At 65.9% G+C, this 113,529-nt stretch carries 111 protein-coding genes and 1 pseudogene (2 of these 112 only partly in view); 84 read left to right on the top strand and 28 right to left on the bottom strand.

Annotation, left to right across the window (positions count from 1 at the left end; translation table 11 throughout):
- Positions 1-328 carry the beginning of a zinc ABC transporter substrate-binding protein ZnuA gene (gene znuA, locus IB273_RS28500; RefSeq protein WP_192225578.1) on the bottom strand. 605 nt of this gene lie to the left of the window's left edge, so the window shows 328 of its 933 coding nt (coding positions 1-328); its start codon is at positions 326-328; the stop codon falls past the left edge of the window.
- Positions 329-398: 70 nt separating this feature from the next.
- Here znuA and zur point away from each other — a divergent pair, with 70 nt between their 5' ends.
- The 14 genes from zur (at position 399) to cls (ending at position 12,607) form a co-directional block, all read left to right on the top strand.
- The gene (gene zur, locus IB273_RS28505; protein WP_015474971.1) at positions 399-905 is read left to right on the top strand and encodes a zinc uptake transcriptional repressor Zur; all 507 of its coding nucleotides are present in this window, start codon (positions 399-401) and stop codon (positions 903-905) included.
- On the top strand, positions 905-1,705 hold the full coding sequence (gene znuC / locus IB273_RS28510) for a zinc ABC transporter ATP-binding protein ZnuC (RefSeq protein ID WP_081518832.1): 801 nt from the start codon (positions 905-907) through the stop codon (positions 1,703-1,705). Before zur ends, znuC begins: the two co-directional genes overlap by 1 nt.
- The gene (gene znuB, locus IB273_RS28515; protein WP_017521234.1) at positions 1,698-2,486 is read left to right on the top strand and encodes a zinc ABC transporter permease subunit ZnuB; all 789 of its coding nucleotides are present in this window, start codon (positions 1,698-1,700) and stop codon (positions 2,484-2,486) included. The genes znuC and znuB overlap by 8 nt, the downstream gene beginning before the upstream one ends.
- A gap of 37 nt (positions 2,487-2,523) precedes the next feature.
- On the top strand, positions 2,524-2,910 hold the full coding sequence (locus IB273_RS28520) for a hypothetical protein (protein WP_081518833.1): 387 nt from the start codon (positions 2,524-2,526) through the stop codon (positions 2,908-2,910).
- A 194-nt stretch (positions 2,911-3,104) separates the two neighbouring features.
- Positions 3,105-4,115: a methionine ABC transporter ATP-binding protein gene (locus IB273_RS28525; protein WP_192225579.1), complete on the top strand. Its 1,011-nt coding sequence runs from the start codon at positions 3,105-3,107 to the stop codon at positions 4,113-4,115.
- Complete coding sequence (locus tag IB273_RS28530) at positions 4,112-4,777, top strand: methionine ABC transporter permease (RefSeq protein WP_024766991.1); 666 nt, start codon at positions 4,112-4,114, stop codon at positions 4,775-4,777. Before IB273_RS28525 ends, IB273_RS28530 begins: the two co-directional genes overlap by 4 nt.
- Before the next feature lie 41 nt (positions 4,778-4,818).
- Positions 4,819-5,601, top strand: coding sequence for a MetQ/NlpA family ABC transporter substrate-binding protein (locus IB273_RS28535; RefSeq protein WP_024766992.1), 783 nt, complete (start codon positions 4,819-4,821; stop codon positions 5,599-5,601).
- Between the two features lie 328 nt (positions 5,602-5,929).
- On the top strand, positions 5,930-6,745 hold the full coding sequence (locus IB273_RS28540) for an energy transducer TonB (protein ID WP_151188946.1): 816 nt from the start codon (positions 5,930-5,932) through the stop codon (positions 6,743-6,745).
- Positions 6,746-6,794: 49 nt separating this feature from the next.
- Positions 6,795-7,511 carry a MotA/TolQ/ExbB proton channel family protein gene (locus tag IB273_RS28545; protein WP_081518836.1) on the top strand — a complete coding sequence of 239 codons (717 nt, stop codon included), beginning with the start codon at positions 6,795-6,797 and terminating at the stop codon, positions 7,509-7,511.
- A 1-nt stretch (position 7,512) separates the two neighbouring features.
- Positions 7,513-7,914: an ExbD/TolR family protein gene (locus IB273_RS28550; protein ID WP_081518837.1), complete on the top strand. Its 402-nt coding sequence runs from the start codon at positions 7,513-7,515 to the stop codon at positions 7,912-7,914.
- Between the two features lie 369 nt (positions 7,915-8,283).
- Positions 8,284-8,937, top strand: coding sequence for a gamma-glutamylcyclotransferase (locus IB273_RS28555; RefSeq protein WP_081518838.1), 654 nt, complete (start codon positions 8,284-8,286; stop codon positions 8,935-8,937).
- 118 nt (positions 8,938-9,055) lie between these two features.
- Positions 9,056-9,637, top strand: a complete 582-nt coding sequence (locus IB273_RS28560) for an alpha/beta hydrolase (protein WP_081518839.1) — start codon at positions 9,056-9,058, stop codon at positions 9,635-9,637.
- Positions 9,638-9,733: 96 nt separating this feature from the next.
- Complete coding sequence (locus IB273_RS28565) at positions 9,734-11,131, top strand: amidase (protein ID WP_192225580.1); 1,398 nt, start codon at positions 9,734-9,736, stop codon at positions 11,129-11,131.
- 42 nt (positions 11,132-11,173) lie between these two features.
- Positions 11,174-12,607, top strand: coding sequence for a cardiolipin synthase (gene cls / locus IB273_RS28570; protein ID WP_081518841.1), 1,434 nt, complete (start codon positions 11,174-11,176; stop codon positions 12,605-12,607).
- A 161-nt stretch (positions 12,608-12,768) separates the two neighbouring features.
- Here the strand turns inward: cls and ahpF are convergent, their stop codons facing one another.
- Positions 12,769-14,334: an alkyl hydroperoxide reductase subunit F gene (gene ahpF / locus IB273_RS28575; protein ID WP_081518842.1), complete on the bottom strand. Its 1,566-nt coding sequence runs from the start codon at positions 14,332-14,334 to the stop codon at positions 12,769-12,771.
- Positions 14,335-14,531: 197 nt separating this feature from the next.
- A complete protein-coding gene (ahpC, locus tag IB273_RS28580) occupies positions 14,532-15,095 on the bottom strand; it encodes an alkyl hydroperoxide reductase subunit C (RefSeq protein ID WP_081518843.1) in 564 nt (187 codons plus the stop codon).
- 466 nt (positions 15,096-15,561) lie between these two features.
- On the opposite strand from ahpC, the gene xdhA reads away from it, so the two are divergent.
- From xdhA to IB273_RS32055, 5 genes and pseudogenes are all read left to right on the top strand, one after another.
- Positions 15,562-16,986 carry a xanthine dehydrogenase small subunit gene (gene xdhA, locus IB273_RS28585; protein WP_192225581.1) on the top strand — a complete coding sequence of 475 codons (1,425 nt, stop codon included), beginning with the start codon at positions 15,562-15,564 and terminating at the stop codon, positions 16,984-16,986.
- Positions 16,979-19,318, top strand: coding sequence for a xanthine dehydrogenase molybdopterin binding subunit (gene xdhB, locus IB273_RS28590; RefSeq protein ID WP_192225582.1), 2,340 nt, complete (start codon positions 16,979-16,981; stop codon positions 19,316-19,318). Before xdhA ends, xdhB begins: the two co-directional genes overlap by 8 nt.
- Complete coding sequence (xdhC, locus tag IB273_RS28595; RefSeq protein ID WP_192225583.1) at positions 19,315-20,175, top strand: xanthine dehydrogenase accessory protein XdhC; 861 nt, start codon at positions 19,315-19,317, stop codon at positions 20,173-20,175. Before xdhB ends, xdhC begins: the two co-directional genes overlap by 4 nt.
- A 146-nt stretch (positions 20,176-20,321) precedes the next feature.
- Positions 20,322-21,344, top strand: a pseudogene (locus IB273_RS32050) (cache domain-containing protein); the annotation flags it as partial.
- A gap of 138 nt (positions 21,345-21,482) precedes the next feature.
- A complete protein-coding gene (locus IB273_RS32055) occupies positions 21,483-22,211 on the top strand; it encodes a methyl-accepting chemotaxis protein (RefSeq protein ID WP_412548103.1) in 729 nt (242 codons plus the stop codon).
- A gap of 472 nt (positions 22,212-22,683) precedes the next feature.
- Here IB273_RS32055 and IB273_RS28605 read toward each other — a convergent pair whose 3' ends face one another.
- From IB273_RS28605 to IB273_RS28620, 4 genes are all read right to left on the bottom strand, one after another.
- Entirely contained in the window at positions 22,684-23,274 is a 591-nt protein-coding gene (locus IB273_RS28605; protein WP_081519179.1) for an IMPACT family protein, read from the bottom strand.
- Positions 23,271-23,939, bottom strand: a complete 669-nt coding sequence (locus tag IB273_RS28610) for a TetR/AcrR family transcriptional regulator (RefSeq protein WP_081518848.1) — start codon at positions 23,937-23,939, stop codon at positions 23,271-23,273. Before IB273_RS28610 ends, IB273_RS28605 begins: the two co-directional genes overlap by 4 nt.
- A gap of 161 nt (positions 23,940-24,100) precedes the next feature.
- Positions 24,101-24,589 carry a hypothetical protein gene (locus tag IB273_RS28615; RefSeq protein ID WP_192225585.1) on the bottom strand — a complete coding sequence of 163 codons (489 nt, stop codon included), beginning with the start codon at positions 24,587-24,589 and terminating at the stop codon, positions 24,101-24,103.
- 192 nt (positions 24,590-24,781) lie between these two features.
- A complete protein-coding gene (locus tag IB273_RS28620) occupies positions 24,782-25,618 on the bottom strand; it encodes an outer membrane protein OmpK (RefSeq protein ID WP_151188935.1) in 837 nt (278 codons plus the stop codon).
- 571 nt (positions 25,619-26,189) lie between these two features.
- Between IB273_RS28620 and IB273_RS28625 the strand changes: the two genes are divergently transcribed.
- The 21 genes from IB273_RS28625 (at position 26,190) to IB273_RS28725 (ending at position 47,792) form a co-directional block, all read left to right on the top strand.
- Positions 26,190-26,987 (top strand): AraC family transcriptional regulator, encoded by a 798-nt coding sequence (locus IB273_RS28625; RefSeq protein WP_192225586.1) that lies wholly within the window; start codon positions 26,190-26,192, stop codon positions 26,985-26,987.
- A 290-nt stretch (positions 26,988-27,277) separates the two neighbouring features.
- A complete protein-coding gene (locus tag IB273_RS28630; RefSeq protein ID WP_081518851.1) occupies positions 27,278-28,585 on the top strand; it encodes an MFS transporter in 1,308 nt (435 codons plus the stop codon).
- Positions 28,586-28,830: 245 nt separating this feature from the next.
- Positions 28,831-29,514: an SDR family oxidoreductase gene (locus IB273_RS28635; protein ID WP_192225587.1), complete on the top strand. Its 684-nt coding sequence runs from the start codon at positions 28,831-28,833 to the stop codon at positions 29,512-29,514.
- Positions 29,515-29,666: 152 nt separating this feature from the next.
- The gene (locus IB273_RS28640; RefSeq protein WP_192225588.1) at positions 29,667-31,025 is read left to right on the top strand and encodes an 8-oxoguanine deaminase; all 1,359 of its coding nucleotides are present in this window, start codon (positions 29,667-29,669) and stop codon (positions 31,023-31,025) included.
- 723 nt (positions 31,026-31,748) lie between these two features.
- Positions 31,749-32,804 carry a methyl-accepting chemotaxis protein gene (locus IB273_RS28645; protein WP_225610336.1) on the top strand — a complete coding sequence of 352 codons (1,056 nt, stop codon included), beginning with the start codon at positions 31,749-31,751 and terminating at the stop codon, positions 32,802-32,804.
- 170 nt (positions 32,805-32,974) lie between these two features.
- The gene (locus tag IB273_RS28650; protein WP_081518855.1) at positions 32,975-33,340 is read left to right on the top strand and encodes a response regulator; all 366 of its coding nucleotides are present in this window, start codon (positions 32,975-32,977) and stop codon (positions 33,338-33,340) included.
- An 11-nt stretch (positions 33,341-33,351) separates the two neighbouring features.
- Complete coding sequence (locus IB273_RS28655) at positions 33,352-35,253, top strand: chemotaxis protein CheA (RefSeq protein ID WP_081518856.1); 1,902 nt, start codon at positions 33,352-33,354, stop codon at positions 35,251-35,253.
- Complete coding sequence (locus IB273_RS28660) at positions 35,240-35,725, top strand: chemotaxis protein CheW (protein ID WP_192225589.1); 486 nt, start codon at positions 35,240-35,242, stop codon at positions 35,723-35,725. Before IB273_RS28655 ends, IB273_RS28660 begins: the two co-directional genes overlap by 14 nt.
- Before the next feature lie 21 nt (positions 35,726-35,746).
- Complete coding sequence (locus IB273_RS28665; RefSeq protein WP_192225590.1) at positions 35,747-37,771, top strand: methyl-accepting chemotaxis protein; 2,025 nt, start codon at positions 35,747-35,749, stop codon at positions 37,769-37,771.
- A gap of 284 nt (positions 37,772-38,055) precedes the next feature.
- A complete protein-coding gene (locus IB273_RS28670) occupies positions 38,056-38,898 on the top strand; it encodes a CheR family methyltransferase (RefSeq protein WP_192225591.1) in 843 nt (280 codons plus the stop codon).
- On the top strand, positions 38,898-39,491 hold the full coding sequence (gene cheD / locus IB273_RS28675; RefSeq protein ID WP_081518860.1) for a chemoreceptor glutamine deamidase CheD: 594 nt from the start codon (positions 38,898-38,900) through the stop codon (positions 39,489-39,491). Before IB273_RS28670 ends, cheD begins: the two co-directional genes overlap by 1 nt.
- 15 nt (positions 39,492-39,506) lie before the next feature.
- A complete protein-coding gene (locus tag IB273_RS28680) occupies positions 39,507-40,562 on the top strand; it encodes a protein-glutamate methylesterase/protein-glutamine glutaminase (protein ID WP_081518861.1) in 1,056 nt (351 codons plus the stop codon).
- 190 nt (positions 40,563-40,752) lie between these two features.
- Positions 40,753-42,741: a biofilm regulation protein phosphatase SiaA gene (siaA, locus tag IB273_RS28685; protein WP_151188928.1), complete on the top strand. Its 1,989-nt coding sequence runs from the start codon at positions 40,753-40,755 to the stop codon at positions 42,739-42,741.
- Positions 42,742-42,751: 10 nt separating this feature from the next.
- Positions 42,752-43,294, top strand: a complete 543-nt coding sequence (gene siaB, locus IB273_RS28690; protein WP_081518863.1) for a biofilm regulation protein kinase SiaB — start codon at positions 42,752-42,754, stop codon at positions 43,292-43,294.
- 25 nt (positions 43,295-43,319) lie between these two features.
- A complete protein-coding gene (gene siaC / locus IB273_RS28695) occupies positions 43,320-43,700 on the top strand; it encodes a biofilm regulation phosphoprotein SiaC (RefSeq protein WP_081518864.1) in 381 nt (126 codons plus the stop codon).
- A gap of 5 nt (positions 43,701-43,705) precedes the next feature.
- The gene (gene siaD, locus IB273_RS28700) at positions 43,706-44,494 is read left to right on the top strand and encodes a biofilm regulation diguanylate cyclase SiaD (RefSeq protein WP_081518865.1); all 789 of its coding nucleotides are present in this window, start codon (positions 43,706-43,708) and stop codon (positions 44,492-44,494) included.
- Between the two features lie 81 nt (positions 44,495-44,575).
- Positions 44,576-45,382: an NYN domain-containing protein gene (locus tag IB273_RS28705; RefSeq protein WP_192225592.1), complete on the top strand. Its 807-nt coding sequence runs from the start codon at positions 44,576-44,578 to the stop codon at positions 45,380-45,382.
- Positions 45,383-45,455: 73 nt separating this feature from the next.
- Positions 45,456-45,770, top strand: a complete 315-nt coding sequence (locus IB273_RS28710) for a DUF2845 domain-containing protein (protein WP_192225593.1) — start codon at positions 45,456-45,458, stop codon at positions 45,768-45,770.
- Between the two features lie 105 nt (positions 45,771-45,875).
- Positions 45,876-46,301: a GNAT family N-acetyltransferase gene (locus IB273_RS28715; protein WP_151188924.1), complete on the top strand. Its 426-nt coding sequence runs from the start codon at positions 45,876-45,878 to the stop codon at positions 46,299-46,301.
- 371 nt (positions 46,302-46,672) lie between these two features.
- Positions 46,673-47,128: a BRO family protein gene (locus tag IB273_RS28720; RefSeq protein ID WP_192225594.1), complete on the top strand. Its 456-nt coding sequence runs from the start codon at positions 46,673-46,675 to the stop codon at positions 47,126-47,128.
- 136 nt (positions 47,129-47,264) lie between these two features.
- The gene (locus IB273_RS28725) at positions 47,265-47,792 is read left to right on the top strand and encodes an REP-associated tyrosine transposase (protein WP_192225595.1); all 528 of its coding nucleotides are present in this window, start codon (positions 47,265-47,267) and stop codon (positions 47,790-47,792) included.
- A gap of 115 nt (positions 47,793-47,907) precedes the next feature.
- On the opposite strand, the gene IB273_RS28730 is transcribed toward IB273_RS28725, so the two are convergent.
- The 3 genes from IB273_RS28730 to IB273_RS28740 form a co-directional block, all read right to left on the bottom strand.
- A complete protein-coding gene (locus IB273_RS28730; RefSeq protein WP_081518870.1) occupies positions 47,908-49,404 on the bottom strand; it encodes a CoA-acylating methylmalonate-semialdehyde dehydrogenase in 1,497 nt (498 codons plus the stop codon).
- A gap of 176 nt (positions 49,405-49,580) precedes the next feature.
- Entirely contained in the window at positions 49,581-49,892 is a 312-nt protein-coding gene (locus tag IB273_RS28735) for a cupin domain-containing protein (RefSeq protein WP_054910633.1), read from the bottom strand.
- Entirely contained in the window at positions 49,893-51,239 is a 1,347-nt protein-coding gene (locus IB273_RS28740; protein WP_138213347.1) for an aspartate aminotransferase family protein, read from the bottom strand.
- A gap of 137 nt (positions 51,240-51,376) precedes the next feature.
- Here IB273_RS28740 and IB273_RS28745 point away from each other — a divergent pair, with 137 nt between their 5' ends.
- The 5 genes from IB273_RS28745 (at position 51,377) to argE (ending at position 56,405) form a co-directional block, all read left to right on the top strand.
- Positions 51,377-52,297: a LysR family transcriptional regulator gene (locus IB273_RS28745; protein ID WP_081518872.1), complete on the top strand. Its 921-nt coding sequence runs from the start codon at positions 51,377-51,379 to the stop codon at positions 52,295-52,297.
- A gap of 377 nt (positions 52,298-52,674) precedes the next feature.
- Positions 52,675-54,003 (top strand): flavin-containing monooxygenase, encoded by a 1,329-nt coding sequence (locus tag IB273_RS28750; protein ID WP_081518873.1) that lies wholly within the window; start codon positions 52,675-52,677, stop codon positions 54,001-54,003.
- 3 nt (positions 54,004-54,006) lie between these two features.
- Positions 54,007-54,417, top strand: a complete 411-nt coding sequence (locus tag IB273_RS28755; RefSeq protein WP_015474916.1) for a RidA family protein — start codon at positions 54,007-54,009, stop codon at positions 54,415-54,417.
- A 99-nt stretch (positions 54,418-54,516) separates the two neighbouring features.
- Entirely contained in the window at positions 54,517-55,191 is a 675-nt protein-coding gene (locus tag IB273_RS28760; RefSeq protein ID WP_192225596.1) for a DUF1028 domain-containing protein, read from the top strand.
- Positions 55,192-55,253: 62 nt separating this feature from the next.
- The gene (gene argE, locus IB273_RS28765; RefSeq protein ID WP_192225597.1) at positions 55,254-56,405 is read left to right on the top strand and encodes an acetylornithine deacetylase; all 1,152 of its coding nucleotides are present in this window, start codon (positions 55,254-55,256) and stop codon (positions 56,403-56,405) included.
- A gap of 233 nt (positions 56,406-56,638) precedes the next feature.
- Here argE and IB273_RS28770 read toward each other — a convergent pair whose 3' ends face one another.
- The 3 genes from IB273_RS28770 to IB273_RS28780 all read right to left on the bottom strand — a co-directional run bounded on the left by IB273_RS28770 (position 56,639) and on the right by IB273_RS28780 (position 59,299).
- Entirely contained in the window at positions 56,639-57,283 is a 645-nt protein-coding gene (locus IB273_RS28770) for an HAD family hydrolase (RefSeq protein ID WP_081518876.1), read from the bottom strand.
- Positions 57,284-57,368: 85 nt separating this feature from the next.
- Positions 57,369-58,523: a hypothetical protein gene (locus IB273_RS28775; protein ID WP_192225598.1), complete on the bottom strand. Its 1,155-nt coding sequence runs from the start codon at positions 58,521-58,523 to the stop codon at positions 57,369-57,371.
- Positions 58,524-58,756: 233 nt separating this feature from the next.
- Positions 58,757-59,299 carry a gamma carbonic anhydrase family protein gene (locus IB273_RS28780; protein WP_192210476.1) on the bottom strand — a complete coding sequence of 181 codons (543 nt, stop codon included), beginning with the start codon at positions 59,297-59,299 and terminating at the stop codon, positions 58,757-58,759.
- Between the two features lie 76 nt (positions 59,300-59,375).
- Between IB273_RS28780 and prlC the strand changes: the two genes are divergently transcribed.
- The 6 genes from prlC (at position 59,376) to IB273_RS28810 (ending at position 65,415) form a co-directional block, all read left to right on the top strand.
- Positions 59,376-61,421 carry an oligopeptidase A gene (gene prlC, locus IB273_RS28785; protein WP_192225599.1) on the top strand — a complete coding sequence of 682 codons (2,046 nt, stop codon included), beginning with the start codon at positions 59,376-59,378 and terminating at the stop codon, positions 61,419-61,421.
- Positions 61,421-61,690 carry a YheV family putative zinc ribbon protein gene (locus tag IB273_RS28790; RefSeq protein ID WP_024763727.1) on the top strand — a complete coding sequence of 90 codons (270 nt, stop codon included), beginning with the start codon at positions 61,421-61,423 and terminating at the stop codon, positions 61,688-61,690. Before prlC ends, IB273_RS28790 begins: the two co-directional genes overlap by 1 nt.
- 118 nt (positions 61,691-61,808) lie before the next feature.
- Positions 61,809-62,054 carry a type II toxin-antitoxin system Phd/YefM family antitoxin gene (locus tag IB273_RS28795; protein WP_081518881.1) on the top strand — a complete coding sequence of 82 codons (246 nt, stop codon included), beginning with the start codon at positions 61,809-61,811 and terminating at the stop codon, positions 62,052-62,054.
- A complete protein-coding gene (locus IB273_RS28800; protein ID WP_081518882.1) occupies positions 62,044-62,328 on the top strand; it encodes a type II toxin-antitoxin system RelE family toxin in 285 nt (94 codons plus the stop codon). The genes IB273_RS28795 and IB273_RS28800 overlap by 11 nt, the downstream gene beginning before the upstream one ends.
- Before the next feature lie 210 nt (positions 62,329-62,538).
- The gene (locus tag IB273_RS28805) at positions 62,539-64,143 is read left to right on the top strand and encodes an inorganic phosphate transporter (protein ID WP_192225742.1); all 1,605 of its coding nucleotides are present in this window, start codon (positions 62,539-62,541) and stop codon (positions 64,141-64,143) included.
- A 213-nt stretch (positions 64,144-64,356) separates the two neighbouring features.
- Positions 64,357-65,415 (top strand): PA0069 family radical SAM protein, encoded by a 1,059-nt coding sequence (locus IB273_RS28810; protein WP_192225600.1) that lies wholly within the window; start codon positions 64,357-64,359, stop codon positions 65,413-65,415.
- Between the two features lies 1 nt (position 65,416).
- Here the strand turns inward: IB273_RS28810 and IB273_RS28815 are convergent, their stop codons facing one another.
- The gene (locus IB273_RS28815) at positions 65,417-66,427 is read right to left on the bottom strand and encodes a hypothetical protein (protein WP_192225601.1); all 1,011 of its coding nucleotides are present in this window, start codon (positions 66,425-66,427) and stop codon (positions 65,417-65,419) included.
- 402 nt (positions 66,428-66,829) lie between these two features.
- On the opposite strand from IB273_RS28815, the gene IB273_RS28820 reads away from it, so the two are divergent.
- Both IB273_RS28820 and IB273_RS28825 read left to right on the top strand, forming a co-directional pair.
- On the top strand, positions 66,830-67,546 hold the full coding sequence (locus tag IB273_RS28820) for a carbonic anhydrase (protein ID WP_081518886.1): 717 nt from the start codon (positions 66,830-66,832) through the stop codon (positions 67,544-67,546).
- Between the two features lie 198 nt (positions 67,547-67,744).
- Entirely contained in the window at positions 67,745-69,280 is a 1,536-nt protein-coding gene (locus IB273_RS28825; RefSeq protein WP_192225602.1) for a SulP family inorganic anion transporter, read from the top strand.
- Positions 69,281-69,283: 3 nt separating this feature from the next.
- Here IB273_RS28825 and IB273_RS28830 read toward each other — a convergent pair whose 3' ends face one another.
- Positions 69,284-69,928 (bottom strand): hypothetical protein, encoded by a 645-nt coding sequence (locus IB273_RS28830; protein WP_081518888.1) that lies wholly within the window; start codon positions 69,926-69,928, stop codon positions 69,284-69,286.
- Between the two features lie 417 nt (positions 69,929-70,345).
- On the opposite strand from IB273_RS28830, the gene coxB reads away from it, so the two are divergent.
- The 4 genes from coxB to IB273_RS28850 are packed head-to-tail and all read left to right on the top strand — an operon-like array spanning position 70,346 to position 74,596.
- Positions 70,346-71,470: a cytochrome c oxidase subunit II gene (coxB, locus tag IB273_RS28835; RefSeq protein ID WP_081518889.1), complete on the top strand. Its 1,125-nt coding sequence runs from the start codon at positions 70,346-70,348 to the stop codon at positions 71,468-71,470.
- A 10-nt stretch (positions 71,471-71,480) separates the two neighbouring features.
- Positions 71,481-73,076 carry a cytochrome c oxidase subunit I gene (gene ctaD, locus IB273_RS28840; RefSeq protein WP_081518890.1) on the top strand — a complete coding sequence of 532 codons (1,596 nt, stop codon included), beginning with the start codon at positions 71,481-71,483 and terminating at the stop codon, positions 73,074-73,076.
- A gap of 52 nt (positions 73,077-73,128) precedes the next feature.
- The gene (locus tag IB273_RS28845; protein WP_081518891.1) at positions 73,129-73,686 is read left to right on the top strand and encodes a cytochrome c oxidase assembly protein; all 558 of its coding nucleotides are present in this window, start codon (positions 73,129-73,131) and stop codon (positions 73,684-73,686) included.
- A gap of 22 nt (positions 73,687-73,708) precedes the next feature.
- A complete protein-coding gene (locus IB273_RS28850) occupies positions 73,709-74,596 on the top strand; it encodes a cytochrome c oxidase subunit 3 (RefSeq protein ID WP_081518892.1) in 888 nt (295 codons plus the stop codon).
- Between the two features lie 39 nt (positions 74,597-74,635).
- Here the strand turns inward: IB273_RS28850 and IB273_RS28855 are convergent, their stop codons facing one another.
- Positions 74,636-74,845: a twin transmembrane helix small protein gene (locus IB273_RS28855; protein WP_015474903.1), complete on the bottom strand. Its 210-nt coding sequence runs from the start codon at positions 74,843-74,845 to the stop codon at positions 74,636-74,638.
- Positions 74,846-74,889: 44 nt separating this feature from the next.
- On the opposite strand from IB273_RS28855, the gene IB273_RS28860 reads away from it, so the two are divergent.
- From IB273_RS28860 to IB273_RS28910, 11 genes are all read left to right on the top strand, one after another.
- On the top strand, positions 74,890-75,669 hold the full coding sequence (locus tag IB273_RS28860; protein ID WP_192225603.1) for an SURF1 family protein: 780 nt from the start codon (positions 74,890-74,892) through the stop codon (positions 75,667-75,669).
- Positions 75,647-76,210, top strand: a complete 564-nt coding sequence (locus IB273_RS28865) for a hypothetical protein (RefSeq protein WP_151188911.1) — start codon at positions 75,647-75,649, stop codon at positions 76,208-76,210. Before IB273_RS28860 ends, IB273_RS28865 begins: the two co-directional genes overlap by 23 nt.
- Before the next feature lie 52 nt (positions 76,211-76,262).
- A complete protein-coding gene (locus tag IB273_RS28870; RefSeq protein WP_192225604.1) occupies positions 76,263-77,336 on the top strand; it encodes a COX15/CtaA family protein in 1,074 nt (357 codons plus the stop codon).
- 81 nt (positions 77,337-77,417) lie between these two features.
- On the top strand, positions 77,418-78,320 hold the full coding sequence (gene cyoE / locus IB273_RS28875) for a heme o synthase (protein ID WP_081518896.1): 903 nt from the start codon (positions 77,418-77,420) through the stop codon (positions 78,318-78,320).
- A gap of 80 nt (positions 78,321-78,400) precedes the next feature.
- Complete coding sequence (locus IB273_RS28880) at positions 78,401-79,036, top strand: SCO family protein (RefSeq protein ID WP_081518897.1); 636 nt, start codon at positions 78,401-78,403, stop codon at positions 79,034-79,036.
- A gap of 614 nt (positions 79,037-79,650) precedes the next feature.
- The gene (locus IB273_RS28885) at positions 79,651-80,769 is read left to right on the top strand and encodes a Re/Si-specific NAD(P)(+) transhydrogenase subunit alpha (protein WP_081518898.1); all 1,119 of its coding nucleotides are present in this window, start codon (positions 79,651-79,653) and stop codon (positions 80,767-80,769) included.
- 62 nt (positions 80,770-80,831) lie between these two features.
- Entirely contained in the window at positions 80,832-81,146 is a 315-nt protein-coding gene (locus tag IB273_RS28890) for an NAD(P) transhydrogenase subunit alpha (RefSeq protein ID WP_015474896.1), read from the top strand.
- Position 81,147: 1 nt separating this feature from the next.
- Positions 81,148-82,584 (top strand): NAD(P)(+) transhydrogenase (Re/Si-specific) subunit beta, encoded by a 1,437-nt coding sequence (locus tag IB273_RS28895; RefSeq protein WP_081518899.1) that lies wholly within the window; start codon positions 81,148-81,150, stop codon positions 82,582-82,584.
- A gap of 187 nt (positions 82,585-82,771) precedes the next feature.
- Positions 82,772-84,268, top strand: a complete 1,497-nt coding sequence (locus IB273_RS28900; RefSeq protein WP_192225605.1) for an acetyl-CoA hydrolase/transferase family protein — start codon at positions 82,772-82,774, stop codon at positions 84,266-84,268.
- Between the two features lie 32 nt (positions 84,269-84,300).
- A complete protein-coding gene (locus IB273_RS28905) occupies positions 84,301-84,594 on the top strand; it encodes a hypothetical protein (RefSeq protein WP_192225606.1) in 294 nt (97 codons plus the stop codon).
- A gap of 31 nt (positions 84,595-84,625) precedes the next feature.
- Positions 84,626-84,832, top strand: coding sequence for a DUF1127 domain-containing protein (locus IB273_RS28910; protein WP_015474893.1), 207 nt, complete (start codon positions 84,626-84,628; stop codon positions 84,830-84,832).
- A gap of 72 nt (positions 84,833-84,904) precedes the next feature.
- On the opposite strand, the gene IB273_RS28915 is transcribed toward IB273_RS28910, so the two are convergent.
- From IB273_RS28915 to IB273_RS28950, 8 genes are read right to left on the bottom strand one after another with little or no spacing between them, the layout of a single operon-like run.
- Complete coding sequence (locus IB273_RS28915; RefSeq protein WP_192225607.1) at positions 84,905-86,062, bottom strand: glycosyltransferase family 4 protein; 1,158 nt, start codon at positions 86,060-86,062, stop codon at positions 84,905-84,907.
- Positions 86,063-87,196 carry a glycosyltransferase family 4 protein gene (locus IB273_RS28920; RefSeq protein WP_192225608.1) on the bottom strand — a complete coding sequence of 378 codons (1,134 nt, stop codon included), beginning with the start codon at positions 87,194-87,196 and terminating at the stop codon, positions 86,063-86,065.
- A 1-nt stretch (position 87,197) separates the two neighbouring features.
- A complete protein-coding gene (locus IB273_RS28925; protein ID WP_167523304.1) occupies positions 87,198-88,574 on the bottom strand; it encodes a glycosyltransferase family 4 protein in 1,377 nt (458 codons plus the stop codon).
- Positions 88,571-89,833, bottom strand: a complete 1,263-nt coding sequence (locus IB273_RS28930; protein WP_151188905.1) for an ABC transporter ATP-binding protein — start codon at positions 89,831-89,833, stop codon at positions 88,571-88,573. Before IB273_RS28930 ends, IB273_RS28925 begins: the two co-directional genes overlap by 4 nt.
- Positions 89,833-90,630, bottom strand: a complete 798-nt coding sequence (locus IB273_RS28935) for an ABC transporter permease (RefSeq protein WP_151188904.1) — start codon at positions 90,628-90,630, stop codon at positions 89,833-89,835. Before IB273_RS28935 ends, IB273_RS28930 begins: the two co-directional genes overlap by 1 nt.
- A complete protein-coding gene (locus tag IB273_RS28940; RefSeq protein ID WP_151188903.1) occupies positions 90,630-92,066 on the bottom strand; it encodes a mannose-1-phosphate guanylyltransferase/mannose-6-phosphate isomerase in 1,437 nt (478 codons plus the stop codon). The genes IB273_RS28935 and IB273_RS28940 overlap by 1 nt, the downstream gene beginning before the upstream one ends.
- A gap of 3 nt (positions 92,067-92,069) precedes the next feature.
- A complete protein-coding gene (gene gmd, locus IB273_RS28945) occupies positions 92,070-93,041 on the bottom strand; it encodes a GDP-mannose 4,6-dehydratase (RefSeq protein WP_151188902.1) in 972 nt (323 codons plus the stop codon).
- Positions 93,041-93,964 (bottom strand): GDP-mannose 4,6-dehydratase, encoded by a 924-nt coding sequence (locus IB273_RS28950; protein WP_412548104.1) that lies wholly within the window; start codon positions 93,962-93,964, stop codon positions 93,041-93,043. The genes gmd and IB273_RS28950 overlap by 1 nt, the downstream gene beginning before the upstream one ends.
- A 395-nt stretch (positions 93,965-94,359) precedes the next feature.
- Between IB273_RS28950 and IB273_RS28955 the strand changes: the two genes are divergently transcribed.
- The 16 genes from IB273_RS28955 (at position 94,360) to IB273_RS29030 (ending at position 111,238) form a co-directional block, all read left to right on the top strand.
- Complete coding sequence (locus IB273_RS28955) at positions 94,360-95,940, top strand: glycosyltransferase (protein WP_192225609.1); 1,581 nt, start codon at positions 94,360-94,362, stop codon at positions 95,938-95,940.
- A complete protein-coding gene (locus tag IB273_RS28960) occupies positions 95,940-97,262 on the top strand; it encodes a glycosyltransferase (RefSeq protein ID WP_225610320.1) in 1,323 nt (440 codons plus the stop codon). The genes IB273_RS28955 and IB273_RS28960 overlap by 1 nt, the downstream gene beginning before the upstream one ends.
- The gene (locus IB273_RS28965; protein ID WP_151188900.1) at positions 97,247-98,110 is read left to right on the top strand and encodes a class I SAM-dependent methyltransferase; all 864 of its coding nucleotides are present in this window, start codon (positions 97,247-97,249) and stop codon (positions 98,108-98,110) included. Before IB273_RS28960 ends, IB273_RS28965 begins: the two co-directional genes overlap by 16 nt.
- Positions 98,107-99,258, top strand: coding sequence for an acyltransferase family protein (locus tag IB273_RS28970; protein WP_151188899.1), 1,152 nt, complete (start codon positions 98,107-98,109; stop codon positions 99,256-99,258). Before IB273_RS28965 ends, IB273_RS28970 begins: the two co-directional genes overlap by 4 nt.
- On the top strand, positions 99,245-100,441 hold the full coding sequence (locus IB273_RS28975; RefSeq protein ID WP_151188898.1) for an acyltransferase family protein: 1,197 nt from the start codon (positions 99,245-99,247) through the stop codon (positions 100,439-100,441). The genes IB273_RS28970 and IB273_RS28975 overlap by 14 nt, the downstream gene beginning before the upstream one ends.
- A 25-nt stretch (positions 100,442-100,466) precedes the next feature.
- Complete coding sequence (locus IB273_RS28980; RefSeq protein WP_151188897.1) at positions 100,467-101,321, top strand: class I SAM-dependent methyltransferase; 855 nt, start codon at positions 100,467-100,469, stop codon at positions 101,319-101,321.
- Positions 101,318-103,483 carry a DUF6311 domain-containing protein gene (locus tag IB273_RS28985; RefSeq protein WP_192225610.1) on the top strand — a complete coding sequence of 722 codons (2,166 nt, stop codon included), beginning with the start codon at positions 101,318-101,320 and terminating at the stop codon, positions 103,481-103,483. Before IB273_RS28980 ends, IB273_RS28985 begins: the two co-directional genes overlap by 4 nt.
- Positions 103,480-104,478: a glycosyltransferase family 2 protein gene (locus tag IB273_RS28990; RefSeq protein ID WP_151188895.1), complete on the top strand. Its 999-nt coding sequence runs from the start codon at positions 103,480-103,482 to the stop codon at positions 104,476-104,478. Before IB273_RS28985 ends, IB273_RS28990 begins: the two co-directional genes overlap by 4 nt.
- Before the next feature lie 2 nt (positions 104,479-104,480).
- A complete protein-coding gene (locus IB273_RS28995; protein WP_192225611.1) occupies positions 104,481-105,197 on the top strand; it encodes a class I SAM-dependent methyltransferase in 717 nt (238 codons plus the stop codon).
- 20 nt (positions 105,198-105,217) lie between these two features.
- Positions 105,218-105,628 carry a GtrA family protein gene (locus IB273_RS29000; protein ID WP_151188893.1) on the top strand — a complete coding sequence of 137 codons (411 nt, stop codon included), beginning with the start codon at positions 105,218-105,220 and terminating at the stop codon, positions 105,626-105,628.
- Positions 105,629-105,665: 37 nt separating this feature from the next.
- Positions 105,666-107,771: a DUF6311 domain-containing protein gene (locus IB273_RS29005; protein WP_192225612.1), complete on the top strand. Its 2,106-nt coding sequence runs from the start codon at positions 105,666-105,668 to the stop codon at positions 107,769-107,771.
- A gap of 117 nt (positions 107,772-107,888) precedes the next feature.
- Complete coding sequence (locus tag IB273_RS29010; protein WP_151188891.1) at positions 107,889-108,095, top strand: DUF1127 domain-containing protein; 207 nt, start codon at positions 107,889-107,891, stop codon at positions 108,093-108,095.
- Positions 108,096-108,189: 94 nt separating this feature from the next.
- Positions 108,190-108,510, top strand: coding sequence for a DUF2388 domain-containing protein (locus IB273_RS29015; RefSeq protein WP_081518914.1), 321 nt, complete (start codon positions 108,190-108,192; stop codon positions 108,508-108,510).
- A gap of 106 nt (positions 108,511-108,616) precedes the next feature.
- Complete coding sequence (locus IB273_RS29020; protein ID WP_081518915.1) at positions 108,617-108,910, top strand: DUF2388 domain-containing protein; 294 nt, start codon at positions 108,617-108,619, stop codon at positions 108,908-108,910.
- Between the two features lie 37 nt (positions 108,911-108,947).
- Positions 108,948-109,283 (top strand): DUF2388 domain-containing protein, encoded by a 336-nt coding sequence (locus tag IB273_RS29025; RefSeq protein WP_017517696.1) that lies wholly within the window; start codon positions 108,948-108,950, stop codon positions 109,281-109,283.
- Positions 109,280-111,238, top strand: coding sequence for a DUF4105 domain-containing protein (locus IB273_RS29030; RefSeq protein ID WP_192225613.1), 1,959 nt, complete (start codon positions 109,280-109,282; stop codon positions 111,236-111,238). The genes IB273_RS29025 and IB273_RS29030 overlap by 4 nt, the downstream gene beginning before the upstream one ends.
- Positions 111,239-111,368: 130 nt before the next feature.
- Here IB273_RS29030 and IB273_RS29035 read toward each other — a convergent pair whose 3' ends face one another.
- From IB273_RS29035 to speB, 4 genes are all read right to left on the bottom strand, one after another.
- On the bottom strand, positions 111,369-111,770 hold the full coding sequence (locus IB273_RS29035) for a GFA family protein (RefSeq protein WP_192225614.1): 402 nt from the start codon (positions 111,768-111,770) through the stop codon (positions 111,369-111,371).
- 15 nt (positions 111,771-111,785) lie between these two features.
- Positions 111,786-112,505: a phytanoyl-CoA dioxygenase family protein gene (locus IB273_RS29040; RefSeq protein WP_192225615.1), complete on the bottom strand. Its 720-nt coding sequence runs from the start codon at positions 112,503-112,505 to the stop codon at positions 111,786-111,788.
- Positions 112,502-113,425, bottom strand: a complete 924-nt coding sequence (locus IB273_RS29045; RefSeq protein ID WP_192225616.1) for a LysR family transcriptional regulator — start codon at positions 113,423-113,425, stop codon at positions 112,502-112,504. The genes IB273_RS29040 and IB273_RS29045 overlap by 4 nt, the downstream gene beginning before the upstream one ends.
- Positions 113,426-113,500: 75 nt before the next feature.
- Positions 113,501-113,529, bottom strand: partial view of an agmatinase gene (gene speB / locus IB273_RS29050; RefSeq protein WP_192225617.1) — the 3' end only. It continues 928 nt past the right edge of the window; only the last 29 of its 957 coding nucleotides appear in the window; its start codon lies beyond the right edge, outside the window — the gene reads right to left on this strand; its stop codon occupies positions 113,501-113,503.

The raw sequence follows: 113,529 nt of genomic DNA on the forward strand, positions 1-113,529 counted from the left end.
GGTGCATGCCGGCCTGGTCCTGCACGGCCACGCTCGGGCCCTTGCGGCTTTCCAGCACCTTGGGCAGGAAGTTCTCCAGGTCCTGGCCGACCCAGTAGAACAACTGTGCGTCACGCACGCGGCGGATGTCCGACGGGCGCAGCGAGTAGCTGTGCGGCGAGGCGCCCGGCGGCAGCAGCACGTCCGGCGTGCCCTCGCCGTCCTGGATGGCGGCGGCGATCAGTTGCAGCGGCTTGATGCTGGTCAGCACGCTGACCTCGGCACGTACGGGGAGGCTGAGCAGCAGCGCGCAGGCGGCGGTCAGCAGGGCGACGGGACGGAAGGACACGGCGGTACTCACACAGGGGAGACATGAAAGAGTAATATAATAACGTCTCTGAACCCGAGCGTCGCCGCGCATGTACAAGATTGCCCCCAAGACTCCCCTCGCCTGCCGTCCGCACGACCACGCCAACTGCGTGGCCAGCGCCCTGGCCGACGCCGATGCGCTGTGCGCGCGTCAGGGCGTACGCCTGACCGAGCTGCGCCGGCGCGTGCTGGAGCTGGTCTGGGCGAGCCACAAGCCGCTGGGCGCCTACGACATCCTCGCCGTGCTGAGCGAGGAAGACGGCCGCAAGGCAGCGCCGCCGACGGTCTACCGCGCCCTCGACTTCCTCCTGGAAAACGGCCTGGTGCACCGCATCGCCTCGCTCAACGCCTTCATCGGCTGCGCCCACCCCGAACATGCCCATGAAGGCCAGTTCCTGATCTGCCGCGCCTGCCACACCGCCATCGAGCTGGAACAGCCGGCCATCAGCGAGGCCATCGTCGCCGGCGCCAAGGGCGTCGGCTTCGCCGTGGAAAGCCAGACCGTCGAGATCGTCGGCCTCTGCGGCGCCTGCGCCCCCGGCCAGCGGGAGGCGTGATGAGCGACGCCCTGATCCGCCTGCAAGGCGTCGGCGTCAGTTACGCCGGCCAGGCGGTGCTGCAGAACGTCGACCTGACCATCGCCCCCGGCGAGATCGTCACCCTGATCGGCCCCAACGGCGCCGGCAAGACAACCCTGGTGCGCAGCGTGCTCGGCCTGCTCAAGCCCGATACCGGCAGCGTCTGGCGCCAGCCGAAGCTGTCCATCGGCTACATGCCGCAGAAGCTCCATGTCGATCCGACCCTGCCGCTGACCGTGTTCCGTTTCCTGCGCCTGGTCCCCGGCGTGCAGCGCTCCCACGCGCTCGACGCGCTGAAGGAAGTCGGTGCCGCCCACGTCATCGACAAACCGCTGCAGAGCGTCTCCGGCGGCGAGTTGCAGCGCGTGCTGCTGGCCCGCGCCCTGCTGCGCAAGCCGGAACTGCTGGTGCTCGACGAGCCCGTGCAGGGCGTCGACGTCGCAGGGCAAGCCGAGCTGTACCGCCTGATCGGCCGCCTGCGCGACCGCCTCGGCTGCGGCGTACTGATGGTCTCCCACGACCTGCACCTGGTGATGAGCGCCACCGACAAGGTGGTCTGCCTGAATCGCCATGTCTGCTGCTCCGGGCACCCGGAACAGGTCAGCGGCGACCCGGCCTTCGTCGAGCTGTTCGGCCAGGACGCCCGCAGCCTGGCGGTCTATCACCACCACCACGACCATTCCCACGACCTGCACGGCGAGGTGGTGAAACCCGCCTTCCCGGCCGGCACCCGCTTCACTCCGGTCCACCAGCACGGCCCCGACTGCAACCATGGCTGATTTCCTGCTCAACGCCCTCCTCGCCGGGCTGGCCCTGGCGGTGGTCGCCGGGCCCCTGGGTTCGTTCGTCGTCTGGCGACGCATGGCCTATTTCGGCGACACCCTGTCCCACGCCGCCCTGCTCGGCGTGGCCTTGGGCTTCCTGCTGGACGTCAGCCCGACGCTGGCGGTGACCGTCGGCTGCGTGCTGCTTGCCGTCCTGCTGGTCACCCTGCAGCAGCGCCAGCCGCTGGCCGCCGACACCCTGCTCGGCATCCTCGCCCACAGCACGCTGTCACTGGGCCTGGTGACGCTGAGCTTCATGAAGGAAGTGCGCGTCGACCTGATGGCCTACCTGTTCGGCGACCTGCTTGCCGTCAGCCAGACCGACCTCCTGTGGATAGTCGCCGGCAGCGCCCTGGTGCTGGGGCTGATCTGCTGGCTGTGGCGGCCGCTGCTGGCGATCACCGTGCACGAGGAACTGGCGCGGGTCGAAGGCCTGCCGGTCACCGCCATCCGCCTGGCGCTGATGCTGCTGATCGCCATCGTCATCGCCGTGGCCATGAAGATCGTCGGCGTGCTGCTGATCACCTCCCTGCTGATCATCCCCGCCGCCGCCGCCCAGCGGCATGCGCGCAGCCCTGAGCAAATGGCCTTCGGTGCCAGTCTGATCGGCCTGGTGGCGGTATGTGCCGGGCTCTCGCTGTCCTGGTTCAAGGACACCCCTGCCGGCCCCTCCATCGTGGTCAGCGCGGCAGCCCTGTTCCTGCTGAGTTTTGTCCTGCCGCGCCGGACGGTGTAGAATTTGGCGATTTTTTGATCAAAAGAGACCCTGACGCATGAAGTCGTTCGTCATCCGCCTGTTCGCGCTGATGGCCATGGCACTGGCCCTCGCGGCCTGCCAGAGCACCGCGAGCAATCCGCCCAGCAGCAGTGGCTTCGAGACCGAACTGGCCGCCGGCCGTCTGGAATCCGCGCAGCTCGCGCTGGGTTCCGAACAGGAAGACGCCACTCAGCTCGCCGAGCGCCGCAAGCGCCTGGCCGACGCATACCTTGAGCGCAGCCGCGAAGCGCTGGCCAAGGGCGATGTCAATGGCGCCACCACCGCTCTGACCCGCGCCCGCTCGCTGATGCCCCGCGCCCCTGGCGTCGCCGCCGACGTGAGCGGCCTGCAGAAGCCCGCCGTTCCGGTCGCCCCGGCCGTCCAGCCGAACTGCACACCCTGAGCCCCACGGGCGCCCGTTCGCGGCGCCCGTTATTTCCTTTTGTTCCGTGCTTAGCTGAACAAAGATTAATCAGCCATAAAAAAGCAGGTTAAAATGCGCGGTTTTGGCTGACCGCCTACGCTCGTTCCCTACGCCTGTTCATCCGACGGCCCCGGCAGCGAGCGGCGCCTCCCCGTACCCACAAGGTTCGCTAAGTGATCGAATTCCACGACGTCCACAAGACCTATCGCGTCGCCGGACGCGATATCCCGGCCCTGCAGCCGACCCGCCTGTCCATCGAGGGCGGTCAGGTCTTTGGCCTGATCGGCCATTCCGGCGCCGGTAAAAGTACCCTGCTGCGCCTGATCAACCGCCTGGAAGAGCCCAGCGGCGGACGCATCGTCATCGACGGCGAAGACATCACCGCCCTGGACGCGGACGGCCTGCGCCGCTTCCGCCAGCGCGTCGGGATGATCTTCCAGCACTTCAACCTGCTGGCCTCCAAGACCGTCGCCGACAACATCGCCATGCCGATGAAGCTCGCCGGCACCTTCAGCGCCGCCGAGATCACCGCGCGGGTAGACGAACTGCTCGATCGCGTCGGCCTCAAGGACCACGCGCGCAAGTATCCGGCGCAGCTCTCCGGCGGCCAGAAGCAGCGCGTCGGCATTGCCCGCGCGCTGGCCTGCCGGCCGACCATCCTGCTCTGCGACGAGGCCACCAGCGCCCTCGACCCGCAGACCACCGGCCAGGTCCTGCAGTTGCTGGCGGAAATCAACCGCGAGCTGAAGCTGACCATCGTCCTGATCACCCACGAGATGGACGTGATCCGCCGCGTCTGCGACCAGGTCGCGGTGATGGATGCCGGGCGCATCGTCGAACAGGGCGAGGTCGCCGACGTGTTCCTCCATCCGCAGCACGAGACCACCCGCCGCTTCGTCTTCGAAGCCGAGCGCGTCGATGAGGACGAGCAGCACGACGATTTCGCCCACGTACCGGGGCGCATCCTGCGCCTGACCTTCCGTGGCGAGGCGACCTACGCGCCGCTGCTGGGCACCGTCGCGCGCCAGACCGGCGTCGACTACAGCATCCTTGCCGGGCGCATCGACCGCATCAAGGACCAACCCTACGGCCAGCTCACCCTGTCCCTGGTGGGCGGTGACATCGAGGCCGCCCTGGCGCAGCTCAACGCGGCCGAAGTCCATGTGGAGGTGCTGCGCGCATGAGCGATTTCTTCGTAAATATTGATTGGTCGGAAATCCTCCAGGCCAGCCTCGACACCTTCTGGATGCTCGGCGGCTCGCTGCTGTTCACCGTCATCCTCGGCCTGCCCCTGGGCGTGCTGCTGTTCCTCACCGGGCCCAAGCAGATGTTCGCCAACCGCGGCATCTACGGCGTGCTGGCGTTCATCGTCAACGTGCTGCGCTCGCTGCCGTTCATCATCCTGCTGATCGTGCTGATCCCGCTCACGGTGATCCTGGTCGGCACCTCGCTGGGCGTCGCCGGGGCCATCCCGCCGCTGGTGGTAGGTGCCACGCCGTTCTTCGCGCGCCTGGTGGAAACCGCCCTGCGCGAGGTGGACAAGGGCATCATCGAAGCCACCCAGGCCATGGGCGCCAGCACCCGCCAGATCATCTGGAACGCCCTGCTGCCCGAGGCCCGCCCGGGCATCATTGCCGCCATCACCGTCACCGCCATCACCCTGGTGTCCTACACCGCGATGGCCGGCGTGGTCGGCGCCGGCGGCCTCGGCGACCTGGCGATCCGCTACGGCTACCAACGCTTCCAGGACGACGTGATGCTGCTCACCGTGGTGATGCTGGTGGTCCTCGTCCAGATCCTGCAGACCGTCGGCGACAAGCTGGTGGTCCACTACTCGCGCAAATAACCACAAGGCCCGCCGGATGCGGGCCGACATAGGAGCCAACCATGAAGAAACTGTTCGCCGCGTTCGCTGCCGCCGCAGTCATCGCCGCCCCGCTGGCCCAGGCCGCCGACAGCCTGACCGTCGCCGCCACCCCGGTGCCGCACGCCGAGATCCTCAACTTCGTCAAACCCATCCTGGCCAAGGAAGGGGTTGAGCTGAAGGTGAAGGAATTCACCGACTACGTGCAGCCCAACACCCAGGTCGCCGAGAAGCGCCTGGACGCCAACTTCTTCCAGCACCAACCGTACCTGGATGAGTTCAACAAGACCAAGGGCACCAGCCTGATCGCCGTGACCGGCGTGCACATCGAGCCGCTGGGCGCCTACTCCACCAAGTTCAAGAAGCTCGAAGAGCTGCCCTCCGGCGCCACCGTGGTGATTCCCAACGACGCCACCAACGGCGGCCGCGCGCTGCTGCTGCTGGACAAGGCCGGCGTGATCAAGCTGAAGGACAACAAGTCCATCACCGCCACCCCGAAGGACATCGTCGAGAACCCGAAGAACATCAAGGTGCGTGAGCTGGAAGCGGCCACCCTGCCGCGCGTGCTGACCCAGGTCGACCTCGCCCTGATCAACACCAACTACGCCCTGGAAGCCAAGCTGAACCCCACCAAGGACGCGCTGGCCATCGAAGGCGCCGACTCGCCCTACGTGAACATCCTGGTTGCCCGCCCGGACAACAAGGACAGCGCCGCCATGCAGAAGCTGGCCGCCGCACTGCACAGCCCCGAGGTGAAGCAGTTCATCCTCGAGAAGTACAAGGGTGCCGTGGTGCCGGCGTTCTGATCGCCGCGTAGCTGACGCGCTGAAAAAAGCCCGGTCGAATGACCGGGCTTTTTCGTTTCAGCGCCTCGCAAAGCCGCGCGCCAGGGCCATTGATCAAATAATCACCAGCCTTTCCTGCATATTTTCCATGCCGCAAAGGCATCGGTTTTTCATGGAATCGCGCAAAGCCCCGGATGGCGTGGCCTGCAGCGACTCGCCCAAAACACATAGCACTGAAAGTTATTTAAATAAGAGAAACAATCACTTCAAGAGCTAAGACGCTCCGCCAATCATGCAGGTCCGTTCCAGGCGCGACTTAGAGCCGCGCAGACCAGCAAGGAGATCGTTCATGGCTCAACCCCAGCATGCCCTCGCGCCGGATGCGTTCCTGCGCCACGTGCCCGGCGGCGACCTGGTCGATCTCGGCCGCCCGCTGCGCCACGCGCTGGAGCTGGGCCGCCACGTGCCGGCGAAAGCCCGCGCGCTGAGCCGCCGCGAAGCCGTGCTGCTCGGTCTGTTTGCCCTGACACTGCACGGTGCGGTGGTCTACTGGCTGAGCCAGCAGCCCACCCCGCAACTGCCGGAGGTGCCGCCGCAGGTGCCGCCGATGACCATCGAATTCACCGCACCTACGCCGCCGGTGGTCGAGCCGCCGCCGCCCGAGCCGATTCCCGAGCCGGTCGTGCAGGAGCCGCCGCCCCCGGTGGTGGATGAGAACGCGGTGAAACCGCCGCCGCCCAAGCCGATCCCCAAACCCAAGCCGAAGCCGGTGGCCAAGCCCAAGCCCGTGCCCAAGCCGGTCGAGCAACCCACGCCGCCCAAGGCCGAAACCCCGCCGCCGCAACCGGCTCCGCCCGCCCCGGCAGCACCGGCGCCAGCCCCGCTGACGCCGCCCTCGGCCAGCGCCGGTTACCTGAAGAACCCGGCGCCGGAGTACCCGCCCCTGGCCCAGCGCCGTGGCTGGGAAGGCACCGTGCTGCTGCGCGTACACGTCCTCGCCAGCGGTAGCCCGAGCGAGATCCAGGTGCAGAAGAGCAGCGGCCGCGATGCCCTGGACGATGCCGCGGTGCGCGCGGTGAAACGCTGGAGCTTCGTCCCCGCCAAGCGCGGCGACGTGGCCCAGGACGGCTGGGTCAGCGTACCCATCGATTTCAAATTGCATTGATTCAACTTGCCCAGATCAGCCGCACGAGAAACGCGGAAGGAGAACACCCATGAGTCTGCCCCTGAACCCCCTGGAATCCGTCGAAGGCGCAGTCATCTGGCTGCTGGTCGGCTTCTCCGTCGTCACCTGGGCGCTGGCCCTGGTGAAAGGCGTCCAGTTCACCCGCCAGAAGTCCCAGGACAAGCGCTTCCAGAAGCAGTTCTGGAGCGCCACCAGCCTCGAATCGGCCGGTGACCAGGCCGCCGGCAAGCCCGGCGCCGGGGCACGTGTCGCCCAGGCCGGTTTCGCCGCCATTCAGGTGCAGGACAACGGCCAGCCAGACCTGGCCCAGTCGATCAACCACCAGGACCGCCTCGAACGCGCCCTGCGCCAGCAGATCCAGCGTGAGCGCCGCTCCCTGGAATCGGGCCTGGCAGTACTTGCCTCGATCGGTTCCACCTCGCCCTTCATCGGCCTGTTCGGCACCGTGTGGGGCATCATGGAAGCGCTCAAGGGCATCAGCGCGGCGGGCTCCGCCAGCCTGGAAACCGTCGCCGGCCCCATCGGCAGCGCGCTGATCGCCACCGGTGTGGGGATCGCCGTCGCCGTGCCGGCGGTGCTGGTCTACAACTACTTCCTCCGTCGCCTGAAACTCACTGCGGCCGACCTCGACGACTTCGCCCACGACTTCTACAGCCTCGCGCAGAAGAGCGCCTTCCGTGTCGTCACCCTGCCCACCGCCGCGCGCAAACCGGCTGCCGGCGCCAGCGTGAAGGAGGCGAGCTGACATGGCCTTCTCGACCCAGGACAGCGACGAAGTTCTCTCCGAGATCAACGTGACCCCGCTGGTGGACGTGATGCTGGTGCTGCTGGTGGTGTTCATCGTCACCGCGCCGCTGCTGACCAACGCCATCCCGATCAACCTGCCCAAGACCGAGGCGGTCGCCCCGCCGGAGCAGAAGGACCCGCTGGTGGTGAGCATCGACGGCGCCGGCAAGTGGTTCATCAACAAGGACGAGATCCAGCCGGAGTTGCTGCAGAGCAACCTGGCCGCGGCCAAGGCCAAGGACGCCGAAGTCCGGGTGCAGCTGCAGGCCGACGAGACGGTGAACTACGGCCAGGTAGCCAAGGCCATGGCCTCCATCGAGAAGGCGGGGATTACCAAACTGGCGGTGATCACCGCGCGCTGAGGCACCTGTAAGACACCTGAAACAGAGCGGGTGTAGAAAGGGACCTCCACAACGTACCGAGCTTCAAGGCCGCTCTCCCAATACTCAGGCAGGGGTGAGCGGCCTTTTTTTATCCGCGCGCTTCGCGCCGATGACGGTTGCTCACGTAGGGCGCATAACCCGGAACGGGTTATCCGCCACCTGCCCCACGGCGGATAACGCTGGCGCGTTATGCGCCCTACCAGAGCGCCAGTGGCTGCTGCGCCTGCCAAACCACCCGCCGTTCGTCGTCATCCCCGCCCCGGCAATAAACCTATGCCTTTCAGGCCCTTCCGTGGCCGCCGCTGTTCCACTAAGTTGATGACAGTCTGGAGACCTGAGGGGTACCGCATGACATCGTCTCCCGCTTCGGAAGGCCCGTTCTATCCGCCGACACTGGGGGTGCCGGAACGCTTCACACCCGCACAGCTGCGCGCCTCGCTCGACATCACCATGAGCGAACACGGCGCCGGTCCGGTGTGGCTGTTCGCCTACGGCTCGCTGATCTGGCGCCCGGAATTCCCGGTAGCCGAGGCACGCCGCGCGCGGGTGCACGGCTACCATCGCGGGCTCTACCTGTGGTCCCTCACCCACCGCGGCACCCCGGAAGCGCCGGGCCTGGTGCTCGGCCTGGACCGTGGCGGCTCCTGCGCCGGCTTCGCCTTCCGCCTGCCCGACGACAACCTCGACGCCAACCTCTACGCGCTGTGGGAACGGGAGATGCCCTACGCCTCCTACCGCCCGGAATGGCTGAACTGCCGCCTCGACGACGGCAGCCGCGTGCGTGCCCTGGGCTTCGTCCTCGAGCGCCACCTGCCCAGCTACGCCGGCTCCCTGCCCGACAACATCGTCCAGCATGTGCTCGACAGCGCCCAGGGCCACTTCGGCACCACCCGCGACTACGTCGAGCAGACTGCCAAGGCCCTGCGCGAATACGCCATGCCCGACCTCAACCTGGAAGGCATCCTGGCGCGCTGCTGTCCGCTGCGCCGGGCGCAGGACTGAGGTCTTATTGCTATTCGTTAGATAGAAATACTGCATAAGCAAAGAATTTCTTATTCCTTAACGAATATTAAAACCCTCCCTAGAATGCCTTCTCATGACGATTCGAGAGGGCCGCTCCATGCGCAATGAACGCATTCGCTACCTGATCGTGCCGGGCTGGCACGGTTCCGATGACGCCCATTGGCAGAGCCACTGGCAGCGCGCCCTGCCGAATGCCGCGCGGGTGCAGCAGCAGGACTGGATCACCCCGCGGCACAACGACTGGGTCGCCGAGCTGGACCGTGAAATCCGCCGCGAACCGGGCCGCGTGGTGCTCATTGCCCACAGCCTGGGCTGCGTCACCGTCGCCTCCTGGGCGGCCCGCGCCGACCGCCGCACCCTTGCCCAGGTCGAGGGCGCCTTGCTGGTGGCCCCAGCTGACGTGGAGCGGGAAACCTGCCACGAGGCCCTGCGCAATTTCGCCCCCATCGCCGCGCAGAACCTGCCCTTCCCCGCCGTGCTGGTGGGTTCGGACAACGATGCCGCCTGCAGCCCGCAGCGCGCGCTGATCCTTGGCCGCACCTGGGGCGCCGAGACGGTGATCCTGCCCTCCGCCGGGCACATCAACGTGAAATCCGGCCACGGCGCCTGGGAATCGGGCTACCGTCATCTGTATCGCCTGCAGTACCTGATCGACCAGCAATCGCGCCAGCGCGCCTGATCCGACGAAAGACGGCGCGCGGTGTGACGACCGCGCCTATCCCATCGCGGCGCGGATTCGGCTAGGGTGAGGCATAGCCCCACGCCGAAGACCGCCATGCCACCGTTGCACGACCTGTCCGCCGTCGAACTGCTGGCCCTGTACCGCTCGCACCAGCTATCCCCCGTCGAGTACCTGGAGCATCTGATCGCTCACATCGACCGCTGGGAGCCGCAACTCTGCGCGCTCTTCGCCTTCGATCCGCAGCGGGCGATGGAGCAGGCGCGGCGCTCCGAGGCGCGCTGGATCCGCTGCGCGCCCTGCGGCGAACTGGATGGCGTGCCGGTGACCATCAAGGAGCTGATCGCCACCCGTGGCGACCCGATCCCCCAGGGCAGCGCCGCCACCCTGCTGCAACCTTCAACCGGCGACGCACCGCCTGCCGCGCGGATGTTCGAGGCTGGCGCGATCCTGCTGGGCAAGACCACGGTACCGGACTTCGGCATGCTCTCCTCCGGGCTTTCCAGCTTCCACGAGCTGGCGCGCAATCCCTGGGACCTGCGCATGAACCCCGGCGGCTCCAGCGCCGGCGCCGCCTCGGCGGCCGCCGCCGGCTACGGGCCGCTGCACATCGGCACCGACATCGGCGGCTCGGTCCGCCTGCCAGCGGGTTGGTGCGGCCTGGTCGGCTTCAAGCCGAGCTTCGGGCGCATTCCCATCGACCCGTACTACACCGGGCGCTGCGCCGGGCCGATGACCCGCACGCTGGACGATGCGGCGCTGATGATGAAGCACCTCACCCGCCCGGACTGGCGCGACGCCACGGCGCTGCCGCCGGCGGACCTGGACTGGCACATCGAGGAACTGGACGTGCAGGGCCTGCGCATCGGCCTGCAGCTCGATCCAGGTTGCGGCCTGCAACCGGATGCGGAAGTCCGAGCCGCCGTCGAGGCGGTCGCGCGGCGCTTCGCCAATGCGGGAGCGGAGATCGTCGAAGTGCAGCCGATCCTCGACCGCGAGCTGCTCGATGGGCTCGACAAGTTCTGGCGCGCACGCCTGTGGGCCGAGCTGGAGAACCTGCCCCGCGAGCGCCAGGCCAAGGTGCTGCCGTACATCTACCAGTGGGCCGAGGGCGGCGCCTCGGTCAGCGGCGCCGACGCGGTGCGCGGCTACAACCGCACTTTCGACATGCGTCGACGGGCCGCCGAGCAATTCCACGAGATAGACTTCCTGCTCTCGCCGACCAACCAGGTCGCCGCCTTCCCGGCCGAGTGGGCCTCGCCCACCAACGACCCGGCGCTGCCCTTCGAGCACATCGGCTTCACCGTGCCCTGGAACATGTCCGAGCAACCGGCACTCTCAATCAACTGTGGCTTCACCAGCGCGGGCATGCCCATTGGCCTGCAGATCGTCGGCCCGCGCTTCGCCGACATCGAGGTACTGCGTCTGGGCAAGACCTACGAACACTGGCGCGGCCCCGTCAGCCGCTGGCCGCAGCCGCCGGGAGTCAACTAGGCTCAGGCACACCGCCGACCACAAGGAACCGATCGCGCGCCCATGCAGTACACCACCTACATCGCCCACTTCCTGGTCGTCATCCAGCTGCTGGGGATCATCGCCGCGGTCCACGCCGTGCTCAGCGTGCGCACCGCGCAGGGCGCCATCGCCTGGGCGACCTCACTGGTGTTCATGCCGCTGCTGACGCTGGTGCCCTACCTCGTCTTCGGCCGCAGCCGCTTCGACGCCTACATCGGTGCGCGCCGGCAGGCCAACGAGGAAATGCACGTCGCCGCCGCCGAACTGGACTGGCGTCCCTGGGTGGAAGAGGCCCTCGCCGCCCGCCAGTACCACGCCTACAAGGCGCTCAAGGCCATGGTCGGGCTGGCGCGCATGCCGACGCTGGCGAACAACAAGGTGCGCCTGCTGGTGAACGGCAAGGCATCCTTCGATGCGATGTTCGAGGCCATTTCCAGCGCGCAGAAAGTCATCCTCGTGCAGTTCTTCATCATCCGTGACGACGCCCTCGGCCAGCGCCTCGCGCAGCTGCTGCTGGAGCGTGCAGCCAACGGCGTGGATGTGTTCCTGCTGTATGACGGCATCGGCAGCCACGCGCTATCGCGTCGCTACATCGAGCGCCTGCGCCAGGGCGGCGTGCAGGTGCATGCCTTCAGCACCGGCAGCGGGATGATCAACCGCTTCCAGGTGAACTTCCGCAACCACCGCAAGATCGTGGTGGTCGACGGCGTGCGCGGTTTCGTCGGCGGGCACAACGTCGGCGTCGAATACCTGGGCGAGAAGCCGCCGCTGGCACCCTGGCGCGACACCCACATCGAACTGCACGGTCCGGCGGTGGCCTGCCTGCAGGAGTGCTTCGCCGAGGACTGGTTCTGGGCCACCCATGCGCTGCCGACGCTGATCCTGCCCGACGGTTACGACGACGCCGGGATGCTCTGCCAGGTGGTGCCCAGCGGCCCGGCGGACACCCAGGAAACCTGCTCGCTGTTCTTCGTCGAATCGATCAATGCGGCGGTGGAGCGGGTGTGGATCACCACGCCGTACTTCGTCCCGGACGAAGCCGTCGCCGCGGCCCTGCGCCTGGCGGTACTGCGCGGCGTGGACGTGCGCATCCTGTTGCCCTCGCGACCGGACCACAAGACGGTCTACGCCGCCTCCAGCCTGTACGCGCTGGACGCCGTGCGCGCCGGCGTGCGGGTGTTCCGCTACCAGCCGGGGTTCCTGCACCAGAAGGTGGTGCTGATCGACCACGACAGCGCCGCGGTGGGCAGCGCCAACCTGGACAACCGCTCCTTCCGCCTGAACTTCGAGATCATGGTGATCACCGTCGACGAAGGCTTCGCCCGCGACGTGGAGACCATGCTGGAAGAGGACTTCGCGCAGTCGGTGGAGATGACCCTGGACGACCGCAAGCGCGTGCACCGGCTGCAGCAGCTGGGGATGCGCGTGGCGCGGCTGGTGTCGCCGATTCTCTGACCCACAGTACCGGACTTGACCTGTAGGAGCGCGCCATGCGCGCGATCGCGGGCATGGCCCGCTCCTACAGGGAAAACTGTCGCCGGGGTTGTGACCGTCCCAAAAGAAAACGCCCGGTTCACTCGCGTGAACCGGGCGTTTCTTTCTCTAGCGCGAGGTCATCAGGCTGGCGCGGAGGAGCGGATCAGGTGGTCGAAGGCGGAGAGCGACGCCTTGGCGCCTTCGCCGACCGCGATCACGATCTGCTTGTACGGTACGGTGGTCACGTCACCGGCGGCGAAGATGCCCGGCAGCGAGGTTTCACCGCGAGCGTCGACGATGATCTCACCACGCGGGGTCAGCTCGATGGTGCCCTTGAGCCATTCGCTGTTGGGCAGCAGGCCGATCTGCACGAAGATGCCTTCCAGGTCGACGGACTTGAACTCTTCCGAGTTGCGGTCCTTGTAGACCAGGCCGGTGACCTTCTGGCCATCGCCTTTCACTTCGCTGGTCAGCGCGCTGGTGATCACGTCAACGTTCGGCAGGCTGAACAGCTTGCGTTGCAGCACGGCATCGGCGCGCAGCTTGCTGTCGAACTCCAGCAGGGTCACGTGGGACACGATGCCGGCCAGGTCGATGGCCGCTTCGACGCCGGAGTTGCCGCCGCCGATCACCGCCACGCGCTTGCCCTTGAACAGCGGGCCGTCGCAGTGAGGGCAGAAGCACACGCCCTTGGCCTTGTATTCCTTCTCGCCCGGCACGCCCATTTCGCGCCAGCGGGCGCCGGTGGCCAGGATCAGCGACTTGGCCTTCAGGCTGCCGCCGCCCTCGAACTGCACTTCGTGCAGGCCGCCGGCAGTCTTCGCCGGAATCAGCGCGCTGGCGCGCTGCAGGTTCATGATGTCGACGTCGTAGTGCTTGACGTGTTCTTCCAGCTGACGAGCCAGTTTCGGGCCTTCGGTCTCGGTCACCGAGATGAAGTTTTCGATCGCCATGGTGTCCAGCACCTGGCCGCCGAAGCGCTCGGCCGCGACGCCGGTACGGATGCCTTTACGAGCGGCATAGATGGCCGCCGCAGCGCCAGCCGGGCCACCGCCGACGACCAGTACGTCGAACGCTTCCTTGGCCGACAGCTTCTCGGCTTCGCGGGCAGCGGCGCCGGTGTCGATCTTGGCGAGGATTTCTTCCACGCCCATGCGGCCCTGGCCGAACACTTCACCGTTGAGGTAGATACTCGGGACAGCCATCACCTGGCGGCGCTCGACTTCTTCCTGGAACAGCGCGCCGTCGATGGCGACGTGGCGGATGTTCGGGTTGAGCACGGCCATCAGGTTCAGCGCCTGGACCACGTCCGGGCAGTTCTGGCAGGACAGCGAGAAGTAGGTTTCGAACACGAACGAACCCTGGATGCCCTTGATCTGCTCGATCACTTCGGCTTCGAGCTTGGACGGGTGGCCGCCGACCTGCAGCAGCGCCAGCACCAGGGAGGTGAATTCGTGACCCATGGGGATGCCGGCGAAAGCCAGGCCGATGTTCGCCCCGGGGCGGTTCAGCGAGAAGGACGGCTTGCGAGCGTCGCTGCCATCTTCACGCAGGGTGATCTTGTCGGTCAGGCCGACGATTTCGTGCAGCAGCTCGCTCATTTCGCGGGATTTGTCGCTGTCATCGAGGGACGCGACGATCTCGAACGGCTGCTGGACCTTTTCCAGGTAGGCCTTCAACTGGGTTTTAAGCGTGGCGTCCAACATGATTCAAATCCTCGGAATCTGAGCAAAAGGGTTCCCCGGCAGGCTTTTCAGCCCACCCTACGCACGCTTTTGGCTTGGGTAGGGAGGATGCCGGTAGGCATCCTCGGGGTGTTGCCAAACGGCTCGGGAAGCTTTCGTGGGCGGACGCCCGGTGGTTGCGTGGCGGGAGCCGCCGCGCAACCGCTTCCCGATCGTTCTTAGATCTTGCCGACCAGGTCCAGGGACGGAGCCAGGGTCTTCTCGCCTTCTTTCCACTTGGCCGGGCAGACTTCACCCGGGTGAGCGGCGGTGTACTGGGCAGCTTTCAGCTTGCGCAGGGTTTCGCCGACGTCACGAGCGATCTCGTTGGAGTGGATTTCGACGGTCTTGATGATGCCTTCCGGGTTGATCACGAAGGTGCCGCGCAGCGCCAGGCCTTCTTCCGGGATGTGTACGCCGAAGGCGTTGGTCAGCTGGTGGGTCGGGTCGCCGATCAGCGGGAACTGGGCTTTGCCAACGGCCGGGGAAGTCTCGTGCCACACCTTGTGGGAGAAGTGGGTATCGGTGGTCACGATGTAGACCTCGGTACCTGCTTCACGGAAGGCGGCGTAGTTGTTGGCAGCGTCTTCGATCTCGGTCGGGCAGTTGAAGGTGAAAGCTGCCGGCATGAAGATCAGAACGGACCACTTGCCCTTCAGGGACTGCTCGGTGACTTCGATGAACTTGCCATTGTGGAAAGCGTTGACCTTGAACGGTTGAACGGCGGTGTTGATCAGATTCATTAGGCAATTCCTCGTAGAGAGTTGTCGTTTAATCGAGTGGTCGATCGGTTGAAATTCGACAGGGGCAAGATTATCGCCTGATGACAATGAATGCCCATTGATTTAGGGCATCACGAAAATTGAGTCTCTCTATGGAGAGAACTATAAAAGGAAGAAGTTTCCTATCAGGCGATTCGTAGCGTCCTACGCCCGGATTCGTGACGCAAAGCGTCTGGCCCGGCCGTTATCAGCGTTTACCCCATGCAATGGTCAACCCACCTTCGCCCGAAAGCGCCGCGAGGACAACGCCAGTCACGACGTACGGCGCTTCGAAGCTTTTCGAGCGAAGCGGTTTTCCTGCCCCACTGGTCAAGCCTGCCCGCGAGCCTATGCTTGTGCGTGAGAGCCCTTCGCCACGAGGCTCTCGACGTCTACGGACAGCCTTCGCGAAGCGGCGCTGCCGCACGCATGACGACGAGGACTCCCGATGATCCAGTTCCTGCTCGGCGACGAAACGGTCCAGGCCGACGGCTTCGCGCCCGAGACCAGCCTGCTCGACTACCTGCGCATCCACCGCGCGCGCACCGGCACCAAGGAGGGCTGCGCCTCGGGTGACTGCGGCGCCTGCACCGTGGTGCTCGCCGAGCCTGAAGGCGAAGCACTGCGCTACCGTGCGGTGAACGCCTGCATCACGCTGCTGGGTGCGGTTCACGGCCGTCAGGTACTGACCGTGGAGCACCTCGGCGAGCCTGGCGCGCTGCACCCGGTACAACAGGCGATGGTGGACTGCCACGGCTCGCAGTGCGGCTTCTGCACGCCGGGCATCGTCATGTCGCTGTTCGCCTGGCGCCACTCGCCGCCGCCGCACGACCGCGAGACGGCACTGACCGCACTCTCCGGCAACCTGTGCCGCTGCACCGGCTACCGGCCGATCCTCGACGCCGCTGCGCAGATCGCCGGGCAGCCCTGCCACGACCGCTTCGCCCAGAACACCGCCCTCACCGTCGCCCGTCTTGAGGAGATATCCACAGCCGGCGCACTGCATGACGGCGAGGCGCGGGCCTGGTTGCCCGCTTCGCTGGATGAGCTGGATACCCTGCTGCAGCGTCACCCACAGGCACGACTGATCGCCGGCGGCACCGACCTGGCGCTGGAAGCCACGCAGAACCTGAAGACCTTCCCGGCGCTGATCCACCTCGACCGGGTGAGCGAACTGCAGCGCCTGGAAGTCCATCCTGGGCACCTGCTGATCGGCGCGGCGCGGAACTACGCCGACTGCCTCGAAGCGCTGCAGGAATTCCCCGGTGTCGCTCCCCTGCTGGAGCGCCTGGGCTCGCTGCAGATTCGCCAGCGCGGCACGCTGGGCGGCAATATCGCCAACGCCTCGCCCATCGGCGACATGCCGCCGGTGCTGCTGGCGCTGGATGCCCGGCTGCACCTGCGCAAGGCGGGGACCGTGCGCGAGGTCGCCATCGAAAGCTTCTTCACCGGCTACCGGCAGACACTCCTGCAACCCGGCGAGTACATCGAAGCGCTGCTGATTCCGCGCCTGCGCGGCAACCAGCGGTTCCGCGTCGACAAGATTTCCAAGCGCCGTGACGACGATATTTCCGCCGTCTGTCTGGCCCTGCGCCTGGACTTCGACGATGCCGGCATCGTCACTGACGCGCGCCTTGCCTGCGGCGGCATGGCGGCTACCCCCTTGCGCGGCGCAAGGACCGAAGCGGCCCTGCGCGGCAGGCCCTTCGACGCCGCCGCCGTGGCCGCCGCACAAGCGGCGATCCCGCAGGATTTCCAGCCCATCGACGACCTGCGCGCCAGCGCCGCCTATCGGCTGAAGGTGGCACAGAACCTGTTGCAGCGCGCACTACTGGAATGGACACAAAGCCCTGCGGAGGTGCGCCATGCGTAGCCTGCCACCGCTGGCCAGCAACGGCGTCGCGGTCGCCATCCACAGCGCGGGCAAGCCCCGCGAGCACGACAGCGCCACGCTGCACGTGAGCGGCGCCGCGCGCTATGTGGACGACCTGAAGGAGCCGCGCGACCTGCTGCACGCCGCCGTCGGCCTGAGTGAAATCGCCTGCGGCGCGGTGCTCTGCCTCGACCTCGAAGCCGTGCGCAACGCGCCCGGTGTGGTGGCCGTACTGACCCTGGACGACGTACCCGGCCACACCGACATCGGCCCAGTGTTCCCCGGCGACCCGCTGCTGGCGGGCGAGCGGGTGAAATACCACGGCCAGGCGCTGTTCGCCGTTGCCGCGCAAAGCCTGCTCCAGGCACGCCGCGCGGTGCGTCTGGCGAAAGTCGAATACGCGAAGGAAGACCCGCTGATCGACCCGCTGCGGGCCAAGGCCGAGGAACGCTTCGTGCGACCGCCGCACCACATGCGCCGGGGCGACGCACAGGCAGCGCTGGAAAGCGCTCCTCAGGTGCTGGAAGCCCGCCAGTTCATCGGCGGCCAGGAGCATTTCTACCTCGAAGGCCAGGCCTCGCTCGCGCTGCCCGGCGACGACGGCGGCATGCTGGTGCACACCTCCAGCCAGCACCCGAGCGAAGTGCAGAAACTGGTGGCCGAAGTGCTGGCCATCCCTCTGGCCAAGGTCACCGTGGAAGTACGGCGCATGGGCGGTGGCTTCGGCGGCAAGGAAACCCAGGCCGCGCCCTTCGCCTGCCTCGCCGCGCTGCTGGCGAACAAGACCGGCCGTGCGGTCAAGCTGCGCCTGCCGCGCGCCGAGGACATGCGCCTGACCGGCAAGCGCCATCCCTTCCACAACCGCTACCGCATCGGCTTCGACGACGGCGGCCGGCTGCTCGCCGCGCAACTCGACCTGGTGGGCGACTGCGGGCATTCGCCGGACCTCTCCGACGCCATCGTCGACCGCGCGATGTTCCACGCCGACAACGCCTACTTCATTCCCGACGTCGCCATCTCCGGCTACCGCAGTTTCACCAACATCGTCTCGCACACAGCCTTCCGCGGCTTCGGCGGGCCGCAGGGGATGATGATCATCGAGCGCGCCATGGACGACATCGCCCGCGCGGTGGGCAAGGACCCGCTGGAGGTGCGCAAGCTCAACCTTTACGGCGGCATGGGCAGGGAGCTGACGCCCTACCACCAGAAGGTCGAGCACAACCTGCTGGGCGAACTGATCGCGCGGCTGGAACAGAGCAGCGACTACGCCGCGCGGCGCTCGGCGATCCACGAGTTCAATGCACGGAGCCCGGTACTGAAAAAGGGCCTGGCGCTGACGCCAGTGAAGTTCGGTATTTCCTTCACCGCGCAGCACCTCAACCAGGCGGGCGCGCTGGTCCACCTCTACACCGACGGCAGCATCCAGCTGAACCATGGCGGCACCGAGATGGGCCAGGGCCTGAACACCAAGGTCGCGCAGATCGTCGCCGAGGAATTCCAGGTGCCGCTGGAGCGCGTGGTGATCACCGCCACGCGCACCGACAAGGTGCCCAACACCTCGCCCACCGCCGCCTCCAGCGGCACCGACCTGAACGGCATGGCCGCCCGCGATGCCGCCCGCACGCTGAAGAAGCGCCTGATCGACTTCCTCGCCGAACGCGATGGGGTCAAGCCGCAGGAGATACGTTTCGAGCACGGCGGCGTGACCGTCGGGGCGCAGCACCTGGGCTTCACCGAGGTCATCCAGGCGGCCTACTTCGCGCGCATCCAGCTCTCCGCCACCGGTTTCTACCGCACGCCAAAGATCTTCTACGACCGCGAGAAGGGCCAGGGCCACCCGTTCTTCTACTTCGCCTATGGCGCGGCGGTATCGGAGGTGGAAGTGGACACGCTGACCGGCGAGTACCGTGTGCCTCGGGTGGACATCCTCCACGACGTCGGCCGCAGCGTGAACCCGGCCATCGACATCGGCCAGATCGAGGGTGGCTTCGTCCAGGGCATGGGCTGGCTGACCACTGAGGAGCTGCGTTGGGACGACACCGGCAAGCTGCTCACCGTGGGGCCGGCGACCTACAAGATCCCGGCCGTGAGCGACGCTCCGGAAGACTTCCGCGTGGCACTGTTCGAGCGTCCCAACGAGGAAGACAGCGTGTACCTGTCCAAGGCCGTGGGTGAGCCACCGTTCATGCTGGCGATCTCGGTGTGGTCGGCCCTGCGCGACGCCATCGCCAGCCTCGCGGATTACCGCCTGAGCCCCGACCTGGATACGCCGGCGACGCCGGAGCGGGTACTCTGGGCCTGTGAGGCGATGCGCCAGGAGAACCCAGCATGACCCGCCACTGGATGGAAGCCATCGCCCGCCTGCGCGACAGCGCCGAGCCCTACGTGCTGATCACCGTGATCGGCGTGCAGGGCTCCACGCCCCGCGAGTCCGGCAGCAAGATGCTGGTCACTGCCGGGGAAGCCTTCGACACCATCGGTGGCGGCCATCTGGAGTTCGCCGCCATCGAGCACGCGCGCCAGCTGCTGCTGGCCGGCAAGAACAGCCAGGCGCTGGAGCACTTCCCCCTCGGCGCGCGGCTGGGCCAATGCTGCGGCGGGCGCGCCAGCCTGCTGTTCGAATGCTTTGCCGCGCGCGGGCCGCAGGTGGTGCTGTTCGGCGCCGGCCACGTGGGCCGTGCGCTGGCGCCGCTGCTGGCCGGGCTGCCGCTGCGCCTGGAGTGGGTGGACAGCCGGGCGGCGGAGTTTCCCCAGACCGTTCCCGAGGGCGTGCGCATGCACCTGCTGGAGGAGCCGGAAGATGCCGTGCATGAAGCGCCGCCGGGCAGCTACTTCCTGGTCATGACCCACAACCATCCGCTGGACTACGCCATCGCCGAGGCGGTGCTCAAGCGCGGCGACGCGGGCTTCCTCGGCATGATCGGCTCACGCACCAAGGCCCGGCGCTTCCAGATGAGGCTGGAACAGCATGGTTATCCACAGGAGGTGATCGCGCAGATGCATTGCCCCATCGGTCTCTCCGAAGTCCCCGGCAAGCGCCCGCTGGAAGTGGCCATCTCGGTGGCCGCCCAGGTCATCGCCCGCTATCACCAGGACGCCCCCGCCCGGCAGATGCGCGAAGGCGTGGAGTGGGCCGCGCTCTGCAGCGAAGGTTCGTACAGCGATTTGCCGGAAAACGCAAAAACCTGACCAACGGGACAACAGTTTTTCCCGCCTCCGCCGATACATTCAACGACCCCGTCTCTTCGCCCGCCACTGGCGGGCGTTTCGTTGTGCGTTCGGAGGAAAACAAGAACATGCGCCTGCGAAGTATCCAGACCCAGCTCATCCTCAGCATGGGCGCCGCCCTGCTCATCAGCCTGCTCATCGTCCTCGGCCTGTATGCCGTGCTGGTCAACCGCCTGAGCGAGCGCTACCTGCTCGAACAGGCATTGCCGGCGAGCATCCAGGCGATTGCCAACGACTTCGAGAAACGCCTCACCGGCCCCATCACCGCAGCGGCCGGCATCGCCGACAACACCCTGGTGCAGGACTGGCTGGCCGCCGGCGAAAGCCCGGAGAAACTGGCCGACTTCACCCGCTACCTGGGTGGCATCCGTGCCTCCCAGAAGGCCTTCTCTGCGCTGATCACCTCCAACGCCAGCGGCGCCTATTACAGCGACAAGGGCAAGGAGCGCACGCTCAGCCGCAGCGAGCCGAAGGACAGCTGGTACTTCCAGTTCATCGACAGCGGCAAGCCGCGCATGTGGAACATCGACACCGATGGCAGCACCGGCGAACTGGCGCTGTTCATCGATCAGCGCGTGGAGCGCGACGGCAAGCTGCTGGGCATCGCCGGGCTGGGCCTGGAGATGCGCGAGCTGTCGACGCTGATCCGCGATTTCCGCTTCGGCCGGTCAGGACGCGTGTACCTGGTGAAGAACGACGGCCAGGTGCAGATCCATCCCGATGCCTCGCTGCCCAAGGGGCGCAATCTCGGCGACCTGATCGGTGCCAGCGCCGCAAGCGCGCTGCTCGGCCAGCAGGGCTTCCACAGCGCCCGCTTCGAGCGCGACGGCGAGGACTACCTGGCCGCCAGCCTGCCGCTGCATGACCTGGGCTGGACCCTGGTGAGCGAAGTGCCGGAAGCGGAAATCTACGCCGACGCCCGCGAGGCGCTGGCCTTCTCCGGCCTCGCCGGCGCCGTGGTCGCCCTGCTCTGCCTGGCGCTGGTGGTGCTGATGGCGCGCAGCCTGGCCCGGCCGATCCGCCAGGTCACCCGCGCGTTGCTGGAGATCGGCGGTGGCGGTGGTGATCTCACCCGCCGCCTGGACGACAGCCGTGCCGATGAACTGGGCGACCTGGCCCGCGGCTTCAATCGCTTCCTCGAGGGCCAGCGCGCGCTGATTGGCGCCGTGCTCGGCACCAGCCAGCAACTGCTGTGCACCGTCGGCGAAGTGGCGCAGGTGGTGGACAACACCGCCGACCGCGCCGGTCGCCAGCAGGAAATGACCGACATGGTCGCCACGGCGGTGAACGAAATGGGCAGCACCGTGCAGGAAATCGCCCGTAACGCCGAGCAGGCCGCCAGCGCCTCGCAGCAGGCGCGCGAGGAAGCCGGCGAAGCGCGGCGCGTGGTCGGCGGCTCGCTGCAGGTCGGCCAGCGCATGTCCGGGGAGATCGGCGAAGCGGCCGGTGCCGTGGGCGAACTGGCCGGCCAGGTGGCGAGCATCGACCAGGTGCTGGCGGTGATCCGTGGGGTGTCCGAGCAGACCAACCTGCTCGCCCTCAATGCCGCCATCGAGGCCGCACGCGCCGGCGAACTGGGCCGTGGCTTCGCCGTGGTGGCCGATGAGGTCCGCACGCTGGCCAGCCGCACCCAGGGCTCGACCGATGAAATCCTCACCATCATCCAGCGTCTGAAGGGCGGCGCGGAGGCCGCAGTACGTTCGATGCAGTCCAGCCAGCAGACCACCGGGCAGAACCTGGCCGCCAGCGAACAGGCCGGCGCCTCACTGGGCGCCATCGCCGATCAGGTGGAGCGCATCAGCGACCTCAACCACCAGGTCGCTACAGCCACCGAGGAGCAGTCGGCGGTGACCGAGGAGATCAACCGCAACGTACAGGGCATCGCCGACCTCGCCCATGCCACCACCCGCGAAGTGCAGCACGGCCGCGAACAGTGCCGCGAGCTGCGCAACCTGGCCGATGACCTGGCACGGCAGATGGCGCAGTTCCGCCTTTGAACGGCTCTGGCGCCGGCCTCGTGCCGGCGCCTTTTCCCCAGTGTTATCCACAGATTTTCCGAGCGAAGCGGCGGGATTTCCGCCATGGCCGCCGGGTGATGACGGCCGATCAGCGCACGAGGTGTCTCGCCAACGAGATACCTTGCCCACAAGTTGCCCACAGATTGTCCAGAGACTTGCCCCCAACCCTCCGGACTCCGCCCGCGAATCCGTCAGAAAGCCCGAGCCCAGGCCCTGCAAGCCCTGCATCAATCCAGTGAATAATTCACCGAGTGGTCAGAAGTGGCGTCTGACGACGTTCAGGGGGAATTTCACCCACACCTTTTCCACAGCTTGTTCATATTTTGCTCAACAGGCCCGACAGCAATTGATCAAAAAACAAGCGAAACGCTGAAGGCTGCGGAGTACGTGGGCAGCAGAGGTCCTGCCACAGGTTATCCACAGGCGGTTCCACGGTGTTTGGGGAGAAGAATCAGGTGTCCAGCAACTGCGCCAGGACGCGCCCACGGCTGAGGTCGCCCAGCAGCTTCTGCAGCGGCTCGACCTGGGTAGTCGGCAGGCTCAGCGTGATGCGCACGCCTTCGGCGCCAAAGCCTTCGTCTTCGACGCTGGCGCCGAGCGCCAGCACTCGCGCCTTGAACAGCGCGTGCTCGGCGAAGCTGCAGTCGAATGCCAGGCGGCGGCTGGGCACCAGTTCGATGCGTTCGGCGTCCTGCAGGCACTTCGCCGCGCAGCCGCCATAGGCGCGAGCCAGGCCGCCGGTGCCGAGCTTGATGCCACCGAACCAGCGACTGACCACGACCACCACGCGGTCCATGTCCTGCCCCTCGATGGCGACCAGCATGGGCCGGCCAGCGGTGCCGCCGGGCTCGCCGTCGTCGCTGAAGCGGTACTGGTTGCCCAGCTTCCAGGCCCAGCAGTTGTGCCCGGCGCTGGGGTCGCGATGGGCGGCAAGGAAGGCCTGGGCCTCTGCCTCGCTGGCGATGGGAGCGGCGACACAGTGGAAGCGGCTCTTGCGGATGTCTTCCTGGTAAACCGCGGGGCCGGCGAGGGTGAAACTCATGCCGAGGCCGGCGGCGTCAGCCCGCAACCCTTGAGGATGATGCGGATGAGGTTGTCGCTGGCATCGCTGAAGTCCTGCCTGGACAAGCGCTTGCGGCCGGTGACGAAGCCGATCTGGGTGGCGAAGTCGGCGTAGTGCTGGGTGCTGCTCCAGATCAGGAAGATCAGGTTCACCGGGTCCACGGCGTCCATCCTGCCGGCGTCGATCCAGGCCTGGAACACCGCGGCACGGCCGGCAAACCAGGTGCGGTAGTCCTGGCTGAAGTGCTCGGAGAGGCATTCGCCGCCGCTGATGATCTCCATGGCGAATACCCGCGAGGCCTGCGGGTAACGGCGGGAGAATTCCATCTTGGCGCGGATGTAGGTGGCCAGCGCGACGGCCGGGTCATCGTCCACGGTGAGGTGGTTGAAGGTGCTGTCCCACAGTTCGAGGATGTTGCTCAGCACCGCCACGTACAGCCCCAGCTTGTTGCTGAAGTAGTAGTGCAGGTTGGCCTTGGGCAGGCCGACGCGCTGGGCGATGGTGTTCATGCTGGTGCCCTTGAAGCCGTGACGGGCGAACTCCTCCTCGGCGGCGGCGAGGATGGCTTCCTCGTTTTTCTGGCGAATGCGGCCGGCGGGCTTTTCGCCGTTGGGCGCAGAGTGGGCGGGTACCTGGAGGGTCATGCGGGATGTCCGTGCATTGAGCGGGGGCGCTGCATGGATAACCCAGGCGGGTGGCGGGATTCAAGCACGAGGTGTGAAAAAGGGCAGGAACCGGAGTCGCCAGGCGACCCGGCTCCCGCCCCCGTCACGGCAGCCCCCGTGGGTGGGCCGGGGGCATGGCGTCACTTGGCGGTGCCGGTGGTGCCGGAGGTGCTGTGGTGGCCGCCACCGCCACCGTGGTTGCCGATGGCGGCGCCAATCGCAACGACCGCGGCGCCGATGCCGACGGCTTCACCGACGGTCAGCTGGCCGTACAGCGGCGTGGCCAGGCCCATGCCGGAGCAGGTCGGCGGCAGCGGAACGATTGCGCCAGCGCGGTCCTTGTCATCCTGCCCGGCTCCGTTCGCGGCTTGCGCCTGGTCCTTCTGGTCCTTCGTAGCGCCGCCCCACAGCGGCGCGCAGTCGTTGGTGGCAACCACGGCCTTCTGTTCCTCTTTCGGCTCCTCTTTCACGGGTGCCGGCTGGGAACGGGTGATGACATCCTGGTAGAAGCCACCTGCGTGGGATTTGTCGTGGACTTCGGTCGGCGGAATGCTGGGGTGCCCGAGGGGCGCCGCCAGTACGGGGGTGCCCAGGCTCGCGGCGATGGCCGCGATCAACAGTTTCTTCATGGCTCACATCTCCTAGGTGAAGCAAAAGAGATGCAAAGCTAGAGGTTGGCGAGCGCTCGACCAATGGGCCGGGACCCGGATGGGATGTAGGCAGTTTCCGAAAGAATCCAGGATTTTGCAGCTGGCGAATGAAAATGCCGCAAGACATTCGAAAAGACCGACCCCGCCAGGCGGCGGGGTCGGAGGGGAACATCAGAAGTGGTACTTGACCAGCGCGCTGACGGTGTTCTGGTCGGTGGTGAAGTACTGCGAATCCTTGATGCCGTACTTGTCGGACCAGTAGTCGTACTCGATACCCACGTACAGGTGCTTGGCTTCGTAGCCCAGGGACTTGCCCAGGTCGTACTTCAGCTGCGGGTTGAAGTGCAGGTTGGCGTGGTAGTCCGACTGGTTGCGGTGGCTGGAGCTGGCGTCCTTGTTGTTCACGACCCAGTCCATGAAGCCGTCGAACAGGATGTCGGAGTTGCCCACCGGGAAGGTAATGGCCCAGGCCGGGGTAATCTGCCAGGCGCCGGACGGCACGCGATTGCCGTCGGGCTTGCGGTAGTAGAAGTTCAGCTGGAAGTAATCGAAGCCCGGCAGCGCCAGGTCGAAGCCCGGACCGACCAGGTAGGACTCGACATCGCCTTCGCCGAACTCGTAGGTGGTTGCCAGCAGCACGTCCTTGACCGGACCGAAGGACAGGTCGGTGCCGGTGATCTTGCCGAACGACAGGCGCGGGCTGAACTCACCGTAGTAGGTGTTCTTGCCGTTGGTGGCGCTTTCCTTGCCGTTGTAGTTGATCTGGTCGACGAAGAACCAGATGTCGCCCCAGGTCCAGGCGCTCGCGCTCTCGAAGGTGAAGGTCTGCTGGATCGGCGGGTCTACCTTGAAGTTCTTGCCCCACAGGTAGGTCAGGCTTTCGTTGTGCCAGATCAGCGGGCCGTCATTGGAAGCCGGCGCCGGGGTCAGGTCTTCACCGCCAGCCATGGCCTGCCCGGCCGCGAGCAGCCCGCCGGCGAGCAGCAGGGATGCGAGAGTGCGAGTCATGCGTTGCTCCTAATCAGTGCAGTCGTGTTGCGTTTTTAATTGTCGGTGGAACCTGTCCGGTCGGTCAGGCCTGGCGAGGAAAAGCAAGATTGGCGCCAATCCTGACCAGATGTTCCACTTTTATGACGAACCCCTTAAGGTCCGCTCCTTTGGCAGGGAAGACGCAGGTGCACGGGACGGGCCATTTCCTGACTCACAGGACAACTTCGCCTGTTTGGAGGGCATCGGCCCCAACAGGAAGCACTGCAATGGCGATCGCCGACCAGAAGATTGGATACATGACAAACCTGTGTTGAAACGAATCAACACAAATTGTGTATACAACTATCTTGTAGGAAATCTACACAACAGCCGTCGGAACACACCACGCGTTTTTCCGGGCGCGGATAATGCCAGACAAGGGCCTTCTCCACACCTGTCAGAGTGACTCGGGCCGCCCGGCGGTCGAGCTGTGGGATGCTTCCTTCAGGGTTCGAACGCCGCCGTTCACGTCGGCAACGGCTCTGATCCGGCTTGAGGTGGACGGGGCGGCCTGCCAGACTTCGATTCTCCAGCGATATTTTCCCAAGCTATGCCGATGAAAGGACAAGCTCCCGAACTGCAACGCCTGATCCCGGTGCTCGACCGCCTGCCGCGGCCGGTCTATGCGCGCGCCGAGCGTTTGCGCGCGGGTTCCTGGACCAGCAGGCACCATCACGCCTGGGTGCAGTTGTCCTACGCCATCACCGGAGTGCTGGGTGTACACACGGCCGAAGGCAGCTTCTTCGCGCCGCCGCAGCGGGCGATCTGGATTCCGGCCTTCCTCGACCATGAAGTGGTGACCTCGACCCAGGCGGAAATGCGCAGCCTGTACATCCGCGACGACGCCTGCCGATGGGCGCCGGACCGCTGCCGGGTGCTGGAGGTGACGCCGCTGGCGCGCGAGCTGATCAAGAGCTTCTGCGAGCTGCCGGTGGATTATCCACAGGGCGACAGCGCCGAATCACGGCTGGTGGAAGTGCTGCTGGACCAGCTGCGCGACCTGCCGGAAGTCGCCTTCTCCCTGCCGATGCCACAGGAGGCCCGGCTGCTGCAGTTGTGCCAGACACTGATCGACCGCCCCACCGACAGCCACACCCTGGGCGACTGGGCGCAGCGCATCGGCACCTCGGAGAAGACCCTGTCGCGGCTGTTCCAGCGCGAAACCGGGATGACCTTCCGCCTGTGGCGCCAGCGCCAGCGCCTGCTCGCCTCCCTCGGCTCGCTCGAGGCCGGCGATAGCGTGACGGCGGCGGCGCTGGATTGCGGGTATGACTCGACCTCGGCATATATCGCGTCGTTCAAGGGGTTGTTCGGCTTCACGCCGGGGGATCTGTTCCGCCAGCGGTAGACCGTGCCGGCGGATACCGACTCCGTCCGCGATTGGCTGAATTGCGCACCGAGCCCACGCCGCGGCACCTCTTGTGCGTCGGCGGATTTCCGCTCAGTGCCCGCCCTGATAGGCGCCGCTTCGCCTGCCCCCATACTTTAAAATCAGCTGAAACCCTTGTGCCACGCGGCTTTCGCGCCTTGGCACGCTGCCTGCTATCGCCCTCGACACTGCGCCGCCCTCGCGGCGCGCCGGCGTGACGTTTCGAGTAGTCCGCACGCCTGACGACAACAACGACAAGAGGAATACCCATGGATAGCGCAAGCGCCGTCTCCGCTTCTGCCGCACCCCGCACGACTTCCCAGCGCATCAAGTCGATCTTCAGTGGTTCGGTCGGCAACCTGGTCGAGTGGTACGACTGGTACGTCTATGCCGCCTTCTCGCTGTACTTCGCCAAGGCGTTCTTCCCCCAGGGCGACATGACCGCCCAGCTGCTGAACACCGCCGCGATCTTCGCCGTGGGCTTCCTGATGCGCCCGATCGGCGGCTGGCTGATGGGTATCTACGCCGACCGCAAGGGCCGCAAGGCGGCGCTGCTGGCCTCGGTCCTGCTGATGTGCTTCGGCTCGCTGATCATCGCCCTGACCCCCAGCTATGAAACCATCGGCGTCGGCGCCCCCATCCTGCTGGTGCTCGCGCGCCTGCTGCAGGGCCTGTCGGTCGGCGGCGAATATGGCACCTCCGCTACCTACCTGAGCGAGATGGCCAACAAGGAGCAGCGCGGCTTCTTCTCCAGCTTCCAGTACGTGACCCTGATCTCCGGCCAGCTCATCGCCCTGGCAGTGCTGATCGTGCTGCAGCAGACCCTGACCACCGAGCAGCTGGAAAGCTGGGGCTGGCGTGTGCCGTTCTTCATCGGCGCGCTGTGCGCGGTCGTCGCCATGTTCCTGCGTCGCGGCATGGAAGAGACCGAGTCCTTCACCACCAAGAAGGAAGAGCCCAAGGAAAGCCTGATGCGCTCGCTGATGCGCCATCCCAAGGAAGTCCTGACCGTGGTCGGCCTGACCATGGGCGGCACCCTGGCCTTCTACACCTACACCACCTACATGCAGAAGTACCTGGTGAACACGGTGGGGATGAGCAAGAACGACTCCACCATGATCTCGGCGGCCACCCTGTTCCTGTTCATGCTGCTGCAGCCCATCGTCGGCGCCCTGTCGGACAAGATCGGTCGTCGCCCGATCCTGATCGCCTTCGGCGTACTGGGCACCATTTTCACCTACCCGATCCTCAGCACCCTGCACACCATCGACACCTGGTGGGGCGCGTTCTTCCTGATCATGGCCGCGCTGGTCATCGTCAGCGGCTACACCTCGATCAACGCCGTGGTGAAGGCCGAGCTGTTCCCCACCGAAATCCGCGCCCTGGGCGTGGGTCTGCCGTACGCGCTGACCGTATCCATCTTCGGCGGCACCGCCGAGTACGTGGCGCTGTGGTTCAAGAGCATCGGCATGGAGAGCGGCTTCTACTGGTACGTCACCGCGTGCATCGCCTGCTCGCTGCTGGTCTACGTGACCATGAAGGACACCCAGAAGCACTCGAAGATCACCACCGACTGATTGGGCTCTTTGCCCAGGCCCCGGCGCACACTCTCCGGGGCTTTTTATCCACAAGGCCCGGCGCATGCCGGGCCTCGTCGTTTCTGCTTTTCGCTTTTCGTAGGAGCGAGCTTGCTCGCGAACGCTCCTGCTCCGGATTCCGGTCGGGTTCGCGAGCAAGAACTGGGCGTCCCCCTCGGTCCTGCAAGAGCAGAGTCCGCCTGTGGGTTATCCTTCAGCGTTCCCTTCACTTGCTGGAGCCTGCCATGACCACCCCGAAATCCGCCCTGATCATCGGCGCCTCGCGCGGCCTCGGCCTGGGCCTGGTGCGCGAACTCCTGGAGCGTGGCTGGGACGTCACCGCCACCGTGCGCGATGTCGTCCATCCTGGCGAACTGGCGAACCTGCCCTTGCGGGTGGAAGCCCTGCTGCTGGACGACATCCACTCCCAGGACCGCCTCGCCGAAGCCCTGGCCGGCTCGCGCTTCGACCTCGTCTACATCAACGCCGGCATCTACGGCCCGCCGCACCAGTCGAGCATCGACGCCAGCCTCGCCGACGTCGGCCAGTTGTTCATGGTCAACGCCATCGCCCCGCTGCGCCTGGCCGAGCGCCTGCTGCCGCGACTGAATGCCGACAACGGCGTACTGGCCTTCATGACGTCCGAGCTGGGCAGCGTAGCCGGCAACGAATCCGGCGGCATGGCGCTGTACCGCGCGAGCAAGGCGGCGCTCAACTCGCTGACCCGCAGCTTCGTCGCCGAACTGGGCGAAACCGGTATCACCGTGCTCAACCTGCATCCGGGCTGGGTGCGCACCGACATGGGCGGCGAGTCCGCGCCGCTGGACGTGCAGACCAGCGTGAAGGGCCTCGCCGATCAGGTCGAAGGCCACGCCGGACGAGGCGGGCAGTTCTACCTGGACTACCAGGGAACGATGATCGACTGGTGACGGCCAGCCCCGTGGGCGTTACCATGCGCCCACGTCTGACTCTCGGGTCAACGGACCTGGATCAGCAGACAGGGTGAACACTGAGCTGGCTTCCCATGACCCCATGGAGCCGGCTCGATACGAACGGCTCCGTCCGTTTGGAGAACTCACCCATGTCTTCCCCGCGTCTCTGGCTGCGCAACCCGCTGGCCATCTTCACCGCCAATGACCTCGACGCCCGTGGCGGCATCGTCGTCCAGGACGGTCGCATCGTCGAACTGGTCGCTGCCGGCCAGCAGCCCTCGGCTCCCTGCCAACAGACCTTCGACGCCAGCCAGCACGTGCTGACGCCCGGCCTGATCAACACCCACCACCACTTCTACCAGACCCTCACCCGCGCCTGGGCGCCGGTGGTGAACCAGCCGCTGTTCCCCTGGCTGAAGACCCTCTACCCGGTGTGGGCGCGCCTGACCCCCGAGCAGCTCGGCGTGGCCACCAAGGTGGCGCTGGCCGAACTGCTTCTGTCGGGCTGCACCACCGCCGCCGACCATCACTACCTGTTCCCCCACGGCCTCGAGCAGGCCATCGACGTGCAGGCTGGCGTGGTCCGGGAACTGGGCATGCGCGCCATGCTCACCCGTGGCTCGATGAGCCTGGGCGAAGCCGACGGCGGCCTGCCGCCGCAGCAGACCGTGCAGAGCGCCGAGGACATCCTCGAAGACAGCCAGCGCCTGATCCGCGAATACCACCAGCGCGGCGAAGGCGCACAGGTGCAGATCGCCCTGGCGCCCTGCTCGCCGTTCTCGGTCACCCCGGAAATCATGCGCGCCAGCGCCGAGCTGGCCGAGCGCGAGGACGTGCGCCTGCACACCCACCTCGCCGAAACCCTCGACGAGGAAGACTTCTGCCTGCAGCGCTTCGGCCAACGCACCGTGGACTACCTGGACAGCGTCGGCTGGCTCGGCCCGCGCACCTGGCTGGCCCACGGCATCCACTTCAACGACGAGGAAATCCGCCGCCTCGGCGAAGCCGGCACCGGGGTCTGCCATTGCCCCAGCTCGAACATGCGCCTGGCCTCGGGCATCTGCCCGACCGTGGCGCTGGAAGCCGCTGGCGCGCCGGTGGGCATCGGCGTGGACGGCTCGGCCTCCAACGACGCCTCCAACATGATCCTCGAAGCCCGCCAGGCCCTGTACATCCAGCGCCTGCGCTACGGCGCCGAGCAGATCACCCCGGAACGCGCGCTGGGCTGGGCCACTCGCGGTTCGGCCAAGCTGATCGGCCGCAGCGACATCGGCGAACTGGCCGTGGGCAAGCAGGCGGACCTGGCGCTGTTCAAGCTCGACGAACTGCGCTTCTCCGGCAGCCATGACCCGCTCTCCGCCCTGCTGCTGTGCGGCGCCGACAAGGCCGACCGGATCATGATCGGCGGCACCTGGCGGGTCATCGACGGCGAAGTCGAAGGCCTCGACCTCAAACGCCTGATCGCCGACCACACCCAGGCGGCGCGCAAGCTGCTCGGTACGCTGTAAGCACGCTGCGGCGTGCTCTTCGTAGGATGGCGCGGAGCGAAGCGATACCCATCAATCCTGCGCTCCGACAGCATGGGTATCGCAAGCTCCACCCATCCTACGATCAATCCTCAATGTCAGGACTGGCGTGGGAGCGAACTCTGTCCGCGATGGTGTCCGGCGCGATGCGGACCTATCGCGGACGGAATCGCCAGCACATCCTTCGACATCGGCACCCACCTGTAGGAGCGGGCCATGCCCGCGATCTCGCGCATGACGCGCTCCTACAGTTCCACCTTCCGCTCTCCCTCAGCAGACTGGCTCCGGATGCCATTCCGGCGGGCACGTTTTGCCATCGAAAAATCGCTACAACCCGCGTCACACAAGGCCTGCGCCCTACCGCCCGTCGCCCGCCAGGCAGTCATGACGAACAGTCATTCCAGCAAAAACCCGTCTAAATCAAGGCTCACTGTTGGTTGGCAGGAAAATGCCGTCAATTTGACATCACCGAGCCGCCCTCTAGTTTTAAATCGCTGGGCCGAATTCCTGCTCAAGACGTTGTCAGCAGCCGTTTGGCCCGGTTACCGGCGCCCGGCAATGGAGTGCACTTCAATGCGCGATTCACAGTTGAACCCCCAGGCGGTTCAAGAAGTCGGCCAGGACTGGCCACGGCGCCTCATCATCCAGACCCTGCCATGGGCGGTCGTGGCCGTGCTCTGCGCGGTCGGCGTGCCGTTCTGGTGGATGCTGCCGGTGGGCTGGCTCTCCAGCCTGGTGCTGTGCAGCCTGCTGGGCGGCGCCAGCAAGGCCGCCATCGATGCCCAGGCCACCACCCTGCAGACCGATGAGCTGCCGCACTGGCGCCCGCTGCAGGACGCCGTGGAAGGCCACCTGGCCTCGCTCAACGGCCACACCCACCAGATCGATAACCTCCTGCACCAGGCCATCCGCCAGCTCACCGACAGCTTCCACGCCCTCGCCGAGCGCATCGACACCCAGCGCGGCCTGTCCCACTCGCTGATCGAGCGCTACGACGGGCGCGGCCACCTGGACGGCGACATCGACTTCCAGCGCTTCATCCACGCCACCCAGGAAACCCTCGGGCTGTTCGTCGAAGCCACTCTGGAGACCAGCCGCACCTCGCAGCAACTGGTAGAGCGCATGGACCGCGTGACCCACAAGATCGCCGAGATCCTGCAGTCCACCCAGGACATGGACGCCATCGCCAAGCAGACCAACCTGCTGGCCCTCAATGCCGCCATCGAGGCCGCCCGCGCCGGCGAGAGCGGCCGTGGATTCGCCGTGGTGGCCGACGAGGTGCGCGCGCTGTCGACCCGCTCCACGCACTTCTCCCAGGCCATCCGTGAGCACGTCGACGTGGTCTACCGCGAGATCAAGGACGCCGAAGGCGCGATCAGCCAGCTGGCTGACAAGGACATGACTTTCGCCCTGGATTCGCGGCAGAAGATCCAGCACATGCTCGACGACCTCGACGCGATGAACCAGCACACCGTGAAGGTGGTGCAGGAGCTGGACCGCATCTCCCTGGAAGTGGGCGACGGCGTCAACGCCGCGGTCACCGCCCTGCAGTTCCAGGACATGAGCAGCCAGCTGCTCGGCCAGATCGGCAAGCACAGCGCCCGCCTTGGCGCCCTCGCCGTCGGCCTGGGCGCGCTGGATGGCCGCCAGCCCGGCGAATGGAGCGAACGCCTGCGCGGCGAAACTGCCGAACTCGCCCGCCCCCTGAGCAACCCGGTCGCCCAGACCAGCCTTAGCGCTGGCGAGGTGGAACTGTTCTGAACTGAAGGCAAGGCAGGAGCCCCGACATGCTGCAGTCCGTCTTCGAATACTTGGCGAATCTCGCTCTGATCGGCTGAGCCCACCACACCATTTCCACGCGCCGGGATGGCGCGAGCACCTGTGCGCCTGGCGACAGGCAAACGCATTGCAACCCGAGGAGAAGCAACGCAATGGGAAAGCAGATTCTGATCGTCGATGACTCGGCCTCCATCCGGCAGATGCTGAGCTTCACGCTCAAGTCCGCCGGCTACGAGGTGGACGAGGCCGTGGACGGCAAGGACGGCCTGGGCAAGGCCCAGCGCAAGACCTACAACCTGGTCTTCACCGACCAGAACATGCCGAACATGGACGGCCTGACGCTGATCCGCAGCCTGCGCGAGATGGCCGGCTACCGCGGCACGCCGATCCTCATGCTCACCACCGAATCCAGCGACGCCATGAAGCAGCAGGGCAAGAGCGCGGGCGCCACCGGCTGGCTGGTCAAGCCGTTCGACCCGCCGAAGCTGCTGGAAGTCACCCGCAAGGTCCTGCCCTAGGGGTATCGCCGATGGCCACTGGAATGGAGCAGTTCCTCCAGGTGTTCTTCGAGGAAACCGACGAACACCTGGCGACCCTCGAACTCCTGCTGATCGGGCTCGACCTCGATCAGCCGGACGCCGAGACGCTCAATGGCATTTTCCGCGCGGCCCACTCGATCAAGGGCTCCAGCGGCATGTTCGGTTTCGACGACCTGACCGCCGTGACCCACGAGCTGGAAACCCTGCTCGACCGCATCCGCTGCGGGCAGACCGCCCTGCACGTGGACATGATCGGCGTGTTCCTCGAAGCCCGCGACGTGCTGCAGCGCCTGCTCGATGCGCACCGCAGCCAGGTGCCCGATCCGGACGTGCCAGTAACCTCCACCGTGGAGCGCCTGCGCGCCTGGCTCGCGGAGCCGGTCGCAGCAGCGGTCGACGACGACCTGTTCGAAAGCGCCCCGGCAGCGGCTGAAACCAGCGCCAGCGATGACGACGCCTTTGGCTTCTTCGACGACGCCCCCGGTACTCCCGACGCCAGCGAAACCAGCGCCAGCCGCGACGACGACTTCGGCTTCTTCGACGACGCCCCCGGCGCGCCGGACGTCAAACCCGTCGAGCCCTACGGCATCTTCGACAAGGCACCCGGCGCCCCCACGGCCGCCGCACTGGTTACAGCGCCAAGCGAGCAACCCAAGCCCGCACCCGCCGCAGTCGCCAAGCCGACCCCCCGCGCCGACAGCGAATCCAGTTCCATCCGCGTCAGCGTCGAAAAGATCGACAGCCTGATCAACCTGGTGGGCGAGCTGGTGATCACCCAGGCCATGCTCAGCCAGCTCAGCGAGGATCTCGACCCCACCCACTTCGAGCGCCTGCAGCAGGCCCTGGCACAGCTGGAACACAACACCCGCGACCTGCAGGAATCGGTGATGTCGATCCGCATGCTGCCGATCAGCTTCATCTTCAGCCGCTTCCCGCGCCTGGTGCACGACACCTCCGCGCGGCTGGGCAAGCAGGTCGAACTGATCCTCCAGGGCGAGCACACCGAGCTGGACAAAAGCGTCATCGAAAAGCTCAGCGACCCGCTCACCCACATCGTCCGCAACAGCATCGACCACGGCATCGAGACGCCCGCCGAACGCCTGGCCGCCGGCAAGCCGGCCCAGGGCTCGGTGAAGCTCGCCGCCAGCCACCAGGGCGGCAGCGTGGTGGTGGAAATCTCCGATGACGGCCGTGGGCTGTCCCGCGAGCGCATCCTCGCCAAGGCCCGCGAAAAGGGCCTGGCCGTGCACGACGGGATGACCGACGCGGACGTCTGGCAACTGATCTTCATGCCCGGCTTCTCCACCGCCGAAGCGGTCACCGAGCTGTCCGGCCGGGGCGTGGGCATGGACGTGGTGCGGCGCAACATCCAGGCCATGGGCGGGCGGATCGACATCGATTCCGCACCCGGCATGGGCACGCGCATGAGCATCCGCCTGCCGCTGACCCTGGCCATCCTCGACGGCCTGATCGTCGCCGTGGAGAAGGTCAACTACGTGGTGCCGCTGACCTACATCGTCGAGTCGCTGCAGGCCCGCGCCGACGACGTGCGCGGGCTGGCCGGCGAGGAATCGACGGTGATCCGCGTGCGCGGTGAATACCTGCCGCTGTTCTCCCTCAACCAGCTGCTGCGCATCGGCGCCGCGCCGGTGCCGCCGGAGCAGGGGATCGTGGTGATCCTCGAATCCGAAGGCAAGAGCTTCGCCCTGCAGGTGGACGAACTGGTCGGCCAGCAGCAGGTGGTGATCAAGAGCCTGGAACAGAACTTCCGCCGGATCGACGGGATCGCCGGCGCCACCATCATGGGCGACGGCAGTGTCGCCCTGATCCTCGATGTCGATGCCCTGCCGCGTCTGGCAGCACAAGGAGAATCCACCCATGAGCGCAGCTGAAGCCAGTGCCGCAAGCAGCCCGCCGCAGGAGTACCTGACCTTCACCCTGGGCCGCGAGGAATACGCCATCGACATCCTCCGCGTGCAGGAGATCCGTGGTTACGACCAGGTCACGGCGATCGCCAACGCCCCCGCCTTCATCAAGGGCGTGATCAACCTGCGCGGGGCCATCGTTCCCATCGTCGACCTGCGCATCAAGTTCAACCTGGCCGACATCAGCTACGACCAGTTCACCGTGGTGATCATCCTCAACGTCGGCCGGCGCATCGTCGGCGCGGTGGTGGACTCGGTCTCCGACGTGATTGCCCTGGCCGGCGAGGAGATCAAGCCGCGCCCCGAATTCGCCGCCAGCTTCGACACCGAGTACCTGCTGGGTCTGGCCACCGCCGGTGAGCGGATGCTCATCCTGGTGGACATCGAAAAACTCATGACCAGCCGTGAAATGGCGCTGGTCGACGAAACCGCCGCCTGATCGCGACCGAGGATAATCAACATGGGTCTGTTCAACGCACACGCCGTGGCGCAGCAACGCGCCGACCGCATCACCGCCCTCCTCCACAGCCTGGTGGACGGCAACCTCGACGTCGCCATCGGCGAAGCCCCGGCCGCCGGCTATGAGCGCCTCTACGACGGGCTGCGCAGCATCCAGCGCACCCTGCGCGAGCAGCGCGCCGAGCAGGCCCAGGTGGAAGCCCTGGAAGCCGGCCTGGTGGAAATGACCCGTCAGCACGAGCTGGGCTGGATCGACGAGGTGATCCCGGTGGACAAGTTCGCCGGCCGCCCGGCGCGCATCGCCAAGGGCATCAACGACCTGGTCGCCGCGCACATCGCGGTGAAGATGCGCGTCGTCGCCACCGTCACCGCCTACGGCAAGGGCGACTACTCGGTGGACATGGACCGCCTGCCGGGCAAGAAGGCCATCATCACCGAAGCCATCGACGGCGTGCGCGACAGCCTCAAGGCCAGCGCCGATGCCGCCGAGTACAACGCGCGGATCAAGAGCGCGCTGGATAACGTCTCGGCCAACGTGATGATCGCCAACAACGACCTCGAGATCATCTACATGAACCGCACGGTGACCGAGATGCTCGGCAACGCCGAAGCCGACATCCGCAAGCAGCTGCCGAACTTCAACGCCAGCCGCCTGATGGGCGCCAACATCGACATGTTCCACAAGAATCCGGCGCACCAGCGCGGCATGCTCGCGCACCTGACCGCGCGGCATAAGGCCGAGCTGAACCTGGGCGGCCGGCGCTTCGCCCTGGACGTGGTGCCGGTATTCAACGACGCCGGCGAGCGCCTTGGTTCCGCCGTGCAGTGGACCGACCGCACCGAGGAATTCCGCGCCGAGCAGGAAGTCTCGCAACTGGTGGACGCCGCCGTCGCCGGTGACTTCACCAAGCGCATCGAGGCCTCGAACAAGGAAGGCTTCTTCCTGAAGATCGCCACCGGCCTGAACAACCTGGTGGACACCGCCGACAAGGGCCTGCGCGACGTCACCCGTGTGCTCGGCGCACTGGCCCAGGGCGACCTGACCCAGCGCATCGACGCCGACTACCAGGGCACCTTCGGCGAGCTCAAGGACTACGCCAACGAGACCGCGCAGAGCCTGTCGCGGATGCTCGGGCAGATCCGCGAGGCGGCCGACACCATCCACACCGCCGCCAGCGAGATCGCCAGCGGCAACGCCGAGCTGTCCACCCGCACCGAGCAGCAGGCCTCCAGCCTGGAAGAAACCGCATCGAGCATGGAAGAGCTGACCAGCACCGTGAAGCTCAACGCCGAGAACGCCCGCCAGGCCAACTCGCTGGCGGTGAATGCGTCCGAAGTCGCCACCGAAGGCGGCAGCGTGGTGCAGAAGGTGGTGGGCACCATGTCGGCCATCAACGACTCGGCACGCAAGATCGCCGACATCATCGGGGTGATCGACGGCATCGCCTTCCAGACCAACATCCTCGCGCTCAACGCCGCGGTGGAAGCGGCGCGCGCCGGCGAGCAGGGCCGCGGCTTCGCGGTGGTGGCCGGTGAAGTGCGCACCCTGGCGCAGCGCTCCGCCGCCGCCGCCAAGGAGATCAAGACGCTGATCAACGACTCGGTGGACAAGGTCGAGAGCGGCAACACCCTGGTCGCCCAGGCCGGCCAGACCATGAGTGACATCGTGGTGGCGATCAAGCGCGTCACCGACATCATGGCCGAGATCGCCGCCGCCAGCGCCGAGCAGAGCAGCGGCATCGAGGAAGTGAACGGCGCCGTGTCGCAGATGGACGAGATGACCCAGCAGAACGCCGCGCTGGTGGAAGAAGCCGCCGCCTCGGCCGAGGCCCTGCAGGAGCAGGCCGGCATGCTCAACCAGCAGGTCGGGGTGTTCAAGCTCGAATCCATCGCCGCCACTGTGGTGCCGCTGGCCTCCGCCCGCCCGGCCCGCACCGAGCCGGCCGCGCACACCTCTCGCGCCGCCCGCGGCGTGGCCAAGGCGGTGCGCGCCAAGGGTAAAGAGGACGACTGGGAAGAGTTCTGATCGGGCGGGGCTGAAAGGGATGGCGGCGGCCGGAGCAATGGGAGGGTCGGCCGCCGCGCGCGGACCAGGGATGGTCAGGCGATGACCGCTGATGTCGGCGCCAAGAGCCCCTCACCCTAACCCTCTCCCGGAGGGAGAGGGTTAGGGTGAGGGTAGTGCCCGCGCAGAGCTTTCCGATACCACGAAGTAGGGCGCATAACGCCACAGGCGTTATCCGCCATCACGGCGGATAACCCGTTCCGGGTTATGCGCCCTACGCGATCTACCAATCGTCGAGACTCACGATGTCGATCAACCTGCCCGCCCCCGAGCACGAATTCCACTACACCCGCCGGGACTTCCAGCAGGTGCGCGAGCGCCTCTACCGGCACGCCGGCATCAGCCTCTCGGAGAACAAGCAGCAGCTGGTCTACAGCCGCCTCTCGAGGCGCCTGCGCAGCCTGCGGCTGGGCAGCTTCGCCGAGTACTTCGCCTACCTGGAGAGCCACGAGGAAGAGTGGCAGCAGTTCGTCAACGCGCTGACCACCAACCTCACCGCCTTCTTCCGCGAGAAACACCACTTCGACCACCTCGGCCGCTTCGCCGCCGAGCAGTTGCAGGACCACCAGCCGCTGCGCTTCTGGTCCACCGCCTCTAGCACCGGCGAGGAACCCTACTCCATGGCCATGACCCTGGTGGACGCGCTGGGCAGCTTCGCCCCGCCCATCGAGCTGATCGCCTCGGACATCGACACCGGCGTGCTCGGCCACGCGCGCCAGGGCATCTACCCGCTGGAGCGCATCGAGGCGCTGAGCCCGGCGCAGAAGAAGCGCTTCTTCCTCCGCGGCACCGGCGGCAACGCCGGCAAGGCACGGGTGGTGCGCGAGCTGCGGCAGATGATCGACTACCGGCAGATCAACCTGCTCGATCGGGACTGGGGCATTGCCGGCGGTCTGGACGCGATCTTCTGCCGCAACGTGATGATCTATTTCGACAAACCGACCCAGACCCGCCTGCTCGAACGCATGGTGCGCCTGCTGCGCCCCGGCGGGCTGTTCTTCGCCGGGCACTCGGAAAACTTCGTCCACGCCAGCCACCTGGTGCGCTCGGTGGGACGCACGACCTACCAGGCGATGGGGAGCCAGTGATGGGCGCAGCCCTGGACCAACCCAACCGCTACTACGACCCGCGCTTCGGCATGGAGGCGGTGAAGCTGCTGCCCGGCGAATGCTACGTCACCGCCGAACCGCTGATGCTGGTCACCGTGCTCGGTTCCTGCGTCTCGGTCTGCCTGCGCGACCGCAGCAGCGGGCTGGGCGGCATGAACCACTTCATGCTGCCCGGCGACACCGGCGTGCAGGGCCTGCTGTCCAATTCCGGGCGCTACGGCGTGCACGCCATGGACCTGCTGATCAACGGCCTGATGCGTCGCGGCGCCCAGCGCCGGCACTTCGAGGCCAAGGTGTTCGGCGGCGGCTCGGTGCTGAAGAACCTCAGCGCCGACGTCGGCCAGCGCAACGTCGAGTTCGTCCTGCAGTACCTCGAGGACGAGGGCATCCCGCTGGCCGCCCAGGACCTGCTCGACGTGCACCCGCGCAAGGTCTATTTCTTCCCCGGCACAGGCCGGGTGCTGGTGCGCAAGCTGCGCACCCTGGCCAACGACACGGTGCTGCAGCGCGAGCGGCAGTACTGCCAGCAACTGTCCCGCCGGGAGCGCGGCGGGAGCATCGACCTGTTCTGAACGGAGGGACGAGCGATGGCCGTCAAGGTCCTGATCGTCGACGACTCGGCGCTGATTCGCAGCCTGCTCAAGGACATCATCCACAACGACCCGGAGCTGCAGCTGGTGGGCGCGGCGCCCGACGCCTTCGTCGCCCGCGACCTGATCAAGCAGCACGCGCCGGACGTCATCACCCTCGACGTGGAAATGCCGCGCATGGACGGCCTGACCTTCCTCGACAAGCTGATGAAGGGCCGGCCGACGCCGGTACTGATGATCTCCTCGCTCACCGAGAAGGGCTCCGAAGCCACCCTGCGCGCGCTGGAGCTGGGCGCCATCGACTTCATCGCCAAACCGCGCCTGGGCATCGCCGAAGGCATGCAGGCCTACGCCGAGGAAATCTGCGCCAAGCTCAAGGCCGCCGCGCGCGCGCGCCTGCCCCGTGCTCGTCCCGTCGCATCGTCCGACGCACCGGCAACGAGCAGCGCGCCACTGCTGAGCACCGAGAAGATCTTCGCCATCGGCGCCTCCACCGGCGGTACCGAGGCGATCAAGGAAGTCCTGCTGGGCCTGCCGCCGGACTGCCCCGGCACCGTGGTCACGCTGCACATGCCGCCGGGCTTCACCAAGTCCTACGCTGACAGACTGGACCGTCAGACGCGACTGTCAGTGCGCGAAGCCCGCGACGGCGACCGCATCCTCCCCGGCCACGTACTGCTCGCCCCCGGCGACTTCCACATGGAAGTGCAGCGAAGCGGCGCCAACTACGTCGTGCGCCTGCACCGCGAGGCTGCGGTAAATGGCCACAGGCCGGCAGTGGACGTGATGTTCAACTCCCTCGCCCGCTGCGCCGGGCGCAACCTCATCGCCGCCCTGCTCACCGGCATGGGCAAGGATGGGGCCCGGGGCTTGCAGGCAATCCGCCAGGCCGGCGGCCACACCGTCGCCCAGGACGAGGCCACCTGCGTGGTCTACGGCATGCCCCGCGAGGCGGTGGAGCTGGGCGCGGCGAAGGAAGTCCTGCCGCTGGAGCGCATAGCAGGCTCGCTCCTACAGCAGGCGCGCCAGAGCGGAAGTGGGAACCGCGTCTAGTTCTGTGGGAATCATCCCGCACCGCCGAGCGGCTTTTCACACAGGGTCTAGACTCAGGCCAATTGACCGGCGCCAATAATATGGCGATTCGATATCAATTTGGTTTGATTGTGCCCGTATACAAAATGCACAATTGAGCTTTCGCCAAAAGACCGGCACACGGCGGGCGACACGGGGAAACAAGATAGCCATGGCGGCAAGATGGGGGTTGCGCGGCAAATCGGTGGTGGCATTGCTCATCGCCTGTCTCCTGGCACTGGTACCGGCAGTCATGCTGGGCTGGAAAGCCATGGAGGACATCCGCACGCATTTCGGCCTCGCCTTCGCGAGAAACTTCACGCTGCTCAACCAGCAGAAGATCATCGCGCCGGTGATCCGCGAGCTGGCGCTCTCGCGGCGCCTGGCCGAGTCCGTGGTGACGCAGGACTGGCTGCTGTCCGAGAACGACCCGGCGCGCCGGGCACTGTTCTTCCGCGAAGCCGAAGGCTTCCGCGCGGACCAGCACAACTACTCCTACTTCGTCGTGGTGGACTCCTCGCGCCACTACTACTTCAACGACTCCAGCTCGCCGCTCTCCAATTCCCCGCGCTACACCCTCAGCGACACCGATCCGCAGGACCGCTGGTACTTCGATACCCTGGCCCGCGATGAGACCTACAACATCAACGTCAACTACGACGCCAAGCTGAAGGTCACCAAGGTCTGGTTCAACATGGTGGTGCGCGCCGGCAACGAGAAAGTCGGCCTGGCCGGCGGCGGCCTCGACCTCACCGAGTTCCTCGACCAGTTCATCTCGCGCCGCGAGGCCGGGGTGACACCGATGATCGTCGACCCCGAGGGCGCCATCCAGGCGCACCCGGACACCCGCCTGATCGCCTTTTCCTCCGGCTCCAGCGGCCAGGCCAAGCACCACGTCTACGACCTGCTGGCCAACGACCAGCAACGCACCGCGCTGCGCCAGACCCTGCGCCAGGCCGAGACCAACCCCGGCGAAGTGGAAACCATGTGGGGCACCATCGACGGCAAGGAACAGCTGATCGCCACTGCCTACATCCCGCAGTTGCGCTGGCACGTGCTCAGCGCCATCGACCTGCACGCCGCGCAAGTGCTCGACAGCCGCTGGATCTGGCCGCTGGTGGGCACCCTCGCCGGGCTGCTGGCGATCCTGCTGATCGGCTTCGCCTACACCGTCGACCTGCTGGTGCTGCGCCCGCTGCGCGGCCTCAAGCAGTCGGCCAAGGCGATCGCCGCCGGGCAGTACGACAGCCCGCTGCCGCGCACCCGTCCGGACGAGATCGGCGAGCTGTCCAGCGCCTTCGCCAGCATGGCCGACCAGGTCCGCCGGCACACCGAGGAGCTGGAAGACAAGGTCCAGCAGCGCACCCAGGCCCTCGAAGCGGCCAACCGCGAGATGGCCGCCGCGCAGAAGAAGATCGGCGACTCCATCGACTACGCCAGCCTGATCCAGCGCGCCATCCTCCCCGATCGTCAGCTGCAGGCCTCCCTGGGCGAGCACCATTTCGTCCTGTGGAAACCCCGCGACGTGGTCGGCGGCGACTTCTACATCTACCGCGAAGGCCCCATCGACAGCCTGATCGGCGTGGTCGACTGCGCCGGCCACGGCGTGCCCGGCGCGCTCATGACCATGCTCGCCCTGGCCGCCATCGACCACGCCATCGACAGCGTGAAGAGCCACGACCCGGCGGCGATCCTGCGCGAGACCGACCACGTGATGCGCGGCATGCTCGGCCAGGAAGAATTCACCCACTCGCTGGCCACCAACATGGATGCCGGCCTGGTGCGCGTCGATCACCAGCGCAAGCTGCTGCACTTCTCCGGGGCGAAGATTTCCCTGTTCGCCAGCGACGGCAATGATGTGCGCGAATACAAGGGCGCGCGCCGCGCCATCGGCGACAAGCGCCAGGGCGACTATCAGGACGTGGAAATCCCGATGGAAACCGGCTGGACCTACTACCTGTGCACCGACGGTTTCCTCGACCAGGCCGGCGGCGAGCACGGCTTCGGCTTCGGCAACAGCCGCTTCGCCGACCTGCTGCGCAACCACGCGCGCCGACCGTTGGCCGAGCAGGCCGATGTGTTCGCCGCTACCCTCGCCCAGTACCAGGGTGAGCAGCCGCAGCGCGACGACATCACCATTCTCTCTTTCCGCTTCGACTAGGGGTTAATCCATGGAATCGCTAGATCTGTTGGCCATGCGCGAGAGCTTTACCCGGCAACGCATATTGCTCTGCTTCAACGGCCCCATCTCGCGCAGCCTGATCGAGGAAATCGGCCACGCGCTGCGCAACTACCTGCAGGCCGAACAGGCGCACCCCAGCGAAGCGATGGACGTGTTCGCCGTCTACATCGAGATGACCCAGAACATCCGCCACTACGCCACCCAGCGCGGCTACAACGAGCAGGAGGCCTCGGCCACCGTGGCGATTGCCCGCGATGACGAAGGCCACTACGTGGTCTCCGCCGGCAACCTGGTGGAACTGGCCGACGGCCAGGGCCTGGTGCGCAGCATCGAAGCCATCGCCGGGCTCGACAAGGTCCAGCTCAAGGCGGCCTACAAGGAGCAGCTGCGCCGCCCGCGCGACGCCGAAGCCTCCACCGGCGCAGGTCTCGGCCTGCTGGACATCGCCCGCAAGTCCAGCGCGCCGCTCAAGACCTCCCTCACCGAACAACCCGACGGCCGCGCCTTCTTCAGCCTGCGCGCCGTGATCTGAACCGCGAAATTCAGGAAGACCCGACATGAGCGATCTCAACGTCACCGGAACCCAATCCACCCCACAGATCCACGGCGACTGGCAGGCCGGCATCCTCGCGATGCAGGGCGACTCCTACCCGGAGAACTCCTTCGAGCTGTTCGGCCAGGTCATCGAGTGGGTCGAACGCTTCCTCACCCAGGAACAGCGCCCGCTGGAACTCGACCTGCGCCTGCTGTACCTCAACACCAGCTCGATCAAGGCCATGATGGACATCTTCGACCTGCTCGAAGAAGCCCACGGCCAGGGCCGCAGTACTCGCGTGGCGTGGCACTACGACCGCCGCAACGAGCGCGTCGCCGAACTGGCCGAGGAATTCCGCGAGGACTGTACCTTCCCGTTCGTCATCCAAGCCTACGACGAGTAAGAGCCATGACTAGCGAGCGCGAGCTGGACCTGCTGATCGAAGAGCTGCTGGCCGACCCCCAGTACGAAGGGCACCCCCTGCGCGAGGCCCTGTACCAGAAGCACCAGCAATCCCTCGACCAGCTCGCGCGCCTGGAGCGCATCGCGCGGATTTCCGACGGCTTCCAGTCCATGGCCCGGCAGCAGAACAGCACGCTGTCCGAGCGCTACCACAAGCAGCTGCGCCAGCTGGAAAAGGTCGCGCGCATCTCCGACCGCTATCAGGACATGATGCGCGACCTGAACATCGCGCTGAAGGAAGCCTCGACCCACGACACCCTCACCGGCATCGCCAACCGCCGCCTGCTGATGGAGCGCCTGCGCGAAGAAAGCGAACGCGCCCAGCGCCACGGCGAGTCCTACGTGCTGGCCATGCTCGACGTCGACCGCTTCAAGCAGGTCAACGACACCTGGGGCCACGAAGTGGGCGACCGCGTGCTGGTGGAAATCGGCCGCGCCATGGAGTCAGCCCTGCGCCAGTACGACCTCTGCGGCCGCTGGGGCGGCGAGGAATTCCTGCTGATCCTCCCCGACACCCGCCTGGCCGACGCCGCCGCCATCATCGAGCGCGTGCGCAACGACATCCGCTGTCTGGCAGTGCGCGTGGGCACCAACGCCCTGTCCGTCACCGCCAGCTTCGGCGTCGCCGAGCACCATCCGGGCGAAAGCTACTCCCAGACCCTCAGCCGCGCCGACGCCGCATTGCTGGATGCCAAGCGCAGCGGGCGGGACAAGTGCGAGTTCGCTCAGGCCTGAGCCAGCAAGGGCGCATCCGCGCGGGTGGCATCCCGGGGCGAACCCGATTAAGGTCCACGGACCGCATGGAAAGGATGCAGCATGGCCAACAAGTCTCCCTCCCCTCGCCAGCAGACCCATCTCGCCGTCCTGATCGACGCCGATAACGCGCCCGCCGCCATCGTCGAAGGGCTGTTCGAGGAAATCGCCAAGTACGGCGTTGCCAGCGTGAAGCGCATCTATGGCGACTGGACCAAGCCCAACCTGGGCAAGTGGAAGCAGGTGCTGCTGGACCACTCCATCCAGCCCATGCAGCAGTTCGCCTACACCAGCGGCAAGAACGCCACCGACAGCGCGCTGATCATCGACGCCATGGACCTGCTCTACACCCGCCGCTTCGACGGCTTCTGCCTGGTCTCCAGCGACAGTGACTTCACCCGGCTGGCCGCGCGCCTGCGCGAAGAGGGCCTGACGGTCTACGGCTTCGGCGAGGAGAAAACGCCCAAGCCCTTCGTCTCCGCCTGCGACAAGTTCATCTACACCGAGATCCTGCGCGCTGCCGCCGACCCCGTCGCCGAGCCCGCACCGGCCGCCGACAAGGCTGCCGCCCCGAGCACCGCCGAAGCGCCGAAGCCCGCCAGCAAACCCAAGTCGCAGAAAGTCCCGCTGGACTTCATCGCCAAGGTGCTCGACGACATCGACGGCGACGACGATGACTGGGTGCAACTGGGCGCCCTGGGGCAGAACATCAGCAAGCTGCAGCCAGCGTTCGACCCACGCCTGTATGGCTTCAAGAAGCTCAGCGACCTGATCAAGGGCCACCCCAAGCGCTTCGAACTGCAGGCAAGGGGCATCGGCAATACCGGCGGGAAGGACTTGTACGTGCGCAATGCCGGCCCGGTGCGTTGAGCCTGCGTCAGCTCAATGCAGCGTCACTTTCCGGTCGTTAGGGTGGGCCTTGAACCTGCAACGGAGTCGCCCCATGCGCCCCTGGCTGATAGCCCTGCTCCTCACCCTGGCCGCCGGTACCGCCCACGCCGGCACCCTGCGCTGCGGCACCAGCCTGATCAACGAAGGCGACCCGATGGACGAGGTGCTCGCCAAGTGCGGGCAGCCGGACAAGCGCGTCGTCACCCCGCCGACGAAGCCACGGCGCGGACCGGACGGCAAATTCATCCCCGGCAATCCGCAGCTGGAAACTTGGATGTACGGCCCGAACAACGGTGCCTATCGCTACCTTTTCTTCCGCGACACACAGCTGCAATTGATCAACACCACGCGCAAGGAACTGCTCTGAGCGCACCGCGCTCTTCATCCCAACACGCCCGCCGCTACCAAAGGCGCCTACCCATCGCGGCGGCATCTCCCTAGACTGGTCGCCTTCGCCAATCCGGAGGGCACCATGCAAACCCCATTCGACTTCACCCTCGGCATCGACCCGCAAGCGCGCGACGTCGTGGTCAAGGGCCTGCTCGCCTACAACCTGGGGCAGATGGGCCGCAGCAACACCTACGACGACTTCGAACTCTACGCCCGCAGCGATGACGGCGAAGTGGTTGGCGGCATGTTTGGCCAATCCGGCATGGGCTGGCTCTACATCGACTATCTCTGGCTGCAGGACGACCAGCGCGGCAGCGGCCTGGGCAGCCAGCTCATCGCCCTCGCCGAAGACGAAGCCCGCCGCCGCGGCTGCGTTGGCCTGTTCCTCTACACCTACAGCTTCCAGGCTCCCGGCTTCTACGAGAAACAGGGCTTCGAGCGCATGGGCGTGCTGGAAGACTGCCCGCCGGGGCATCAGCGCATCTACCTGAAGAAGCACCTGGGCTGATCTTCGCGCCTGCTCCCACCGCCGGCCCTGCCGGCGGATCGCGGGCATGGCCCGCTCCTACACGCACGCCGGAAACGGCTGCTTGTTGGTTATCCCTGGCATTCCTATCCTCGCCCAGTCACATCAGTGACCTGGGTTTGGCGACCCGACTTAGTAGGCGCAATGGCGCCAATAGGTGCATGCAGGAACAGCGAATGTTCCAGCAGGCCCCCGCACGATTGCAGATATCTGCGATGCTCTAGGGCAGATCGCGCGGGGAGACCTCCAGGTCTGCCGGGTCCTACTACCGGTTCGCCAACCCCGCGCGGTCTGCCACCCTTCGTTTGGCGACGCAGGAGGCAGCTCTCAACGACTAGTAGGAGCTCCACTCAATGCACAACGTCATCTACACCCCAACCTTCTTCACCCGCAAAAAGCGCTGCCTGCGCGGTCTGATGCTCGACAACCAGGCCTGGTTCGCCTCCCGCGATATCGCCCGCCTGCTCTCCGTCCAGTATCCCGACAGCTTCCACCACCGCTTCTTCCCCCACGAAGTCCAGACCCTCCCGCTGACCTACCGCACCGGCACCACGGAAGACACCGTCCTGCTCAGCGAAGCCGCCATCTACAAGGCCTTCGTCCGCTTCGGCCACCCCGAACTCGAAGCACTGGACCGCTGGCTCTGCCACGACGTCATTCCCACCCTGCGCGACCAGCACACCCCTGAATCCGAAGCACCCCGCCGTGTCCTCCTCACCTGGGACGCCCGCCGCCTGATGCTGCTCAACTGGCAAGGCGACCTGTGGATGCGCTGGGAAGAAGTTCCCCGGATGTTCGATTACTCCTGAGCCGCAGCAGCATGGGTATCGCTCCGCTCCACCCATCCTACAAAGGTTTCAGCCGGCTCCCGCAGAGCCGCAAGTGACCGCGAACGCAGGATGGCGTGGAGCGCAGCGATACCCATCAATGCCCACAGGACGCGCCATGACCTCATACCGCCGCGACAGAACCGATGGCGCCACCTGGTTCTTCACCCTTGCCCTGGCCGACCGCCGCTCACGCCTGCTGGTAGAGAACATCGACCTGCTCCGCGCCGCCTTTGGCTACACGCAACAACGCCACCCCTGGCACATCGACGCCATCGTCATCCTGCCCGACCACCTGCACGCCATCTGCACCCTGCCAGTGGGCGACGCGAATTACGCGCTGCGCTGGCGGCTGATCAAGACAGAATTCTCACGGGCGCTCCCCAGGACGGAGGTCGTCTCTGGCAGCCGCCAGACAAAGGGCGAGCGCGGCATCTGGCAACGGCGTTACTGGGAGCACCGAATTCGCGACGACCTCGACTTCGTACGGCACGTGGACTACATCCACTTCAATCCGTGCAAGCACGGCCATGCTCCCCGCGTGGTCGATTGGAGGTGGTCGTCATTTCATCGCTACGTGCGTGACGGGCTGCTGGTGAGGAATTGGGGCGGGGAGGCAGTGGAGGGAATCGAGGCGGGGGAATGATGGGTATCGCTTCGCTCCACGCCATCCTACGAATAGGTTCCCGGAAAGAACGGTGCACTTGGCAATAAAAAAGGCCGGTCATCTGACCGGCCTTTTTCTTACCGCTTATTCACCATCAGCCATTGCTGGGGAAGGCGAACTGCGCCGCTTCGTGCGACTTGCGCTGCGGCCAGCGCTGGGTGATGGCCTTGCGCTTGGTGTAGAAGCGCACGCCATCCGGGCCGTAGGCGTGCAGGTCGCCGAACAGCGAACGCTTCCAGCCGCCGAAGCTGTGGTAGGCCACCGGTACCGGCAGCGGTACGTTGACGCCGACCATGCCGACTTCGATCTCGTCGCAGAACAGGCGGGCCGCTTCACCGTCGCGGGTGAAGATGCAGGTGCCGTTGCCGTATTCGTGGTCGTTGATCAGCTGCATGGCTTCTTCCAGGCTGTTCACGCGCACGATGCAGAGCACCGGGCCGAAGATTTCTTCCTGGTAGATGGTCATGTCCGGGGTCACCTTGTCGAACAGGGTGCCGCCGATGAAGAAGCCGTTCTCGTGACCGGCCACCTTGAAGTTGCGGCCGTCGACCAGCAGCTGGGCGCCTTGTTCGACACCGGTGTCGATGTAGCCGGTGACCTTGGCCTGGGCAGCGCCAGTGACCAGCGGGCCCATGTCCAGGCCGCAGTTGGTGCCGGCGCCGATCTTCAGGGCCTTGATCTGCGGAACGATCTTCTCGACCAGTGCGTCGCCGATCTGGTCGCCCACGCAAACGGCCACGGAGATCGCCATGCAGCGCTCGCCGCAGGAGCCGTAGGCCGCACCCATCAGGGCGCTGACGGCGTTGTCCAGGTCGCAGTCGGGCATCAGAACGGCGTGGTTCTTGGCGCCGCCCAGGGCCTGTACGCGCTTGCCGCGCTTGGTGCCTTCGGAATAGATGTATTCGGCGATCGGGGTCGAGCCCACGAAGCTCAGGGCCTTCACTTCCGGAGCTTCGATCAGCGCGTCCACGGCGGTCTTGTCGCCGTGCACCACGTTCAGCACGCCTTTCGGCAGGCCGGCTTCTTCGAAGAGTTCGGCGATCAGCAGGGTGGAGCTCGGGTCACGCTCGGACGGCTTGAGGATGAAGGTGTTGCCGCAGGCGATGGCCAGCGGGTACATCCACAGGGGCACCATGGCCGGGAAGTTGAACGGGGTGATGCCGGCGACCACGCCGATCGGCTGGAAGTCGCTCCAGGCGTCGATGTTCGGGCCGACGTTGCGGCTGTATTCGCCTTTGAGGATTTCCGGGGCGGCGCTGGCGTACTCGACGTTCTCGATGCCGCGCTTGAGTTCACCGGCGGCGTCTTCGATGGTCTTGCCGTGTTCTTCGCTGATCAGCTGGACGATGCGCTGCTCGTTGGCTTCGAGCAGTTGCTTGAAGCGGAACAGCACCTGGGCGCGCTTGGCCGGCGGGGTGTTGCGCCAGGCCGGGAAAGCGGCCTTGGCGGCGTCGATGGCCTGCTGCACGGTTTCGCGGCTGGCCAGCGGGACCTTGCGGATGGCTTCGCCAGTGGACGGGTTGAAGACGTCGGCGGTGCGGCCGGTGTCGGCGATCATCTCGCCGCCGATCAGGTGCTTGACGGTGGTCATGGGAAGTCTCTTCTCGCTGAAAGTGTGGGGGCGGAGCTCGCGAAGAGCCCCTCTCCCTAGCCCTCTCCCTGAAGGGAAAGGGGATTTGTACGGTGCACGGCTCGGGCGTGGAGGCCCGCCGGGAAGGTCACTCTACGGTGACATCCGCCGGCGTGCCTTCTCGCGTGCCCGCGCACTCAGTGGCTGTGTGGGTGGTCGTCGCTCTTGAGCTCGATCTCGATGAACGCCACTTCGTGATCGCAAGGATTGATCACGTTGTGCTCGGTTCCGATCTGACGGGTGTAGCTCGCACCCAGGACCAGCGGCGCGCGCCGCTCGCCCTCGGGGGTTTCCAGCAGCAGTTCGCCGTTGGTCACCGGGACCACGACGTATTCCATGCCGTGGCGGTGCCAGCCGGTCTCGGCACCGGGGGCGAAGCGCCACTCGGTGACCAGGACCTTGTCGTTGTCGATCTGTACCGTCGGGACGGCCTTCGGACGCTCGCTCACTTAGGCTACCCCGTTGAGGGCATCGCCCACGGCGCTGAACAGGCGGTCCAGGTCCTCGGGCTTGGCGTTGAAGGTCGGGCCGAACTGCAGGGTGTCGCCGCCGAAGCGCACGTAGAAGCCTTCTTTCCACAGCTTCATGCTGGCTTCGAACGGACGCACGATGGCGTCGCCGTCACGGGCGCCGATCTGGATGGCGCCGGCCAGGCCGCAGTTGCGGATGTCGATGACGTTCTTCGCGCCCTTCAGGCCGTGCAGGGCCTTCTCGAAGTAGGGAGCCAGTTCCAGCGACTGCTGGATCAGGTTCTCTTTCTCCAGCAGGTCCAGCGCGGCGATACCGGCGGCGCAGGCGACCGGGTGCGCGGAGTAGGTGTAGCCATGGCCGAACTCGACGGCGTATTCCGGCAGGTTCTGACCCATGAAGGTGTCGTAGATTTCGCTGCTGGCGATCACCGCGCCCATGGGGATGGCGCCGTTGGTGACCTGCTTGGCGACGTTCATGATGTCCGGCTTCACGCCGAAGTACTCGGCGCCGGTGGCCTTGCCCATGCGGCCGAAGGCGGTGATCACTTCGTCGAAGATCAGCAGGATGTTGTGCTGGTCGCAGATTTCGCGCAGGCGCTGCAGGTAGCCCTTCGGCGGAACCAGGACGCCGGCGGAGCCGGACATCGGCTCGACGATGACGGCGGCGATGTTCGACGCGTCATGCAGTTCGATCAGCTTCAGCAGTTCGTTGGCCAGCTCGACGCCGCCGGTCTCGGCCATGCCCTTGGTGAAGGCCATGCCCGGCTGCAGGGTGTGCGGCAGGTGGTCGACGTCCATCAGCTGGCCGAACATCTTGCGGTTGCCACCGATGCCGCCCAGGGCGGTGCCGGCGACGTTCACGCCGTGGTAGCCACGGGCGCGACCGATCAGCTTGGTCTTCTGCGCCTGACCTTTCAGGCGCCAGTAGGCGCGGGCCATCTTGATCGAGGTGTCGGCACACTCGGAGCCCGAGCCGGTGAAGAACACATGGTCGAGGCCGGCCGGGGTCAGCTGGGTGATTTTTTCAGCCAGCTTGAAGGACAGCGGGTGGCCGTACTGGAAAGCCGGGGAGTAGTCGAGGGTGGTCAGCTGCTTGGCGACCGCGTCGGCGATTTCCTTGCGCGAGTGACCGGCGCCGCAGGTCCACAGGCCCGACAGGCTGTCATAGATCTTGCGGCCCTGGTCGTCCACCAGCCAGCTGCCTTCGGCGGCGACGATGATGCGCGGGTCCTTGTGGAAGTTGCGGTTGGCGCTGAAGGGCATCCAGTGGGCCTTCAGGTTCAGTTCGCTGGCCACCGACGGGGTGACGTTCACTTGCTGGTTCATGGAGCATGTCCTCGACGACAGTCTTGTTGGGCGCGCAGGCCGCGTCGGGCCTGGTGCGATGCTCGTAGATTGGGCCTGACTTAACGTGAGTTAAAGCTTATTCTTCTTACGTTCAGTTTCGGATTGGTAAAACTAAAATGGCGAAACAACGGGCGCCTTCCCTGGGCCAGGTCAGCGACTTCGAGATCCGCCTGCTGCGCATCTTCAAAACCATAGTCGAGTGCGGCAGCTTCTCGGCCGCGGAAAGCACGCTGGGCATCAGCCGCTCGGCCATCAGCCTGCACATGGGTGATCTGGAAAAGCGCCTGGGCATGCGTCTGTGCCAGCGCGGCCGGGCGGGCTTCGCGCTGACCGACGAGGGCCGCGAGGTGTACCGCGCGACCCAGTCGCTGCTGGCGGCGCTGGAGGGTTTCCGCGCCGAGGTCAACGAGCTACACCAGCACCTGCGCGGCGAGCTGAACATCGGCATCATCAACAACCTGGTGACCCTGCCGCAGATGCGCATCACCCACGCCCTGCGCGCGCTGAAGGCCAGCGGGCCGGGCGTGCGGATCAACATCGGCATGACCACGCCCAACGAGATCGAGCTGGGCGTTCTCGACGGACGGTTGCACGTCGGGGTGGTGCCGCTCATCAGCCCGCTGTCGGGGCTGGAGTATTCCGCTCTTTATGAGGAGCGCTCGCTGCTGTTCTGCAGCCAGGAGCACCCGCTGTTCGAGCGCGACGACGCGAGCATCACGGTGGAGGAGATTCACGCCTGCGACGCGGTGGAGCCCAGCTACCGCATCCCCGCCGAAGCCCAGGAGCGCCACCAGGAACTGCGCGGCAGCGCCAACGCCTCGGACCGCGAGGGCATGGCCTTCCTTATTCTCACCGGCAGCTACATCGGCTACCTGCCCGACCACTACGCCGCCGATTGGGTCGCCCAGGGCCGCCTGCGTCCGCTGCGGCCGGAGCGGTTCCACTACGACATCCCGCTGACCGTGGTGACCCGCAAGGGCCGCCGGCCGAACCTGGTGCTGGAGCGGTTCATCGAGGCGGTGGCGGAAAGCCGCTGATCCGCCAGACGCTCAGGATGAATGCCTCCGTAGGATGGCGTGGAGCGCAGCGATACCCATCAATCCGGCGCGCCGACAGCATGGGTATCGCTGCGCTCCACCCATCCTACCTGGCGACACGCCGGTGACACTGGCGCGGGATCAATCCCGCGCAAGCCACATTCTGCCTATCCAATTTGTCGCCCCAGCCACCAAAAATCCTATACCCCCTCCCCTGCAGCCCGCGGGCCGCGGGGTTTGCGTGGGTGCAGCTTTTCCCTAGCCTGCGACTACAAAAAACATAATTTCGCTATTCACAGCCTCTGAACAGAATGCGGCCAACAGCTCACCGCAGCCGCAACAAGAACAAACGTGATCAGAGTCTGAGGAAGCAAGCCATGACCGACCTGAATCCAGGCGCCTTCGGCAAGAAGTCGCTTGATAACCTGGAAATCGACACGCTGGTCGTTGGCGCCGGACAAGCCGGCGTGGCCATGAGCGAGCACCTGACCCAGCAGGGCGTGCCGCACATCGTGCTGGAAAAGAGCCGCATCGCCGAAGCCTGGCGCACCGGCCGCTGGGACTCGCTGGTCGCCAACGGCCCGGCCTGGCATGACCGCTTCCCGAACATGGAATTCCCGGTCGGCCCGGATGACTTCCCGGCCAAGGAGCAGGTCGCCGAGTACTTCGTCGCCTACGCCAAGCAGTTCAACGCGCCGATCCGCACCGGTGTGGAAGTGAAGAAGGTCACCCGCAACGAAGGCCGCCCCGGCTTCAGCGTGGAAACCTCCGAGGGCACCCTGCAGGCCCTGCGTATCGTCTCCGCCACCGGCCCGTTCCAGCGCCCGGTGATCCCGGCCATCGCGCCGAAGGACGAGAGCATCCAGCAGATCCACTCGGCCAAGTACTTCAACCCGCAGCAGCTGCCCGAAGGCGCCGTGCTGGTGATCGGTGCCGGCTCCTCCGGTGTGCAGATCGCCGACGAGCTGAACCGCGCCGGCAAGAAGGTCTTCCTCTCCGTGGGCGCCCATGACCGTCCGCCGCGCTCCTACCGCAACCGCGACTTCGTCTGGTGGCTGGGTGTGCTCGGCCTGTGGGACGCCGAGGAAGTGCAGCCGGGCCGCGAGCACGTGACCATCGCCGTGAGCGGTGCCCGTGGCGGCGAGACCATCGACTTCCGCCGTCTGGCCAACGAGGGCATCACCCTGACCGGCCTGACCAAGTCCTTCGCTGACGGCAAGGTGACCTTCCAGGACGACCTGGTGGCCAACCTGAAAGCCGGCGACGACAACTACCTCGGCCTGCTGGACGCCGCCGACGCCTATATCGAGCAAAACGGCCTGGACCTGCCGCTCGAGCCGGAGGCCCGCAAGGTCTACCCGGACGCCGAGTGCATCCGCAACCCGATCCAGCAGCTGGACCTGGCCGAAGCCGGCATCACCTCGATCATCTGGGCCACCGGCTACGCCGTGGACTTCAACTGGCTGCAGGTGAACGCCTTCGACGACAAGGGCAAGCCCAAACACCAGCGCGGCGTTTCCCGCGAGCCGGGCGTGTACTTCGTCGGCCTGCCGTGGCTGTCGCGCCGTGGCTCCTCGTTCATCTGGGGCGTATGGCACGACGCCAAGCACGTGGCCGGCCACATCGCCACCCAACGCCGTTATGTCGAATATCAGGATGCCTCGCAGCGCGAAGGCTCCGTTCCGAAAGCCGCATCCTGGGAGTAAGAGATGCCTACCCACACTCGCATCCGCATGTTCAACACCAAGGACACCTACCCGAACCAGACCCTGGACAACGACCTCTGCCAGGCCGTGCGTGCCGGCAACACCGTGTACGTACGCGGCCAGGTCGGTACCGACTTCGAGGGCAACCTGGTGGGCCTCGGTGACCCGCGTGCCCAGGCCGAACAGGCGATGAAGAACGTCAAGCAACTGCTGGAAGAAGCCGGCAGCGATCTGTCGCACATCGTCAAGACCACCACCTACCTGATCGACCCGCGCTACCGCGAGCCGGTGTACCAGGAAGTCGGCAAGTGGCTGAAGGGCGTGTTCCCGATCTCCACCGGCCTGGTGGTGTCGGCCCTCGGCCAGCCGCAGTGGTTGATGGAGATCGACGTCATCGCGGTCATTCCGGACTGATCGATGAACTGAAATGCGATGCGGCGACGCGGGATTTCCTGCCTCGCCGCTTCGTCGTTTATGCAGGTTTGCGCTGATAGAACAAGCAAAGGAGCCACCATGACCTTCTCCATCGTCGGCCGCTGCGCCGAAACCGGACAACTGGGTATCGCCATCAGCTCCTCGAGCATCGCCGTGGGCGCCCGCTGCCCCTGGGTGCGCGCCGGCGTCGGTGCGGTGGCCACACAGAACATCACCCTGCCGGCCCTCGGCCCGCAGATCCTCGACCAGCTCGAAGCCGGCCTGGAGCCGGGTGCGGCGCTGGACAAGGCGCTCTCCAGCAACGGCTACAGCCAGTACCGCCAGGTGACGGTGATCGACCAGCACGGCAAGATCGCGCTCTTCACCGGCAGCGAAGCGCTGGGCGTGTACAACGCCGTGGCCGGGGAAAACTGCGTGGCGGCGGGCAACCTGCTGTCGTCCCCCGCGGTGATCCAAGCCATGACCCAGGCCTTCGAAAGCGCCAACGGCTGCCTGGCCGAGCGCCTGCTGGCCGCGATGCAGGCGGCGATGGCCGCCGGTGGCGAGGCCGGCCCGGTGCATTCGGCCGCCCTGAAAGTCGTCGGCGACCTGGTCTGGCCGATCGTCGACCTGCGCGTAGACTGGGCGGACGAAGCGCCCATCGATGAGCTGGAAAAACTCTGGGTGGCCTACAAGCCGCAGCTGGAGGACTACCTGGTGCGCGCCCTCGACCCGACCAAGGCGCCGAGCTACGGCGTGCCGGGCGACGAATAAGCGACCCTCCCGCAGGGGCGGCCATGCCCGCTCCTGCAAAAGTTTTGAAGCAGGACCCGACCATGCCTTCCAGCCGCGAAATCCTCGCCGACCTGATCGCCTTCGATACCGTCAGCCGCAATTCCAACCTGGCGCTGATCCACTACATCCGCGACTACCTCGCGGGCTTTGGCATCGCCTGCGAGCTGTTCCACGATGCCGAAGGCGGCAAGGCCAATCTCTACGCCACGCTGGGTCCGCAGGACCGCGGCGGCGTGTGCCTGTCGGGCCACACCGACGTGGTGCCCACCGATGGCCAGCCGTGGACGGTCCCGCCGTTCGAGCTCACCGAACGCGATGGCCGCCTCTACGGGCGCGGTACCGCGGACATGAAGGGCTACATCGCCTGCGTGCTGGCGGCGGTACCGGCGTTCCTCGCCCAGCCGCTGCGCCTGCCGGTGCACCTGGCCTTCTCCTACGACGAGGAAGTCGGCTGCCTCGGCGTGCGCTCGCTGCTCGCCGCGCTGGAGCACCGCGAACACAAGCCGATGCTGTGCATCATCGGCGAACCCACCGAACTCAAGCCGGTGCTCGGCCACAAGGGCAAGCTCGCCATGCGCTGCCAGGTACACGGTGCACCGTGCCACTCGGCCTACGCGCCGCAGGGCGTGAACGCCATCGAGTACGCGGCGAAACTGATCGGCCGCCTCGGTGAGATCGGCACCCGCCTGGCCGCCCCCGAGCGCCATGACTCGCGCTTCGATCCACCCTACTCCACCGTGCAGACCGGCGTGATCAGCGGCGGCCGGGCGCTGAACATCGTGCCTGCCGAATGCCAGTTCGACTTCGAGGTGCGCGCGCTGCCCAGCGACGACCCGCAACAGGTCGCCGATGACCTGCGTGCCTTCGCCGAGGCCGAGCTGCTGCCGAAGATGCGTGCGGTGAAGGCCGAGACGGACATCCGCTTCAGCGAAATTTCCGCCTACCCGGCGCTGGTCACCGACCAGCAGGCCCAGGCTGCCGAGCTGATAGCGCTGCTCAGCGGCTCGCGCGACTTCACCACCGTTGCTTATGGCACCGAAGGCGGGCTGTTCCACCAGGCTGGCATCCCCACCGTGGTCTGCGGCCCGGGCAGCATGGACCAGGGCCACAAGCCGGACGAGTTCGTCAGCCTGGAGCAGTTGGCGAAGTGCGATGAAATGATGGGGCGACTGGCGGAGTGGTTGCGCAGTTGATTCACCACGCGGTTTACCCGGCTTCGTAGGAGTGGACTCCGTCCGCGATGGGCATCCGGCTTGCCCGGAGCGGCCGGAAATCGATCGCGAAAGAATCGGCTGTAGGGCGCATAACCCGGAACGGGTTATCCGCCGAATCCCTCGCGGCGGATAACGCTGGCGCGTTATCCGCCCTACGATCCAGTCGGCCGGTCGCGGGCATGGCCCGCTCCTGCAGGTTCAGCGCTGCGCGGTCAGGCAAACGCCGCGCGCAGCTCGTCCATGTTCGCGAAGTAATGCGCCGGGCTCTCCGCCATCAACTCTTCGCGGCTGCCGAAGCCATAGCCGACACCCGCGGCGGACAGGCCGTTGCGGTGCGCGCCGATCAGGTCGTGCTTGCGGTCGCCGATCATCAGCGTCTGCTTCAGGTCCAGTTGCTCGATGCCCAGCAGGTGCTCGATCAGCTCGACCTTGTTGGTGCGCGTGCCGTCCAGCTCGCTGCCGTAGATCACCTTGAAGTGCCGGGCGAAGTCGAAGTGGCGGGCGATTTCGGCGGCAAACACGGTTGGCTTGCTGGTGCAGATGAACAGCGTGCGACCCTGGCCGCCGAGCAGTTGCAGCAGCTCGGCGACGCCATCGAACACCTTGTTCTCGTACAGCCCGGTGTCCTTGAAGCGCACGCGGTAGTGGTTCACCGCTTCCCAGGCGCGCGCCTCGTCGAAGTCGTAGGTGCTCATGAAGCACTGCAGCAGCGGCGGGCCGATGAAGTGTTCGAGCTGACGCAGGTCGGGCTCGTCGATGCCCAGCTGGGCGAGGGCGTACTGGATCGAACGGGTGATGCCCTCGCGCGGGTCGGTGAGGGTGCCGTCGAGGTCGAAAAGAATGTTCTGGTAATGCATGGGATCAGCGTCCGGCCGCGAAAGTCGGGCCCGAAGGATACTGTGCATGGCCGCCCGCGCGAAGCGCGGATCGCCGAACGACACTTCAGGGCGCCGCGCCCTGCCCCTGCTTGAGCACCCGGAAACCGCCGCTGGCGCTCACCGGCGCGGCCTCGCCGGCGCCGTAGGTCTGGGCTGTGGACTGTTCGTCCGGCTCTTCCTCCGGTTGCGCCAGCCGCCCAGTCAAGCTCTGCTGCACACGGGCGCCGAGGTGATCGACGCCGGACATCACCCCGCCGTCCGGGTCGCGCATCAGCGCCAGCCACTGTTCGTCGAAGGCGGCGTTGATCTCCTTGCGCAACTGGGTCTCCACCTCCGGTCGGTCGTGGTCGTTGCCGGCCATGCTGAACAGGGTGAAGGCCACCGAGATGACCGAGCCGGCGACCTTGCCCGCCGCGCTCGCCACCACCCCGGCGATGCTGCGGTTGCGCAACTCGTGCACCAGCTTGGCGCTGGTGCGCTGGGCCACCGGTGAGACGCCACTGACCTTGGTGCCGGCCCCGGCCTTGCCCGCCGCCGTGCGGATGTCCTGCATCAGCGCGGCGAAGGCCGGCAGCTTGCCGATGTCCTTGGCGTACACCACTTCATACAGCGAAGCATCGCGGCTGGAGGGCGGGCCGAGGGAGATCGCCGGGATGCCCATCAGGTGCTCGTCGAAGGCCTTCTGCGGGATGCCGCGGCGCTGGGGAATGTCCTTCACCGCCACGGTCAGCAGCTCGATGTAATGCCGGGTGGCCTTCTCCATCACCGCGTCGGGGTCGACCTGCTTCGCGACGGGTATCAGTACCTGCTTGCGGTACTGTTCCTGCAGATAGACGGCCAGTTTGTCGACGGTGGGATCGAGGTCGCCGTGGGAGCCCATCTTGTACCAGGCGACCTTCATGCTCAGCCATTCCTGGGTCCAGTAGCTGGAGAACCAGGGGATGAATTTCTCGTCGGTACGCTGGTAGACCAGGTCCATCCACTGCTGCATGGCCTCTTCGGCGTAGGCGCGGGCCTGGGAAGTGGCGGCCAGGGAAGCGGCGCCAATGTCGGCGTCCACCTGGTGCCAGGTGGCTTCGCTGATCGGGGCGGCGGGTTGGGCAGGGTGATGGGCGCAACCGGGCAAAACCAGCAGAAGCAGCGCCAGCAGGAGCAGGACGATGACACCGCCGCGCCGCCAGGGCGAAACGGTGGCGCTGGGGGAGCACAGACTGTTCATGGCCGCTCGCCGGCTCGGCGGCGCCGTGATGGCTGGCCGCCCGCTGCTGAACCCGGCCGGGCACGCGCTGGCGTCCGGTCACCTCGGGTCAGTATAGGGCGCCAGACCCTGCATGGCCGGCCGTCTGGCGGGACGGCCTGGTTGTAGGGCGCATAACGCCTCGGGCGTTATCCGCCATCGGGGGATCGGCGGATAAAGCGTTCCGCTTTATTCGCCCTACGGAGACTCCGCCGTCAGCCGGCATAACCCTCGGCAATATGCTGATCCTTCAACTTCACGTAGTTCCCAGCGGTATAGCTGAAGAACGCCCGCTCCTTGTCAGTCAGCGGCCGGGCCTTCTTCACCGGGCTGCCGACATAGAGGAAGCCGCTCTCCAGCGTCTTGCCCGGCGGCACCAGGCTGCCGGCGCCGAGGATCACCTCGTCCTCGATCACCGCACCGTCCATGACGATGGAGCCCATGCCCACCAGGATGCGGCTGCCGATGCTGCAGCCATGCAGCAGCACCTTGTGGCCGATGGTCACTTCGTCGCCAATGGTCAGCGGGAAGCCGTCCGGGTTGAACGGGCCGGCGTGGGTGATGTGCAGCACGCTGCCGTCCTGCACGCTGGTGCGCGCGCCGATGCGGATGCGGTGCATGTCGCCGCGAATGGTGACCAGCGGCCAGACCGAGCTGTCCGCGCCGATCTCTACGTCGCCGATGACCACGGCGCTGGCATCGACGAAGACGCGCTCGCCGAGGGATGGCGTTTTGCCCTGATAGGTTCGAATCGTCACGATAGCTTTCCTCTGGCTGCGGATAGGCCCGATTGTATTTAAGATGGCCGGGTGTTTCTTCAGCCAAGGTGCCACCGTGAGCGCGAATCCCCTTCTGCAGAGCTACGACCTGCCGCCCTTCTCCTCCATTCGCCCCGAGCACGTGAAGCCGGCCATCGAGCAGATCCTCGCCGACAACCGCGCCGCCATCGCGCGCATCCTCGCCCAGCAGAACGGCACCCCGACCTGGGCCGGCCTGGTGCTGAGCATGGACGAACTGCATGACCGCCTGGGCAAGGCCTGGAGCCCGGTCAGCCACCTCAACGCGGTATGCAACAGCGCCGAACTGCGCGAGGCCTACGAAGGCTGCCTGCCGCTGCTGTCCGCCTACTGGACCGAACTGGGCCAGAACCGCGAACTGTTCAAGGCCTATGAGTCGCTGGCTGCCGGTGCCGAGTCCAAAGACTTCGACGTCGCCCAGAAGACCATCCTCGAACACGCCCTGCGCGACTTCCGTCTGTCGGGTATCGACCTGCCGGCCGACCAGCAGCAGCGTTACGCCGAAATCCAGACGCGCCTGTCCGAGCTGGGCAGCCGCTTCTCCAATCAGCTGCTGGACGCCACCCAGGCCTGGACCAAGCACATCACCGACGAAGCCGCGCTGGCCGGCCTGACCGACTCGGCCAAGGCGCAGATGCAGCAGGCCGCCCAGGCCAAGGAGCTGGACGGCTGGCTGATCAGCCTGGAATTCCCCAGCTACTACGCGGTGATGACCTACGCCGAAGACCGCGCGCTGCGCGAAGAGGTCTACGCCGCGTACTGCACCCGCGCCTCCGACCAGGGCCCGAACGCCGGGCAGAACGACAACGGCCCGGTGATGCAGGAAATCCTCGACCTGCGCCAGGAGCTGTCGCGCCTGCTGGGCTTCAGGAACTTCGCCGAGCTGTCCCTGGCCACGAAAATGGCCGAGACCCCCGAGGAGGTCCTGCACTTCCTCCGTGACCTGGCCGTGCGCAGCAAGCCCTTCGCCGCCCAGGACCTTGCGCAGCTCAAGGCCTACGCCGCCGAGCAGGGCTGCCCGAATCTCGCCAGCTGGGATGCCAGCTACTTCGGCGAAAAGCTGCGCGAAGCGCGCTACAGCGTGTCCCAGGAAGCCCTGCGCGCCTACTTCCCGGTGGACAAGGTGCTCTCCGGCCTGTTCGCCATCGTGCAGAAGCTCTACGGCATCCAGATTCGCGAGCTGAACGACTTCGAGCGCTGGCACCCGGACGTTCGCCTGTTCGAGATCGAGGAAAATGGCCAGCACGTCGGCCGCTTCTACTTCGACCTCTACGCCCGCGCCAACAAGCGTGGCGGCGCCTGGATGGACGGCGCCCGCGACCGTCGTCGCACCGCCGGTGGCGAGCTGCAATCGCCGGTGGCTTATCTCGTCTGCAACTTCACCCCGGCGGTCGGCGGCAAGCCGGCGCTGCTGACCCACGATGAAGTCACCACCCTGTTCCACGAGTTCGGCCACGGCCTGCACCACCTGCTGACCCGCGTCGAACACGCCGGTGCCTCGGGCATCAACGGCGTGGCCTGGGACGCAGTCGAGCTGCCGAGCCAGTTCATGGAGAACTGGTGCTGGGAGCCCGAAGGCCTGGCGCTGATCTCCGGTCATTACGAAACCGGCGCACCGCTGCCCCAGGACCTGCTGGAGAAGATGCTCGCCGCGAAGAACTTCCAGTCCGGCCTGATGATGGTTCGCCAGCTGGAGTTCTCCCTGTTCGACTTCGAGCTGCACGCCACCCACGGCGACGGCCGCAGCGTGCTCGACGTGATCGAAGCGATCCGCGCTGAAGTCGCGGTGATGCGCCCGCCGGCGTACAACCGCTTCGCCAACAGCTTCGCGCATATCTTTGCCGGCGGTTACGCAGCCGGTTACTACAGCTACAAGTGGGCCGAAGTGCTGTCCGCCGACGCGTTCTCCCGCTTCGAGGAAGAAGGCGTGCTCAACCCGGCGACCGGCGCAGCCTTCCGCGAGGCGATCCTGGCCAAGGGCGGTTCCCAGGAGCCGATGGCGCTGTTCGTGGCCTTCCGTGGCCGCGAGCCGTCCATCGACGCCCTGCTGCGCCACTCGGGCCTGTCCGAGGAGGCGGCGTGATGAGCGAGGTGAAGAAGCGCTTCATCGCCGGGGCCGTCTGCCCGGCCTGCAGCGAGCAGGACAAGATCGTCATGTGGGACGTCGACGGCGTGCCGCATCGCGAATGCGTGGCCTGCGGCTACGCCGACACGCTCAACGCCCAGGGCCAGTCGGTGCCGAAAGAGCTGTCCACCCGCGTCAACACCAGCGCGCTGGAAAAGCCCAAGGACCCGAAGGTGCAGGGGGTGCAGTTCTTCCCCAATCCGAAGCTGAAGAAGCCGCAGGAATAGCGCCTGCGTGACGCTCAGCGGATGCCCCGGCTTGCCGGGGCATTTCTTTTTCACCCATGAGCTATTGCCGACGGCATCTATAATGACCAGAATTCCGGTCATTATTTGGAGCCATTTCATGCAGAACCTGCTTGCCAATACTGCCGTCAGCGTGTCGGAACTCAAGAAGAATCCCTCTGCCGTACTGGCCGAATCCGGCGGTGAGCCGGTGGCGGTGCTCAATCACAACAAGGTGATGGGCTACATGGTGCCGGCGGAGCTTTTCGAGTCGATCCTGGAGCGTCTGGAAGACCTGGAACTGGCAGAAATTGCCCGCTCGCGACTGGGAGACAAAGGCGTCCCGGTATCGCTCGATGACCTATGAACTCGAATTCCTCCCTGCCGCCTTGAAGGAATGGCACAAGCTGGGGCATACGGTGCGTGAGCAGTTCAAACGCAAACTCGTCGAACGCCTGGAAAATCCTCGCGTCCAGGCTGACGCCCTGCACGGGCTGGCGGACCACTACAAGATCAAGCTGCGCTCGGCAGGCTACCGTCTGGTCTACCGCATCGAAGAGGATCGCGTAGTGGTTTCCGTGGTTGCGGTCGGCAAGCGCGAACGCGGCGAGGTATACAGCGCAGCGCAGGACCGGCGCTGAGATTTCGAGGATATTGGAGCGCCAAACCGCAAACCCCGGAACTGGCATCAAGAAAGGTCGCTACCAACTGGCATAGCATTACCCTCCGCCCCGCTCGCCCGGCCAGCCCATGTCGCCATGGCCGGCTAGTCTGTAGGGCATCGCCGCAAGGAATCCGCCAGATGCCGCCACCGACCCGAAGGAAGCGCCCCTGTGCTTGACCGCTTTGGCATGCTCGAGGTGATGCGCGCCTCGCGCCTGACGCAGTTCCCGATTAGCCCGGTGCTGCGCGAGACCCACGGATTCAAGGGGCGACTGACCTTCTTCCTGCTGCTGGCCGCCGCGCTGGTATTCACCTTCGCCGCACTCGGGCACGACATCCACGCCAGCGGCACGCACCTGGAGCCAGGCTGGTCGGTGCTGGTGCTGGTGGTCGCCTTGCTGATCGCCCTGGGCTTCGAGTTCATCAACGGCTTCCACGACACCGCCAATGCGGTGGCCACGGTCATCTACACCAACGCCCTGCCGCCGCGCTTCGCGGTGGCCTGGTCAGGGCTGTGGAATTTCCTCGGCGTGCTCTTCTCCAGCGGTGCGGTGGCCTTCGCCATCGTCTCGCTGCTGCCGCTGGACCTGCTGCTCAAGGTGGACAGCAGCGCCGGGCTGGCGATGATCTTCGCCCTGCTGATCGCCTCGATCCTGTGGAACCTCGGCACCTGGTGGCTGGGCTTGCCGGTGTCCTCGTCGCACACGCTGATCGGCTCCATCGTCGGCATCGGCCTGGCCCACGGCGCCATGGCCGGGCACCTCGGCCTGTCCGGCAACGCCTGGTCGCAATTGCTGACGGTCGGCTATGCGCTGTTCCTCTCGCCGGTGGTGGGTTTCTTTGCCGCCTTCGTGCTGCTGCGGGTGGCCAGTTCGACCATCCGCAACCGCGCGCTGTTTCACGCGCCGGAAGGCCGCACGCCGCCTCCCCGATGGATTCGGGCGATCCTCATCCTGACCTGCACCGGCGTGTCCTTCGCCCATGGATCCAACGACGGGCAGAAAGGCATCGGTCTGATCATGCTCATCCTGATCGCCACCGTGCCCCTGGCGTTCGCCGTGGATCGCGCACACTCGCCGGAACAGACCCGCCAATTGCTCGCCCTGACCCAGGCCAGCCAGGAACAGCTGCACCGTTCCGGCGGCAGCCCGGCGACGGACCCGCGCCAGGCGCTGTTGAGCTATCAGGAAGATGAGGTGGTCAGACCGGAACTGCTGCCCTCGCTGGGTAGCGTGATCGGCGATGTCAGTGCGCGCCTGGAGCGCTATGGACAGCTGGACAAGGTACCCGCCGAGGAGGTGCAGGACCTGCGCAACGACCTCTACCTGAGCCTGGAGACCATCCGCCTGCTGGACCGCAGCGACCAGCACTTCGAACTGGAAACCTGGAGCAGCCTGCAGGCGCTGCGCCAGGGCGGGGAGCAGGCGATCCGCTTCATTCCGGTGTGGGTGAAGGTCGCGGTCGCCCTGGCGCTGGGCCTGGGCACGCTGGTGGGCTGGCGGCGCATCGTCACCACGGTCGGCGAGGGCATCGGCAAGACGCCGCTGACTTATGCACAGGGCGCTTCGGCGCAACTGGTGGCCATGCTCACCATTGGCGCGGCGGACGGCTTCGGCCTGCCGGTGTCGACGACCCAGGTGCTCTCCTCCGGCGTGGCCGGCACCATGGCGGCCAACGGCAGCGGGCTGCAGTGGCCGACCATCCGCAACATGCTGCTGGCCTGGGTGCTGACGCTGCCGGCGGCCATCGGGCTCGCGGCGGGGCTGTACTGGCTGTTCACCCGGCTGCTCTGAGGGGTAGTAGGGCGAATGACCTGGAACAGGTTATCCGCCGATATGCCGTCGGCGGATAATGCTGGCGCGTTATCCGCCCTACGCACCCTGCAGCTGGGGCTTGTAGGAACAACCCGACAGTTGGAAATCAGACCGCCGAGCAGTTAGTGCTGGCTGTGGAAAAATCAGTGGATTACTGTGTTTATATACAGCACTCCTTCAGAGCCTTCCCACATGAGCACTTCCCTTCCACCCCGCGGCCGGGGTACCGCCAGCAATCCGCACAACCGCTTCGCGCCAACCACGTCGGTGCCTGTGGATAACGACTGGTACGACGAAGTGCCCAAGCCCCAGGTAACGGAAATCCGCAGCGAGCGGGCGAAGTCGGTGATCGCGCGCAACCAGTCGCCGGACCTTCCCTTCGACCGCTCGATCAACCCCTATCGCGGCTGCGAACACGGCTGCATCTACTGCTACGCGCGGCCGAGCCACGCTTACTGGGACCTGTCGCCGGGGCTGGATTTCGAGACCAAGCTGATCGCCAAGACCAACGCCGCCGAAGTGCTGGAAGAAGAGCTGAGCCGCAAGGGCTATGTCTGCGCGCCGATCAACCTGGGCGCCAATACCGACCCGTACCAGCCCATCGAGCGCCAGCAGCGCCTGACCCGGCAGATCCTCGAGGTGCTGCTGCGTTACCGCCATCCGCTGACCATCGTCACCAAGGGTTCGCTGATCCTGCGCGACCTCGACCTGCTGGCCGAACTGGCGCAGCACAGGCTGGTGGGCGTGATGATCAGCCTGACCACCCTGGACGACGAGCTCAAGCGCATCCTCGAGCCCCGCGCCGCCGCTCCGTCCGCGCGCCTGCGGGCGATCCGCGTGCTGCGCGAACACGGCATTCCGGTGGGCGTGCTGTGTTCACCGATGATCCCGATGATCAACGACCGCGAACTGGAGGCGCTGCTCGAAGCTGCCCACGACGCCGGCGCCCAGAGCGCCAGCTACATGATGCTGCGCCTGCCGCGCGAAGTCGGCCCGCTGTTCGAGGAGTGGCTGGCAGCGCATTACCCGCAACGCGCCAATCATGTGATGAGCCTGATTCGCCAGCTGCGTGGCGGGGAAATCTACGACAGCCGCTTCGGCCATCGCTTCCGCGGTGAAGGCCCGTTCGCCGACCTGCTGGCCAAGCGCTTCGAGGTCGCCATGCGCCGCCTCGGCCTGAACCGGCGCGGCAGCTTCGGCCTGGACTGCACGGCGTTCGCTCCACCGCGCAGCCAGATGAGCCTGTTCTGAATCAGCGGTCGGGAGCCACTACGTCCGCCATCATCTGGGCGAGTTGCAGCGGCGAGTTGAGCAGCTTCTCGATGACCACCAGGACGTTCTTCTCCTCCTTGCTGACCTTGCTGCCGAAGCCGAGGAAGCCGCCGCCGGAAGATTCCGCCACCGCCTTGCCCAGCGCCAGCAGGTCGGCCTTGAAGGCTGCCGCGTCAGTGTCGCTGGCCTGCTGGCCGAGCAGTCGGTTGACGTCGACCAGGTACTGCAGGCGGTTGAACTCGGGGTCGGCGAAGCGCTGCAGGAAGTCCATCAGCACCGCGCGACCGCTGGGCGTATCCGGGCTGAGCTCGGTCATCACGCGCTGCATCAGCACACTGGGGTACTTGCCGGATTCCTTGAACAGCTTGCCGAAGGCGGCGGCCTCCTTGGCATCGATCTCGCCGTCGGCGCTGGCGACCATGCAGAAGACCGCGATGGGCGCCTCGCGCAGATGTTTCCAGTCCTCGCCGGAGAAACCAGCGAAGCCGCTCATGCCGGTGATCTGGTCCTGCTGGTGCTCCTTCCAGATCGCCCGCCCCTCGGCGTTCTCGTCACGGCCCTGGTAGAAGGCGTCGATCAGCGGTTGCAGCTCGTCCTGGGCGATGCCGGTCACGCCCAGCAGCTTGGGCTTGAACACGGCGAAGCCTTCATGGCTGTGGGCATGGCGGTAAGGGACGGCCAGTTGCATCTCACGACGCGGCTCGGCGTAGGAAACGACGTTCAGAATCAGCGCATCGACCTTGCCGACCTCCTTGTGGGTCACGAAGCCGTCGACAATCCATACCGCGCCGATCGCCTGCTGGGTGTTCTCCTGGTACATCCGCTGGCCCGCCTGCATGGCCTCCTCGCCGGTGTCCGCCATCAGCACCACCATCTTGAGCCGGCCATCGGGCTCCAGGCAGTGGAACATCGGCATCAGCAACTCGCCGCCGCTCACCGTTTGCACCGCGCTCGCGGCCGCGTTGCCGGCCATCCTGTAGATGTCTTGCATGGTCACATCCTTGTTTTCCGGGGGAACTGGGAAGGGTCCGGCGCCGTGCGCCACGCTCGTCATCCTGACCAAGCGGTAGGCCCGGTGGTCCGGGTCTTACAGTAATCGCCACGAATAATGTCACATTGCCTGTAGCGAAAATATTGGCGTCGTCACAGTAGCACTGTGACATTTCATCGCCATGATAGCTTGTCGATATCATCTTGAAATGTCGGCGAAACATCATGCAAAAGCTCATTCCAGAGCGGTTTTTTAATTTTGGTTTAATCTTCTTCGCCTAGGGTTTGAGCACAAGGTGACTAACCGGTCACGACAGATTTTTTCCCACGGCTGTGCCTTTTCTCCCCAGGGAGAGCGTCGGCTGACGTGGGAAAATTCTTCGTCATTCTTCGAGGCTGATACATGAACGATAAAACGCACGGTGAGGATCACGCCCACGAAACGGCTGACGAGGCGCTTCGCCATATCGTCGAGGGCTTTCGCCAGTTCCGTCATGAGGTCTTCCCGCAGCAGGAAGAACTGTTCAAGAAGCTGGCCCACGCGCAGAACCCGCGCGCCATGTTCATCACCTGTGCCGACTCGCGCATCGTCCCCGAGCTGATCACCCAGAGCTCGCCGGGCGACCTGTTCGTCACCCGCAACGTCGGCAACGTGGTGCCGCCGTACGGCCAGATGAACGGCGGCGTGTCCACCGCCATCGAGTTCGCGGTGATGGCCCTGGGCGTGCAGCACATCATCGTCTGCGGTCACTCCGACTGCGGCGCGATGAAAGCGGTGCTGAATCCGCAGAGCCTGGAAAGCATGCCGACGGTGAAGGTGTGGCTGCGCCATGCCGAAGTCGCTCGTACCGTGGTCGCTCAGACCTGCGGCTGCGCCACTCAGGAGCACCTGGGCGTGCTCACCGAGGAGAACGTGGTAGCCCAGCTGGACCACCTGAAGACTCACCCGTCCGTGGCCGCCCGCCTGGCTTCCGGCCAGCTGTTCATCCATGGCTGGGTGTATGACATCGAGACCAGCGCCATCAAGGCCTACGACGCTCAGGAAGGCCGTTTCCGCCCCCTCGACGGCGAAGGCCCGACGCCGAGTGCGACCCCGCGCCCGCGCTACTCCCCCCAGTAAGCGGCTGATACCGGTACGCTCCCGGGGCGCGGCGGCCCAGCAGAACAAACGCCGCGCCCCTCTTCTGACTTGATCCCTGCCTGAGGCGCGCGCTGCCACTGCGTTCGCCATCTCTCTTGATTGCGCGTGTCGATGCGGTCGAAACCGGCGTCGTGGGCTTTCGCGCGCCCGAAAAATGCTTGTAAGGAGAACAGCGCCATGTCGGCCTCCCACTCTGTTCCATCCGGATTTTCCCAGCTACGCCAGGTACTGCCGCGCGACCTGCTCGCGTCGGTGGTGGTGTTCCTCGTCGCCCTGCCGCTGTGCATGGGCATCGCCATCGCTTCGGGCATGCCGCCAGCCAAGGGCCTGGTAACCGGCATCATCGGTGGCCTGGCGGTCGGCTTTCTAGCCGGTTCGCCCTTGCAGGTCAGCGGCCCGGCGGCGGGCCTTGCGGTGCTGGTCTTTGAGCTGGTCCGCACCCACGGCATGGCCATGCTCGGGCCGATCCTGCTGCTGGCCGGCGCGCTGCAATTGCTGGCGGGCAGGCTGCGCCTGGGCTGCTGGTTCCGCGTGACCTCGCCGGCCGTGGTCTACGGCATGCTCGCGGGCATCGGCATTCTTATTGTGCTGTCGCAGGTCCACGTCATGCTCGACCTCAAGCCGCAGGCGTCCGGGCTGGATAACCTGCTGGCCTTCCCGGCGGCGCTGCTGTCCGAAACCAGCGGCTTCGATGCGGCGCTGCTCGGGCTCGGCACCATGGCCTGCATGGCGCTGTGGGACCGCTTCAAGCCCGGCCGGCTGCGCATGCTGCCCGGTGCGCTGATCGGCGTGAGCCTGGCGACGCTGGTGAGCATCGCGCTGCCACTGGATGTGCTGCGGGTGAGCGTGCCGGAGAACCTCGGCGACGCCATCGACTGGGTCCGTCCGAGTGACCTCGCGGCGCTGCTCGACCCGACGCTGTTGCTGGCCGCCGTGGTGGTGGCCTTCATCGCCAGCGCCGAAACTTTGCTCTCGGCTGCCGCCGTGGACCGCATGCACACTGGCCCTCGCTCGGACATGGACCGCGAGCTGAGCGCCCAGGGTGTGGGCAACATGCTCTGCGGGCTGGTCGGCGCGCTGCCGATGACCGGGGTGATTGTGCGCAGCTCGGCCAACGTGCAGGCCGGCGCGCGCAGCCGCGCCTCGGCGATCTTCCATGGGCTGTGGCTGCTGGGCTTCGTCGTGCTGCTGGGCGGGCTGCTGCGGCAGATCCCCATCGCCAGCCTGGCCGGCGTGCTGGTCTACACCGGGATCAAGCTGGTGGACCTGAAGGCGCTGCGTTCGCTGGGCCGCTATGGACGCATGCCGGTGCTGGTGCATGCGGCGACTGCGCTGGCCATCGTTGCCACCGACCTGCTGACCGGTGTGTTGCTGGGCTTTGCGCTGACGGTGCTGAAGCTGGTGTTCAAGGCCGCGCGGCTGAAGATCAACCTGCGCTACGACGACGAGGGCAGCGGTGCCGAACTGCGTCTGGTCGGCGCGGCGACCTTCCTCAAGGTGCCGGCGCTATCCCAGGCCCTGCAGTCGGTGAAGCCCGGTACGCACCTGCGCGTTCCGCTGCAGCACCTGAGCTACATCGACCACGCGTGCATGGAATTGCTGGAGGACTGGGGCCGCAGCGCCGCGGCCAGCGGCTGCCGGCTGTCTATTGAAGGCAACGGCCTGCGTCGCCGCGTGGAGGGCCGGGTGCGTGCGCTGCAGAGTGCGGGCTGAGCCTCAGTCGCGACCCAGCTCCAGCTCGACGCCGAACTGCCGCGACAGGCACGGCCACTGCTGCCAGGCCATGACCACCTGCGGGTCATTGAGACTGGCGCGGTAGCTGACGGCGGATTCGGCACTGAAGGTGCTGTCGTCGAGCATGCCGTTGACCGCGTGGTGCACCGCTTCATCCAGCTGGTTGGCGAAGGGTTCGCCGATCAGCTGGTGCGCCACCAGGTTCGCCACGGTGGTGTCCAGCGGGATCAGCGGCTGGTTGAAGTGGGCGATGTAGCGGTCGTTCACCTCTTCCACCAGGCGGTGGGCGAGGTAGGCCTCGTCCAGCAGCGCATCGAGGCCGTCGTGGCCGTCGAGCAGCGCAGGCGGGGTGAGGAAGAACTGTTCGGCGAGCTTGAGCACCGGCTTGATGCGGTCCTCGATGCCGGCAGCACGGGCCACCGAGTTGGCGGCGTCGAGGAAGTCCGGCACCTGTTCGATGTAGGCGTGGACGAAGCGCGTCAGCGTACCGCTGGGGTCCTCTCCCGTCAGGGCGATGCTCTTGTGCAGGCTTTGCAGTTGGCTCTGGATCAGGCGGGCGAGATGGCCATGGCGGGATTCGAGCAGGTGGGCATTCCGGATCAGCTCACGCAGTGCAGCGGTGTTCATGACAGCTCCAAGACAACGGGTTTGGAAAGTGAAGAAAGACCTTAGCCGCACCCCGGGCGTAGCTAAGACGCGATTGTCATATTCATGAACTGTTTATGCCGACGCGGCATATCAGACGGCCAGCATGGTACTCCAAAGCCGCGCCGTCCGTGGCTTTGAGATCGCACTTCGGTCTTTCAAACACAGTTTTTACTCTGCGTTGTTATGTCGCAACCCGTGGCTATACTCCGCTTCGACACACCGAAAACCTGATGGACCCGGCCTGCCCTGCGTGCTGCCGAGGTACGACGTCAAAGTAAGTTGTCTTGGCGGTCACTCCCTTGGCCGTTGGCTTGTTCAGGCTCGATCCCTCTGGAATGGGGATCGCAGCCAGGGCGCTATGCCGGCGGGATAAAAACAACGATAAGGGGAACCCGAATGCTGCGACATCCACGAGTCTGGATGGGCTTCCTTTTGCTCTTGGCTTTCAGTCAGGCAAACGCCGCCTGGACGGTCAACATGACCCCCGGTGCGACAGAAGTCAGCCGTAACGTTTTCGATCTTCACATGACGATCTTCTGGATCTGCGTGGTCATTGGCATCGTCGTCTTCGGCGCGATGTTCTGGTCGATGATCGTCCACCGCCGGTCCACCGGGCAGCAGCCCGCGCATTTCCACGAGAGCACCACGGTGGAAATCCTCTGGACCGTCATTCCCTTCCTGATCCTGGTGGTGATGGCCGTTCCGGCCACCAAAACGCTGATCCACATGTACGACACCTCGGAGCCCGAGCTGGACGTGCAGGTCACCGGCTACCAGTGGAAATGGCAGTACAAGTACCTGGGCCAGGATGTGGAGTTCTTCTCCAACCTCGCCACGCCCCAGGACCAGATCCACAACAAGGCCGACAAGGACGAGCACTACCTCCTCGAGGTGGATAACCCGCTGGTGCTGCCGGCTGGGGTCAAGGTGCGTTTCCTGGTCACCTCCAGCGACGTGATCCACTCCTGGTGGGTGCCGGCCTTCGCGGTCAAGCGCGACGCCATTCCCGGCTTCGTCAACGAGGCCTGGACCAAGGTCGACCAGCCCGGCATCTACCGCGGCCAGTGCGCCGAGCTGTGCGGCAAGGACCACGGCTTCATGCCCATCGTGGTGGACGTGAAGTCCAAGCCTGACTTCGACAAGTGGCTGGCCGAGCGCAAGGAAGAGGCGGTCAAGCTCAAGGAGCTGACCAGCAAGGAGTGGACGAAGGAAGAGCTGGTCGCCCGCGGCGACAAGGTCTACCACACCATCTGCGCCGCCTGTCACCAGCCTGAAGGCCAGGGCATGCCGCCGATGTTCCCGGCGCTCAAGGGTTCGAAGATCGTCACCGGGCCCAAGGAGCACCACCTGGAGACCGTGTTCAACGGCGTCCCGGGCACGGCCATGGCGGCCTTTGGCAAGCAGCTCTCGGAAGTCGACATCGCCGCGGTGATCACTTTCGAGCGCAACGCCTGGGGCAACAACGACGGCGACATGGTGACCCCGCAGGACGTGGTCGCCTACAAGCAGAAACAACAATAAGGAGGCCGCGATGAGTACAGTGATCGATCACCCCGACCATTCTCACGCCGGCGACCACCACCACGGCCCCGCCAAGGGCCTGATGCGCTGGGTACTGACCACCAACCACAAGGACATCGGCACGCTGTACCTGTGGTTCAGCTTCTGCGCCTTCCTGCTCGGCGGCTCCTTCGCCATGGTGATCCGCGCGGAACTGTTCCAGCCGGGCCTGCAGATCGTCGAGCCGGCGTTCTTCAACCAGATGACCACCATGCACGGCCTGGTGATGGTCTTCGGCGCGGTGATGCCGGCCTTCGTCGGCCTGGCCAACTGGATGGTGCCGCTGATGATCGGCGCGCCGGACATGGCCCTGCCGCGCATGAACAACTTCAGCTTCTGGCTGCTGCCGGCGGCATTCGGCCTGCTGGTGAGCACCCTGTTCATGCCCGGCGGCGGCCCGAACTTCGGCTGGACCTTCTACGCGCCGTTGTCGACGACCTTCGCGCCGCACAGCGTGACCTTCTTCATCTTCGCCATCCACCTGATGGGCATGAGTTCGATCATGGGCGCGATCAACGTGATCGCCACCATCCTCAACCTGCGCGCACCGGGCATGACCCTGATGAAGATGCCGCTGTTCGTCTGGACCTGGCTGATCACCGCCTTCCTGCTGATCGCGGTGATGCCGGTGCTGGCAGGTTGCGTGACGATGATGCTGATGGACATCCACTTCGGCACCAGCTTCTTCAGCGCGGCCGGCGGCGGCGACCCGGTGCTGTTCCAGCACGTGTTCTGGTTCTTCGGCCACCCCGAGGTGTACATCATGATCCTGCCGGCGTTCGGCGCCGTCAGCTCGATCATCCCGGCCTTCAGCCGCAAGCCGCTGTTCGGCTACACCTCGATGGTCTACGCCACCGCCTCGATCGCCTTCCTGTCGTTCGTCGTGTGGGCGCACCACATGTTCGTGGTGGGCATCCCGCTGGTGGGCGAGCTGTTCTTCATGTACGCGACCATGCTGATCGCCGTGCCCACCGGGGTGAAGGTGTTCAACTGGGCGTCGACCATGTGGCAGGGCTCGCTGACCTTCGAGACGCCGATGCTGTTCGCCGTGGCTTTCGTCATCCTGTTCACCATCGGCGGCTTCTCCGGGCTGATGCTGGCCATCGCCCCGGCGGACTTCCAGTACCAGGACACCTACTTCGTGGTGGCGCACTTCCACTACGTGCTGGTGCCCGGCGCGATCTTCGGCATCTTCGCCTCGGCCTACTACTGGCTGCCGAAGTGGACCGGCCACATGTACGACGAGACCCTGGGCAAGCTGCACTTCTGGATGAGCTTCATCGGCATGAACCTGGCGTTCTTCCCGATGCACTTCGTCGGGCTTGCCGGCATGCCGCGGCGGATTCCTGACTACAACCTGCAGTTCGCCGACTTCAACATGGTCTCGTCCATCGGCGCCTTCATGTTCGGCACCACGCAGCTGCTGTTCCTGTTCATCGTCATCAAGTGCATCAAGGGCGGCAAGCCGGCACCGGCGAAGCCGTGGGATGGCGCGGAAGGCCTGGAGTGGACTATTCCCTCGCCGGCGCCGTACCACACCTTCAGCACGCCTCCGGAAGTGAAGTGAACCCACAGCGGCGGGAGCGGCATCGGCCGTTCCCGCGGTGGAGGAGCAAGCCATGAGCGACGGCAACATCGAAACGCGCAAGCTGGTGACCCGGCTGGTCATAGCCGTGGTCGCCATGTTCGCCTTCGGCTTCGCCCTGGTGCCGCTGTACGACGTGATGTGCAAGGCACTGGGCATCAACGGCAAGACCTCCGGCAGCGCCTACCAGGGCGATGGCCAGGTGGTCGATCAGTCGCGCGAGGTGAAGATCCAGTTCGTCGCCAACAACAACATCGACATGGTCTGGGAATTTCATCCCGAGGCCGAGCAGCTGGTGGTGCATCCCGGCGCGGTGAACCAGATGCTGTTCGTCGCCTACAACCCCACCGACAAACCGATGACCGCCCAGGCGATCCCGAGCATCGCGCCGTCGGTGGCAGCTACCTACTTCCACAAGACCGAATGCTTCTGCTTCACCCAGCAGGTCCTGCAGCCGGGCGAGCGCATCGAAATGCCGGTGCGCTTCATCGTCGACCGCGACCTGCCCAAGGATGTGCGTCACCTGACGCTTGCTTACACGCTGTTCGACATCACTGCCCGCAAGCCACCCGTGGCCAGTAACGAGCGCTGAAGGGCAAAGGAGAACAAGAGAGATGGCAACCCACGATCCCTATTACGTCCCCGCGCAGAGCAAGTGGCCGATCATCGCCACCATCGGCATGCTGGTGACGATGTTTGGCGTCGGCACCTGGATGAACGACATGAGCGCCGGCAAGGAACACTCCCACGGCCCTTGGATCTTCTTCGCCGGCGGACTGATCCTGGCGTACATGCTGTTCGGCTGGTTCGGCAACGTCATTCAGGAAAGCCGCGGCGGGCTCTACAGCCCGCAGATGGACCGCTCGTTCCGCTGGGGCATGAGCTGGTTCATCTTCTCGGAGGTGATGTTCTTCGCCGCCTTCTTCGGCGCGCTGTTCTACGTGCGCCACTTCGTCAACCCATGGCTGGGCGGCGAAGGTCACCATGGCATCTCGCACATGCTCTGGCCGCAGTTCGAAACCGGCTGGCCACAGCTCAACAACCCGGACAACAAGCTGTTCCCGCCGCCCAAGGAAGTGATCGATCCGTGGAAGCTGCCGCTGATCAACACCCTCCTGCTGGTCACCTCCAGCTTCACCGTGACCTTCGCCCACCACGCGCTGAAAAAGAACCATCGCGGCCCGCTGAAGATGTGGCTGGCGGCGACCGTGGCGCTGGGGGCCTGCTTCATCGTGCTGCAGGCCTATGAGTACCACGAGGCCTATAGCGAGCTGGGCCTGACCCTGGGCTCGGGTATCTACGGCGCAACCTTCTTCATGCTCACCGGCTTCCACGGCGCCCACGTGACCATTGGCGCAATCATGCTGAGCATCATGCTGATCCGCATCATCCGCGGGCACTTCGACGCCGACAAACACTTCGGCTTCGAGGCGGCCAGCTGGTACTGGCACTTCGTCGACGTGGTGTGGATCGGGCTGTTCATCTTCGTTTACGTGCTGTGAAGCGCGGTGGCGCGGGCCTTGGCCCGCGCCTTTTTGAGATCAGAAGTGCCAGGGGGCGGAGCTGCCGAGTTGGCCGCTGAAGAAACCCCAGGCGATGAGAGCGACGGTCAGGGCAGTCAGGGTGACACGCACGGTCAGCGCGTTGACCACCCGAGAACCATGGCCCTCGTCCTTGACCAGAAAGAACAGGCCACTGAACAGACTGACGACGGTCGCCAGCAACAACAGAACGATCGCAGCTTTGAGCACTACCGGCCTCCTGTCCGCAGGGGACTGGGGTTGAGGGGGATGTCTTGCAGTATAGCCAGCACGCATCTGAGCACCGACCCGATCCGGCACAGGAAAGCCGCGCCACACGCGCCTTCCGGCCCGGTATCGCGCCGACCCTGGTGGTCCTCGCACTGCTGCCGGTGCTGATCGGCCTGGGCTTCTGGCAACTGTCGCGCGCCGCCGAAAAACGCACCCTCCTCGCCGCTGCCGAAGTGCAGCGCCAGCAGGACCCGATCAGCATCGCCGAGCTCGAGCGCCAACCGCCGCGCAGCTACGTTCGGGTACGCCTGCAAGGCCAGCTCGACGCCGAACACACCGCCCTGCTCGACAACCGCACCCGCAACGGCCAGGCCGGCGTCGAAGTGCTGCAGCCCTTCTTCGACCGCGTCGGCCACCAGTGGCTGCTGGTCAATCGCGGCTGGGTGCCCTGGCCCGACCGCCGCGTGCCGCCGAAGATCGATACGCCCAGCCACGACCTGCTGCTGGACGCCTGGACCTACGCTCCAGCAGCCGCCGGCCCGAGCGCTCCGCTCGCCGGCTGGCCGCGCCTGATCACCCAGGTGGACGTACCGTTCCTGTGGGACCAGCTCGGCCGCGAAGGCAGCCCGCTGGAAATCCGCCTGGAGCCCGGCGACGCCGCCTTCGACACCGACTGGCCGATCGTCGCCATGCCGCCGGAGCGCCACGTCGGCTACGCCGTGCAGTGGTTCGCCCTGGCCATCGCGCTTTCCGCCCTTTACCTCTACCTCGGCATCCGTCGCGCACGGGAGACCTTCGACCATGACCGCCATGACTCTGCCTGACTCCACTGCCCGCCGCCGCGGGCGTGTGCAACTGCTGCTGATCCTCGGCATGGTGCTGGGGCCGATGCTGCTCGCCACCGCCATGTACAAGCTGCAGTTCTGGGTGCCGGACGGCCGCAGCTACCACGGCGACCTGATCGCCACCGGGCAGACCCCGGCCGATCTCGGCGTGCAGGACGACAAGGCCAGCGACCAGTGGCAACTGCTGGTGACCGCACCGGAAACCTGCACCAGCGACTGCCAGCAACTGGTCTACCTGGCGCGCCAGATCAACATCGGCCTGGGCCGCGAAGCCAGTCGCGCCGAACACGCGCTGGCCTTCGCCAAGCCGCTGCCGGCCGAGTTCACCGGCCTGCTCGACAAGGACTACCCGCGACTGCAGCGCCTGGGCCTGACACCCAACCAGCACACCGGCGCCCAGCCGCAACTGTGGATCGTCGACCCCCATGGCAACCTGGTGCTGCGCTACGACGCCAAGGCCAACGGCAAGTCGATCCTCAAGGACCTGCAGCTGCTGCTGAAACTTTCGAACATCGGTTAAGCCGGTCGAGACATCGCCAGCCCCACGACAACAACAAGATCGGGAGCGACGCATGATCCAGGCAAGACGCAAACCCGCCTTCTACCTCGCCGTGCTGGCCACGGCGCTGGCTTTCGTGGTCATCCTGCTGGGAGCCTATACCCGCCTGACCCATGCCGGTCTTGGCTGCCCGGACTGGCCCGGCTGCTACGGTTTCGTCCACGTGCCGCTGAACGAGGCGCAACTGGCCCACGCCGAAATGCACTTCCCCGACTCGCCGGTGGAGGCGCAGAAGGGCTGGAACGAGATGATCCACCGCTACTTCGCCGGCAGCCTCGGCCTGCTGATTCTCGGCTTGGCGGTGCATGCACTGGTGCGCCGCGGCCGCGACGGCCAACCGATGCGCCTGCCGCTGGTGCTGCTCGCAGTGGTGATCGCCCAGGCGGCGTTCGGCATGTGGACGGTCACCCTCAAGCTCTGGCCACAGGTGGTCACCGCGCACCTGCTGGGCGGATTCACCACACTGTCGCTGCTGTTCCTGCTCAGCCTGCGCCTGTCCGGCGCCTTCGCCCCGCTGCAGTTGCCTTCGAAGCTGCGCGCACTGGCGGCCCTGGCCCTGCTGATGGTGATCGGGCAGATCGCCCTCGGCGGCTGGGTCAGCAGCAACTACGCAGCAGTGGCCTGCATCGACCTGCCGATGTGCCACGGCGAGTGGTGGCCGAACATGGACTTCGCCAACGGCTTCCACCTCACCCAGCACATCGGCCCGAACTACCTCGGCGGCCAGCTCGACAGCGACGCCCGCACGGCCATCCACATGACCCACCGCATGGGCGCGCTGTGCGTGACCGCGGTGATCCTGCTGCTGGCCTGGAACCTCCAGCGCCACGGCCTGATAGGCATTACCGCGCTGATGCTGCTGGGGCTGTCCCTGCAGATCGGCCTCGGCATCAGCAACGTGCTGCTGCACCTGCCGCTGCCGGTAGCGGTGGCGCACAACGGCGGCGGCGCGTTCCTGCTGCTGATGCTGGTACTGGTGAATTACCGGGTGCGCGCACCCGCAGCGAAACACGTCGAGCTGCCTGCCAGCAGCCCAATCACCCTGGATGCCCTGGAGCGCCCGGTGGCCTATCCGTCTCAGGGATGAAATGGCAGGGATGACATTGCACGGTTGAGCACGATGGCCGGCGACGCGCCGGTCCCCATCTAGAAGTCAGGAGAAATGCCCATGGCCAGCGTCATCAGCACTTCCAGCCAAGCCAGCTGGCGCGACCTGCTCGAACTGACCAAGCCCAAGGTGGTCCTGCTCATGCTGATCACCTCGCTGATCGGCATGCTGCTCGCCACCAAGGCCGGGGTGCCCTGGCAGGTGCTGGTCTTCGGCAACCTCGGCATCGGCCTGTGCGCCGGCGGCGCGGCAGCAGTGAACCACGTGGTGGACCGGCGCATCGACTCGATCATGGCGCGCACCCACAAGCGCCCGCTGGCCGAAGGACGCGTCTCGCCGCCCATCGCGCTGGGCTTTGCCATGCTGCTGTCGGTGGCCGGGATGGCCGTGCTGCTGGTGTTCACCAATGAGCTGACGGCCTGGCTGACGCTGGCTTCGCTGCTCGGCTACGCGGCCCTCTACACCGGCTTCCTCAAACGCGCCACGCCGCAGAACATCGTCATCGGCGGCCTCGCCGGGGCCGCCCCGCCGCTGCTGGGCTGGGTCGCGGTGACCGGGCAGATTTCTGCCGAACCGCTGCTGCTGGTGCTGATCATCTTCGCCTGGACCCCACCGCACTTCTGGGCGCTGTGCCTGCACCGCAAGGACGAATACGCCAAGGCCGACATCCCGATGCTGCCGGTAACCCATGGCGAGCACTACACCAAGCTGCATATCCTGCTCTACACCCTGGTGCTGTTCGCCGTGACGCTGATGCCCTTCGCCATCCACATGGCCGGGCTGGTCTATCTGCTCGCCGCACTGGCCCTGGGCGCGCGCTTCCTCGACTGGGCCTGGGCGCTCTACTGCGGCAGCCGACCCCATGCGGCGATCAAGACCTTCAAGTACTCTATCGCCTACTTGTTCCTGCTGTTCATCGCGCTGCTGGTGGACCACTACCTGCCGCTGCACCTGAACTACTGAGGCTGGTTCGCGGGCTCGCTCCTAAGGAGCGGCCCCGCGAACCCGGCGCTCGCCCAGACGTCCCGACCCACGAGAACCCCATGTCCCGAGTCAACAAGACCGTCTTCATCCTCGTCGCCATCGTCGCCCTGATCCTCGGCCTCACCGTCCAGAAGGTGCTCAACCAGCGCCACCAGCTCGATCCGACCGTGCTGCTCGACGCCGGCATCGTGATCCTGCCGCAAACCCGCAGCGTCCCCGACCTCGCCTTCACCGACCAGGACGGCCAGCCGTTCCAGACCGCCAGCCTGAAGGACAAGTGGTCCCTGCTGTTCTTCGGCTACACCTTCTGCCCGGACGTCTGCCCCACCACCCTGGCGCAACTGCGCGAACTGCAGAGCAAGCTGCCGCCGGAAGTGGCGAAGAACCTGCAGGTGGTGTTCGTCAGCGTCGACCCGCACCGCGATACCGCGCCGCGCATCAAGGAATACCTCGGCTTCTTCAATGCCGGCTTCAAGGGCATCACCGGCTCGGAAGAGAACGTGCAGAAGCTGGCCAACGCCATGAGCATCCCCTACATCCCGGCCGACACCAGCAAGCCCAACTACACCGTCGACCACAGCGGCAACCTGGTCATCATCGGCCCGGACAACACCCAGCACGGCTTCATCCGCGCCCCGCTGCACAACGACAAGCTGGTCGCCCAGCTTCCCGGCGTAGTCGGCGCCAGCCACTGACCCGCGACACCGTGTCTCACCCCCAACGGCCACCCTATAAGGGTGGCCGTTGTTTTTTCCGTGTCATTCCCGCTTTCCGCGGACAAATCCGAACTTTCTGCTAAACCTCTTCTCAGCGCTCTGGCGCGGTGTAACACGCGGCCTTGAAGCTTCCCGATTGAATTCCTGACCCCGTAGTCAATGTAAAAAATCTGCTACAGGAAATCAGGCATCAGGAATGACTCATACTCCATATTAGAAACATTAATTAACACCTATGCCTGAGCCTGTTGCAGGATTACCGGGCCTTTCGGTGGGCATGGGGAGCCTCTGATGGGGGGTCATTCACGGCGAGGATGGCATTTCCGTCCGGTCACAATAGGCAATTAGGCTAAACGCCAGGGCCCACGCGGGCTCGGTGGTGACCGGAAAACTACGGGTCCAAACGTGACTTGTAGTTATCGCCTCGTACCACTCCAGAACTTCTTGATGCCCTCCAGGTTCGATTGCACAATGCCGCGGCCACCGGGTCACAGCCCGGTCACAGAACAAGAATTAGACCGTTGCCAGTTAGATAACCCGGGTCGCCAACGTAGTAGCCCGGACAATCCCAGGATCACGCAGGAGATTTGCAAGTGCAGATCGGTGTACCCCTCGAGACCCAAGCCGGTGAGACGCGGGTCGCAGCAACGCCGGAGACGGTCAAGAAACTGATCGGGCAGGGCCATCAGGTCGTCATTCAGAGCGGTGCGGGCGTCAGCGCCAGCCAGCCGGATGCCGCCTATGAAGCCGTTGGCGCGAAGATCGGCACTGCCGCCGATGCCTACGGTTCGGAGCTTGTGCTGAAGGTTGTCGCGCCCAGCGAAAGCGAGCTGGCGCAGATGAAGCCGGGTACCGTGCTGATCGGCATGCTCAACCCGTTCAACAACGAGAACATCGCCCGCATGGCCGAACGCGGCGTCACCGCCTTCGCCCTCGAGGCCGCGCCGCGTACTTCCCGCGCGCAGAGCCTGGACGTGCTCTCCTCCCAGGCCAACATCGCCGGCTACAAGGCCGTGTTGCTCGCTGCCCACCACTACCCGCGCTTCATGCCCATGCTGATGACCGCTGCCGGCACCGTTAAGGCCGCCCGCGTGCTGATCCTCGGCGCCGGTGTTGCCGGCCTGCAGGCCATCGCCACGGCCAAGCGCCTGGGTGCGGTGATCGAGGCGTCGGACGTACGCCCGGCGGTGAAGGAGCAGATCGAGTCCCTGGGCGCCAAGTTCGTCGACGTGCCCTACGAGACCGACGAGGAGCGCGAGTGCGCCGAAGGCGTTGGCGGCTACGCCCGCCCGATGCCGGCCTCGTGGATGGAGCGCCAGGCCAAGGCCGTGCACGAGCGCGCCAAGCAGTCGGACATCGTCATCACCACCGCACTGATTCCGGGCCGCAAGGCACCGACCCTGCTGCATGAAGCGACTGTCGCCGAAATGAAGCCGGGCTCGGTGGTCATCGACCTCGCGGCATCCCAGGGCGGCAACTGCCCGCTGACCGAGGCCGATCAGGTCGTGGTCAAGCACGGCGTGACCATCGTCGGCCTGAGCAACCTGGCCGCGCTGGTGCCGGCAGACGCCTCCGCACTCTATGCACGCAACCTGCTCGACTTCCTCAAGCTCACCCTGACCGCCGACGGCTTCACGGTGAACATGGAAGACGACATCGTCGCCGCGTGCCTGATGTGCCGTGATGGCCAGATCGTGCGCAAGAACGGCTGAAGCCCTTCTTATATAAGAACGCGCCGGACCCTGCGTCCGGCCCTGAAGACCGGTGAGAAACTATGGAAGACATGCTGATCTCCCACGGCATCTACAACCTGATCATCTTCGTGCTGGCGATCTACGTCGGCTACCACGTGGTCTGGAACGTCACCCCTGCCCTGCACACCCCGCTGATGGCAGTGACCAACGCCATCTCGGCCATCGTGATCGTCGGCGCCATGCTGGCCGCCGCCCTGACCGTCACCCCGCTGGGCAAGGCCATGGGCACCCTGGCCGTGGCCCTGGCTGCAGTGAATGTGTTCGGTGGCTTCCTGGTCACCCGCCGCATGCTGGAAATGTTCAAGAAGAAAGCGCCGAAGGCGGAGAAGCATTGACATGAGCATGAACCTCGTCACCCTCCTCTACCTCATCGCCTCGGTCTGCTTCATCCAGGCCCTGAAAGGCCTGTCGCACCCGACCACGTCGCGTCGCGGCAACCTGTTCGGCATGATCGGCATGGCCATCGCCGCGCTGACCACCGTAGCCCTGGTGTTCAAGATCAGCAGCGAGATCGCCACTACCGGCATCGTCTACGTGATCATCGGCCTGCTGGTCGGCGGCACCGCCGGTTCGATCATGGCCAAGCGCGTCGAGATGACCAAGATGCCGGAACTGGTCGCCTTCATGCACAGCATGATCGGCCTGGCCGCTGTGTTCATCGCCATCGCCGCCGTAGTCGAGCCGCAGTCGCTGGGCATCGTGCAGAACCTGGGCGACACCATTCCGACCGGTAACCGCCTGGAGCTGTTCCTCGGCGCGGCCATCGGCGCCATCACCTTCTCCGGTTCGGTGATCGCCTTCGGCAAGCTGTCGGGCAAGTACAAGTTCCGCCTGTTCCAGGGCGCCCCGGTGCAGTTCACCGGCCAGCACATGCTCAACCTGGTGCTGGGCCTGACCACCCTGGGCCTGGGCCTGCTGTTCATGTTCACCGGTAACCTCACCGCCTTCGTCGTGATGCTGGCCCTGGCCTTCATCCTCGGCGTGCTGATCATCATCCCGATCGGCGGCGCCGATATGCCGGTCGTCGTGTCGATGCTGAACTCCTACTCCGGCTGGGCCGCGGCAGGTATCGGCTTCTCGCTGAACAACTCGATGCTGATCATCGCCGGTTCCCTGGTGGGTTCTTCGGGCGCGATCCTCTCCTACATCATGTGCAAGGCGATGAACCGCTCGTTCTTCAACGTCATCCTCGGTGGCTTCGGCGCCGAAGCGGACGCTGGCGGCCCGGCAGGTGCGAAAGAAGCCCGCCCGGTGAAATCCGGTTCGGCCGACGACGCCTCCTTCCTGCTGACCAATGCCGACAGCGTGATCATCGTCCCCGGCTATGGCCTGGCGGTGGCCCGTGCCCAGCACGCACTGATGGAACTGGCCGAGAAGCTGACCCATCGCGGCGTCAACGTGAAGTTCGCCATCCACCCGGTTGCCGGCCGTATGCCGGGCCACATGAACGTCCTGCTGGCCGAGGCCGAAGTGCCTTACGAGCAGGTGTTCGAGATGGAAGACATCAACTCCGAGTTCGGCCAGACCGACGTGGTGCTGGTACTGGGCGCCAACGACGTGGTGAACCCGGCCGCGAAGAACGATCCGAAGTCGCCGATCGCCGGCATGCCGATCCTCGAGGCCTACAAGGCCAAGACCGTGATCGTCAACAAGCGCTCGATGGCCAGCGGCTACGCCGGCCTGGACAACGAACTGTTCTACCTGGACAAGACGATGATGGTCTTCGGCGACGCCAAGAAAGTCATCGAAGACATGGTCAAGGCCGTCGAATAAGACGACCGTCGATCCACAAGACACCGGCCTCGCGCCGGTGTCTTGCTTTCCGGCAAAGGGAAATGTCCTGAACTTTGGTAGTAAGAAGGCAACCGGCCGGGCGATTTTTCGACCTTGGTATAAGAGCCAAAAATCGCCGAGTCCCTAGACTGGCGGCCTCGCACTTCCTACTGCCCGAGGTTTTCCCATGTTCCGTGATCGCGTGCGTATGTCCTCCCTGTTGGACAAGGTGATGACTGCCGACCAGGCCGCGGCCCTTATCAAGGACGGCATGACCGTCGGCATGAGCGGTTTCACCCGCGCCGGCGAAGCCAAAGCCGTACCCAAGGCCCTCGCCGAGCGCGCCAAGCAGGAGCCGCTGCGCATCAGCCTGATGACCGGCGCCAGCCTGGGCAACGACCTCGACAAGCAGCTCACCGAAGCTGGCGTGCTGGCCCGTCGCATGCCCTTCCAGGTCGACAGCACCCTGCGCAAGGCGATCAACGCCGGCGACGTGATGTTCATCGACCAGCACCTCTCCGAAACCGTCGAGCAGCTGCGCAATCACCAGCTCAAGCTGCCGGACATCGCCGTCATCGAAGCCGTCGCCATCACCGAGGAAGGCCACATCGTGCCGACCACCTCAGTGGGCAACTCGGCCAGCTTCGCGATCTTCGCCAAGCAAGTGATCGTCGAGATCAACGTCGCGCACAACACCAACCTGGAAGGCCTGCACGACATCTATATCCCAACCTACCGCCCGACCCGCACACCGATCCCGCTGACCAAGGTCGACGACCGCATCGGCAGCACCGCCATCCCGATCCCGGCGGAAAAGATCGTCGCCATCGTCGTCAACGACCAGGCAGACTCCCCGTCCACCGTGCTGCCGCCGGACGATGAAACCCAGGGTATCGCCAACCACCTGATCGACTTCTTCAAGCGTGAAGTGGACGCCGGCCGCATGAGCAACAGCCTCGGCCCGCTGCAGGCCGGCATCGGCAGCATCGCCAACGCGGTGATGTGCGGCCTGATCGAGTCGCCCTTCGAGAACCTGACCATGTACTCCGAAGTACTGCAGGACTCGACCTTCGACCTGATCGATGCCGGCAAGCTGCGCTTCGCCTCGGGCAGCTCCATCACCCTGTCGACCCGCCGCAACGCCGACGTGTTCGGCAACCTGGAGCGCTACAAGGACAAGCTGGTACTGCGCCCGCAGGAAATCTCCAACCACCCCGAAGTGGTCCGTCGCTTAGGCATCATCGGCATCAACACCGCGCTGGAATTCGACATCTACGGCAACGTGAACTCCACCCACGTGGGCGGCACCAAGATGATGAACGGCATCGGCGGCTCGGGCGACTTCGCCCGCAACGCGCACCTGGCCATCTTCGTCACCAAGTCCATCGCCAAGGGCGGCAACATCTCCAGCGTGGTGCCGATGGTCAGCCACATCGACCACACCGAGCACGACGTGGACATCCTCGTCACCGAAGTCGGCCTGGCCGACCTGCGTGGCCTGGCACCGCGCGAACGCGCGCGGGTGATCATCGACAACTGTGTGCACCCGTCTTACCGCGACGCCCTGAACAGTTACTTCGATGCCGCCTGCGAGCGCGGCGGCCATACCCCGCACATCCTGCGCGAGGCCCTGGAGTGGCATATCAACCTGGAAGAACGCGGGCACATGCTGGCGGCGAGCTGATTCCAGACGCTTTGCGGGTCATTCAGCAATGAATGGCCCGCAAGGGTTTACAGCCGGAAAAAAACCACGTAAAAACACTCCTGAACAGATTTTTATCCCGCTCCAACTGTTCAGCTCCCCCCGCCGCCACCCTGGCCGGCAGCCTCGAAAAACCTCAGACGCCCACCAATTGCGCACCAGAATGGAGCGCAACGGTACAGTTCGCCCCGAAAAAGACCATTACAGTTCAAAATTACAATCGCCTGACCAGCCGCAATACAGCGCAACTGTACCTGTCATCTCTGACTGAAAAGTCAGATCATATGCTCAATCCATTCAGCAACTGACTACTCGCCACAAGCGAGAAGGATGACCACCATGGAACGTACCCTCGGTTCCGCAGCTCTGAGCACTACCCGTAGCACCTCCAGCGCCCACCGTGGCCTCGTCGGCACTGTTCGCCTGTGGCAGCGCCGCATGGAAAGCCGCCGTCAGCTGGCTCGCCTGGACTCCCGCCTGCTGGCCGACGCCGGTATCAGCGAAGCCCAGCGTTACGCCGAACTGAACAAGCCGTTCTGGCGCTGATTCAACAGTACAACTGAGCCATACTCTCCAGGCTCGCCATAACTGTACTGGTAAGTTCGTTGCCCCGGTCGCTCAGCCAGAGCGACCTTCGGGCAACAGCCCTTCCTTCTCCGCCCTTTCGTCCAGCAGATTGCGATACAGATCTGCCCAGACACGCCCCATCGCCTCCGCCGTGAACAGCTCCTGATAGCGCGCTTCCGCGTGCCGTCCCATTTCTGCTGCCGCTTCCGGATTATCCCAACACCATCTCATCGCCTGACGGAACGCCAGGGGATCGCTCGGTGGCACCACCAGGCCGGTCAGCCCGTTGGCATTGATGAAGCTGGTTCCAGTACCAATCTCGCTGGAAATCATCGGCTTGCCGTACATGGCGCCTTCCAGCAGGGAGATGCCGAAGGCTTCCGAGCGCAGGTGCGAGGGGAAGACGATCGCCCGCGACAGCTGCAGCAGGGCGACCTTGTCCTCTTCGCTGACACGCCCGACGAAACGCACGTGGGACTCGACGCCCAGCGCCGCCGCCTGCGCCTTCAACTGCTGTTCCAGCGGCCCGGCGCCGACGATCACCACTGGGTACCCGGTGCCCTGCACGGCTTCCAGCAGGATGTGCAGGCCCTTGTAGTAGCGCATCACACCGACGAACAGGAAGAACTGTTCCCCTACCTCGCGGCGCCAGCGTGCCGTGCACTCCTCGGAAGGAACCGGGTACGCGTGCTTGTCCAGCCCGTAGGGAATGACTTCTGCCTTGTGCTGGTAGCGGCGCAGGGTCTCGCTGGAGCCGAGGTAGTTGGGCGAGGCCGCGACGATGCGGTCCACGCTGCCGAGGAAACGGTGCATCAGCGGCTGATACAGCTTGAACAGGTACCGCTGTCGAACGATGTCCGAGTGGTAGGTCACCACCGTCGGCTTGTCGATGCCCGCCAGCAGGTGCACCACATCCATGAACGGCCAGGGGAAGTGAAAGTTGATGATGTCCGCTTCTGCCGCCAGCCGACGGAACTGCGGCACGACGCTGTAGGAGAAGCCGGTGGACGCCAGTTGCAGATCGAGGCGCGCCCGGTAGACGCGATGCCCGTCGACCATCAGCTCCGCAGGTTCGGGGTTCGGACTCAGGGTGAGAACCTGGTGTTCGATTCCGTGATGCCGCCCGGTACGGCAGAGCTGGTTGATCACCTGCTCGATGCCCCCCACGGAGTCCGGCAGATAGGTCTTGAAGAAGTGCAGTACGCGCATTCAGCCTCCTACAGCCTTTCGGTAGGCTTCGCTGGTTATCCGGGCGCAACGCTGCCAGCTGAACTCCCGGGCTCGCTGCAACCCCAGCACCCGGCAATGGTCCCCGAGGGCCGGGTCGTCGAGCAGCTCCTGTATGGCGCAACAGAGTTCCCGCGGGTCATCGGCATCGACATAGAGGCCGGCGTCCCCTGCCACTTCCGGCAGCGAGGAGGTGCGCGTCAGCAGTACCGGCACGCCACTGGCCATCGCCTCCAGCACGGGCAGGCCGAAACCTTCGTAGAGCGAGGGAAAGAGCAGGGCTTTCGCCCCGGCCAGCAATTGCGCCAGCGCCGTGTCGCTCTGGTAGCCCAGAACCCTGGCCCAGCCGCCTTTCACGGCAGCCTCCAGCGTCTCATCGAGCCCTTCGCTATGCCAGCCTGGCATTCCGACTATCACCAATGGCAGGCGCGCCCGTAGCGCCGCCGGCAGCAAGGCATGAGCCCGCAGCGCCAGCTGGAGGTTCTTGCGCGGCTCCAGGGTGCCGACGCAGATCAGGTAATTTCCCGGCGCCAGCCCGAAGCTCGCCAGTGGCGCGTGCAGTTCCGCCGCCGGGCGCGGATGAAAGCGCCGCGCATACCCCAGTGGAGCCACCACGACGCGCTCGGCGGGCAAGCCGAAGTGGCGGCGCACTTCACCGGCGACATGCTCGGAGTCGGTCAGTACACAGCTCGCGCGCTCCACTCCCTTGCCCACCTGCCGTTCGATCTCCGCCAGGCGGTCCGCCGGCTGGGTCTGCGGATAGTGCACATGGGTGAGGTCATGCAGTGTCATCACCATCGGCCCGTCGAACTCCAGCGGCCACAGGCTGGGCTCGTGGTAGAGGTCGACGGCCCTTGTGCGCAGGCCGCGATCGAAGCTGCCCTGTTCCAGCCAGCGGCGAATCCGGTAGGCGCCCGGTACGCGCTTGGCCAGCGCGGCGCGCCGTGAGTAGCCGGGCAGCGGCGCCGGCGGCAGCTCCACGCCCCAGTCGCGTCCCAGGAACAGTTCCAGGCTGAGATCCGCCTGCTCCTGCAGCGCCCCTGCCAGGGACGAGACGTACTGGCCGATGCCGGTTCGGGGAGCCTGCAGGATTCGCGCATTCAGGGCGACGCGCACGCTAACCCGCTTCCACTTCAGGGCGGGGCTGCGGCTGGGCGGACGGCTTCAGGGCGCCGAGCACGCGGCCGACCAGTTGCCGGGAAGCGTCTCGCCAGCCCAGCCAGCGCCACTCGGAAACCGGGCGCGCCGCAGGGAAGCGGTCGCTGTCCTCATATTCCTGCACCAGCTCTGCCAGCGTCTCCGGGCGCTGCAGGTCGAAGTAGGCGACGAAGTCGCCGCCCACTTCGCGAAACACCGGGATATCGCTGGCCATGACCGGCAGCTTGCGCTGCATGGCTTCCACCAGCGGCAGGCCGAAGCCTTCGACGAAGGACGGGAATACCAGTGCCCGGGCATTGGCATAGGCGTACTCCAGGCCCCGGTCATTGAGCTTGTTGAACATGAACAGGCGTTGGTTGAATTGCGGGTGGCGGTGGATGCGGCTGACCAGGTCCTCGCACTTCCAGCCGACCCGCCCGATGATGCACAGCCGCGCCGTCGAGCCCTGCGCCCAGAGCCGCTCGAAAGCTTCGAGCAGGTAGGCGTGGTTCTTGCGCGGCTCGATGGTGCTGACCATCAGGTAGACCGGCTCGCCATCGTCGAACATGCGCGTGAGGCGGCCGTCCAGCGCGGAGTTATCCCGCACCAGGTCAAGCTCGGAGCCGAGGTAGAAATGCTCGAACCAGAGGCTCTGCGCAACCTCCTCGCCGCGCCGCCTGACGATCTCCGCGCGCACCTGGTCGCGAATGGTGGTGGAGATGCAGATGAAGCCGTCGGCCATCTCGGCGATCCAGTCGAACCAGCGGTCGAAGACCTTCACCAGCCCGGCATCGCAGAACTGCGGATGGGTGGAGGGGATCAGGTCGTAGATCACCGAAACCAGCCCGACACCTTCGCGCTTCAAGCGCTCGGCCACCGAAAAGAAGTCCGCGTGCCAGGACGAATCAAGCAGCACCAGCTGGTCGCCCGGCAAGGCCTCCAGGGGCTCCAGGCGCTCGGGCACCACCTGGTTGCGCGAGGCGAATATGGCGAAGCGCAGCGGCAGGGTGATGGCGAGGCTGGCACCCTTGCAGAGCACATACAGCGCGCGCCGTGCGTTGTGCCAACGGCTCATCGGCCAGCACCGTTCCAGGCGCGCGTGCCACATCCAGTAGTCGTTGCGCATCTGCTCCAGCGCCACGCGCAGCCGGCTTTGCCAGGGCAATTCCTTGCTCGACAACGGCGCCAGGTGGCGGACCCGGTACATCTGCCCACGGATGAACGCCACCGGGATGCACGGTGTGTCCTCATCGACCTCGCCCAGATGACCAATGACGTTGCGCACGACGCGCTGGATCCCCGAATTCACGTGGGGATGTTCGAAGACGTAGGTGCATTCGACGAGCAAGCGCATCAGGGCAGGCTTCTGGCAGTGGAGGTGAGGGGTTCAGGCAGGGTTCGGTCGATAGCGATACTGGCATCCAGCCAGGCGCAGCCGACGAAATCCTCCTGGCGAAGGTTCATGACCTGGAACACCAGGCCGTAGTCGCGCCACTCGTAGTTGCGGTCCAGGTGCGAGTCCAGCCGCGACAGGCTGAAGGCCACCGAATAGTTGCCCTTGCCCAGGCGAATCTGGAAGGAGAAGCGGTAGGTGATGCGCTCCCCGGCCTCCAGGGCCTCCAGGGCCTGCTCCTTGCGATGGGTGTTGATCCCGTACATGGGCTGGCCGAAGCGGTCCTTGATCATGAAGCCGAGCACCAGCCGTTCGACGGCGGCACGGACCTCGACATCCACCTCCAGATGGACGAGCTGCCCGACCTCCACGACATCCTGCGGGCGCCCCCTGTCATCCACCAGGCGCACATCGAGGATGCCCGCTTCGCCGCTGCCGGAGATGGTGCGCACCTTTCCGTCGGCGAGCATTTCCTGGCGCACGGTCACCCGCTCGCGCTCGGCGAGCAGGGCGTTGTAGTAGTCCATCACCGCTTCCGGCTCGCCCTGCATGACGAGCCTGCCGCCCTGCAGCAGCAGGGCGCGGTCGCAGATCGACTGGATCGCGCTGCGGTCGTGGGAAACGATCAGCAGCGTGGTGCCCGAGCGGCGAAAACTGCGGATGCGCTCGAAGCTCTTGTGCTGGAAATAGGCGTCGCCCACCGACAGCGCTTCATCGACGATCAGCACATCCGGGCGCCGGGCGGTGGCGACGCTGAACGCCAGGCGCATCTGCATCCCGCTGGAGTAGGTGCGCACCGGCTGGTCAATGGCTTCGCCGATCTCGGCGAACTGCTCGATCTGCGGCATCAGCTCGAGGATTTCCTCCACACTCAGGCCCAGCAGTTGCCCGGCCATGATCACGTTCTGGCGGCCGGTGAAGTCCGGGTGGAAGCCCATACCCAGCTCCAGCAGCGCCGCAACCCGGCCAGCCACTTCGATGCGCCCGGTGGTGGGCTGCGTGGTGCCGGCGATCATCTTCAGCAGGGTGCTCTTGCCGGCGCCGTTGACGCCCACCAGGCCGATCGCCTCGCCCGCCTCCACCTCGAAGTCGAGGTCCTGGAGAATCCACTGCAGGCTGTGCCGCGGCCGCGCTGAGGGCGAGGCCCACTCCAGCAGCCGCGACCAGCGCGATGGGTACTTCTTGTAGGCCTTGCCCAGGCCACGGACGCTGATACTACCCATCAGAGTTCATCCACCATCTCGCCCGAGCGGGCACGGAACAGGGCCAGGCCGCAGACGCACAGGATCAGCCCCAGCACCGCGATCGGCAGCAGGCTCGACCAGTCGGGCCAGGCGCCGGACAGGAAGACTTCCTGGTAGGCGTGCATCAGCGGCGTCATGGGGTTGAGCGAAACCAGCTGGCGAATGCCGGCCGGCAGGATGGACAGGGGATAGACGATCGGCGTCAGCCAGAACCAGAACTGCAGGGCGATGCCGAAGAACTGCCCGACATCGCGGAAGAAGACGTTGAGGATGCCCAGCACCATGCCCAGCCCGACGCAGAACAGCAGCTGGATCAGCAGCAGCGCCGGCAGGGCGATCAGCGCCATGCCCGGAAGCCGCCCGGTGATCAGCAGGAAGCCCAGGAACAGCGCGAGGATGATGGCGAAGTTCGCACAGGCGTTGAGGATCACGATCAGCGGCAGGCAGATTCGCGGAAAGCTGAGCTTCTTCAGGAGGTTGGCGTTATCCAGGAACATCGACAGGCTGCGCCCGATGATTTCGCTGAACAGGCCCCAGGTGATGAGCCCGGCGCACAGGAACACGCTGTAGGCCAGGCTGTCATCCACGCCCGGCAGCCGGGCGCGCATGACCTGGGAAAAGATTACGGTATAGACGAGGATCATTGCCAGCGGGTTGATCACCGTCCACAGCGCACCCAGCATGGAGTTGCGGTATCGCGCCTGAAACTCGCGCTTCACGCTACCGGCGATGAAGCCGCGGTAGGACCAGACCGAACGCGAGACTGCCAATAGCATCAGATGACCCTGCCGTAGATATCCTCGAAGCGCACGATGTCGTCTTCACCCAGGTACTCGCCGCTCTGCACCTCGATCATCACCAGATCGATCACGCCGGGATTTTCCAGGCGATGCCGGTGACCGGCCGGGATGTAGGTCGACTCGTTGCTGTTCACCAGGCGCACCGACTCACCGTTGGTGACCTTGGCCATGCCCTGCACCACGACCCAGTGTTCACTGCGATGGTGGTGCATCTGCAACGACAGCGAGGCACCGGCCTTGACCACGATGCGCTTGATCTTGAAGCGCGGCCCTTCCTCCAGCACCGTGTACGTGCCCCAGGGCCGGCTGACGGTCCGGTGCAGGCGATAGGCCTCGTTGTCGGTGTCCTTTAGCTGCTTGACCACCTTGCGCACGTCCTGCGCGCACTCGGCCCGGGCGACCAGGATCGCGTCGGCCGTCTCGACCACGATCAGGCCCTCGACACCGACGGTGGCGATCAGGCGGCCCTCACTCTGCACGTAGTTGTTCCGGCTGTCGACGAAGATGGCGTTGCCGGTTGCCCGATTGTTGTCGACGTCGGCGTCCACCAGTGCGCTCATCGCGGTCCAGGAGCCGATGTCGCTCCAGTCGAAGGCCGCTGGCACCACGGCGACGCGATCGGAACGCTCCATCAGCGCGTAGTCGATGGAGATGTCCTCCAGCGCGCAGAAGTGCTCCGAAGGCAGCTCCTGCTGGACCAGGTTGCCGAATTCCGCCGGCTGACTGGCCATCTGGCAATCGATGGCCAGGGCGAGCATTTCCGGGGCGTGCTTTTCCAGCTCGCTGATGAAGGTGCCGACGGTGAAGCAGAACATCCCAGAGTTCCACAGGAAGGTACCGGCCTGCAGAAAGCCTTTGGCGGTGTCCAGGTCGGGCTTCTCGACGAAGCGCTTCACCCGGCTGCCGCCTCGGGTGTCCAGGGCATCGCCCATCTCGATGTAGCCGAAGCCGGTTTCCGGTGCGTTGGGCACCACGCCGAAGGTCACCAGTTGCCCGGCCTCGGCCAGTTCCACCGCGTGTTCGACGCAGCGGGCAAAGGTCTCGACATCACGGATCAGGTGATCCGCCGGCATCACCACCATGGTCACGTCGTCACCGTGCAGGGCCCGCAGCGCCAGGGCGGCTACCGCGATCGCCGGCGCAGTATTACGCCCCTCCGGCTCGAGGATGAAGTGGCCGCGCTGACGCAGCTTGGCGGACTGGAAGTGATCCTTGCTCTGGAAGTAGTAGTCGCGGTTGGTCACCGTGACGATGTTGCCGTCCGTCCCCAGCAGGCTGGCGGCGCGCCGGTAGGTCTTGCTCAGCAGCGACTGGCCGTCGGGCATGGCCATGAACGGCTTGGGCTGCCCTTCGCGCGATACCGGCCACAGCCGTGTCCCGGCACCGCCGGAAAGGATGACGGGAACGAGCATGGATCACTCCTTGTCAACGCGACGCAGGTCGGCGTCAACCATCATGTGAATGAGGGTTTCCAGGCTGGTCTGGGGGCTCCAGCCCAGCACTCGCTCGGCCTTTCCAGGGTTGCCCAGCAGCACGTCCACCTCCGCCGGGCGGAAGAAGGCCGGGTCGACAACCACATGATCCTGGTACTTCAGACCGACATATTCGAAAGCGATACGGCACATTTCGCGCACCGTGGTGGTGACCCCGGTGGCTACCACGTAATCGTCCGGCTTGCCCTGCTGCAGCATCAGCCACATGGCCTCGACGTAGTCGCCGGCGAAACCCCAGTCGCGCCTGGCGTCGATATTGCCCAGTCGCAGCTCATTCTGCTTGCCCAGCTTGATGCGGGCCACCGCATCGCTGACCTTGCGGGTGACGAACTCGATGCCGCGCAGCGGCGATTCATGGTTGAACAGAATCCCGCTGGAGGCATGGAGCCCGAAACTCTCGCGATAGTTCACGGTGATCCAGTGACCGTACAGCTTGGCGACCCCGTAGGGGCTGCGCGGATAGAAAGGCGTGTTCTCATCCTGGCGCTCCGCCTGGATCAGGCCGAACATCTCGCTGGTGGACGCCTGGTAGAAGCGGGTTTCCGGGTTGAACTGACGGATTGCCTCCAGCAGGTGAGTCACCCCCAGGCCATCGACGATGCCGGTGGTGACGGGCTGGTCCCAAGAGCTGCCGACGAAGCTCTGCGCGCCCAGGTTGTAGAGCTCGTCCGGGCGGGCCTTGATGACGGCACGCTGCACCGAGCTGGCATCCGCCAGGTCGCCATCGAGGTAGACCAGCTCGCGCTCGATACCCAGCTCGCGCAGACGCCAGCGGGTATCGGAACTGCGGCGCGCCACCAGGCCGTGAACCTGGTAGCCCTTTTCCAGCAGCAGCTTGGCAAGGTAGGCGCCATCCTGACCGGTCACCCCGGTGATCAGTGCACTTTTTGTCATTATTGTGTTCCCCGTGACTGCCAGTCGGACAATATCGACTGAAGTGTCTGCGTTATTGTTATGGAGGGTGCCCAGTGGGTGCTGGTGTTCAGCTTCGAATAGCTCGCCCGGACCCGGCGTTGCTCGGCGCGGCGCATCCGGGCAGGGTCCTGGACCAGTTCGACCTGGACGTTCGCCAGTTCGGCCAGCGTCAGGATCAGCTGGCGAATGCTCTGCTCCTGTGCAGAACAGACGTTGTAGACCTCGCCAGGTTTACCCGATTCGAGCAGGGCGAAGTAGGCGCCGATCACATCCCGGACATCGAGAAAATCGCGGCTGACGTCCACGTCACCGACCGCCAGCTGCGGCGGTTGCAGCCCCGCGGCGATCCGTACGATCTGGCTGGCCGCGCTGGCCATCACGAAACTGTCCTTCTGCCCGGCGCCGATATGGTTGAACGGACGCGCAACCATGACATCCCAGCCTTCGCTGATGCCCCATTGCAGACAAAGGTGCTCGGCCGCCAGCTTGCTGACCGCATAGGGGTTGCGTGGTTCCGGCAGCAATCCCTCGTGGATCGGCAGGTCGGCTTCCGCCACCTGGCCGTAGACATCGCCGGAACTGACATAGAGAAATCGCCCGGAAAACCCGCCCGCCTTGAGCGCCTGCAGCAGGTTCAGCGTCCCCAGGACGTTGACCTCCAGGGTTCGCGCAGGGTCGCGGAAGGCCTCCGGCACGAAGGTCTGCCCAGCGAGGTGGATCACCGCGTCCGGCGGCTGCTCGCACCACTGGCGGAGCGTCTCGGCCCGGGTGAGATCGTAGGGAGCAGGAGGCAGGAGCAGAGTCCATGCCGCATCCGGTCGATCAACGAAAGCTTGCAGATGTTGCCCGACAAATCCGGTGAGGCCGGTTACCAGCAGGGTTTTATTCAAGGCTGACCCCATCCTCGCGGATAGTGATTCCAATGGTTCGGCTGTCCGGACCAGAGCCTATGCTGCCCTGTTTGCCGGGACCGATTCTTATCTGTTTGGGACAATCTGTGCCAAAAGTGCAGCGAAGACAACCGATACATTCGTGACCGGACAGTTCTCTTTTTTATCATGGCCGAATCTGTTGCGAAGGCTTTCCGATGACCCTGGCGGTGTGTTTAGAATGCTGCGGCACCCCTATTCAAGACGCTCCGGCGGCGCCTGGCCAGTACTGACCGGTAGCCACGGCAGCTGAAAATCCTGACCGGTTACAAATAACAACAACATGCGGGGCGAGCTCGGGACACACCGGGCCACCCGCCACTGGTCGCCGCTAGGCAGGCGACCCTAGACTCGCGTCGTGGAACTGCATGGAATTCATCCTCTACTCGGACATCAACGAGCGATCCATCAGTAGCAATCTTGGTGTTCCCGAGTACAGCTACTTCTTCGTTCTGAAAGCCTACCGCCGCGCTCTGGAAACCTTCGCAAGCGTGCACTGCGTGCAAGCCGAAGAGGAAATCGCACCTCTGCAGGCACGCCTCGCCGAGGAGGGGAAAACCTGCGTCGTCCTGGTCTTCGCCCCACCCCACAAGGCGCCCATCGACCTGCCCTGCCAGACCCTGTGCGTCGTCGCCTGGGAATACGACAGCATTCCGGACACCGCCTGGGACGATGAACCGCGCCACGACTGGCGCTACGTATTTGCCCGCCACGGCGCCGTCATCACCCTGTCCAGCCACACCCAGCGCGCCGTCAAGGCCGCCATGGGCGAGGACTTTCCCGTTCTGGTGCTGCCCGCGCCGCTCTGGGAGCAGTTCGAAAGCCAGCGCCAGACCGGCCGGCGAACGCCTGTTTGCGAACCCACGACCCTGGAGATTCGCGGCAGCATCATCGACACCCGGCTGCTCGGCCTGTCCGCCGATGGGCTCATCGCCCCGATTCTCGAGCCGGCCGCGCCAGAAGCCACGGCCGTCGAGCCGGTAGCCGTCGAACCCGAAGCCGTCGCGCCTCCCGAACTGACCCTCGGCCGACGCTGGTTGATCAGCAAACATTATCTGCGCCTCTGGTATCGCGAGGCCGCCAGCGATCTGCTGCCCCGTCGTGTCGCCCTGGCGCTCGGCCAGTGGCGCGCGGCCAGACGCCTGGCGCCGGCGACCGTGGAACCGCCACCGCCCTTGCCGGAAGCCCGGCCTGAAGCCCCGCCGGAAAGCGAAGAACACCCCCAGGCCATACTGCCCGCGACCGACCAGCTGGTTTCCACCCCTATCGAGGGGGTCGTCTACACCTCGGTCTTCAATCCCGATGACGGGCGCAAGAACTGGGAACAACTGGTCACGGCATTCTGCTGGGCCTTCCGCGACACCGAGGATGCGACGCTGGTGCTGAAGATCACCCAGCGCGACCTGTCAGTCTATTACGTACGGATGCTGACCCTATTGTCACAGCTCTCGCCGTTCAAATGCCGGGTACTGGTGCTGCACGGTTTCCTCGAGGACGAGCAGTTCGGCCGGCTGTTTTCCGCCACCAGCTTCTACGTGAACTTCTCCCGCTGCGAAGGCCTCTGCCTGCCGCTGATGGAGTTCCTCGCCTGCGGCAAGCCGGCCCTCGCGCCGGCGCACACGGCGATGGCCGACTATGTCGACGACAGCCTGGCCCTGGTCATTCCCGCCGGCCACGAGCATTCGGTCTGGCCGCAGGACTCGCGCATTCTCTATCGCACCCTGCGCCATCGACCGGACTGGGGCGCCCTGATGCGCGCCTACCAGGACAGCTACCGTATCGCCCGGCAACAGCCGGCGCGCTACGAAACCATGTCCCAGGCGGCGCTGGCGCGTATGCGCAGCTATGCCGACACGGCGCGCTTCCAGGCACAGTTGAGTGCCTTCGTGCAACGCGCGGACAGCCCGGCGGCCGCTGCGCGCCCAGCGGCGTACGCGGGGAATATCTGATGCTGATCCTGATCCACTCGGAAACCAACCAGCGCACCATCCGTGCCAACCTCGGCAAGCCCGAGTACAGCTACTACTTCGTCCTCAAGGAGTTCCGCCCGATCCTCGAGCAGATCGGCCAGGTCCTGGAGGTCACCGACCCGGACACCCTGGTCGACGCGCTCTACGACGACTGCCAGGCACGCGGAGAGGAATGCGTGTTCCTGTCATTCTCCCCGCCGCACCGCACCCCGGTCCACTACCGCTGCCCGACCATTCCGGTGTTCGCCTGGGAGTTCAGCACCCTGCCGTACGAGTCCTGGCAGGGCGAGCCGCGGCACAATTGGCACGCGGTGCTGGGCCAGGTGGCCGCGGCCATCACCCACTCATCGTTCACCGTCGGCGCCGTGCACGAAGCCATGGGCGACGACTATCCCGTCGCGAGCGTGCCCGCGCCGGTCTGGGACCGTTTCGCCGGGCGCGCCGAAGGCATCGCCCGGCAACCGCTGGCCCGCTCCATCGAACTGGAGGTCGAAGGCCTGCTGATCGACAGCCGCACCCTGAATATCCAGGCCTACGGCCCCGCCGCCCATCGCCAGGGGGAACCGCTCGACCTGAATGCCGGCAGAGGGCGACATGTGCTGACGCTCGATGGGGTGGTCTACACCTCCGTCTTCAACCCCTACGACGGCCGCAAGAACTGGATCGACATGCTCGGCGTGTTCTGCTGGTGCTTCCGCGATACGCCCGACGCGACCCTCGTGCTCAAGCTCACGCATCACCTGGTCGACGATGCGCTCAACGACATGCTCCACCACCTGTACAAGCTGCAGCCCTACCGCTGCCGCATCGTGCTGATTCATGGCTACCTGGACGACGCGGACTACGAGCGCCTGGTGGAAGCGACCAGCTATGTGGTCAACACTTCCTACGGCGAAGGCCAGTGCCTGCCGCTGATGGAATTCATGTCCTGCGGCAAGCCGGCCATCGCTCCGGCCAACACCGCGATGCTGGACTACCTCGACGAGCGCAACGGCTTCGTCATCGACTGCACGCCCGAGCTCACCGCCTGGCCCCATGACCCGCGCGCCGCCTACCGGACGCTGCGCTACATACCCGTCTGGGACTCGATCCACGAGGCCTACCGGCGCAGCTACGAGGTCGCCCATCACGAGCCGCAGCAGTATCGGCAGATGAGCGAGCAGGCCATCGCCAGCCTCCGCCAGTTCTGCAGCCAGGAGGTCACCCGCGAGCGCCTGCGGCACTTCCTCACCCAGCTGCTGGCCAATCCGCGAACCCCGCCCCGGCGCAGCCTGGACGCCCTGCCATGCTCGCCTTCCTGAGAAACGCGCTGCAGCGCAAACAGCCCTCGGCCAGCCAACCGGCACCGGCAGCCTCGCCGCTGTGGTGCGGCTTGCGCGATGCCGCCCTCGACGGCTGGTTCCAGGAGAGCACCGGGGAGCTGCTCAAGGGCTTCGCCATCACCGCCAGCGACCAGGTCCTCGACGTCGGCTGCGGTGAAGGCGTCGCCACCCTCTTCGCCGCGAAGCAGGGCGCCAGCGTGATCTTCACCGACTCCGAGGCCGACAAGGTCGACCTGGTGAAGGCCCGGGTCGCCGGCAGTTCCGCGCGGCATTGGCGGGGCATGGTCAGCGACAGCACGCCACTGCCGCTGGAGGACGAGATCGCCAGCAAGGTCGTCTGCCTGGAAGTGCTCGAGCACGTCGAAGACCCCCGGCAGGTCATGGCGGAACTGGTGCGGGTCGGCCGGCCAAACGCGCAGTACCTAATCAGCGTGCCCGCCGCGGTGGGCGAACAGCTGCAGAAAGGTATCGCCCCGCCGAGCTACTTCGCTCCGCCCAACCATGTGCGCATCTTCTCCCATGAGGATTTCGCAGCCCTGGTGAGCGACGCCGGCCTGGTGATCGAGCATCGCCAGGCGAGCGGGTTCTTCTGGGTCATGAACATGATTTTCTTCTGGGCCAGCGAGCGGGCCGCCGGGCGCGACTGCCCGGGCGCCGTCCGCGACCGTATCGCCGAGCAGCAGAACCCGCTGATGGATGACTGGGCCACGGCCTGGCAACGCCTGCTCGACCGGCCCGAAGGCCTGGCGATCAAGCAGCAACTGGACCTGTTCATGCCCAAGAGCCAGGTGCTGATCGCGCGCAAGCCCGGACAACCCCGGCCATGAAGGGGCGCATCCTCGATATCGAGATCCTCCGCGCCGTTGCCGTGCTCAGCGTGTTGCTGCATCACGCCCGCGACAACCTGTTCCCCTGGAAGATGCCGATCGTGGAAGCCTTCTTCGCCCGCTTCGATCTCTGGTGGGGCGTCGACCTGTTCCTGGTGATTTCCGGGTTCGTCATCGCCCGCGAACTGCTGCCGCGCCTGAACGCCAGCCGCCAACCGGAGGAGTATCGCCGCATCACCCTGGCATTCTGGGTCCGCCGCGCCTTCCGCCTGCTGCCTTCGGCCTGGCTGTGGCTCCTGCTGATCCTGCTGGCCTGCCGCTTCCTCAACAGCTCCGGGGCGTTCGGCACGCTCCAGGCCAACCTCGCCGCCACCCTGGCCGCGGTGCTGCAGTTCGCCAACTTCCGTTTCGCCGACAGCTTCTTCCGCTACGAATACGGCGCCAGCTTCGTTTACTGGAGCCTGTCGCTGGAGGAGCAGTTCTACCTCCTGCTGCCCCTGCTGGTGTTCATCAGCCGGCGCTGGCTGCCCCTGCTGCTGGCGACGGTGATCCTGGTGCAGTTCTTCACCTGGCGATCGCCCTTGCTGATGGTCATCCGCACGGACGCCATCGCCTGGGGCGTGCTGCTGGCTCTGTTCAGCCATTCCGGCCTCTATCGACGCCTGGAGCCGCGACTGCTGCGGCAAAGGCTGCTGGGCCTGGCGCTGTTTGCCGGCGTCCTGCTGGGGCTGATGGTCGTTTCCAGCGAGCGCTTCCTCTGGTCCTTCTGGCGGCTGGGCGCCATTGCCCTGCTCAGTGCGATGCTGGTCTGGGTGGCGTCCTACGATCGACACTACCTGGCGATCGACGGATGGCCGCGGCGTGTGCTGGTATGGGTCGGCAGCCGGTCCTATGCCATCTACCTGATCCACATTCCGGCCTTCTTCCTGACGCGGGAAATCTGGTTCCGCGTGCATGGCAGCGCGGACTGGGGAAGCGCCTTCGTGCTGCCCTTCGCGCTGACCGCCGCCGTGCTGATCCTGCTGGGGGCCGAACTCAACTACCGCTGGATCGAATCGCCGCTGCGCCGACTGGGAAGCCAGGTGGCGCAGAGGATTTCCAGCCGCACCCCGTCCCCCGCACCGACCGTTCCCCATGAAGCTGCCTGATCCCCAGCCCGCGGCCGGCCGCCTCCTCGACATCGAAGCGCTGCGGGCGTACGCCATCGGCTTCGTGCTGATCCACCACGCCTTTCATTTCTTCATTCTCGACAACCGCTTCGTGCCGACCGACCAGCAGGGCTTCCTTGTCCACTGGTTCCACGCCCATCTGGGCCTGCAGTCCGGTGTCGACCTGTTCTTTGCCATCTCCGGCTTCGTGATCACCCGCAGTCTCTGGCCACAGCTGATGCGCTGCGAAAACCGACAGGACGCGCTGCGCCACAGCCTGGCATTCTGGCTGCGCCGGATCTGGCGACTGTTGCCGGCCGCGTGGTTCTGGTTGCTGGCGACGCTGGTGCTGACAGCAGGGTTCAACAGCTCCGGCGCATTCGGCGAGCTCAAGCAGAATGCGGTAATGGGCGCGGCTGCCGCGCTACAGCTGGCAAACTTCCATCTGGCCAATGCCGGCCTGCTGGCCTTCAATCCGTTCGCGGTCTACTGGAGCCTGTCCCTGGAGGAGCAGTTCTACCTGCTGCTGCCGCCGATCCTCTGGCTGGGCCGCCGGCAACCGGCGATGACCATCCTGGCATTGCTGCTCCTGCGCTGGTGGTTGTTCCCGTCCAACGTGCTCCTGGTCGCGGTCACCCGCGTCGAGCCGATACTGCTGGGCGTGCTGCTGGCGCTGCTGTGGCGGCCCGGCTACCTGAGCGTCCTTTCGCAACGCAGCCGGCGACTGCTGGCATGGCTGCTGCTCGCGACATTGTCGACGCTGAGCACCCTGAGCTTCCTGCCGCCGGCCGGGCGCAGCCAGATGATGGCGGTCGGCATCTGCAGCGTGCTGCTGGTCGCACTGGCCTGCCAGGACGAAGGAATCCTCGGCAGTCGCGGGCCACTGCGGGCCTTCCTGCAATGGCTGGGAAGTCGCTCCTACGGTTTGTACCTCATCCATATCCCCGCCTTCGCGCTGGGCAAGGAGCTGCTGTTCCGCATCGCCGCGGTCACGGACCTTTCCGCGCAGGCGCAACTGCTCTGGTCCGCCGTGCTGAGCACGGTGCTGCTGGTCCTGTTCAGCGAGCTGAGCTACCGGAAACTGGAGATGCCCTTGCGCGAGCGTGGCCGCCGCCATGCCGACAGACTGATCGCCCCACCCCACTCACCCGGCCTGCAGATTCAGCACAGGGCGGATGCATGAACAGGATTACTCGCGGAGCTGCGCCATGCTGGGCAAACTGAAGAAAATACTCACACCGGAAGAGCCGAAGCTCGCCCAGCCGGCAGCGCCGGCCAGCAATTGGGTGCCACTGGGAGAGAAGAATCCGTTCGACCTGGGCCTGAAGGACGCGACGCTCAGCGGCTGGTTCAACCAGGCGACCAACGAGCTCTACAGCGGCTTTCCGATCAGCGCGCACGACGTGGTGCTGGACGTGGGTTGCGGCAACGGCGGCAATATCCACTTCTGCGCCATGCGCGGGGCGGACATCATCATTGCCGACATCGATGCGCAGAAGATCGAGAGCACCCGCCAGCGCCTGAACGAAACCCCCGCGCGCTCAGTACGCTGCCTGGTCACCGACAGCGCGCCGATCCCGCTGGAAACCGGCAGCGCCTCCCGCGTGGTGTGCACCGAAGTCATCGAGCACGTGGACGATCCCCAGGCATTCATCGCCGAACTGGTGCGCGTCGGCCAGCCCGGCGGGCTGTACCTGCTGAGCGTGCCGCACCCCTCCTCCGAGGACCTGCAGCGCCACGTCGCCAAACCGGCGTACTTCGAGAAGCCCAATCACATCCGGGTCATCAGCGAGGAGCAGTTCGCCGCCTGGGTCAGCGAGGCCGGCCTGGAAGTGCTCAGCCACACCAGATACGGCTTCTACTGGTCGATGTGGATGCTGATGTTCTGGGATGCCGAGGTGACCTTCGAGAACCCCGATCACCCGATGCTGCATCACTGGACCGAAACCTGGCACGCCCTGCTGGACAGCCCGCGTGGCGCGAAGATCAAGGCCGCGCTGGACGAGGTGGTCGCCAAGAGCCAGGTGATCATCGCCCGCAAGCCTTCCGAGACGACGCAATGAGCCAGTTCCAGCCGTTGCCGGCGCTCAATCCGGTCAGCGCATCCTCGTCACTCTGGCGAGAGGTGCCCGCGCGGGTGGCCTATCCCGTCGCGCTGCTGATGGCCGCCGCCTTCGTGCTGTACCTGTATCCGTTGTCCTTCCTGGCTGGGCACGGCCTTTACTTCGAAGGCGGCGACGCGGCCTCCCATGTGGCGGGCTGGCTGTTCTTCGAGAAAGACGAGTGGCGCTTCCCGTTGCTGCAGTCCGTGCGCCTGAACGCGCCCGATGGAATCAGCATCGCCTTCACCGACAGCATCCCGCTGCTCGCCCTGCTGCTGAAGCCTGCGCGCGCCCTGTTGCCCGACGGATTCCACTACTTCGGTCTGTGGCACGCCTTCAGCTACCTGCTGCAGGCACTGGCCGCCACCTTGCTCATCCGCTCGCTGAATGTCCGGCACCTGCCGGGCACCCTGCTGGCGGTCGCCTTCAGCCTCACCTGGCCCGCGCTGACCCATCGCCTGGGGCACACCGCGCTGATGACCCAGGGGCTGCTGCTGCTCGCGCTGGCCTTCTACTTCCGCGGCTCCCAGACCTCCTGGAGCATTCGGCGCAGCGGCAGCGCCTTCATCGCCCTGACCAGTGCGGCGCTGCTGATCCATCCCTATCTGCTGGCCATGACCTACCCGGTGTTCATCGCCTACCTGGTCCGCCAGTTGCTCTCCTCGCGCCTGTCGCTGCGCCAGGGCGCCAGCTGGCTGGCGGGCTCCCTTGCCACGCTGCTGGCGCTGATGTACGTCTGCGGCTACTTCATCGGCAAGGGCGCGGCCACCGCTGGCTTCGGCATCTACTCGCTGAACCTGCTCGCGCCCTTCTGCGGAGGGATGCTCTGCGACTTCGCCGATGCCACCGGTGGCCAGGGCGAAGGCTTCAACTACCTCGGCGCCGGCACCTTGCTGCTGGCGCTGCTCGCGCTGCTGTCCCGCGGGCCCGAGTTGCTGCGGGCGGCACGCCGCCACTGGCCGCTGCTGCTGGTCCTGCTCGGCTTCACGCTGTATGCCGCGAGCCATCGCATCTTCATCGGCCAGCTGGCGCTGCTCGACCTGCACCTTCCGCACCGCCTGGAAGCCGTGCTCGGCGTGTTCCGGGTCAGCGGAAGATTCTTCTGGCTGGTCGGCTACAGTGTGCTGTTCGCCGTGCTGGCAGTCCTGCTCCGGCGCAACAGCGTCGTCGTCCTGGTGCTGGCCGTGGCCGCGTTGCTGCTGCAGTGGCAGGACACCCTCGGGCTGCGTGGCTACGTGCAGTACCAGACACGCCTTCCCTCCACGCTGGACCTCGCCCCGTGGCGCTCCGCCCTCGCCGGCGTCGATGCCATCGATATCTATCCCGCCTACGGTTGCAGCGACACCCCCACGGATGACTACGTTCGCTACCAGTACATCGCGGCGAAGCTGGGGCTGACCATCAACAGTGCCTACACGGCGCGGACCCTGGTCGACTGCGCGCAGAAGAGCGCCTTCGCCAACGCCCCCGCCGAGCCGTCCCACCTGTACGTCAAGGCGGGCTACAGCCGCAACGCTCTGGACGTGCCGCCGCTGTTCCTGCGAGCGATGGACGCCGGGGAATGCCGCCTCGACAGCATCCACCTGATCTGTGCCAGCAGACTCGACGGGCCCTCGTGGGACGCCCTGGGGCCGAAACCGACGACTGCGCAGCAGGACCGCTCGGCGCGCTGGAGCGCCGCCCAGCTACCCACACTGATCGGCCAACTGCAGGACAAGCGCCTGGTGCCCCGGCAGAAGGGTGCCGTCGGCTACCTCAGCTTTGGCCCCTACACCACCCTTTCCGCCGGGCCCTACCGGTACAGCATCGATTACCTCAGCCAGGCCGACAGCGGTACGACCACCGGCAACTGGGACCTGGTGGGCGAGTCCTCGCCGGGCCAACGGGTGACGCTCACCTCCGGCCCCCTGACCGGCACCCGCGGGCAACCCGTCGCCCTCACCGGTGGCGTGACGCTGGAGCGTCCCCTGCAGCGCGTCGAGCTGCGCCTGTTCAGCAATGGCGGCGACGTGCAGCTCGAGGCCATCACCCTCAGCACCGCCCAGCCCGCGGCCAGCCCGCGCGACGTGCCCATGAGCAGCATGGACAGCCAGCCATCGACAACCGGAGGTGTGACCCGATGACCAGTGATCTGCAGGTGAACCCGCAAGCCGATCTGGACCGCCGCCTCGAACAGGACGCGCCCCTGGCGCTGTCGCTGGTGGTGCCGGTCTTCAACGAAGCGGAAACGGTCAACCTGTTCGTCGAACGGGTGGAAAGCGTGTTCAACGACCCGGACGCCGTCCAGGTGGAGTACGTCTTCGTCAACGACGGCAGCAGCGACGCGACCCTGGATATCCTCCTGCTCCTGCAGCGGCGCATTGCGCGCCTGCGGGTGGTCGACCTGAGCCGCAACTTCGGCAAGGAGGCCGCCCTGAGCGCCGGCCTGCGCTGCGCCACCGGCCAAGTGGTAGTGCCCATCGATGTCGATCTGCAGGACCCGCCGGAGCTGATCCTGGAGATGATCGACAAATGGCGCGAAGGCTACGAAGTGGTGCTGGGCCGCCGCGTCGACCGTACCTCCGACTCCTGGGCCAAGCGTGCCTCGGCCAACTGGTTCTACCGCATCCACAACCGTATCGCCGACCCGGCCATTCCCGAGAACGTCGGCGACTTCCGGCTGATGGACCGTCAGGTGGTGGATGCCCTCAACGATCTGCCCGAATCGCGGCGCTTCATGAAAGGCCTGTTCGCCTGGGTGGGATTCCGTACCGTCTGCATCGACTACAGCCGCCCCGAACGCATCGCCGGCTCCAGCAAGTTCAACGGCTGGCGCCTGTGGAATTTCGCCCTGGAAGGGATCACCAGCTTCAGCACCGATCCGCTGAAGATATGGACCTACCTGGGTATCGCGGTCTCCCTGGGGTCGTTCCTCTTCGCCACGCTGATCGTGCTCAAGGTGGTGTTCTACGGCGTCGATGTTCCCGGTTACGCCTCGATCATGGTGGCCGTGACCTTCCTCGGCGGGCTGCAACTGATCGGCATCGGCGTACTGGGCGAATACCTCGGGCGCACCTATCTGGAATCCAAGCGCAGGCCGGTCTACCTGGTGCGGCGCCTCTACGAAAACAAGGACTGAGCATGGACCTCAAGGAAACCGACATTCTCGGCGAGCATATCGGCGAGCACTGGTACTACCGCTCCAAGTGCGCCGCTATGCAGAAGTTCCTCGGGAACATCCGGCCGACTTCGATCCTCGACGTCGGCGCCGGCTCCGGCTTCTTCTCCCGCGCCCTGCTGGAGCAGAGCGCGGCCCGCACCGCCTGGTGCGTCGACATCAGCTACCCGCAGGACTCCGACGACCAGACCAGCGGCAAGCCGATACATTTCCGCCGCTCCGTGGACCAGCTCGATAGCGACCTCATTCTGCTGATGGACGTGCTGGAGCACGTCGACGACGACGTCGGCCTGCTGGCCGAATACGTCGCCAAGGTCCCCAGTGGCGCCAACGTGCTCATCTCGGTGCCGGCCTTCCAGTTTCTCTGGAGCGACCACGACGTGTTCCTCGAACACAAGCGGCGCTACCGGCTGCCCGAGATCGAGGCGGTCGCGCAACAGGCCGGGCTGGAGGTCGTGCGCGGTTCGTACTACTTCGGCGCGGTATTTCCCATCGCCGCGAGCCTGCGCCTGCTCGAACGCGCCCAGGGCAAGCACCAGCGCCAGCCGCAATCGCAGCTCAAGCGCCATCACCCGCTGGTCAATGCCACCCTCAGGACGCTCTCGGCCCTCGAGCTGCCCCTGCTCGGGCTCAATCGCTTCGCCGGCCTGACCGCCTTCTGCCTGGCCCGCAAGCCGTGACGGCACAGGACTCCAAGTACATGTCGCGCCAGGGTCGGGTCCTCAAGGAGCTGCTGATTGCGCTGCGCTTCGGCATCATCGGGATCGCCGCCACCGCCTTGCACATCGGCGTGGTCTGGGTGCTGGTCGGCAACACACAGCTGCCGGCGCTGCTGGCCAACCTGATTGCGTTCCTCTGTGCCTTCGTCTTGTCCTTCACTGGCAACTACATCTGGACCTTCTCCGCCCCGGGGTCGCCCGGCAAGGCGATGCGCAGGTTCTTCCTGATTTCCCTGAGCGCGTTCCTGGCGAACAGCACACTGCTCGCCGCGATCCTCGCCAGCGGCTGGCTTTCGCCACGTCTGGCGGCGGTGGCCTCGGCCTCCGTAGTGCCCGGCATCACCTTCCTGGCCAGCCGGCTCTGGGGCTTCAGGCAGCAGTCGCATGATTGATCAACCCACAACAAGAAACCACGGAACGCAGACAGCCATGATGGCGGCATCTCCCTCTCGTTCTTCGCTCTGGATCCCGGTCCTGCTGGGCGTCACCCTCTTCCTCGCCCTCGGCGGACTCTCGGTGCTGCTGCCTTCCAGCATCGGCTGGCTCATGCGCGGCCTGCTGGACCCGCCAAGCAACCAGCTGGGCTGGGAGTTCTTCCGGGAAACTCCGTTGCTGCAATTCCCCCTCGGGGCCAACCCGCGCTATGGCATGGAGATGGGCAGCTCGATTGTCTTCTCCGACTCGCTGCCACTCTTCGCCCTGCCCTTCAAGCTGCTTGGCCCGCTGCTGCCGGACACCTTCCAGTACTTCGGCCTGTGGATACTGACCTGCATGGTCCTGCAGGGCATCTTCTCCTACCTGGTGCTCTCCCACTTCACCGGGGATCGCCGGCTGCTGGCGCTGGGCACCGCCCTGCTGCTCCTGCTGCCGCCCTACCTGATGCGCTTCACCATCCACCTGGCGCTGGGTGGACAATGGCTGCTGATGGCCGGCCTGTACCTGTACTTCCACCACCGCTACCGCCCCCTGTTCTGGCTGGCGATGCTGGCCCTGGCCACCCTGATCCATGCCTACCTGCTGGTGATGCTGGCGGCTATCTGGGGTGCCGACCTCCTGCAGCGCCTGGCCCGGCGCGAAATGAGCCTCGGCCGCTGCATCGCGCAGGGCCTTGCCGGCAGCGCCCTGGTTCTGCTGATCATGTGGCTGCTGGGCTACTTCATGCTCGGCTCGACGCCGGTCGCGCCCGGCCAGTACGGACGCATGAACCTGCTCTCGCTGGTCGACTCCCGCGGCGACTGGTCGCGTTTGCTGCCGCCGCTCAAACGCGCCGACGGCATCGATGGCCTCCTCGACGGTGACGGCTTCGCCTACATGGGTGCCGGCCTGCTGGCCCTGCTGGCGATTTCCGCCGTCCTCGCGCTGATCTCCAGGCGCCGACAGGGCGCGGAGCGGACCTTCCTGGTCTGGCCACTGGTGGCGATGAGCGTGCTGATGCTGCTGGTCTCGCTGACCAATACCCTGTCGGTCGGCCCCTACATCCTTGCCCGGATCGACCTCCCGGACTGGGCGACCCGGCTCTACCAGGTGTTCCGTTCGCCGGGACGCATGTTCTGGCCGGTCTTCTATCTGCTCGCCGTCACCGCGGTCGCGGTCATCTGCGTGCGTACACGCCCGCGAATCGCCGTCCCCCTGCTTGCCGTCGCGCTGGGTGTGCAGCTCTACGATCTGTCCACGGTGATGCACGGGATGCGCGGCTTCTTCCGTCAGGACAACACCTGGACCAGCCCGCTCAACGCCGCGATGTGGGACAGCCTCGGCCAGCGCCACCAACGGGTCCTCTATGTGTTCCCGACCAACGTCCCGGCGGACTTCATCCCCCTCTCGGACTTCGCCGTGCGCCACGGCATGTCGATCAACTCCGGCAACTTCGCGCGGGTCGATGCCCATGCCCAGGATCAGGCCCGCGAGCACCTGGCTCGGCAGGTAGCCAGCGGCGAGTACGACGCCGACGCGCTCTACGTGTTCAACGACGCCACGCTCTGGGACCAGGCCATCCGCACCCTGAAGCAGGGTGCCATGGCAGGCGAGCTGAACGGCATCAAGCTGGTCGTCCCCGAACTCGAGCGCTGCGGCGATTGCCTCACCCGCGACTTCAAGGTGCAGCGCTGGGGCACCTGGCCCGCCATGCAGTTGCCGACGCTGATCGGTCAGCTGCGGGACGAGCGCCTGGTCGCCCCCGCGGGAGCGACCGGGTACCTCAGCTACGGCCCCTACACGCGCATTCCGGCGGGCCGCTACCGTTATCGGATCACCTACGCCGCCGCCGGCGACGCCTCGGCGCGCGTCGGCAACTGGGACATCGTCAGCAATGCCACCGGCAGCGCGGCGATTCTTGCCCAGGGCGAGCTGACCGGCACCGACGGCAAGGAACGCACCCTGGAAGGGACGTTCGAGCGCGACCAGGAAAGCCCCAGTAGCGAGATCCGCACCTTCAGCAACGGCAGCGGCGAACTCTCGCTGATCCGCATCGAACTGGTGGCCGAGAAAGGAACGCGCGACCTTGCAGCAGTACAGTCCGGGCAAAAAATGCCCTGACAGCCAGGCCCGGCGCCTAGACTGTTACGCCGAGCAAACCGCCAGCTGCGGCTAACCCGCAGGTGAGCTGTGGGTCATCCTGATCGTCCGTGAACCGGAACGACAGGATGACCCGCCATGGAAAGCCGTCCCACCACCTCACCTCCCTATACCGCCCCCGGCCTGGACCATTTCGCGAGAGCCCTCGCCCGCCACCTGCGCCAATGGCACCAGAACGCCCGCACCCGCCGCCAGCTCGCCGAGCTGACCAGCCTGCAGCTGGCCGACCTGGGCATCAGCCCCAGCGAACGCGTGAGAGAAATCTCGAAACCATTCTGGCGCTGAATGCTGGTGACACCGGTCAGTCTTGGCTAGTCTGAGCACAGTTAGAGTGGCCGCCCCGGCCACCTTTGCTTGGTCTTATTCCGGAGCCACTCCAATGAAGAACAGCCTTCGCCTGATCGCTGCCGCCGCCCTGATCGGTTGCGCCACCGGTGCCTACGCCACCAGTTTCGTCTACACCACCGACCTGTCGGTGCGCGCCACCGGCGCCACCTCCGACGGCACCTCGGACCTGAGCAACTCCTTCAAGGACGACAAGATCGTCCTCGAAGCCCGTGACGACGCAGCCACCTTCGTCGCCAGCCAGGGCCAGATCCGCGGCGCACACCTGGAAGCCGCCCTCGCCCACATCCGCAGCAAGCTGCCGACCCTGGCCGCCAATGACCAGCAGCTGGCCCAGGCCATCCTGACCATCTGACCGGCTGAACCCTCCGCGCCGGGCGGTCCGCCCGGCGCTCTGCGCTGGCTCTCGCCCGCGCATTCCGTTAGCCTTGGCGGCCGTGCTTTCTCGATTGTCCAAGCCCATGCGTACCCTGCTGTTCCTGCTGCCGCTGCTGACCTGTTCGCTGCCCGCCTGGGCATTCGACCAGACCACCCAGTTTCCGGTCGCGACCAGCTACGCCACCAGCCAGGTCACCAGCGCGCCCTTCGACAACAAACTGCTGCGCGGCGCCCGCGACGACGCGGCGCAGTTCGTTGCCACCGATGGAGCCCTGCGCGGTGCCCGCCTGGAGGCTGCGCTGCACTGGCTGCGTCAGCGGCATCCGGAGCTGGCGGCGAACGATCGGGAACTGGCCGAAGCAATTCTTGCCAAATAAGTCGTGAGCAGCTCCCGCTGCCCTTTCGGAGACATCCATGCGCCTCAGCTCGCTTTCCAAGAGCCCCCTGATCCTCGGCCTCCTGCTTGCCGCCTGCGCCTCCACCGCCCAGGCCCAATCGGTGGTCCGCGTGTTCAACATCACCACCAACGCCTTCGCCCGCAGCATCGACTTCACCTCGGACACCACCACCTCCGTGCGTGACATGAAAGTCGTCCGCGAAGCCCGTGACGATGCCGCCAGCTACGTTGGCAGCGACGGCGCGATCCGTGGTGCGCAACTGGAAGCCGCGTTCAAGGTACTGCGCGAGCAGGTGCCGCAGGCTCGCGAAGCCTCCGACCAGGACCTGGCCGAAGCCATCCTCGCTCTGTGAGACTCCGGGCTGGCCGCTGGCTGGCGGCCCTGGCACTGATAGTCGCCGCCAGCAGCCACGCCTCGCTCCGCCTGGAGCTGGAAGCCGACGGCCTGAACGCCGCCCAGCGCCAGGCCAGCCAGCAACTGCTGGACGAAGCCCTGCACACCCTGCCGGACAGCTTCGTGCAGCGCCTGGACCGCAGCGTCGAAGTGCAATGGCGCGACGACCTGCCCAGCAATGGCATGGGCCGCACCCTGCGCCCTGGCGCCATCGCCCTCAATACCCGCTATCTCGGCCCGCTCACCGACGGCAGCGCCGCCACCGAGCAGACCGGCCGCACCCACGGCACCCTGCGCCGCGAACTGCTGGCGACCCTGCTCCATGAGCTGACCCACCTCTACGACCGCGCGCGCCTCTGGGATACCAACGAAGGCCGGATGATCCGTCGCTGCACGATGCGCGACAAGAGCCTGGGTCGCGTCGGCGCACCGGACGATTGCCGTGGCCAGACCGGCCGCCGCTTCAGCCTCTCGGACGACCCGCGCCTGCTCGACCTCGCCGGCTGGCCGCAATACGCCGGCAAGCATGGTGAGCGCGAACAGCACAACCGCTTCTTGCTGCGCAGCCCGGACCGCTACGAGCTGACCAACCCGCGCGAGTACGTCGCGGTGAACATGGAGTACTTCCTCCTCGACCGCAGCTTCGCCTGCCGCCGCCCCGCGCTGTACCGCTACTACGCGGAACGCTTCGGCGAGCGTCCGCACGACGAATGCTCGACGCAGTACGCCTACCTCAACGCCGGCCGCGACTTCGGCCGCCAGCCGTTGGGGTATCTCGACCCGGAGCGTGTCTACGAGGTCGACTACCTGATCGCCGAGGCCAACAACGAGATCGCCAGCCGCTGGGGCCACACCATGCTGCGCCTGGTGGTCTGCGCACCGGGGCGCCCGCGCGGCCCGGCCTGCCGCCTGGACCTCGACCAGCACCTGGTGCTGTCCTACCGCGCCTTCGTCGGCGATCTGCAGCTCTCCAGCTGGGACGGCCTGACCGGCGCCTACCCCTCGCGCCTGTTCGTGCTGCCGCTGTCCCAGGTGATCGAGGAATACACCAAGGTCGAGCTGCGCAGCCTCGCCTCGATTCCGCTCAAGCTCAGCCGCGACGAGGTCGCCAGCCTGGTGGAGCGCTCGGCGCAGAGCCACTGGAGCTACGACGGCAACTACTACTTCCTGTCCAACAACTGCGCGGTGGAGACGCTCAAGCTGCTACGCAGCGGCATCCAGCGCCAGAGCCTGCAGAGCATGGACAGCATCACGCCCTATGGCGTGCTCGGCCTGCTGGAGAACAAGGGTATCGCCGACGCCAGCGTGCTGGACAACCCCAAGGAAGCGCTGCGCCTGGGCTATCGATTCGACTCCTTCCGCGACCGCTACCAGGCCATGTTCGATGTGCTGAAGCAGCGCATGAACGTCCCGCAGGACAAGGTCGAGGACTGGCTCGCCCTGCCCGCCGTCGAGCGCCGCCCGTGGTTCGACAAGGCCGACCTGCGCTCGAGCGCCGCCCTGCTGCTGCTCGAACAGGCCTCGCTGCGCCGCCAGCTGCTGTTGGCCCAGGACGAACTCAAGCGCCTGTACCTGAGCAACCCGGACGCCATGCAGAGCAAGCCGGACCTCGCCGCGGCCGGCAAGACCTTGCAGCAGATCCTAGACGACAGCGGCTTCCTCAGTCGCCCGGCCGAGCTGCTCGACGGCGGCTACGGCCTGCCCCAGGCGCCGGAGACGGCAACCCTGGAGAAACAGACGCAGCAGCGCCAGCAGCGCCTGCGCCAGCTCAGCGACAACCTCGACCGTGAAGTCCGCGCCCTGCTGACACCGGAACGCCGCGACGAACTGGCCGCGCTGGAAGCCAATACCAAGCAGATCGGCGCGCACCTGCGCGAGCTGCACAAGGCGTCGGGCGGACTGGAGCTGCCCTGAGACTCCGTGACTGCCCTTGTAGGATGGTGTGGAGCGCAGCGATATCCATCAATCCGCCGCGCCGACCGCATGGGTATCGCTGCGCTCCACCCATCCTGCGAAGCGTCACCCTGACGTCGGTGCGGCAGCGCTAAAGCTTCTCTTCCCACTCCTCTTCCAACTGCTCGTCCAGGTGTATCCAGGGCAAGCGGCTCTTCACCCAGATATGCCGGTCCGGCAGCACCGTCGCCACCTCGTCCAGCGTCGCCGTCGTGAGGTCGAGGGTCTCCGGTGCCTGGTCGGTGAACAGCGCCAGCTGCGCGCCGCAGCGACTGCAGAAGTAGCGGATGCAGGACGCCGAGGAGCGATACTCGGCCGGCGCCCCGAGGGTCCAGCGGAAGCTGTCCAGAGGCACCGTGGCCCAGGTGGTGACGATACCGCCGGTGGTGCGCCGGCAGATCGAGCAATGGCAATGGGCGACGTCCGTCAGCGCGGCATCGCACTCGTAGCGCAGCTGGCCGCAATGGCAGCCGCCGGCATGTACAGCCTTCATCAGTGAGTCTCCCATTCAGTCGTACTCGGCCTCTTCGTGATCGCCCAGCAGCCGGCGTTGTCGCGCCGTGCAGGCGGCGAGCACCTCGGGGTTGAAGGTCCAGTCCAGGTAGGGCGAGAACTTCTGCGCAACCATCCGGCGCCCATAGTGCACCTGCAGCAGGTAGCGTGTGCGCTCGCTCAGGTTGCGGCTGCCGGCGTGCCACAAGTCGCTGCGAAACAGCAGGCAATCGCCCGCGCGGCAGAGCACCGGCTCGGCCGTCCTGCCCGCCCATTCGCGCTCGTCCGGTGCCGGCGCGCGGCCGGCGCGATGGCTGCCGGGGATCACCCAGGTGGGGCACAGCGCATCATCGATGTCATCGAGATAGACCTGCGCCGTGCAGATGAACATTGGCAGTTCCAGGTCCGCTCCCGGCAGCGCGACAGACAGGTAGTCCTGGTGCATTTCCGCGCCGATGAAGCCGGGATGGCAGCGCCAGGCGGTCTGGCCGATCACATGGCAGTCCGCGCCCAGCGCGGCTTCCGCCAGCTCGATCAACCCCGGTGGGTCGAGAAAGGGCAGCCAGCTCGGAGAGCGGTTGAACACGCACTTGTAATGATCCACCAGCCCTTCGTAGTCCCAGTGCAGCGGGCGCAGGTCGTCGATCAGCGTACGCACTTCGGCCACCTGTTCGGCATCCAGCAGGCCGTGCAGCAGGACGAAACCGTCCTCGCGCAATGCCTGCACGTCGCTCACGCCGGCGCCCCGCTACCCAGTTCGGCCTGGGCGCGCTCCAGGGCATCGAGGAAGGCCCCCAGCACCTCGCCCGGCTCGGCCCCCTGGCGTGTCACGCAATGGAACTCCGAGACATACGCCAGCTGCGCCGGGCGAATCGCCCGCAGGCGATCCTGTGCGACCCATTGCGCCGCGTAGTGCGTGGGCAGGTAGCCGATGAAGGTGCCACTGAACACCAGGTTGGCGATGGCCTCCATGCTGTAGGCGTTGGTGGCGCGGCTGAAGACCAGTCCGTGGGGCCGGCGGCTTTCGGTCATGTAGCCGCGGCCGACGTATTCGGCCGCGCAGATCTGCTCCAGGGAAGGCTCGTCCTGCGCACGCTCGAAGAACGGGTGCCCCTGGGCGCAGTAGAGGTTCTGCTCTTCGCGGAACAGCAGCTGGTAGCGCAGCCCCGACAAGCGATGATGGAAGGCGCCGATGGCCAGTTGCAGGCGCTCCTCCAGCACCGCGTTCTCCAGCTCGTCCGGGCGCTGGGTGTGCAGGTTCAGGCGCACTCGCGGATGCCCCTCGCGGAACAGCCGGAGCGCCAGCGGCAGCGGCCAGCAGTGCTGGCCGAGCACGCCATCGACGCAGCCCAGGTGCAGCACTTCGCGGTCGCGGCCGCCGAGGCCGGTCACCTGTTCGCGGAAGCGTTCGATATCGACGAACAACCCGAGCGCCGCCTCGTACAGCTGCTGCCCTTCCTCGGTGAGCTGGAAGCCGCTGCTACCGCGTCGGCACAGCGAATAGCCCAGGCGCAGTTCAAGGTCGCGCACCAGCACGCTCAGCCGCGACCGGCTGGTGTTCAGGCGTACCTGGGCGGCGGTGAAGCCGCCCGCCTCGACGATGGTGCAGAAGGTGCGCAGCAGGCGCAGGTCGATATCGGAAAGATTGCCCAGCATGGGAGTTCTCGTGGCGGCGGGCGCAGGCCTTTCGTTATAGCGCCGAGCGCGCCGCCCCGTGAACCCCCAGGGTGGTCAACGGCGTGCGGCGACCGAATCAGCGA

The organism is Pseudomonas sp. PDM19, from assembly GCF_014852215.1.
In the GTDB taxonomy this organism is placed as follows: domain Bacteria; phylum Pseudomonadota; class Gammaproteobacteria; order Pseudomonadales; family Pseudomonadaceae; genus Pseudomonas.

Bases quoted from the DNA above. Each gene is read 5' to 3' on its own strand.
- zur (WP_015474971.1), top strand. From the start codon at position 399: ATGTACAAGATTGCCCCCAAGACTCCCCTCGCCTGCCGTCCGCACGAC.
- znuC (WP_081518832.1), top strand. From the start codon at position 905: ATGAGCGACGCCCTGATCCGCCTGCAAGGCGTCGGCGTCAGTTACGCC.
- znuB (WP_017521234.1), top strand. From the start codon at position 1,698: ATGGCTGATTTCCTGCTCAACGCCCTCCTCGCCGGGCTGGCCCTGGCG.
- IB273_RS28520 (WP_081518833.1), top strand. From the start codon at position 2,524: ATGAAGTCGTTCGTCATCCGCCTGTTCGCGCTGATGGCCATGGCACTG.
- IB273_RS28530 (WP_024766991.1), top strand. From the start codon at position 4,112: ATGAGCGATTTCTTCGTAAATATTGATTGGTCGGAAATCCTCCAGGCC.
- IB273_RS28535 (WP_024766992.1), top strand. From the start codon at position 4,819: ATGAAGAAACTGTTCGCCGCGTTCGCTGCCGCCGCAGTCATCGCCGCC.
- IB273_RS28540 (WP_151188946.1), top strand. From the start codon at position 5,930: ATGGCTCAACCCCAGCATGCCCTCGCGCCGGATGCGTTCCTGCGCCAC.
- IB273_RS28545 (WP_081518836.1), top strand. From the start codon at position 6,795: ATGAGTCTGCCCCTGAACCCCCTGGAATCCGTCGAAGGCGCAGTCATC.
- IB273_RS28550 (WP_081518837.1), top strand. From the start codon at position 7,513: ATGGCCTTCTCGACCCAGGACAGCGACGAAGTTCTCTCCGAGATCAAC.
- IB273_RS28555 (WP_081518838.1), top strand. From the start codon at position 8,284: ATGACATCGTCTCCCGCTTCGGAAGGCCCGTTCTATCCGCCGACACTG.
- IB273_RS28560 (WP_081518839.1), top strand. From the start codon at position 9,056: ATGCGCAATGAACGCATTCGCTACCTGATCGTGCCGGGCTGGCACGGT.
- IB273_RS28565 (WP_192225580.1), top strand. From the start codon at position 9,734: ATGCCACCGTTGCACGACCTGTCCGCCGTCGAACTGCTGGCCCTGTAC.
- cls (WP_081518841.1), top strand. From the start codon at position 11,174: ATGCAGTACACCACCTACATCGCCCACTTCCTGGTCGTCATCCAGCTG.
- ahpF (WP_081518842.1), bottom strand. From the start codon at position 14,334: ATGTTGGACGCCACGCTTAAAACCCAGTTGAAGGCCTACCTGGAAAAG.
- ahpC (WP_081518843.1), bottom strand. From the start codon at position 15,095: ATGAATCTGATCAACACCGCCGTTCAACCGTTCAAGGTCAACGCTTTC.
- xdhA (WP_192225581.1), top strand. From the start codon at position 15,562: ATGATCCAGTTCCTGCTCGGCGACGAAACGGTCCAGGCCGACGGCTTC.
- xdhB (WP_192225582.1), top strand. From the start codon at position 16,979: ATGCGTAGCCTGCCACCGCTGGCCAGCAACGGCGTCGCGGTCGCCATC.
- xdhC (WP_192225583.1), top strand. From the start codon at position 19,315: ATGACCCGCCACTGGATGGAAGCCATCGCCCGCCTGCGCGACAGCGCC.
- IB273_RS32055 (WP_412548103.1), top strand. From the start codon at position 21,483: ATGGTCGCCACGGCGGTGAACGAAATGGGCAGCACCGTGCAGGAAATC.
- IB273_RS28605 (WP_081519179.1), bottom strand. From the start codon at position 23,274: ATGAGTTTCACCCTCGCCGGCCCCGCGGTTTACCAGGAAGACATCCGC.
- IB273_RS28610 (WP_081518848.1), bottom strand. From the start codon at position 23,939: ATGACCCTCCAGGTACCCGCCCACTCTGCGCCCAACGGCGAAAAGCCC.
- IB273_RS28615 (WP_192225585.1), bottom strand. From the start codon at position 24,589: ATGAAGAAACTGTTGATCGCGGCCATCGCCGCGAGCCTGGGCACCCCC.
- IB273_RS28620 (WP_151188935.1), bottom strand. From the start codon at position 25,618: ATGACTCGCACTCTCGCATCCCTGCTGCTCGCCGGCGGGCTGCTCGCG.
- IB273_RS28625 (WP_192225586.1), top strand. From the start codon at position 26,190: ATGCCGATGAAAGGACAAGCTCCCGAACTGCAACGCCTGATCCCGGTG.
- IB273_RS28630 (WP_081518851.1), top strand. From the start codon at position 27,278: ATGGATAGCGCAAGCGCCGTCTCCGCTTCTGCCGCACCCCGCACGACT.
- IB273_RS28635 (WP_192225587.1), top strand. From the start codon at position 28,831: ATGACCACCCCGAAATCCGCCCTGATCATCGGCGCCTCGCGCGGCCTC.
- IB273_RS28640 (WP_192225588.1), top strand. From the start codon at position 29,667: ATGTCTTCCCCGCGTCTCTGGCTGCGCAACCCGCTGGCCATCTTCACC.
- IB273_RS28645 (WP_225610336.1), top strand. From the start codon at position 31,749: ATGCTGCCGGTGGGCTGGCTCTCCAGCCTGGTGCTGTGCAGCCTGCTG.
- IB273_RS28650 (WP_081518855.1), top strand. From the start codon at position 32,975: ATGGGAAAGCAGATTCTGATCGTCGATGACTCGGCCTCCATCCGGCAG.
- IB273_RS28655 (WP_081518856.1), top strand. From the start codon at position 33,352: ATGGCCACTGGAATGGAGCAGTTCCTCCAGGTGTTCTTCGAGGAAACC.
- IB273_RS28660 (WP_192225589.1), top strand. From the start codon at position 35,240: ATGAGCGCAGCTGAAGCCAGTGCCGCAAGCAGCCCGCCGCAGGAGTAC.
- IB273_RS28665 (WP_192225590.1), top strand. From the start codon at position 35,747: ATGGGTCTGTTCAACGCACACGCCGTGGCGCAGCAACGCGCCGACCGC.
- IB273_RS28670 (WP_192225591.1), top strand. From the start codon at position 38,056: ATGTCGATCAACCTGCCCGCCCCCGAGCACGAATTCCACTACACCCGC.
- cheD (WP_081518860.1), top strand. From the start codon at position 38,898: ATGGGCGCAGCCCTGGACCAACCCAACCGCTACTACGACCCGCGCTTC.
- IB273_RS28680 (WP_081518861.1), top strand. From the start codon at position 39,507: ATGGCCGTCAAGGTCCTGATCGTCGACGACTCGGCGCTGATTCGCAGC.
- siaA (WP_151188928.1), top strand. From the start codon at position 40,753: ATGGCGGCAAGATGGGGGTTGCGCGGCAAATCGGTGGTGGCATTGCTC.
- siaB (WP_081518863.1), top strand. From the start codon at position 42,752: ATGGAATCGCTAGATCTGTTGGCCATGCGCGAGAGCTTTACCCGGCAA.
- siaC (WP_081518864.1), top strand. From the start codon at position 43,320: ATGAGCGATCTCAACGTCACCGGAACCCAATCCACCCCACAGATCCAC.
- siaD (WP_081518865.1), top strand. From the start codon at position 43,706: ATGACTAGCGAGCGCGAGCTGGACCTGCTGATCGAAGAGCTGCTGGCC.
- IB273_RS28705 (WP_192225592.1), top strand. From the start codon at position 44,576: ATGGCCAACAAGTCTCCCTCCCCTCGCCAGCAGACCCATCTCGCCGTC.
- IB273_RS28710 (WP_192225593.1), top strand. From the start codon at position 45,456: ATGCGCCCCTGGCTGATAGCCCTGCTCCTCACCCTGGCCGCCGGTACC.
- IB273_RS28715 (WP_151188924.1), top strand. From the start codon at position 45,876: ATGCAAACCCCATTCGACTTCACCCTCGGCATCGACCCGCAAGCGCGC.
- IB273_RS28720 (WP_192225594.1), top strand. From the start codon at position 46,673: ATGCACAACGTCATCTACACCCCAACCTTCTTCACCCGCAAAAAGCGC.
- IB273_RS28725 (WP_192225595.1), top strand. From the start codon at position 47,265: ATGACCTCATACCGCCGCGACAGAACCGATGGCGCCACCTGGTTCTTC.
- IB273_RS28730 (WP_081518870.1), bottom strand. From the start codon at position 49,404: ATGACCACCGTCAAGCACCTGATCGGCGGCGAGATGATCGCCGACACC.
- IB273_RS28740 (WP_138213347.1), bottom strand. From the start codon at position 51,239: ATGAACCAGCAAGTGAACGTCACCCCGTCGGTGGCCAGCGAACTGAAC.
- IB273_RS28745 (WP_081518872.1), top strand. From the start codon at position 51,377: ATGGCGAAACAACGGGCGCCTTCCCTGGGCCAGGTCAGCGACTTCGAG.
- IB273_RS28750 (WP_081518873.1), top strand. From the start codon at position 52,675: ATGACCGACCTGAATCCAGGCGCCTTCGGCAAGAAGTCGCTTGATAAC.
- IB273_RS28755 (WP_015474916.1), top strand. From the start codon at position 54,007: ATGCCTACCCACACTCGCATCCGCATGTTCAACACCAAGGACACCTAC.
- IB273_RS28760 (WP_192225596.1), top strand. From the start codon at position 54,517: ATGACCTTCTCCATCGTCGGCCGCTGCGCCGAAACCGGACAACTGGGT.
- argE (WP_192225597.1), top strand. From the start codon at position 55,254: ATGCCTTCCAGCCGCGAAATCCTCGCCGACCTGATCGCCTTCGATACC.
- IB273_RS28770 (WP_081518876.1), bottom strand. From the start codon at position 57,283: ATGCATTACCAGAACATTCTTTTCGACCTCGACGGCACCCTCACCGAC.
- IB273_RS28775 (WP_192225598.1), bottom strand. From the start codon at position 58,523: ATGAACAGTCTGTGCTCCCCCAGCGCCACCGTTTCGCCCTGGCGGCGC.
- IB273_RS28790 (WP_024763727.1), top strand. From the start codon at position 61,421: ATGAGCGAGGTGAAGAAGCGCTTCATCGCCGGGGCCGTCTGCCCGGCC.
- IB273_RS28795 (WP_081518881.1), top strand. From the start codon at position 61,809: ATGCAGAACCTGCTTGCCAATACTGCCGTCAGCGTGTCGGAACTCAAG.
- IB273_RS28800 (WP_081518882.1), top strand. From the start codon at position 62,044: ATGACCTATGAACTCGAATTCCTCCCTGCCGCCTTGAAGGAATGGCAC.
- IB273_RS28805 (WP_192225742.1), top strand. From the start codon at position 62,539: ATGCTCGAGGTGATGCGCGCCTCGCGCCTGACGCAGTTCCCGATTAGC.
- IB273_RS28810 (WP_192225600.1), top strand. From the start codon at position 64,357: ATGAGCACTTCCCTTCCACCCCGCGGCCGGGGTACCGCCAGCAATCCG.
- IB273_RS28815 (WP_192225601.1), bottom strand. From the start codon at position 66,427: ATGCAAGACATCTACAGGATGGCCGGCAACGCGGCCGCGAGCGCGGTG.
- IB273_RS28820 (WP_081518886.1), top strand. From the start codon at position 66,830: ATGAACGATAAAACGCACGGTGAGGATCACGCCCACGAAACGGCTGAC.
- IB273_RS28825 (WP_192225602.1), top strand. From the start codon at position 67,745: ATGTCGGCCTCCCACTCTGTTCCATCCGGATTTTCCCAGCTACGCCAG.
- IB273_RS28830 (WP_081518888.1), bottom strand. From the start codon at position 69,928: ATGAACACCGCTGCACTGCGTGAGCTGATCCGGAATGCCCACCTGCTC.
- coxB (WP_081518889.1), top strand. From the start codon at position 70,346: ATGCTGCGACATCCACGAGTCTGGATGGGCTTCCTTTTGCTCTTGGCT.
- ctaD (WP_081518890.1), top strand. From the start codon at position 71,481: ATGAGTACAGTGATCGATCACCCCGACCATTCTCACGCCGGCGACCAC.
- IB273_RS28845 (WP_081518891.1), top strand. From the start codon at position 73,129: ATGAGCGACGGCAACATCGAAACGCGCAAGCTGGTGACCCGGCTGGTC.
- IB273_RS28850 (WP_081518892.1), top strand. From the start codon at position 73,709: ATGGCAACCCACGATCCCTATTACGTCCCCGCGCAGAGCAAGTGGCCG.
- IB273_RS28865 (WP_151188911.1), top strand. From the start codon at position 75,647: ATGACCGCCATGACTCTGCCTGACTCCACTGCCCGCCGCCGCGGGCGT.
- IB273_RS28870 (WP_192225604.1), top strand. From the start codon at position 76,263: ATGATCCAGGCAAGACGCAAACCCGCCTTCTACCTCGCCGTGCTGGCC.
- cyoE (WP_081518896.1), top strand. From the start codon at position 77,418: ATGGCCAGCGTCATCAGCACTTCCAGCCAAGCCAGCTGGCGCGACCTG.
- IB273_RS28880 (WP_081518897.1), top strand. From the start codon at position 78,401: ATGTCCCGAGTCAACAAGACCGTCTTCATCCTCGTCGCCATCGTCGCC.
- IB273_RS28890 (WP_015474896.1), top strand. From the start codon at position 80,832: ATGGAAGACATGCTGATCTCCCACGGCATCTACAACCTGATCATCTTC.
- IB273_RS28895 (WP_081518899.1), top strand. From the start codon at position 81,148: ATGAGCATGAACCTCGTCACCCTCCTCTACCTCATCGCCTCGGTCTGC.
- IB273_RS28900 (WP_192225605.1), top strand. From the start codon at position 82,772: ATGTTCCGTGATCGCGTGCGTATGTCCTCCCTGTTGGACAAGGTGATG.
- IB273_RS28905 (WP_192225606.1), top strand. From the start codon at position 84,301: ATGGCCCGCAAGGGTTTACAGCCGGAAAAAAACCACGTAAAAACACTC.
- IB273_RS28910 (WP_015474893.1), top strand. From the start codon at position 84,626: ATGGAACGTACCCTCGGTTCCGCAGCTCTGAGCACTACCCGTAGCACC.
- IB273_RS28915 (WP_192225607.1), bottom strand. From the start codon at position 86,062: ATGCGCGTACTGCACTTCTTCAAGACCTATCTGCCGGACTCCGTGGGG.
- IB273_RS28930 (WP_151188905.1), bottom strand. From the start codon at position 89,833: ATGGGTAGTATCAGCGTCCGTGGCCTGGGCAAGGCCTACAAGAAGTAC.
- IB273_RS28935 (WP_151188904.1), bottom strand. From the start codon at position 90,630: ATGCTATTGGCAGTCTCGCGTTCGGTCTGGTCCTACCGCGGCTTCATC.
- IB273_RS28940 (WP_151188903.1), bottom strand. From the start codon at position 92,066: ATGCTCGTTCCCGTCATCCTTTCCGGCGGTGCCGGGACACGGCTGTGG.
- gmd (WP_151188902.1), bottom strand. From the start codon at position 93,041: ATGACAAAAAGTGCACTGATCACCGGGGTGACCGGTCAGGATGGCGCC.
- IB273_RS28950 (WP_412548104.1), bottom strand. From the start codon at position 93,964: ATGGGGTCAGCCTTGAATAAAACCCTGCTGGTAACCGGCCTCACCGGA.
- IB273_RS28955 (WP_192225609.1), top strand. From the start codon at position 94,360: ATGGAATTCATCCTCTACTCGGACATCAACGAGCGATCCATCAGTAGC.
- IB273_RS28960 (WP_225610320.1), top strand. From the start codon at position 95,940: ATGCTGATCCTGATCCACTCGGAAACCAACCAGCGCACCATCCGTGCC.
- IB273_RS28965 (WP_151188900.1), top strand. From the start codon at position 97,247: ATGCTCGCCTTCCTGAGAAACGCGCTGCAGCGCAAACAGCCCTCGGCC.
- IB273_RS28970 (WP_151188899.1), top strand. From the start codon at position 98,107: ATGAAGGGGCGCATCCTCGATATCGAGATCCTCCGCGCCGTTGCCGTG.
- IB273_RS28975 (WP_151188898.1), top strand. From the start codon at position 99,245: ATGAAGCTGCCTGATCCCCAGCCCGCGGCCGGCCGCCTCCTCGACATC.
- IB273_RS28980 (WP_151188897.1), top strand. From the start codon at position 100,467: ATGCTGGGCAAACTGAAGAAAATACTCACACCGGAAGAGCCGAAGCTC.
- IB273_RS28985 (WP_192225610.1), top strand. From the start codon at position 101,318: ATGAGCCAGTTCCAGCCGTTGCCGGCGCTCAATCCGGTCAGCGCATCC.
- IB273_RS28990 (WP_151188895.1), top strand. From the start codon at position 103,480: ATGACCAGTGATCTGCAGGTGAACCCGCAAGCCGATCTGGACCGCCGC.
- IB273_RS28995 (WP_192225611.1), top strand. From the start codon at position 104,481: ATGGACCTCAAGGAAACCGACATTCTCGGCGAGCATATCGGCGAGCAC.
- IB273_RS29000 (WP_151188893.1), top strand. From the start codon at position 105,218: ATGTCGCGCCAGGGTCGGGTCCTCAAGGAGCTGCTGATTGCGCTGCGC.
- IB273_RS29005 (WP_192225612.1), top strand. From the start codon at position 105,666: ATGATGGCGGCATCTCCCTCTCGTTCTTCGCTCTGGATCCCGGTCCTG.
- IB273_RS29010 (WP_151188891.1), top strand. From the start codon at position 107,889: ATGGAAAGCCGTCCCACCACCTCACCTCCCTATACCGCCCCCGGCCTG.
- IB273_RS29015 (WP_081518914.1), top strand. From the start codon at position 108,190: ATGAAGAACAGCCTTCGCCTGATCGCTGCCGCCGCCCTGATCGGTTGC.
- IB273_RS29020 (WP_081518915.1), top strand. From the start codon at position 108,617: ATGCGTACCCTGCTGTTCCTGCTGCCGCTGCTGACCTGTTCGCTGCCC.
- IB273_RS29025 (WP_017517696.1), top strand. From the start codon at position 108,948: ATGCGCCTCAGCTCGCTTTCCAAGAGCCCCCTGATCCTCGGCCTCCTG.
- IB273_RS29035 (WP_192225614.1), bottom strand. From the start codon at position 111,770: ATGAAGGCTGTACATGCCGGCGGCTGCCATTGCGGCCAGCTGCGCTAC.
- IB273_RS29045 (WP_192225616.1), bottom strand. From the start codon at position 113,425: ATGCTGGGCAATCTTTCCGATATCGACCTGCGCCTGCTGCGCACCTTC.